The 81808-nt window shown below is 37.9% G+C and carries 65 protein-coding genes and 1 tRNA gene; 29 read left to right on the top strand and 37 right to left on the bottom strand.

Annotated elements, in window-relative coordinates:
• The 4 genes from ACUNWD_RS02010 to ACUNWD_RS01995 all read right to left on the bottom strand — a co-directional run.
• Positions 1-351: transposase (locus ACUNWD_RS02010; RefSeq protein WP_445586087.1), on the bottom strand; the 351-nt coding region annotated here is incomplete at its 3' end.
• A gap of 138 nt (positions 352-489) precedes the next feature.
• Positions 490-2043 (bottom strand): ribonuclease Y, encoded by a 1554-nt coding sequence (gene rny, locus ACUNWD_RS02005; RefSeq protein WP_445586086.1) that lies wholly within the window; start codon positions 2041-2043, stop codon positions 490-492.
• 93 nt (positions 2044-2136) lie between these two features.
• A complete protein-coding gene (locus ACUNWD_RS02000) occupies positions 2137-2430 on the bottom strand; it encodes a cell division protein ZapA (protein ID WP_445586085.1) in 294 nt (97 codons plus the stop codon).
• A 12-nt stretch (positions 2431-2442) separates the two neighbouring features.
• Positions 2443-2736 (bottom strand): hypothetical protein, encoded by a 294-nt coding sequence (locus ACUNWD_RS01995; protein ID WP_445586084.1) that lies wholly within the window; start codon positions 2734-2736, stop codon positions 2443-2445.
• Between the two features lie 145 nt (positions 2737-2881).
• On the opposite strand from ACUNWD_RS01995, the gene ACUNWD_RS01990 reads away from it, so the two are divergent.
• Together ACUNWD_RS01990 and fabD are read left to right on the top strand one after the other, a co-directional pair.
• On the top strand, positions 2882-4591 hold the full coding sequence (locus tag ACUNWD_RS01990) for a M23 family metallopeptidase (RefSeq protein ID WP_445586083.1): 1710 nt from the start codon (positions 2882-2884) through the stop codon (positions 4589-4591).
• Between the two features lie 137 nt (positions 4592-4728).
• Positions 4729-5616: an ACP S-malonyltransferase gene (gene fabD / locus ACUNWD_RS01985; RefSeq protein ID WP_445586082.1), complete on the top strand. Its 888-nt coding sequence runs from the start codon at positions 4729-4731 to the stop codon at positions 5614-5616.
• Positions 5617-5683: 67 nt separating this feature from the next.
• Here the strand turns inward: fabD and ACUNWD_RS01980 are convergent, their stop codons facing one another.
• The 6 genes from ACUNWD_RS01980 to ACUNWD_RS01955 form a co-directional block, all read right to left on the bottom strand.
• Positions 5684-6496: a DUF2202 domain-containing protein gene (locus ACUNWD_RS01980; RefSeq protein WP_445586081.1), complete on the bottom strand. Its 813-nt coding sequence runs from the start codon at positions 6494-6496 to the stop codon at positions 5684-5686.
• Positions 6497-6511: 15 nt separating this feature from the next.
• Positions 6512-7000 (bottom strand): hypothetical protein, encoded by a 489-nt coding sequence (locus tag ACUNWD_RS01975; protein ID WP_445586080.1) that lies wholly within the window; start codon positions 6998-7000, stop codon positions 6512-6514.
• A gap of 211 nt (positions 7001-7211) precedes the next feature.
• Positions 7212-7727: a hypothetical protein gene (locus tag ACUNWD_RS01970; protein ID WP_445586079.1), complete on the bottom strand. Its 516-nt coding sequence runs from the start codon at positions 7725-7727 to the stop codon at positions 7212-7214.
• Positions 7727-8152, bottom strand: a complete 426-nt coding sequence (locus ACUNWD_RS01965) for an anti-sigma factor family protein (protein ID WP_445586078.1) — start codon at positions 8150-8152, stop codon at positions 7727-7729. The genes ACUNWD_RS01970 and ACUNWD_RS01965 overlap by 1 nt, the downstream gene beginning before the upstream one ends.
• Positions 8153-8202: 50 nt before the next feature.
• On the bottom strand, positions 8203-8781 hold the full coding sequence (locus ACUNWD_RS01960) for an RNA polymerase sigma factor (RefSeq protein ID WP_445586077.1): 579 nt from the start codon (positions 8779-8781) through the stop codon (positions 8203-8205).
• Positions 8782-8923: 142 nt separating this feature from the next.
• Positions 8924-9637 carry a cell division ATP-binding protein FtsE gene (locus tag ACUNWD_RS01955; RefSeq protein ID WP_445586076.1) on the bottom strand — a complete coding sequence of 238 codons (714 nt, stop codon included), beginning with the start codon at positions 9635-9637 and terminating at the stop codon, positions 8924-8926.
• 158 nt (positions 9638-9795) lie between these two features.
• Here ACUNWD_RS01955 and ACUNWD_RS01950 point away from each other — a divergent pair, with 158 nt between their 5' ends.
• From ACUNWD_RS01950 to ACUNWD_RS01875, 16 genes are all read left to right on the top strand, one after another.
• Positions 9796-12861 (top strand): tetratricopeptide repeat protein, encoded by a 3066-nt coding sequence (locus ACUNWD_RS01950; protein WP_445586075.1) that lies wholly within the window; start codon positions 9796-9798, stop codon positions 12859-12861.
• Between the two features lie 17 nt (positions 12862-12878).
• The gene (locus tag ACUNWD_RS01945; protein ID WP_445586074.1) at positions 12879-14624 is read left to right on the top strand and encodes a hypothetical protein; all 1746 of its coding nucleotides are present in this window, start codon (positions 12879-12881) and stop codon (positions 14622-14624) included.
• 350 nt (positions 14625-14974) lie between these two features.
• Positions 14975-16945, top strand: coding sequence for a DNA topoisomerase (ATP-hydrolyzing) subunit B (gene gyrB / locus ACUNWD_RS01940; RefSeq protein WP_445586073.1), 1971 nt, complete (start codon positions 14975-14977; stop codon positions 16943-16945).
• Positions 16946-17046: 101 nt separating this feature from the next.
• Positions 17047-17628 (top strand): LOG family protein, encoded by a 582-nt coding sequence (locus ACUNWD_RS01935; protein ID WP_445586072.1) that lies wholly within the window; start codon positions 17047-17049, stop codon positions 17626-17628.
• Between the two features lie 249 nt (positions 17629-17877).
• Positions 17878-20139 carry an aconitate hydratase gene (locus ACUNWD_RS01930; protein WP_445586071.1) on the top strand — a complete coding sequence of 754 codons (2262 nt, stop codon included), beginning with the start codon at positions 17878-17880 and terminating at the stop codon, positions 20137-20139.
• Positions 20140-20163: 24 nt separating this feature from the next.
• Positions 20164-21390, top strand: coding sequence for an isocitrate dehydrogenase (NADP(+)) (locus ACUNWD_RS01925; RefSeq protein ID WP_445586070.1), 1227 nt, complete (start codon positions 20164-20166; stop codon positions 21388-21390).
• A gap of 44 nt (positions 21391-21434) precedes the next feature.
• Positions 21435-22700: an NADP-dependent isocitrate dehydrogenase gene (gene icd, locus ACUNWD_RS01920; protein WP_445586069.1), complete on the top strand. Its 1266-nt coding sequence runs from the start codon at positions 21435-21437 to the stop codon at positions 22698-22700.
• Positions 22701-22740: 40 nt separating this feature from the next.
• Positions 22741-24063, top strand: a complete 1323-nt coding sequence (locus ACUNWD_RS01915) for a citrate (Si)-synthase (protein WP_445586068.1) — start codon at positions 22741-22743, stop codon at positions 24061-24063.
• Positions 24064-24216: 153 nt separating this feature from the next.
• Positions 24217-26844, top strand: a complete 2628-nt coding sequence (locus tag ACUNWD_RS01910; RefSeq protein ID WP_445586067.1) for a DUF5916 domain-containing protein — start codon at positions 24217-24219, stop codon at positions 26842-26844.
• Positions 26845-27785: 941 nt separating this feature from the next.
• Positions 27786-29102 (top strand): acetyl-CoA hydrolase/transferase family protein, encoded by a 1317-nt coding sequence (locus ACUNWD_RS01905; protein WP_445586066.1) that lies wholly within the window; start codon positions 27786-27788, stop codon positions 29100-29102.
• Positions 29103-29375: 273 nt separating this feature from the next.
• Positions 29376-29777 (top strand): methylmalonyl-CoA epimerase, encoded by a 402-nt coding sequence (gene mce / locus ACUNWD_RS01900; RefSeq protein ID WP_445586065.1) that lies wholly within the window; start codon positions 29376-29378, stop codon positions 29775-29777.
• A 28-nt stretch (positions 29778-29805) separates the two neighbouring features.
• Positions 29806-31365, top strand: coding sequence for an acyl-CoA carboxylase subunit beta (locus ACUNWD_RS01895; RefSeq protein WP_445586064.1), 1560 nt, complete (start codon positions 29806-29808; stop codon positions 31363-31365).
• An 11-nt stretch (positions 31366-31376) separates the two neighbouring features.
• A complete protein-coding gene (locus ACUNWD_RS01890; RefSeq protein ID WP_445586063.1) occupies positions 31377-31739 on the top strand; it encodes an OadG family protein in 363 nt (120 codons plus the stop codon).
• Positions 31740-31766: 27 nt separating this feature from the next.
• Complete coding sequence (locus ACUNWD_RS01885; RefSeq protein ID WP_445586062.1) at positions 31767-32189, top strand: acetyl-CoA carboxylase biotin carboxyl carrier protein; 423 nt, start codon at positions 31767-31769, stop codon at positions 32187-32189.
• A 12-nt stretch (positions 32190-32201) separates the two neighbouring features.
• Positions 32202-33845: a sodium ion-translocating decarboxylase subunit beta gene (locus ACUNWD_RS01880; RefSeq protein ID WP_445586061.1), complete on the top strand. Its 1644-nt coding sequence runs from the start codon at positions 32202-32204 to the stop codon at positions 33843-33845.
• Between the two features lie 130 nt (positions 33846-33975).
• Positions 33976-34737 (top strand): ThuA domain-containing protein, encoded by a 762-nt coding sequence (locus ACUNWD_RS01875; protein ID WP_445586060.1) that lies wholly within the window; start codon positions 33976-33978, stop codon positions 34735-34737.
• A 51-nt stretch (positions 34738-34788) separates the two neighbouring features.
• On the opposite strand, the gene ACUNWD_RS01870 is transcribed toward ACUNWD_RS01875, so the two are convergent.
• From ACUNWD_RS01870 to ACUNWD_RS01860, 3 genes are read right to left on the bottom strand one after another with little or no spacing between them, the layout of a single operon-like run.
• A complete protein-coding gene (locus ACUNWD_RS01870) occupies positions 34789-34995 on the bottom strand; it encodes a (2Fe-2S)-binding protein (RefSeq protein WP_445586059.1) in 207 nt (68 codons plus the stop codon).
• Positions 34995-35402, bottom strand: a complete 408-nt coding sequence (locus ACUNWD_RS01865) for a secondary thiamine-phosphate synthase enzyme YjbQ (RefSeq protein WP_445586058.1) — start codon at positions 35400-35402, stop codon at positions 34995-34997. Before ACUNWD_RS01865 ends, ACUNWD_RS01870 begins: the two co-directional genes overlap by 1 nt.
• On the bottom strand, positions 35402-36205 hold the full coding sequence (locus tag ACUNWD_RS01860) for an HD domain-containing protein (RefSeq protein WP_445586057.1): 804 nt from the start codon (positions 36203-36205) through the stop codon (positions 35402-35404). The genes ACUNWD_RS01865 and ACUNWD_RS01860 overlap by 1 nt, the downstream gene beginning before the upstream one ends.
• Positions 36206-36354: 149 nt before the next feature.
• Between ACUNWD_RS01860 and ACUNWD_RS01855 the strand changes: the two genes are divergently transcribed.
• A tRNA-Arg gene (locus ACUNWD_RS01855) sits at positions 36355-36426 on the top strand.
• An 877-nt stretch (positions 36427-37303) separates the two neighbouring features.
• Here the strand turns inward: ACUNWD_RS01855 and ACUNWD_RS01850 are convergent.
• From ACUNWD_RS01850 to ACUNWD_RS01785, 14 genes are all read right to left on the bottom strand, one after another.
• Positions 37304-37957 (bottom strand): response regulator transcription factor, encoded by a 654-nt coding sequence (locus ACUNWD_RS01850; RefSeq protein WP_445586056.1) that lies wholly within the window; start codon positions 37955-37957, stop codon positions 37304-37306.
• A 9-nt stretch (positions 37958-37966) separates the two neighbouring features.
• The gene (locus ACUNWD_RS01845; RefSeq protein WP_445586055.1) at positions 37967-39205 is read right to left on the bottom strand and encodes a sensor histidine kinase; all 1239 of its coding nucleotides are present in this window, start codon (positions 39203-39205) and stop codon (positions 37967-37969) included.
• Between the two features lie 103 nt (positions 39206-39308).
• Positions 39309-39779: a hypothetical protein gene (locus ACUNWD_RS01840; RefSeq protein WP_045026960.1), complete on the bottom strand. Its 471-nt coding sequence runs from the start codon at positions 39777-39779 to the stop codon at positions 39309-39311.
• 21 nt (positions 39780-39800) lie between these two features.
• A complete protein-coding gene (locus ACUNWD_RS01835; RefSeq protein WP_445586054.1) occupies positions 39801-41639 on the bottom strand; it encodes a V-type ATP synthase subunit I in 1839 nt (612 codons plus the stop codon).
• On the bottom strand, positions 41636-42244 hold the full coding sequence (locus ACUNWD_RS01830; RefSeq protein WP_445586053.1) for a V-type ATP synthase subunit D: 609 nt from the start codon (positions 42242-42244) through the stop codon (positions 41636-41638). The genes ACUNWD_RS01835 and ACUNWD_RS01830 overlap by 4 nt, the downstream gene beginning before the upstream one ends.
• Positions 42244-42732 carry a DUF2764 family protein gene (locus tag ACUNWD_RS01825; RefSeq protein ID WP_445586052.1) on the bottom strand — a complete coding sequence of 163 codons (489 nt, stop codon included), beginning with the start codon at positions 42730-42732 and terminating at the stop codon, positions 42244-42246. Before ACUNWD_RS01825 ends, ACUNWD_RS01830 begins: the two co-directional genes overlap by 1 nt.
• A gap of 11 nt (positions 42733-42743) precedes the next feature.
• The gene (locus ACUNWD_RS01820) at positions 42744-43349 is read right to left on the bottom strand and encodes a hypothetical protein (RefSeq protein ID WP_445586051.1); all 606 of its coding nucleotides are present in this window, start codon (positions 43347-43349) and stop codon (positions 42744-42746) included.
• A 19-nt stretch (positions 43350-43368) separates the two neighbouring features.
• A complete protein-coding gene (locus ACUNWD_RS01815) occupies positions 43369-44673 on the bottom strand; it encodes a V-type ATP synthase subunit B (protein ID WP_445586050.1) in 1305 nt (434 codons plus the stop codon).
• Positions 44670-46442, bottom strand: coding sequence for a V-type ATP synthase subunit A (locus ACUNWD_RS01810; RefSeq protein WP_445586049.1), 1773 nt, complete (start codon positions 46440-46442; stop codon positions 44670-44672). Before ACUNWD_RS01810 ends, ACUNWD_RS01815 begins: the two co-directional genes overlap by 4 nt.
• A gap of 281 nt (positions 46443-46723) precedes the next feature.
• Positions 46724-47593, bottom strand: coding sequence for a universal stress protein (locus ACUNWD_RS01805; RefSeq protein WP_445586048.1), 870 nt, complete (start codon positions 47591-47593; stop codon positions 46724-46726).
• Positions 47594-47628: 35 nt separating this feature from the next.
• A complete protein-coding gene (locus ACUNWD_RS01800) occupies positions 47629-48390 on the bottom strand; it encodes a hypothetical protein (protein ID WP_445586047.1) in 762 nt (253 codons plus the stop codon).
• Positions 48391-49003: 613 nt separating this feature from the next.
• Positions 49004-52222 carry an error-prone DNA polymerase gene (locus ACUNWD_RS01795; RefSeq protein WP_445586046.1) on the bottom strand — a complete coding sequence of 1073 codons (3219 nt, stop codon included), beginning with the start codon at positions 52220-52222 and terminating at the stop codon, positions 49004-49006.
• A 45-nt stretch (positions 52223-52267) separates the two neighbouring features.
• Positions 52268-53761, bottom strand: a complete 1494-nt coding sequence (locus ACUNWD_RS01790; RefSeq protein ID WP_445586045.1) for a Y-family DNA polymerase — start codon at positions 53759-53761, stop codon at positions 52268-52270.
• A complete protein-coding gene (locus ACUNWD_RS01785; RefSeq protein ID WP_445586044.1) occupies positions 53754-54509 on the bottom strand; it encodes an ImuA family protein in 756 nt (251 codons plus the stop codon). Before ACUNWD_RS01785 ends, ACUNWD_RS01790 begins: the two co-directional genes overlap by 8 nt.
• A gap of 60 nt (positions 54510-54569) precedes the next feature.
• On the opposite strand from ACUNWD_RS01785, the gene ACUNWD_RS01780 reads away from it, so the two are divergent.
• The 9 genes from ACUNWD_RS01780 to ACUNWD_RS01740 all read left to right on the top strand — a co-directional run bounded on the left by ACUNWD_RS01780 (position 54570) and on the right by ACUNWD_RS01740 (position 69086).
• Complete coding sequence (locus tag ACUNWD_RS01780; protein ID WP_445586043.1) at positions 54570-55382, top strand: XRE family transcriptional regulator; 813 nt, start codon at positions 54570-54572, stop codon at positions 55380-55382.
• 929 nt (positions 55383-56311) lie between these two features.
• Positions 56312-56572 carry a hypothetical protein gene (locus ACUNWD_RS01775; protein ID WP_445586042.1) on the top strand — a complete coding sequence of 87 codons (261 nt, stop codon included), beginning with the start codon at positions 56312-56314 and terminating at the stop codon, positions 56570-56572.
• 377 nt (positions 56573-56949) lie between these two features.
• Positions 56950-57558: an RNA polymerase sigma-70 factor gene (locus tag ACUNWD_RS01770; RefSeq protein ID WP_445586041.1), complete on the top strand. Its 609-nt coding sequence runs from the start codon at positions 56950-56952 to the stop codon at positions 57556-57558.
• 98 nt (positions 57559-57656) lie between these two features.
• The gene (locus ACUNWD_RS01765; RefSeq protein WP_445586040.1) at positions 57657-58640 is read left to right on the top strand and encodes a FecR family protein; all 984 of its coding nucleotides are present in this window, start codon (positions 57657-57659) and stop codon (positions 58638-58640) included.
• Positions 58641-58839: 199 nt separating this feature from the next.
• Entirely contained in the window at positions 58840-62106 is a 3267-nt protein-coding gene (locus ACUNWD_RS01760; RefSeq protein WP_445586039.1) for a SusC/RagA family TonB-linked outer membrane protein, read from the top strand.
• Between the two features lie 11 nt (positions 62107-62117).
• Complete coding sequence (locus ACUNWD_RS01755; protein WP_445586038.1) at positions 62118-63731, top strand: RagB/SusD family nutrient uptake outer membrane protein; 1614 nt, start codon at positions 62118-62120, stop codon at positions 63729-63731.
• Between the two features lie 109 nt (positions 63732-63840).
• On the top strand, positions 63841-65802 hold the full coding sequence (locus ACUNWD_RS01750) for a glycoside hydrolase family 127 protein (RefSeq protein ID WP_445586037.1): 1962 nt from the start codon (positions 63841-63843) through the stop codon (positions 65800-65802).
• Positions 65803-65875: 73 nt separating this feature from the next.
• Positions 65876-67876, top strand: a complete 2001-nt coding sequence (locus tag ACUNWD_RS01745; RefSeq protein ID WP_445586036.1) for a beta-L-arabinofuranosidase domain-containing protein — start codon at positions 65876-65878, stop codon at positions 67874-67876.
• 331 nt (positions 67877-68207) lie between these two features.
• Complete coding sequence (locus ACUNWD_RS01740) at positions 68208-69086, top strand: carbohydrate kinase family protein (RefSeq protein ID WP_445586035.1); 879 nt, start codon at positions 68208-68210, stop codon at positions 69084-69086.
• Positions 69087-69143: 57 nt separating this feature from the next.
• Here ACUNWD_RS01740 and ACUNWD_RS01735 read toward each other — a convergent pair whose 3' ends face one another.
• The 3 genes from ACUNWD_RS01735 to ACUNWD_RS01725 form a co-directional block, all read right to left on the bottom strand.
• Complete coding sequence (locus ACUNWD_RS01735; protein ID WP_445586034.1) at positions 69144-70220, bottom strand: substrate-binding domain-containing protein; 1077 nt, start codon at positions 70218-70220, stop codon at positions 69144-69146.
• 122 nt (positions 70221-70342) lie between these two features.
• Complete coding sequence (locus tag ACUNWD_RS01730) at positions 70343-70969, bottom strand: carbohydrate-binding family 9-like protein (RefSeq protein ID WP_445586033.1); 627 nt, start codon at positions 70967-70969, stop codon at positions 70343-70345.
• 4 nt (positions 70970-70973) lie between these two features.
• Complete coding sequence (locus tag ACUNWD_RS01725) at positions 70974-72089, bottom strand: phosphotransferase enzyme family protein (RefSeq protein ID WP_445586032.1); 1116 nt, start codon at positions 72087-72089, stop codon at positions 70974-70976.
• A 224-nt stretch (positions 72090-72313) separates the two neighbouring features.
• Between ACUNWD_RS01725 and ACUNWD_RS01720 the strand changes: the two genes are divergently transcribed.
• The gene (locus ACUNWD_RS01720; protein WP_445586031.1) at positions 72314-72706 is read left to right on the top strand and encodes a hypothetical protein; all 393 of its coding nucleotides are present in this window, start codon (positions 72314-72316) and stop codon (positions 72704-72706) included.
• On the opposite strand, the gene ACUNWD_RS01715 is transcribed toward ACUNWD_RS01720, so the two are convergent.
• The 7 genes from ACUNWD_RS01715 to ACUNWD_RS01685 form a co-directional block, all read right to left on the bottom strand.
• Entirely contained in the window at positions 72707-73945 is a 1239-nt protein-coding gene (locus ACUNWD_RS01715; protein WP_445586030.1) for a tetratricopeptide repeat protein, read from the bottom strand. It abuts the gene before it with no gap.
• A gap of 57 nt (positions 73946-74002) precedes the next feature.
• Positions 74003-75514, bottom strand: a complete 1512-nt coding sequence (locus ACUNWD_RS01710) for a TonB family protein (protein WP_445586029.1) — start codon at positions 75512-75514, stop codon at positions 74003-74005.
• Entirely contained in the window at positions 75511-75894 is a 384-nt protein-coding gene (locus tag ACUNWD_RS01705; RefSeq protein ID WP_445586028.1) for a BlaI/MecI/CopY family transcriptional regulator, read from the bottom strand. Before ACUNWD_RS01705 ends, ACUNWD_RS01710 begins: the two co-directional genes overlap by 4 nt.
• Positions 75895-75996: 102 nt before the next feature.
• Entirely contained in the window at positions 75997-76401 is a 405-nt protein-coding gene (locus ACUNWD_RS01700) for an energy transducer TonB (protein ID WP_445586027.1), read from the bottom strand.
• Positions 76402-76559: 158 nt separating this feature from the next.
• Positions 76560-78404 (bottom strand): OmpA family protein, encoded by a 1845-nt coding sequence (locus ACUNWD_RS01695; protein WP_445586026.1) that lies wholly within the window; start codon positions 78402-78404, stop codon positions 76560-76562.
• Between the two features lie 19 nt (positions 78405-78423).
• Entirely contained in the window at positions 78424-79362 is a 939-nt protein-coding gene (locus ACUNWD_RS01690) for a PorP/SprF family type IX secretion system membrane protein (protein WP_445586025.1), read from the bottom strand.
• 18 nt (positions 79363-79380) lie between these two features.
• The coding region (locus ACUNWD_RS01685; RefSeq protein WP_445586024.1) for an Ig-like domain-containing protein at positions 79381-81808 on the bottom strand (2428 nt) is incomplete at its 5' end.

The following is an 81808-nucleotide window of genomic DNA, read 5'->3' as shown; positions in this document are numbered from 1 at the left end:
CAGGCGTTTGCCCCGGAACCGGTTGATGGTATTGTGGTCTGGCTGGCTCATCCCGCTTATCCACATAAAATGGATGTTTTCTTTTAACGAGTCCTCTATCTGACGGCTCGAATAAATGTTCCGAAGGTAAGCGTAGACCAACACCTTTAACAACATGCGCGGATGGTAACCCGAACTCCCGCCGCCCGGGTAAGTATCCAGGATCGACTGGATATCGACCTTATCAATGATGCTGTCAATGATGCGTACCGGGTGTCCCGACGGGACCAGCTGATCAATATTCGGGGGGAACAGCATCGATTGTTTATCAAGATAAGGCTTGAACGGTATTTTCTTGTATCTCCTTGTCATGCCTGAAGATACTAAATCACTGTAAATCAACAAAAGCGAAGATTGATAACTTTCAATCTTTTTCCCACTCTTCGCTGAAAATAAAAAGAGGCCATCTCTTTTGAGACAGCCTCCTTATATCTAAAAACTAATTTGTTTCTATTTTGCGTAATTCACAGCACGTAACTCCCGAATTACTGTAATTTTAATTTGTCCGGGATAGGTCATTTCATCCTGAATATGCTTCGCAATGTCGTATGATAATTGTTCTGATTCTTTATCAGTGATTTTATCACTTCCAACAATCACGCGTAATTCACGTCCTGCCTGAATAGCGTATGTTTTCAATACACCTGGATAGGACAGAGCCAAATCTTCAAGAGCTTTTAAACGCTTAATATAAGACTCAACAACTTCGCGGCGAGCACCAGGACGCGCTCCTGAGATCGCATCACAAACCTGTACGATTGGAGCTAATAAACTTTCCATTTCCACTTCATCGTGGTGAGCACCAATTGCATTGGCAATATCTGGTTTTTCCTTAAACTTCTCAGCCATTTTCATACCCAACACAGCGTGTGGTAATTCTGGCTCATCATCTGGCACTTTACCAATATCATGAAGCAAACCAGCTCGTTTCGCACGTTTAGGGTTCAATCCAAGTTCGGCAGCCATAATTGCACATAAGTTGGCAACTTCACGTGAGTGTTGAAGCAAGTTTTGTCCGTAGGAAGAACGGTATTTCATTTTACCAATCATACGAATCAATTCCGGATGTAATCCGTGAACACCAAGGTCAATAGTAGTTCGCTTACCAGTTTCAATGATTTCTTCTTCAACCTGCTTTTTCACTTTTTCAACCACTTCCTCAATACGGGCAGGGTGAATACGTCCATCAGTTACCAATTGATGTAAGGCCAAACGGGCAATCTCTCTACGTACCGGATCGAATCCAGAAAGAACAATTGCTTCAGGTGTATCATCAACAATAATCTCAACACCAGTTGCAGCTTCAAGCGCTCGAATATTGCGTCCTTCGCGTCCAATGATACGACCTTTGATTTCGTCACTTTCAATGTGGAAAATAGTAACTGCGTTTTCAATTGCTGTTTCTGTAGCCACACGTTGAATCGTTTTTACGACTACCTTTTTGGCTTCTTTATTCGCAGTAAGCTTCGCCTCTTCCATTATCTCATTGATATAAGACATGGCTTCAGTTTTCGCCTCTCCCTTCAAGGATTCCACCAACTGATTTTTCGCTTCCTCTGCAGACATTCCGGAAATTGCTTCCAACTGATCTACTTGCTGACGATGCATTTTCTCCAGCTCTTCTTCCTTTGTTTGAATTACGTTTAGCTGGTTTGTCAGGTTCTCACGAATAACATCAACATCTTTTTTGTTGATCTCAAATTCTTTTAGTTTTCTCTGAAACTCTTCTTTACGCTGCAGGAAAGCACTTTCCTTTTGTTTTAGTTTATTTTCGAGTACATTAATCTTATTATTCTTCTCATTAATGTACTTTTCATGCTCAGATTTAAGTTGAAGGAATTTTTCCTTGGCTTGTAAGATCTTATCTTTCTTTATAACCTCTCCTTCAGATTCAGCCTCCTTAATTATTTTCTTTTTCTTCCCCTGGACGGCCTTGTCCCACAAAAAATAGGATAACGCACCACCACCCAAGAAGCCAGAAACTGCGTATATTAATATTTCCATATCATAATGTATTAATTAATAAAAAAGCCTTGCAATTAATTTCCTTCAGCCATGTTGAAGAAGAATCAAAAGCGGGCTTTGACTATATTGTATTTAATCGTTCAATGACAAATAATCAGTTAACTCTTCATCGAGTTGTTTTATTTCTTCTATAAAAGGAGAATCGTCTGCTTTTTCTTCCATTTCCAAATTCTTCACTACAAATTGGAAAGCAGTCATTGCAAGAAAGTCCTGAGAATCGTGGTTAGCGTATTTTTTTCTGTACTGAAGAATAATCTCGTTCAACATTTTAGCAGCTTTCCTGTAAATCTCCTCTTGTTCTCTATCGATCTTTAACGGATAAACCCGACCATCGATTTTTATTGTTATAGAAAGCTTGTCTGCCATTTTATTGATGCATTACACGTTTAATTGAGCAATACATTTATCAATTTCCCGCACTATTTTATTTATCTTTTGCTTTGCCTCCTGCTTTTCAGCAAATGAAGCAGTAAAAACTTTTGCTAACTTTTGATCATCATACTTTTTGACCAGCGACTCATTTTCCCCCTGAAGTCTGGCAAGTTCTTCGTTCAATTCATGAAGCTGATCTGTCAACTGCTTATTCTTTTCTTTTAAGCGATCATGTTTTCGGATCAGCAATTTGAATTTTGCCTTAAATTCATCGAGTAAAACTTGTTCTTGCTCGGTCATTGCTGCATGCTTTCTTGGACAAAATTAATATTTTTGCCCAATTGTTAACACTAAGATAAGTTTATTTGTTAAAACCCTTAAGGCTTTGAACAATTCTTTGCATGTTAAGTTTTAAGACAAAACCCTTTAAAACCAACAGGATTTTATGAAGTTTTTCTTTTTTGTTTTGTTAATACTGGTTTCACAACATATTTTTTCACAAAAGTTCGATAAAAATTACTTCTCTCCGCCACTAAAAATTCCTCTGCTTTTAACCGGAAATTTTGGGGAATTGAGAAGCAATCATTTCCATTCGGGCATAGATATTAAAACTGAAGGAAAAACCGGGCTTCCCGTTCATGCATCTGCTGAAGGCTATGTTTCAAGGATCAATGTTTCCCCCAGCGGATTTGGGCTTGCAGTGTATGTCGATCACCCAAACGGAACAACTACCGTATACGGGCATCTCTCAAAACTTCGGGATGATTTACAAAAATATGTTCGTAATATACAATATCAACGAGAATCTTTTCGAATTGATTTAAATGTTCCCAAAAATAAGTTTCAGGTAAAAAAAGATGAAATTATCGCCTACAGTGGAAACTCAGGCAGTTCCGGAGGGCCTCATCTACATTTTGAAATTAGAGAAACTATCAGCCAGCATCCTCTAAATCCTCTGACATTTAGTTTTCCTATTAAAGATGAAATGAAACCAAAAATTCTTTCGCTTATGATTTATCCTTTATCGGACGATTCTCATGTTGGCGGAAAACAGCAGCCACAGCGTATTGAAACTGTTTATTACGATGGCGCTTATCATTTAAAAGGAAATCCCACATATTCTGTTTTTGGCGATATTGGATTTGGCCTTCAAGCTTTGGATTATTTAGATGGAAGTTGGAGCAAATGCGGCATCTATCAAATAAAGCTATTCGTGGATGGCCAAATGATCTATGATTTTAAAATGGATGAATTGAGCTTTGATGAAACACGTTATATAAACAGCCACATCGATTATGAACATTATCGTACTCAATGGAGAAAGTTTCATAAAAACTGGTTGGAACCTGGAAATAAACTGAATAATTATCATCAGGTTATAAATAGTGGTATTTCAAACTTATCAGATGGTAAGCTTCATCAGGTGAACTATGAAATAGAAGATGCCTATGGAAATACCAGCAAATTATCCTTCCAGATTAAATCGAAAGAAACGCAACTACTGCATGCAAAGCAAAATGGGTACCGAGTTTACTTTGATAAAAAATCAACAATTTCAACAAATGATTTTGAAGCTGATTTTGAAGCCGGAACTTTTTATAGTGATTATACATTGGAAGTCAACTCGAAACCATCCAACAACTTATATTACTCCAACATTATTCATTTGCACAATCCGACGATTCCGGCACATCAATACTTTAATATTAAAATAAACCCCACTACTTTACCAGACACCCTGCAAGACAACGCCTTAATTGTAAACATTGATGATAAAAGCGGAAAAAAATATGCGATGGGTGGATCATTTAAAAATGGATGGGTAAACGCAAAAATTAGATCGTTGGGAAGCTTTGCAATTGATGTTGATACAATTGCACCGATTATTAAATCTCTTAGTATTCGTGCCAATAATAAACTAATTGAGCAGAGTCGTATTCGATTTAAAATCAGCGACGATCTATCAGGCGTTAATACATACCGTGGTGAGATTGATGGGAAATGGATTCTATTTGAATACGATGCTAAGAATAATCTATTGGAATACACCTTTGATCCAACCCGAATTCAATACAAACAAAATCACAATCTAAAATTAACCGTTTCTGATGCCAAGGGAAATGAAACAGTTTATAAAGCCAGCATTTATCGATAATTATCGAACATTTAATTCAAGAAGTTGATTGAAAACTGTTAAAAAATAAGAAGAAAGCGATTTTCTGAATTTCGTTTTTGCTGGTGCGGAAAAAAACATACTATCTTTGCCGCGTTTAAAAATTTTAAAATTTAATCATGAAAGCATACGTATTTCCCGGACAAGGAGCTCAATTCCCAGGAATGGGTAAAGATTTGTATGAAAACTCTGCTGAAGCCAAAGAATTATTTGACAAAGCAAACGATATTTTAGGATTCGACATCACCAACATCATGTTTGAAGGTACTGTTGATGATCTAAAACAAACAAAGGTTACACAACCTGCAATTTTTCTGCATTCAGTTTTACTGGCAAAAACCTTGAAAGACTTCACTCCTGACATGGTTGCCGGACACTCTTTAGGAGAATTTTCTGCTTTGGTTGCCAATGGCACCTTAACATTCGAAGTTGGGCTGAAACTAGTTTCTCAACGAGCACTTGCAATGCAAAAAGCTTGCGAAATTGAACCATCAACGATGGCCGCAATTGTTGGTTTAGATGATGCTATTGTTGAAGAAGTTTGTGCTTCAATTGAAGATATTGTTGTTCCTGCTAATTATAACTGTCCTGGACAATTGGTAATTTCAGGATCAATTGCCGGAATTGACAAAGCTTGTGAAATTCTTACAGAAAAAGGAGCACGCCGTGCATTGAAATTAGTAGTTGGTGGAGCTTTCCACTCTCCGCTTATGGAACCTGCTCGCGAAGAATTAGCTGCTGCTATTAAAGCAACTACATTTAGCACTCCGACTTGCCCGGTATACCAAAATGTGAATGCAGCTCCAACGTCTGATCCTGAAGTAATCAAAGAAAATCTGATTGCTCAGTTAACTGCTCCGGTACGCTGGACAAAGACCATGCAAAATATGATTGCAGATGGCGCCACCTCCTGGACAGAAATTGGCCCAGGAAAAGTTTTGCAAGGCTTAATGATGAAAGTTGACCGCAAAATGGAAACTACAGGAGTTAGCAGCTACGAAGCATAATTAGCAACTATATTACATACGAAAGCCATCCATAGCTGGATGGCTTTCTCTTTATATGTATTCAAAATTATCTTCCTCCTCTATATTGTTTTCCGCCTCCATCACCAGAGCATTCAGCATTTTGGGAATTAAAATGTGCCCTATTTCCATTTCCACTTTGGTTTGCATATCCGTATCCCAAAGCACAATTCCCCGAGTTTCCCCTCTCCATTTCACCACTAATTACATCTGAGTAATATTCTTCGGTAAGCAATTGCGGACTGTATATAACATCATTCTGCGCCAATACCCTGGTAAAGGCACGCAAATGATTTCGCGATCCTCTCAATAGGTTTTCATATACTAGACGGATGTTTTCATTTTCCACCTCTTCCAGTTGTTCTTCCAAGTCGAGGATATCCATTTCCTCAACATAAGCTCCAACTTTCAATGCTTCGACCAATGAGACATCACCCGATTCTTTCAAATTAGTGTAAGCTTCCTGCAAGTCAGCATTTGAAAAGACACCGAGCTCATCGGAGGCTGGATCATCAATTTCAAAAGCATCAAGTAACACTAATACTGCAGTCATATGAGTATGCTCGCTGTTCGATATATTGCCAAAAATCCTCAATCCGAACTCATCGTAAAAACTGGTGTATAAATCTGCAGCAAGCTTTTCCTCTTCACGCATCCAAATTAAACCAGCAATCTCATCATCAGTAACATCGACATCATCAATCAATGCCTGCTTAAGACCATCAATTAACATATCAGTATCACCATCTATTCCAACGCTCAACAAAACCTGACTTGCCAATTCTGAACCATTGGTTTCTTCTTTTTCACATCCGGTAAAAAGTGCTATGCTTAATGCAAAAACAAATAATATTTTTCTCATGACTTGTCCTCCCAATTAAATGTTTGTATTTGATCTGTTTTTCCCTTTTCCTCCCTGATTATTTCCTTTATTTCCCTGACAGTTACCACTACCTTTTCCTCGGCCTTGTCCTTTTCCCTTGACACCAGACTTGCTATTTCCTTTTCCATCGCCTCTTTGAAATTTTCCTTGCCCAGTAGATGTTAAAGCAAGATATTGAACTTGTTGGCCTTTATTTAAAAGGTTTAAAACATTTGACTGATGAGTAGCTTTTGCTATATTCATTTTCTCGCGCAGCTCATTTTTCGTGCTCACGTCTGTCGTACTCCTTCTTTCATTTCGCAACTCGGTCATTTTTGCTTGATGGTCGCTACTTAATGTCACAATTTGCTCTTTTTGAGTATCACTCAAATCAGAAATTTGTGTCAGGCATCGGTTCCTACTACCAGTTGAATTTTGTGCATAAACACTTGAAAACATCAGAACCGCCATCACAACTCCTATTATTCCACTAATCTTTTTCATTGTTTTTAAATTTTTAATTATTTATTTCTATTGTATCTGAAATATTTTATTCTGGCCAGAAATCTTCAATTCAATTTATTTCAAACAATAGTTTATAATGATTTTACAGTTAAGACACGAGCCCGAAAAAAAACTTGCGCACCGTCTATTTTTTTTTCAAAAAAAATGCCCTGCAAGTTGCAGAGCATTCTATAAACCCATACTAATTGTATTAATCACGATTAAATCTTCCCTGTCTCCGTTGAGGTAATTGAATATTTTTCTCTGAGGATATTAACGATTGAAAAAGTTCTGACAGCTTTTCTTTTTCCTGCTCATTACAGGCTGAAGAAAGTTCGTTATAAAATGAATAGGTAATTTTTTTCAACTTAGTATGCTCTTCCCCTATTTGTTCTGAAATTCGATTTAAAACTAAAGTATCCGAATTATCCTTTGTCATCTCATTAACCAGATCTTCCCTCAGCGATTCCAAATTCAGCAATATCCATCGCGACTGCCTGTTGAAGTTCCTGTTTGCATCCCGAATGATGTCCATTTGCTGTTCCTGAAGTCCCAAATGTTCTTTGAAAAACCGAGCTCTTTTTTCGCCAGGTATTTCGGTTGGTTTTAAAGGTGCAATTTCCTGTGTGTCTTTTTTTGAAAAGTACATTACAGAAATAACCGTTGAAATATTGGTTGCCAGCAATATCACAACCAACCATGTTAATATTTTAGTTTTTGAAAACATTACTCTAAAGTTAATAAGAATTGTTCGATAGGCTCTTCATTCACCCCGTCAAAAGGAAGCAAGACTAATGCATCATTTTGCCCTGAGTTTGGTTGATGATGTAATTGCTTACCAATTTCGATTCCTCCTCCAATGCTAATAATTAAAAACAAAGCGAACAAAGCAGTTTGCAGAATTGGGGTCAATTTAAAAGTCCGTTTTTCTGCCGGCGCGTCCATTTTTGCTTTCAGTCGAGTAAAAAAGTAAGGATCGTTTTCAACCTCTTTCTCAGACAGCATTACAGTAAAATCCTTTTCCAGTTCCTGTAAATAAAACCGGCACCCTTCGCAATCTTTTAGATGAAGGTCAATATTAACTATTTGGCTCGCAGAAAGAGAACCTTCCAGGTAATAGACCAATTGATTTTTAACTTCTTTATGCTTCATCTCAGTTTGATTTAAATTTACGACACCAAAAACACTAAAAACTTGCGGACTTATATCCCCTTTTTATAACATTTATATAATTTCTTCTGCAAATTCAATTTTGCGCGATGAATAAGCGACTCTACTGATGATACTGAAAGACTCATGACTTCCGCTATTTCGCGATAAGACAGGTCCTCAATCTTGCTTAGGGTAAATGCTACCCTTTGATTTTCTGGCAAATCATCAATTGCCTTAAAAATATTTTTTCTTCGTTGATTATTTTCCGCTTCTTTATCCGGACGATACCCAGTATCATTAGTCGGCAGATCAAGCTCCTTTGTGCCAAATAGATTTCCACTAATCGATTGAAAAAGGTTACGCCGTTTATTGTCCCGTATAAAATTTAATGATTTATTGACGGCAATTCGATATAACCAGGTTGAAAGTTTTGAATCTCCCCTGAATTTTTCCACCGAATGATACACTTCAATAAAAACTTCCTGTGCTATATCCTGAGCATCCTCAATTGAATGCACCAATCCCTTACAGGTGTTGACAACCAACAGCTGATAATCATCAACAAGCCTTCGAAAAGCCTGTTCTTCGCCATTTTTTATAGCATTAATTAACTCCGAATCATTCATCATCTAAAAACAGATGCCTAATTGACACAAATTACTGAAAAAACTTGCTGGAAAAATACAATTTAGATTCAGAAGTTTTCAACGCCTACTTTTTGCGAGTAAAAAATCAGTGTTAAAGTGATGTTGTGATCAAGATGACTAAATCTCAATCCAGAATTTCTGAAAAATCCATCATTTCAGCATCCTGAGAATTTTCAGCTACTTTTTGATCTGCACAGATAATTGTTCTTGCTGGAAATTTGTTCAAAATTGGATAATCATGCGTGGCCATTAAAATGGTTTTCCCTTGCGCATTGATTTCCTTGAAGATACTCATTAGGTCCTCTGAAGTTTCCGGATCAAGGTTTCCGGTAGGCTCGTCTGCCAATATTATTTCCGGATTATTTAAAAGCGCCCTAGCGATAACCACTCGCTGCTGTTCACCACCCGATAATTCATGAGGCATGCTATTGAGTTTGTCCTTCATGCCCACCTTTTCAATCATTTCATGCACACGATCTTTTATCGATTTATCATGTTTCCAGCCAGTCGCCTTCAACACAAAAGCCAAATTTTCATAAATATTCCGATCGGACAACAACCTAAAATCCTGAAAAACCACTCCAAGCTTTCTTCTAAGAAATGGCACCTCAGACCGTCTAATTTTTTTCAAGTCAAAACCGGCAACATTAGCTTCGCCGGCAAATAAATCTAATTCAGCATTTAAAATTTTAATAAGGCTGGATTTTCCACTCCCAACTTTTCCAATCAAATAAACGAATTCACCTGCTGCAACTTGCAAGTTCACATTGGTGAGGATCAATTTGTCTTGCTGAAATACATCGACATTTTGAAGAGAAATAATTGGTGCGTTTTCCATTTAATTAGAATTTTCTACACCTACAAAACTAATTTTTTTTACCCAATCAAATAATAATGAGAGGAAATAAACAGTTTCTTGTTAAGAAATCAGCTTCTTATTGCGGTAAAAACGAGAACAGATTAATTATTTTAGCCATTCAAATTAAAACAACGTTTATGAAAGCAAGACGTTTTCTGCTTATTATATTCGTTTGCTGTCTTTCAGGGATCACCCTGGCACAGCAGACAAGCTACTATCCATCGCTTATTGCAGATGTCCAAAAAGCCAAAGAACTTTTCAATAAAAACAAATTCATAGCAGCTCAACAGCAATTTGAGAAAATTGACAAGCAAGCAGACAAAGGCTCAGAAATTCAGTCTGAAGCCAGATATTACCAAGCATTGTGTGCACTGCGACTTGAAAATGAGAACAGTGAATACCTGGTTGAGCAGTTCATTCAAAAAAATCCGGAAAGCCCCTATTCAAACCGTGCACTTTTCGAACTGGGAAGCTATCATTTCAATGAAGGTCACTATGGAAAACTACTCAGTACCTATCGGAAACTTCGCCCATTGAGGCTAACAAAAGAAGAGCAAGTGAAAGTTCATTATCAGGTAGGATATTCATATTTTCAAACCGATAGACTGCCTCAAGCAGAAGTTGAGTTTTCAAAAATTAAAGACACCAACAATTTATACGCAGACCCTGCAAAATATTATTGGGCCCACATAAAGTATTTGCAGGAAGATTACAATGCTGCACTTGACGAATTTAAAAAGCTGGAAGATAATCCAGCATTTGCCGGTGTGATTCCATTTTACATCAGCCAGATTTATTACAAACAAGAAAAATATGCAGAAGTAGTAGAATTCACAATACCATTGCTTGAAACTGCAAAGAAAGATCAAAAAGCAGGACTTGAAAAAATTATTGGAAATTCATATTTCCATTTGAAACAATTCGACAAAGCAATTCCTCATCTAGAATACTATTTTGCTGAATCAAATAGCAAACTACGAGAAGAAAACTATATGCTAGGGTATTGTTATTATATGAACCAGCAATATGCCAAAGCCATTGAGCCACTGGAAAATGCATCTAAAGGTAAAGATGAATTGGCTCAAAATGCCTATTACCATTTAGCAGACTGTTACATAAAGGACGGCAAACATGATAAAGCTAAGTTTGCATTTGAAGCGGCATCTGAATTAGATTTCAATGCGGAAATAAAAGAAGATGCGCTATTCAATTTTGCGAAAATAACCTACGAATTATCATACTCACCATTTAATGAAACCATCAAGGCATTTGATAAATATATTTCACTCTATCCAAATTCTGAACGAAACGATGCTGCCTATGATTATTTGGTAAATGTTTACATGAGCACCAGCAATTATCGGGATGCTATTGCTTCCATTGAAAAAATTCAGGTTAAAAGCACCTCTATAAAAAAGGCCTATCAAAGAGTAACTTTCTATCGAGGATTAGAGCTTTTCAATAACCTTGATTATCGTGGAGCAAATCAGTTATTCGATACCTCATTGAAAAACGGACAATATGATAGTAATCTGAAAGCTGCAGCCATTTACTGGAAGGCAGAAGCAAATTACCGATTGGAAGAATATAACACTGCAATTAATGGCTTCAACCAGTTTTTAAAAACACCTGGTGCAATTTCGCTACCCGAATATCAAACTGTTCATTACAATCTTGCTTACTCATATTTTAAATTGAATGACTATAAGTCGTCATTGCCACTGTTTGAAAAATTCATTTCCAACAATATCGACGATCGTTCAGAGAAATTGGCGGATGCTTATAACCGACTGGGAGATTGCTACTTTATTGACAGAGACTACAGAAATGCCATCAAGAGTTATGAATCAGCTTATCAACTAAAATCATACGATCCTGACTATTCTTTATTCCAAAAAGCAATTTGTTTGGGAATCGACCAAGAGCAGGAGCAAAAAATAAGTACTCTGCGCACCCTTGTTCAAACCTACCAAAAATCAGCAATGATCGATGATGCTCTTTATGAATTGGGACGAGCTTGTGAAAGAAATGGACAATCCAAAGTTGCATCTGGATATTATAGCGATTTATTGCAAGAACATCCGCAAAGTGTTTATCGCCCGAAAGCCTTATTACAATTAGGATTGATTAATTATAACTCCGGCGAGTTCAAACAATCAATGACCTACTACAAACAAGTGGTAGAACAATATCCGGAAAGCGAGGAATCGCAAGCAGCATTGCTGGGGATTAAAAACAATTATGTAGAAATGAATAATGTGGATGGATATTTTGCCTATACCAAACGATTGGGTTCTGGCGTTCAAATATCTGTTTCCGAACAAGACTCACTTAGCTATTTGGCTGCAGAAAAGCTATACATGTCCAGAAGCACGCAAGCAAAAGAGCAACTGGAAAAATACCTTCGCCTCTACCCTTCCGGCAGTTTTGCCATTAATGCTCATTTCTATTTAGGAGAGCTACGCTATCAGGAGAAACAATTTTCATTGGCGCTAAACGATTACGAATATGTTTTGGATCAATCCGATAACATATTTACAGAGCCTGCTCTTTCCAAAGCGTCGGAACTGCAATATAATGCAGCCAATTACCACGAGGCATTGACATACTTTGAGCGACTGGAAAAAACGTCCAACACCAAGTGGAACCTGTTAAAAGCCAGAGCAGGTAAAATGCGCTGCTACTACGAATTAGCAAATTATGAGGAATGTATTAAAGCATCAAAAAGTCTTTTGAGTTCCGACAAACTAACAGATATATTGAAGCGGGAAGCAAATTTCAAGCTAGCAAAAAGCTACTACCACACCAACCAACAAACACAAGCATTGCCGGTGTTAGGAACGCTGGCAGAGGATACAAAATCCATGGAAGGTGCGGAAGCCAAATACCTGATTGCTGAAATTCTTACCAGCCAAAATAAGTTACAGAATGCAGAGGAAGAAATCATGGATTTCATTTCCAAAAATACCCCACATCAATTTTGGTTGGCAAAGAGCTTCATTTTGCTCTCGGATATCTATCTGAGCCAGGGAGATGAATTCCAAGCTTTACACACGATTAAAAGTATTGTTGAAAATTACCCGATTCCTGATGATGGCATTGTAGAAACCGCTACCGCCAAACTTAACCACCTTGAAAAACTTCAAGAAAGCCAGCAACAGCAGCAGGGTGAACCTATGAAAATTGACATCAACCAACAGTAATTGAAAAATCAGACAATATGAAAAAGTCATTCATTTTATATAGCTTCCTAATCATTTTTGGAAATTCAGTTTTTGCTCAGAAAGACAGTACTCAACTCAAACAAGAGGTTGAAGTTGTAAAGGCATATAAACCCAGCATCTCTGACGCTTTCAAAATAAACGATATTCCACAAATACAGGATGCAACAGCAAAAAAGCCCCAATTCAATTATCAGATTACACCACAACCTGTATTTACCACTTTCCCAACAGAACCATTACAGGCTGCTCAGATGGTCGGAGAACCAAAAGCCAAGCAAGGAAAGGGATTGTTAAAATTGGGAATTGGGAACTACCAAACTCCATATGGTGAATTTTTCTTCAACACCAAGGCTGGTAAGAAAACTGATTTTGGACTTCATTTTAAACACCTGTCATCGAATGGGAAAGTGAAGCTTATTAATACCGATCGGGTTGATGCACCTGAGAGCAACAACTTAGCTGAGATGTTTACCAAACACTATTTTCGAAATTCATCATTAAATACGCGATTATTTTTTGACAGAAAAGGGTATACCTATTACGGATATGCTGGAAATTTCATGACTGATGAAGAGAAAGAAATGCTAATACCACATTGGCAAGAAAAGCAGGCGATGTCGAAAGGAGGCTTGCAATTAAACTTATTCAGTAATGAAGATCGTCGTTCTGAGACAAATTACATGGTCAATATGAATTACCAGTACCTTGGTTCCAAAACAGGGCAAACAGAGCATTTTGCGCAACTAGGGACTAATATGGGACACGATTTTGATTCGTTTAAAGGTCTGCTTGATGCATCCGTTACCTATTTAAAAACAGATAGTATCTTTAACAATACGAGTGATGCCTACGGAATAAAGCAACAGATATTGCTACAAATTAAACCATCCATATTATTTGAGGCAGAGACTGCTTCATTAAAAGCAGGAATTAATTTATTCACCATGCTGGATGACGATTCAGATGCACGGCTTCTGATAACACCTAACATCTATGCTGACTGGTGGCCTGTTGAAGGAGTTTTGGCGTTGTTTGCAGGTGCAGATGGTTACATCAAGCACAATCATTACTCAGTTATAGCTGAAGAAAATCCATTTGTTGATCCATATCAGGACGTTGAAAACAGCGAGTATCAATACATCCTTTTCGGAGGGATTAAGGGACAATTGACAAAGCGGTTAAATTACCGTTTTCAGGTTGATTATTCTTCAATCAAAAACCAGCACTTTTATGTACTCAACAATTTTGTGAAACCAGAAAATGAAACAGAGCTTTCCTCCCTCAACAACACGTTCGATGTTCAATACGATGATCTAAAACAACTTACTCTCAGAACAGAACTATACTATACAGCTTCAGAACTGGTGAATTTTCATCTGAAAGGAAATTTCTATTCGTACGATTTAAACACCTTGGAAACTGCCTGGCACAAGCCTGGATTCGATCTAACATTATCTGGCATGATTCATCCAGAAGGTCCATTTAGCTTTTCAACTGAAATCTTCGTAGTTGGAGAACGAAAAGCTCCTGTCGTTACAATTAATCCATTAGCGAATTCAACGACAAGCGTATACACCATTGAACCAGTCATTGACCTCAATTTTGGAATGGAGTATCAATACAGTCCAAAACTTAGTTTTTTTGGTCGTGCAAACAACTTTGCATTTCAAAAATATGAGAGTTGGCTCGGCTACGCTCAACAAGGTTTTAACCTTCTTATCGGGCTTAGTTATTCCTTTTAAAGAACCGAATTTTTAGACATCAAATTAGAGAAAAATCAGGCTCATTCCCCCGAACCTTATAACAAGCTGAACTACTGTGTTTTGTTTCTCAACAAAATGTTGAAAACTTTAGTATTTGCAAGCATTTCAAGTACATCAACTTAAGCATTTTTTTACTATATTTGCATGTTATGTATCGAAGGCGAAGAACGATGAGTAATCAATTGAAATTTAGGTACCTGTCAACAAATAAAACCAATTCAAAAATTACGTTTTTGATGACTGATTTTTAGCAATCAGTTATCTTATTTTTATTTGATTGTGCCGAGGCATAAAAGGATTATATTTTGAACAAACCAAACATACAATAGATGAGCGAATTAGAAAATAAACCAACCAATGGAAATGGTAACGGAAACTATTCAGCAGATAGTATTCAGGTATTGGAAGGTTTGGAAGCCGTGCGCAAACGCCCGGCGATGTATATTGGTGATGTAAATGAAAAAGGATTACACCACCTGGTTTACGAAGTAGTTGACAACTCCATTGATGAAGCTTTGGCTGGTTACTGTAACAACATTGATGTTATTATTAATGAAGACAACTCAATATCAGTTACTGATGATGGCCGCGGAATTCCAACGGAGAAACATACCAAAGAGAACAGATCAGCTCTCGAAGTCGTTATGACCGTTCTTCATGCTGGTGGAAAGTTTGACAAAGACAGTTATAAAGTTTCCGGTGGATTGCACGGTGTTGGTGTTTCCTGTGTGAATGCATTGTCGTCTGTACTAGTCGCAGAAGTTCACAGAGAAGGTAAAGTATGGATGCAGGAGTATCATCGAGGAGTACCTCAATATGAAGCTAAAATTCTCGGCGATTCAGACAGAACCGGAACAATTGTCACGTTCACTCCTGATGACACTATATTTTTAACGACCACTTATAAATATGAAATATTAGCAGCACGTTTGCGCGAATTGGCATTTTTGAATGCAGGTATTCGGTTGAGTTTAATTGACAAACGTGTTCAGGATGAAGAAGGGAATTATAAATCAGATATCTTCTTTTCGGAAGAAGGATTGAAAGAATTTGTTGAGTATCTCGATGGAACCAGGGAAAGGCTGATTGATGAAACCATTCATATTTCTTCTGAAAAAGCAGGAGTACCAGTTGAAATCGCTCTTCATTACAATACTTCATTTTCGGAGAACATTCATTCCTATGTGAATAATATCAATACCATCGAAGGAGGTACTCACTTAACTGGTTTCAGGAGAGGTTTAACCCGAACGTTGAAAGGCTATGCAGAAACATCAGGCATGCTTTCCAAGCTGAAATTCGATATCAATGGCGATGATTTCCGTGAAGGGTTGACTGCAGTTGTTTCTGTAAAAGTACAGGAACCACAATTTGAAGGACAAACAAAAACAAAATTGGGTAACTCCGAAATTAGTCTGCCTGTAGATCAGGCTGTAAGCGAGATGCTTTCAAACTATTTGGAAGAAAACCCAAAAGCAGCAAAAGCAATTGTAAATAAAGTAATTCTTGCTGCTACTGCCAGACATGCTGCTCGCAAGGCAAGGGAATTAGTTCAACGTAAAAATGTATTGTCCGGAAGTGGACTTCCAGGAAAATTAGCCGACTGTTCAGATAAAGACCCAGCAAATTGCGAAGTTTATCTGGTTGAGGGAGACTCTGCAGGTGGTACGGCAAAACAAGGTCGTGACCGTAAATTCCAAGCTATTCTTCCTTTGCGTGGTAAAATTCTAAATGTGGAAAAAGCCATGCAGCACAAAGTTTACGAAAGTGAAGAAATACGAAATATATTTACCGCTTTAGGCGTAACAATCGGTACAGAAGAAGACTCAAAGGCTGTTAATCTTGACAAGCTTCGTTATCACAAAATCATTATCATGACGGATGCCGATGTGGACGGAAGCCACATTGCCACTTTGATTATGACATTCTTTTTCCGATTCATGCCAGATCTAATTAAATCCGGGTATTTGTATATTGCTACTCCTCCACTCTACTTAATCAAAAAAGGTAAAAGAGAGTCTTATGCATGGAACGACCAGCAACGCCTCCGCTTGATTGATGATTGGGCTGATGGCAAAGAAAGCAATGTCCATACTCAACGATACAAAGGTCTTGGTGAGATGAACGCACAGCAACTATGGGAAACCACCATGGATCCTTCCGAAAGGACGCTTAGGCAAGTAACTATTGAGAATGCCGCCGAAGCTGACCATGTTTTCAGTATGCTAATGGGAGACGAAGTTCCCCCTCGCCGGAAGTTCATTGAAGATCACGCTGTCTACGCGAATATTGACGCATAACAATTATAAAAAAGTCATCCTTCATTAAGGATGACTTTTTTATAATTGATACTTTATTCTTGCTTTTATATCCGGAATCCAGCAACCAGAATCATGTAATTATGAAAATCTGTATTTTTTCTTCTTCCAGCAACGCTATTGCTTCAGTTTATATGGATGAGGCAATTAAGCTTTCCCGAATTATTGGTCACCAAAAACACACGTTAATAAATGGTGGAGCCAATGTTGGATTAATGGAAACCGTACTTAAAGAAGCTAAAAATGCAGGCGCAAATACCATCGGAGTAATTCCTGAAAAATTAAACGGTCATAAGTTGGCCTCGGAACATGCTGATGATTTAATCGTCTCTAAAGACATGATGGAAAGAAAAGCCATCATGCGAGAAATGTCCGATGCATTTGTAGCTCTCCCTGGTGGCTTTGGAACCTTGGAAGAAATCCTGGAAGTGATTACTTTAAAACAATTAGACTATCATAGCAAAGCTGTTGTTTTCCTAAACAGCAATGGTTTTTATAATGATCTATTCAAGCAATTCGAACGCTCATTCGAAGAAAATTTTGCAAAAACCAGCTACCGAGATTTATATTATATCGCCAATTCAAGCGAAGAGGTAATGGAATATTTGAATAGCTACACTCCTCCCCAGCCTGTCAATAAATGGTATAAAGTGCCAGAAAAGTAATTAAGCCCCCCATCATCTTTCAACTTATCTACTTTCTGTCGCTAAAGAATCGCAACATTATTACTCTTATGTCTTCTTTTTATTTATTCTAAATTAAGTCTTCACGTTGAAATATCTACATAGTTACATGTTTGTGTGGTGTTTTTTTTAATATCTTAAAGCCTTGACAGGAAACCTTTAGCCCCTGTTTTTGTTAAGGAAGTTGAAAAAACTTCTATAGCAAATAAACACGTTTAAAAAACCATTGATATGTTTGATCTTGAATTGATTAAAAAAACCTACGGGAATTTTGGCCCCCGTATAAACAAAGCCAGAGAGGTATTAAAAAAGCCATTAACTCTTTCCGAGAAAATTCTTTATTCCCATCTGTTTGATCCTGAGAAAATTCAGGAATTCAAAAGAGGAGTTGATTATGTTGACTTTGCACCAGACCGTGTGGCAATGCAAGATGCGACTGCTCAGATGGCCTTACTCCAGTTTATGAATTCTGGAAAGGAAAAAACTGCTGTCCCATCCACCGTTCATTGTGACCATCTAATTCAGGCACAAGTTGAGGGATTAGCAGATCTAAAACAAGCCTTAAATATTAATAAGGAAGTTTTTGATTTTTTAGAGTCCGTATCCAATAAGTATGGAATTGGATTTTGGAAGCCAGGAGCTGGGATTATTCACCAGGTAGTGTTGGAAAATTATGCTTTCCCGGGTGGAATGATGATTGGAACCGATTCTCATACAGTTAATGCTGGTGGTCTTGGAATGGTTGCCATTGGAGTTGGTGGTGCCGATGCAGTTGATGTCATGGCAGGAATGGCTTGGGAATTAAAATTTCCAAAGTTGATTGGCGTTAAGCTTACCGGAAAACTAAGTGGGTGGACAGCCCCTAAAGATATTATTTTAAAAGTAGCAGGCCTCCTGACCGTAAAAGGTGGAACTGGTGCCATTATTGAATATTTTGGAGAAGGTGCAAAATCGCTTTCTGCGACAGGAAAAGGAACTATATGTAACATGGGTGCAGAAGTTGGAGCGACCACTTCTACATTTGGGTATGATAATTCCATGGAACGCTATTTACGAGCAACAGGCAGAACTGAAGTGGCTGATTTGGCAAATGGCATAAAGGATCATCTGACAGCGGACGATGAGGTATATGCAAATCCTGAGAAATATTTTGATCAGCTGATTGAAATTGATCTGAATAAATTAGAGCCACATATTAATGGACCATTCACGCCAGACCGAGCTACACCAGTTTCTAAAATGGCGGAAGAAGCGAAGAAAAATGGCTGGCCAACAAATATTGAAGTTGGTCTAATCGGATCGTGTACAAACTCATCTTATGAAGATATTTCCAGAGCTGCATCACTAGCAGAACAAGCAGTAGAAAAAGGCTTAAAAACGAAATCTGAATTCACTATAACGCCGGGTTCTGAACAGGTACGGTACACCATCGAACGAGATGGATTTATTGATACTTTTAATAAGATTGGAGCAAGTGTATTCGCCAATGCCTGCGGGCCATGTATTGGACAATGGAATCGCCCGGGTGCCGACAAAGGTGAAAAGAATACGATCATTCACTCTTTTAACCGAAACTTTTCCAAACGTGCCGATGGCAATCCTAATACTCACGCATTTGTTGCCTCTCCAGAATTAGTAACTGCATTAGCCATTGCTGGTGATTTAACGTTCAACCCATTGACGGACACTTTAACCAATGAAAAAGGTGAACAGGTAAAACTGGATCCTCCTACTGGATTCGAGTTGCCTTCGAATGGATTTGAAGTGAAAGATGCTGGTTACCAAGCTCCAGCCTTAGACGGATCTAATGTTGAGGTAAAAGTATCACCAGATTCAAACCGACTGCAACTTTTAGCAGGTTTCGAACCGTGGGATGGAAACAACATTACAAATGCCAAATTATTGATTAAAGCCGAAGGCAAATGTACCACAGACCACATTTCAATGGCTGGTCCCTGGTTGCGCTTTCGTGGTCATTTGGACAATATTTCCAACAACATGCTGATTGGTGCAGTTAATGCCTTCAATGGAGAAACTAACAAAGTAAAAAACCAGTTGACAGGTGAATATGATGAAGTGCCAAAAGTTCAACGTGCATATAAAGAGAAAAAGATTCCGACAGTAGTTGTTGGAGATCACAATTACGGCGAAGGCTCTTCCCGTGAACATGCAGCCATGGAACCACGTCACCTTGGTGTAATAGCCGTTATTGTAAAATCATTTGCTCGTATCCACGAAACAAACTTGAAAAAACAAGGAATGCTTGGATTGACATTCAATACAGAAAGTGATTATGATAAGATACAAGAGGATGACACATTCAACTTTGTTGACTTGAAAGAGTTTGCACCAGGCAAACCTCTCACACTGGAAGTTGTTCATTCAGACGGCTCGAAAGATAGTATTGTGTTAAACCACACATACAATCAGCAACAAATTGAATGGTTCAAAGCGGGATCTGCTTTGAGTCTAATTAAAAAACAAAATTCATAACTAATCAATAAATACACCCGAAAAATGAAAAAAATCGATGTATTAAATCCAGTGGTGGAGCTGGATGGAGACGAAATGACCCGGGTTATATGGTCGTTTATCAAAGAGAAACTTATTTTTCCCTACCTCAACCTGAATGTTAAGTATTACGATTTGGGCATGGAAAAGCGTGATGAAACTGACGATCAAATAACAGTTGACGCTGCCAATGCCATTAAAAAGTATGGAGTAGGAATTAAATGTGCCACCATCACTCCTGACGAAGTACGTGTTGAGGAATTTCAATTGAAACACATGTGGAAATCTCCAAACGGAACCATCCGTAACATATTAGGTGGAACAGTTTTCAGAGAACCCATTTTAATTAAAAACATACCACGATTGGTGCCCGGATGGAAGCAGCCAATCTGTATTGGTCGTCACGCTTTTGGGGATCAATACCGAGCAACGGATTTCCTGACCAAAGGTAAAGGGAAACTCACTATCACTTTTACACCAGAAGACGGAAGTGAGCCTCAAACCTATGATGTGTACGACTTTGAAGGAGATGGTATTGCAATGGCCATGTACAATACCGACGAATCTATTACCGGATTTGCACATGCATGTATGAATCAGGCTTTGGCAAAAAAATGGCCACTTTATATGTCAACAAAAAATACTATTCTTAAAAAATACGATGGTAGATTTAAAGACATCTTCCAAAAGGTTTTTGAGGAAGAGTATAAAGATCAGTTTGAAGCTGCTGGTATCACCTATGAACACCGCTTGATTGACGACATGGTTGCAGCAGCAATGAAATGGGAAGGCGGTTTTGTGTGGGCATGTAAAAACTATGATGGTGATGTTCAATCCGACACAGTTGCTCAAGGATTTGGTTCTTTAGGATTAATGACTTCAACATTGATTACTCCGGACGGTCAGACAATGGAGGCTGAGGCAGCCCATGGAACTGTTACCCGCCATTTCAGACAACACCAACAAGGGAAACCGACCTCTACCAATCCAATTGCATCTATCTTTGCGTGGACCAGAGGTTTAGCATTCCGTGGAAAACTTGATAACAACAGCGAACTTATCAATTTTGCAGAAACGCTCGAACAAGTTTGTATCGAAACTGTTGAAAGTGGCAAAATGACTAAGGATTTGGCGCTTATTATTCACGAAAAAGATTTGAAAGAGGAACATTACCTGACCACAGAAGAATTCTTAAGTGCAATCGATGAAAATCTTCAAAAGAAGCTGAACTAGACTTTTGAAACAGATCAATTCCAAGTCTGGAACAAAATATATTTATGGAGAACACTATTCAAACACACAATGGCAAGCTGGAAGTCCCTGATAATCCCATCATCCCTTTTATCGAAGGAGATGGTATTGGCAGGGATATTTCTGGTCCGAGCCACCAGGTCATTGATGCTGCGGTGCAAAAAGCTTACGGTAGTTTAAAAAAAATAGTTTGGAAGGAAGTTCCTGCCGGAGAAAAGGCGTACAAAGAATTGGGAAGTTATCTGCCAGATGAAACATTGGAGGCTTTTAAGAAGTACCTTGTGGGTATAAAAGGGCCATTGCAAACACCTGTTGGCGGAGGCATTCGCTCATTAAACGTTGCATTAAGACAAACATTGGATTTATACGTTTGCCTACGACCAATACGATGGTTTAAAGGAGTGCCGTCCCCTATACGCTATCCATCTTTAGTCGACATGCATATTTTCAGAGAAAATACGGAAGATATTTATGCAGGCATTGAGTTTATGACTGGAAATGAAGACGCTAAAAAATTCCTGGATTTCCTTGTTAATGAAATGGGGTCTACGCAAATCCGCTTTCCGGAAACAACCTCTTTTGGGATCAAACCGGTATCGAAAGAAGGATCTGTAAGATTAATCAAGGCTTCTATAGAATACGCTATTGAACGGGGTTTGCCATCAGTAACACTGGTTCACAAGGGAAATATCATGAAGTTTACTGAAGGTGCTTTTAAAAACTGGGGCTATGATTTAGCAGAAACTGAATTCAAAGATCAGGTTTTTACCTGGCGCCAGCTTGAGAAGATTCAATCAGACAAAGGAAAACTTGATGCAGATAAAGCACTTAATCAAGCTAAAAAAGATGGAAAAGTAATCATCAAGGATGTAATTACCGATGCCTTTTTACAAGATAGCCTACTGCATCCATATGATCATTCTGTAATTGCAACAATGAACCTAAATGGTGATTACATCTCGGATCAATTAGCTGCAATGGTCGGTGGTATTGGTATTTCTCCCGGAGCAAACATCAATTACCAAAGTGGGTATGCCATTTTTGAAGCTACGCATGGAACTGCTCCAACAATTGCAGGAACAGGAAAAGCAAATCCAAGTTCTTTAATCCTTTCAGGCGTTATGATGCTTGAATACTTAGGATGGAATGAAGCTGCTGAACATATTCTTGATGCAATGGAGCACACTTTTGCAAAACGAAGAGTGACCTCTGATCTGCATGCAATGATGGAAGGTGCAAGCCTGGTCTCTACCACTGAGTTTACTGATGAAATTATCAAAAATATTCATTAACTTAATAGCAGAAAAAAATAATAACTAAAATAATAAAACGATGGAATACATTAAGAACCGATTTTATCAAAAGGCCAGTAAATGCACATCCGAATATCAACGGTTGAAGCAAGACCATTCTGATAAAGTTATCGCTGAGGTTACATTAGGCCAGGTAATGACTGGTATGAAAGGCGTACCAAGCTTAATTACCGATACCTCTAAACTGGACCCAACAACAGGAATCCGTTTTCGAGGATACACAATCCCTGAAATTAGAGAAAGGTTACCGCGATTGCATCCGGATGGGGAACCTCTTCCGGAAGGCCTGTTTTACCTCATGCTGGTTGGTGAAATTCCAGATAGAGACGATGTCCTAAACATCAGTAAAGACTGGGCAACAAGAGCTTATGTGCCACAGCACGTATTTGATGTTATTGACTCTCTGCCAAAGAATTCCAGGCCGATGACTCAATTTAGTGCAGCAATTTTGAGCATGGCAACAGACTCAATCTTCCAAAAAGCTTATCGCGCTGGAGTCCACAAAAAGCACTATTGGGACACCACTTATGAAGATGTAATGAACTTGATTGCAAGGCTACCAAGAATTGCAGCATATATCTATCGTCGTAACTTTTTCAATGATGATCACATTGAACCGGATCCAAGACTGGACTGGGCGGGAAACCTGGCCCACATGATGGGACACAACACTGAAGAAGTAAAACGATTACTGCGCCTTTATATGGTAATTCACGCTGATCATGAAGGAGGTAATGTTTCTGCTCATGCTACTCACTTGGTGGGATCTGCCTTGAGTAATCCATATTATGCTTATGCTGCCGGAATGCTCGGATTAGCTGGACCATTGCATGGATACGCAAACCAGGAAGTAATTAACTGGATCTTCGAAATGATACAGGAACTCGATACTGAGAATCCAACTGAAGAACAAATTGTTGCTTATTCAGAAAAAACACTGAAAGAAGGAAGGGTCATTCCTGGATATGGACATGCAGTTCTCCGTCAAACAGATCCACGCTTTACAGCACAACAAGAGTTTGCTAAAAAATACATCAAAGATGATCCACTAATCAATATTGTAAATACTCTTCACAGAGTTGTTCCTCCAATTTTGGAAGCCACAGGTAAAGTGAAGAATCCTTGGCCAAATGTTGATGCCTATTCTGGTTCATTATTGTATCACTACGGACTGAAAGAGCACACATTCTACACTGTTTTATTTGGTGTATCCAGAGCTCTCGGCGTACTTGCTTCCTTAACAATGGATAGATTATATGGGCTTCCTATTGAGCGTCCGTCTTCTTACCCATTAAAGTGGTACAAAGAGAAAGTAAATGACACCACTACTGAAGGTTGTTAAAACACAAAATTGACATTATTATATTTAAAGCTCTCAATTGAGAGCTTTTTTCATGTCCTTTATTTCCCTATGAAATTAACTTTTATACGTAATTAATGTAACAAATCTGCTTTTCAGTAGTCTTTTAAGAATATATAGCTAGAACCCGAACCAATGAAAACTCTAAGCTCACTCATTCTACTTAGTATCCTGATACTGAATTGCAGTGCCCAGAATTTCCCATTAAAAAAGTATACCACTAAATATCTAGGAGACGATGAAATTACTATAGATGGTAATCCAAACGAGATTGCATGGGCAAAAGCGAGTTGGCTCAACGATTTTATACAATTTGAACCTTACGAAGGAATCGCCCCAAGTCAAAAAACAGAATTTGCTATCCTCTACGATCAAAACTATATATATGTAGCATTTATAGCTTACGATTCAAGTCCGGACAGCATTGTTCAAAGAATGACAAGAAGAGATGCGATGGATGGAGATTTTGTTGCCATTCAATTTGACTCCTACCATGACAAGCGCACTGCTTTTAGCTTTTTGGTTAGTGCAGCTGGAATCAAATCTGAGTTTATTGTAAGCAACGATGGAGAACGGGAAGATAAAACCTGGGATCCAATCTGGTGGGTAAAAACCAGCAATGATGAAAAAGGTTGGTATGCAGAAATGAAAATTCCGCTAACTCAACTCCGATTTGAAGAATCAGACGACTACACATGGGGACTACAAGTTGGCAGATACGTGTTCAGAAAAGATGAATTGAGTCTGTGGCAGCAAGTATCTAAAAAGCAATCCGGATGGGTTTCTCTTTACGGTGAATTAACTGGATTGAAAAATATCAAACCACAAAAAGTCCTTGCAATAATGCCTTATATTGTAGCAAGAACTGATCGATTTGAAAAAGATGCCAGTAATCCATTTACTGCAACAGGTAAAGATAGCAAGCTAAATGTTGGACTAGATGGAAAAATCGGTCTCACAAACAACCTGACAATGGATTTCACAGTTAATCCGGATTTTGGGCAAATTGAAGCTGACCCATCTGAAGTAAATCTAACAACCTTTGAAACTTTTTTTGAAGAAAAAAGACCCTTCTTCATTGAGGGTAAAAATATTCTGAATTTTCCACTAATGTTTGGAGACGGCGACCTTGCTGATGAAAATCTCTTTTATTCCAGAAGAATTGGTCGTCGCCCACATCACACTCCCGATATTGATGATTCTCACTATATGGAAATCCCTGAATTTACAAGCATTGCTGGAGCAGCCAAGATTACTGGAAAAACTAAAAATGGTTTATCTGTTGGATTCCTGGAAAGTGTTACAACAGAAGAATTTGCCAATATCAGTAACGGAATTGCTTATGAAGAGAAAGTTGAACCACTTACAAACTACATGGTAGGTCGCATGCAGAAAGATTTCGATGAAGGCAATACGGTTATTGGCGGAATGTTTACTGCTGTAAATCGAAAAATAAACGACGACCATCTCGATTTCTTACACACTGCTGCATATACAGGAGGCTTTGACGTTGTGCATAAGTGGAAAAATAAAATTTGGGAAGTCAGCCTAAGCTCATATTTTAGCCATGTTCAGGGAAGTGAGGAAGCAATCACTGAAACTCAAAAATCATGGACACACAACTTTCAGCGTCCTGATGCAAATCATGTTAGTCTTGATACAACCAGAACCAGTTTAACCGGACAGGGAGGAAAATGTGTACTCGGAAAATTTGGAGGAAAATTTAAGTTCATGCTTGCTACAGCTTGGAAATCTCCCGAGCTTGAGTTAAATGATATTGGTTTTATGAGACAAGCTGATAATATCATGGAAGTAGTTTGGATTGGTTACCGAATCTACGAGCCATTTTCAATTTTCAGAAATTACAGTATTAATTTCAATCAATGGTTAAACTGGAATTTCGATGGTGAGCAAACGGGGCCCGGCGGAAATATTAATATGCATATGCAATTTAAGAATTACTGGTATTTAAGCATGGGTGGAAACATTAATGGAGAAAGCTTGGAAACCACAGAGCTTAGAGGTGGTCCTGCACTTTTAACACCTGGATATAAAAATATATGGGCATATATAGGAACCAATGAACAAAAGAAATTATCATTCGATTCTCATTTTAACATTTTAAGGGGAAACGAGAAAAACAACTGGAAACATGAAAACTACAGTGTTGGATTCAAATATTTACCTACCAAGAACTTAAAAATCACAATTTCGCCAGAATACAGTATCAACAAAAAGGAGTTACAATACATTGATCAGTTTGAACACAACTCAACGACAGACTATATCTTCGGAACCATCGACCAGAAGACTCTAAGCATGTCAATCCGGTTAAACTACAACATCACTCCTGACCTTAGCATCCAATACTGGGGACAACCCTTTATTGCTTCAGGCAAATATAATTCGCTCAAAAAAATTACAAATAGCAGAGCCAACGACTACACAGATCGATTCCATACCTTTACAAACGAGGAAATACAATTCAATAGTTCCAACGATTTATACTCAATTTTCAAAAGCGGTGCTGAAGAACTGTACACAATCGAAAACCCAAATTTTAACGTGAAGGAATTTTTATCCAATATGGTCGTTCGCTGGGAGTATCTCCCTGGATCAACCTTATTCCTGGTTTGGTCTCAAAATAGAAATCAGGATGATTCCTCAGGAAATTTCAACCTTAAAAATAACCTTGACGAATTGTTTGACACGAAACCTTATAACGTTTTTCTCTTGAAATTATCCTACCGATTTGGAAGGTAATTTTCGTGATCTCTCATCATGCAGAACAAAAAATTGTTAGCAACTCCATCTTTAAAAGACACAAAAGTCTTCTTTAGAACCTACAAATACTGATATTCTGTGGGTTACCAACAATTGTTAATTTCTCCGGTGAATTCATCGTTAATTTAAAACCCAAAAAACACTTGACTCAAGTAACTAATCTTTAGTACTTTTGATTGTATCAGGTGAGCGATAAAAGACTGCTCCGGAGACGTGGAGGCGAAAAAGGTTCTTAGCTGAACACAGATCAAATCAATCAAACCTTCGGGTTTGCACGAACAAAGGAGCCGAAGTTTAAGCCACAAAAGACCCGTTCTTTTAAAGCTTGATTAAAATGAAATTCATGAAAATGAAAAGTAGTTTTAAGATTGACAATTACTTCCACGAAGGAATTCCATTCCGGAAAGAAGGTTTGATGGAATAAGTTTCGGCTTCAGACTATCAAACTGGGAATAGCGAAATCGTAAGACCTACCTATCCCAACCGTTGTCAAAAACTCCGTCTTGGAAAGTTAACCGCAAGGAAAACTGAAAAGACATCCTTGAAAAACAGTTGTAAAAGGCCGTTTGAAAAGGAACAGGGCATTGAGTACGAATTTCGATTCAGAAAAATAGCCAGTCAAAATAACAGTAGCCTGACATGGAAAACAACTTCGGTTGTTGGAAGTGAATGGGAGCTATTCAGACCGAGTGGTTCCCATTGTTGTTTTTTAATGAATTCAATTGCCTTCTGTTCGCTTTCATGGATCTTGCTTCAAAAATCAAAAATCTGTAATTGATCTGTTTACAGTTAACATTAATTTTACAAAAAGGGCTTATTCCTTAGACCCCTTTTAAATAACTTTTAGGTTACATTCAAAGAAAGATTAATTTCTATATTTGCCGCAAATTTCAGAGCGCAATCTATTCTAATTTTCAATTATGAAACAAATCAAATACATTACTCCCGAAGAAGCAGTTAAAGTTATAAAATCCGGCGACCGTGTTCATCTTAGTAGTGTGGCTGTTACTCCACACACGCTAATAAAACCAATGGTTGAGAGAGGACGTAACAAAGAAATTTTCGATGTTAAAATTCAGCACATCCATGTTGAAGGAACCGTAGAATACGCCAATCCTGAATTCGAAGGAATCTTCGTTTCTGAACAATTCTTCGTTGGTGGAAACCTTCGCAAGCAGACTCAAGCAGGTTATGCGGATTATATTCCTGTTTTCCTGAGTGAAACGCAAAAACTAATTCGTGAAGGTTATTTAAAGGTAAACGTGGCAATGATCATGTGTTCAACTCCAGACAAACATGGCTATGTGTCACTTGGAACTTCTGTGGATGCAACATTGGCTGCTATTGAATGTGCAGATGTTGTAATCGCAGCAGTCAATCCAAATGTACCACGTGCTTGGGGTGATGCAATGGTTCATATTGATGAGATTGATTTATTTGTAGAAGACGATATTCAGCTATATGCTCATGACATGGCACCGTTAACTGATATAGATATTGCTATTGGTAAAAATGTAGCAGAATTGGTTGAAGATGGTGCTTGTTTGCAAATGGGTATTGGAGGAATTCCAAATGCAGTATTAGCCCAACTTGGTAACCACAAAGATCTTGGTGTACATACTGAAATGTTCGCTGATGGTATCCTTCCTTTAGTTGAAAAAGGAGTTGTTACCGGGAAACACAAAAAAACAGACAAAGGCAAAATGGTTGCATCATTCCTGATGGGATCAAAAGAACTTTATGATTTTATTGATGACAACGCACGTGTTGCCATGATGGATGTAGCACATACAAACAACGTTCATATCATTCGTCAAAATGACAAAGTAACGGCTATCAATTCTGCATTGGCAGTTGACCTTACCGGACAAGTTTGTGCAGATTCAATTGGAATCAAACATTATTCAGGTGTAGGTGGTCAAATTGACTTTATCCGTGGAGCTGGTCATTCGAAAGGAGGAAAACCAATTATTGCATTACCATCAGTAACTGCTAAAGGAGTTTCTAAAATATCTCCTATATTAATACCTGGATCAGGTGTTGTAAGTACTCGTGCAAACATGCACTGGGTAGTGACTGAATACGGTGCAGTTAACCTTTATGGAAAAACACTGCAAGAACGCGCACGTCTTTTAATATCTATTGCTCACCCCGAACATAGAGAAGAATTAGACAAAGCCGCCTTTGAACGGTTCGGTCCCCATTTTCACTATGTAAGTGAACAGGTTCAAGCTTAATAAAATCAAGGCAGGGGGTTCCCTGCCTTTTTTAATACGTGTAAGTTATCGATATTAAATAATTCTAAACTATTTAAATAGCTCACAAACAGCCGCAAGTAGTATCTCTTTAATAAATTACTTTTGTTCATTATTTATTTTTCACAGAAGAAAAACTTGCAGAAATTTTCGAATTTTTGAGCCATTTGTTTAAAAAGATTTTATCAATCGATACATTTGCACATTCAAAACAGAGAACTATATATATCAACTATATTTAACAACAACCAAAAAATGGAAGTATCACATATTGAACACATTGGAATTGCAGTAAATAGTCTTGATGAGGCTATCCCTTACTACGAAAAAGTATTAGGAATGAAGTGTTATGCCATCGAAGAAGTAGCTGATCAAAAAGTAAAGACAGCTTTCTTTAAAGTTGGAGACACAAAAATTGAATTATTGGAATCAACTGATCCAGAAGGACCAATTGGTAAATTCATTGAAAAAAAAGGTCAGGGAATCCATCACCTTGCTTTTGCCGTTAAGGATGTCAACCAGGCGTTAAGCGAAGCAGAAGAAAGTGGCGTGAAACTAATTGACAAAACAGCCAGAAAAGGAGCAGAAGGCATGAACATCGGGTTCCTTCATCCAAAATCAACCCTTGGAGTATTAACCGAATTTTGTGCTGAATAAAACCTGAAAACATTTTTTTACACATCAAATGAGTAATCAAGATAAAATCAAGAAACTAATTGACTTACGTGCAGAGGCCAAATTAGGCGGTGGGATCAAAAGAATTGACTCTCAACACGCAAAAGGAAAATTTACTGCACGGGAGCGAATTGAAATGCTACTTGACGAAGGTAGTTTTGAAGAATTCGATATGTTTGTAACGCATCGTTGCACCAACTTCGGAATGGAAAAAAACAAGTTCCTCGGAGATGGAGTTGTAACTGGTCACGGTACTATTGATGGTCGCGTTGTATATGTCTTTGCTCAGGATTTCACCATTTTCGGAGGTTCTCTTTCAGAGACTTTCGCGATGAAAATCTGCAAAGTAATGGACATGGCTATGAAAGTAGGTGCTCCATTAATCGGAATCAATGATAGTGGTGGTGCACGAATTCAGGAAGGAGTTACCAGTTTAGCCGGATACGCTGAAATTTTCGAGCGTAACATTTTGGCTTCTGGAGTAATTCCTCAAATTTCAGCAATCTTTGGTCCTTGCGCTGGTGGAGCAGTATACTCCCCTGCCCTAACGGACTTCATCATGATGACTGAAGAAAATTCCTACATGTTTGTCACAGGTCCAAAAGTTGTAAAAACCGTAACTGGCGAAAATATTACAACTGAAGATTTGGGAGGCGGTAAAGTTCATGCCAGCAAGTCTGGTGTTGCTCACTTCCTTGCAGAAAACGAACAAGAAGGTGTTTTAATAATTCGTAAGTTATTGAGTTACCTTCCTCAAAATAATTTGGAAGATGCTCCAATTACTGACTGCTCTGATCCAATTGATCGTTTGGAAGACAACTTAAACGAGATCATTCCAGACAATCCAAACCAGCCTTATGATGTAAAAGACGTCATTCACTCGTTGGTTGATTATGGTGAATTCCTTGAAGTTCACAGGAATTATGCAAAAAACATTGTTGTTGGTTTTGCTAAATTCGACGGTCAACCAGTTGGTATTGTTGCTAACCAGCCAAATTATCTGGCCGGTGTTCTTGATATCGAAGCGAGTCGTAAAGCTGCACGCTTTGTGCGTTTCCTTGACTGCTTTAATATCCCAATTATCACTTTAGTCGATGTTCCAGGATTCTTACCAGGAAGTGGACAAGAGTACGGTGGTATCATTACTCATGGAGCAAAATTAATGTTTGCATACGGTGAAGCTACTGTGCCAAAAATCACGATTACACTTCGTAAATCATACGGTGGTGCGCACGATGTAATGTCTTGTAAGCAACTTCGTGGAGACTTAAATTACGCATGGCCAAGTGCTGAGATCGCTGTGATGGGTGCCGCTGGTGCGGTTGAAGTTTTGGAAGGTCGCAAACTTAGCACAATTGAAGATCCTGAAGAGCGTGCGAAGTTTGTTGCTGAACACGAAGCGGAATACAAAGAGAAATTTGCGAATCCATACCAAGCAGCAGCTTACGGATATATTGATGATGTGATTGAGCCAAGGAATACACGAATTCGCATTATTCGTGGATTACAAAGTTTAGCAACTAAAAAGCTGGTTAATCCACCTAAAAAACATTCAAACATTCCATTATAATCGAATAAACTATGAGTAATTTAATCATATTAACTTCGACAATGGATTTCGGATGGACGGTTGCGTTGGTTGGCTTCTTCATTGTATTTGTTGCATTGACAATCTTGGTGATAGTTTTTTTAAGACTTCCCAAGCTGATCAACATAAAATTCAAAAAGAAGAAAGAACCACGCAAAAAAGATTCCCATTGCAAAGATGAAAATGAGTGTGTAATCGAAGGAAATGTAACAGCAGCTATTAGTATGGCTCTATACTTATACTTCGATGAACAACATGATGAGGAAAGTAATATTGTAACCATCAAGAAAGTACGCAAAGCATACTCTCCCTGGAGTTCAAAAATTTATAGTGTGACCAACAATTGGCCGCGTTAACAGCTTTATTGCATAATTTATTAAAAAATGAAAAAGTTTAAATTCACTATAAGCGGCGATGAATATGATGTTCACCTTCAGGATATCGAAGAAAATATTGCCACAATTGAAGTAAATGGAACAAAATACGAGGTTGAAGTAAAACGAGAAATCAAGGCATCTAAAACCCCAAAACTTGTTCGCAAACCAGTCGTTCAGCAGCCTGGAGAAGGTCAGATTAAAAAGAGTCAATCATCAGGAGTAGCTATTAAAGCACCACTTCCTGGAACCATTTTGAAAATTAATGTTGCCGTTGGTGACGAAGTAAAAGAAGGTCAAAATCTATTAGTGATGGAGGCCATGAAAATGGAAAACCAGGTACTTGCAGAAAAAGCCGGCCAAGTTTCAGCTATCAAAGTGAAAGAAGGGGATGCTGTTTTGCAAGATGATGTATTAATTGAAATTAGCTAAAAACTGCTGGTAATGAAAAAACTATTTATACTGTTAGCCGCATTGCTAATGATTCTCCCTGCATTTTCGAGGGCAGATGATACCAGCAATCTGGCAGAAACTTTAACCGAAGGGAAATGGATCAACCGGAGTGATGGCTACATTTCTTCGCCTACTTTCAATCCAGAAGTAGATAAAAAGGAAGATTTTGAAACAGCAAAACGCTACAAAACAATTTCTTTCAATGAAGATTACCATTTCACCATGGATTCGTTAAAACAACGCTATACAGGTAAGTGGGCAGTTGAAAATGGGAAAATAAAATTAACCTTTTTCCCTAAAACGGTGACTCACCTGTTCAAGAAAACGGATCCAAACAGCCAATCCAACGATTACGTCACTTCAGACGAAGTGTTGAATCTGGGAAATCGCGAACTCCATTTGAAAGATGGCAAACTATCAGGTGATGGATATGAATACAAGAACTATTCAGGAGCTGTGTCTGGTTTGTTTAACTTCTATGAATTTTCAGGATTTGCCAATGTTTCATGGAAACATATCCTGATGATGTTCATTGGATTTATCTTCATCTTTCTGGCTATTAAATATGACTTTGAACCATTATTGCTTGTACCAATTGGGTTCGGGATTTTAATTGGAAACATTCCAATGTTTCAAGCGGTAGATTTCAACTTAAAGCTTGGAATCTATGAGCCTGGCTCTGTAATGAATATCCTCTACCAAGGGGTTGTTCAGGGATGGTATCCACCATTGATTTTCCTTGGAATTGGTGCTATGACAGACTTCTCCTCATTAATTTCAAATCCGAAATTAATGCTTCTTGGAGCTGCTGCTCAAATTGGTATTTTCCTAACATTCTTAGGAGCTCTTTGGATGGGATTTGCCCCACCAGAAGCTGGTGCAATTGGTATTATCGGTGGAGCTGATGGTCCTACTGCGATCTTCATTTCATCAAAACTAGCCAATGGACTAAACGTGATGGCAAATGGTGAGACGGTGAAAAACCTGATTGGACCAATTGCAATTGCTGCATATTCTTATATGGCGCTCGTTCCGGTTATTCAGCCTCCGGTTATTAAACTATTAACTTCAAAAAGAGAACGATTAATCAGAATGAAACCTCCAAGAGCGGTTTCTAAACTGGAAAAAATCTTGTTCCCAATTGTAGGTTTGATATTAACCGCATACATTGCTCCCTCAGCCCTTCCTCTTTTAGGAATGTTGTTCTTTGGAAACTTGTTAAAAGAATCTACTGTTACAAAACGTTTGGCTGATACTGCAAACTTTGCATTAATCAATGTTATCACCATTCTACTTGGTATTACTGTTGGTGCTTCAACGCAGGCTGATGTATTCCTGACACCATCTTCAATTAAGATTTTCTTGTTAGGAGCATTATCGTTTGTAATTGCAACTGCCGGTGGTGTAATTAGTGCCAAGATCATGAACTTGTTCTTCAAAAAAGAAAATAAAATTAATCCGATGATTGGTGCTGCAGGTGTTTCTGCCGTTCCAGATAGTGCTCGTGTTGTACAAACCATGGGATTAAAAGAGGATCCAACAAACCACTTACTTATGCATGCGATGGCACCAAACGTTTCTGGTGTTATTGGTTCAGCAATTGGTGCTGGTATCTTATTAAGCTTCTTAATGTAAGAATAGATAAAAATTTTACAAAAAGGCTGTTTGATTCATTTCAGACAGCCTTTTTTATTTTGATAGCTTCAATATTACCTGCATAAATTTTTGTATACTTGTATCACCTAGTATTTAAACCAAATAAATCATGAAAAGATTTCTATTATTAATCCTTGCATTTATTATGCTTTCTCCTGTTTTTTCGCAGGATAAAAAATCAACAGTTGAAAAACTAAACGTACTTGTTTTTTCGAAAACAGCCGGATTTAGACACAACTCTATCTCTAATGGTATCAAAATGATCAGCGACCTGGGACAAGAAAAGGCCTGGAATGTTACTGCCACCGAAGATCCAAGTTTGTTTACAATGGACTTCCTTGTGAATTTTGATGTAGTCGTATTTTTGAATCCGACCTTGGATGTTTTAACAAACAAACAACAAGAAGCTTTTAAAACATTTATGGAAACCGGAAAAGGTTTTGTTGGTATCCATGCTTCTGCTGATTGTGAGTATGACTGGGACTGGTATGGCAGGTTGAATGGCGCTTTCTTTAGAACGCACCCACCTGCACAAACAGGTACCGTAATATTTGAAGATTTTAACCATCCTTCGATGGACGTGTTTAAAGGAATGGAAACATACACCACCGTTGATGAATGGTATACCTTTAAAGCAAATCCAAGAGAAAATGTACACGTACTGGCTCGATTGGATGAAACATCAATAAAAAAGTCAAACAATGACAACAACTGGCAAATGGGAGACCACCCTATAATCTGGTATCAGGAATTTGATGGGATTCGTTCTTTCTATACAGTATTTGGACATACTCCTGAAGCATTCGACGACAAAAACGTTCGTGCACATATTGCCGGAGCGATTGAATGGGCAGGAAAGAGAGTTGATTAAAAATTAAATTAAAATAATATCAAGGAAGGCACTTTTTGAGTGCCTTTTTTATTAAAATAATTTCTGCTGTGAATCTTCCGGTTTGCCGGACAAATATTCTTCAACAATCTGATCAATCGTCATAAGGCATTTTCCACAACTTGTTCCGGCTCGTGTCGCATATTGAATATCTTCCGTTGATGTTGCTCCTTTTTTTAAAGCAGACAAAATTTCATTCTCAGATACCATATTACAGATGCAAACTAACCTATTCCCCATCACTTATCTTCTAATATTGTAACTACAACCGATCGGTTTTCTCTTGGCCCATCGAATTCGCACAAAAAAATGTTTTGCCATGTTGAAAGTCCCATTTTCCCATTAATTAGAGGAATTGTTTCTGAAGGACCTATCAAGCCTGCTTTTAGATGTGAATCTCCATTATTATCCTGTGCGTCATGCTGCCATACACCGTGTGGAATTAATTTTTTAAGTAAGTTAACAAGGTCATTCTGCACGGAATCATCCCAATTCTCCTGAATCATTATTCCTGCAGTTGCTCCTTGCACATAAACGTTTACTATTCCCTGCTGAATTTCACTTCGCTCAACCACTAACTCAACCGCTTTAGTTATATCATATAATCCATCGTGGCTATTAGTTGGTATGTTCAAAGTTTTTTGCATCAAATCACAAACTTATTCTCAATAAACAATCTGATTTCTCGATACGCATCAAAAACAACATCCTTTTTGGGCAAGGTATCATAAATCTTCTTCACCATCTGCTTTTCAGAAAGTATTCTAAAACTTACTTTAAAATTTAAATCAAAAACCATTGAAATCAAGAATAGTTTAAAATCCTCCAATGATTTTAGATCCTTTTTAGAGACAGACTTTTGTTGCATGATACTTTTCAAAACCGCCTCATTAATGATTCCTGTTTTAGGAAGATTATAATTAATTGAAGGTATTTTAAAGGAACCATCTCGTTCAAGGTTTGACACACATATATCCCAGATGTCCAGTTTATCGGCATCACGCAAAATCTGGCTAAATAATAAAACTTGCTTGTCTTCTTTTACCGGTAATGCAGGCAAATTATGATACCTGATTGCTTTTACAATCACCTCTTGCGAAAACTCAGAAAGATTCTTATAAAACTCCTGATCTTGAATCATCACAGCTCCCAACTCTGCATGATTTTCCGATTCAGCATCATTAAATGTTTGATACTTCTCAAACTGTTGAAACCGACCTAAATCATGCCATAAACCAATCAGTTCAGCAAGTTGCTGTTCTTCTTCATCCAACAGAATTTTCTCAGAAATAAAACGAGATATTTGAGCAACATGTTTTGAATGCTTTTCCCGAAGGATAAGTGATTCAATAATCTGTTGATCTTTATTTTTAAGAAATGAGGCAATATATTTCTCAAAGAAATCCTGCCCTGCTTCTATACTTTTCTTTTCTATTTTAATCGCTTCCATAAGTCGACAAAAGTAAGTTATTTACTGTTCAGAATGAATCCAAAAACGCCTGATTTATTAACAACAATTGCCAACTTTCAATAAACATTCAAGTTTTTGTATTGAATTGGTTCATAAAAAAAATGTTTTGCTATTTTTGCAAGCGCTTTGGCCCCATAGTTCAATGGATAGAATACAAGATTCCGGTTCTTGCGATCTGGGTTCGAATCCCGGTGGGGTCACTTGGTCAACTTGGCTTTACAGAGGTATGATTTATCTTCATACTTCTGTTTTTTTTGATGGGTTATCTCAATATTCAATTCGAAAACTAATTTCTCTTTACTTTTCTTGTGATAGAATCGATTTAATACATGTAAAGCTTGTAGCTGATGTTGCAGGTACTGTATATTTTAACAAAGCATTTTTCACATTCGTTTTCCCTATGTCAAAGTAATTCAAATCACTGTCTGATGTAACAAATGCCTCAAATGCTGTATAATCTGTCCCTTGAATTCAAATGGCAATATCTTTATCGACGGTACCCATTATTGACAATTATAAAAGAATTAGGATTTTCACCTCAGTTGCTCGCAAAAGCAATAGCTTGGATATCCTTGTTTTAGTTTGGACTTAAGCGACTTGCTTTGCAGCTCTTGATGCTAATTTTAAATAATAATAGTCCTTTGTAATTTCAATATCCCCATCTTTAGTTTTTATAGGGAATTTGCATTATCACTTCCCCTGATCTTCATTGGAGGACTCAGTTTGTCAGACTCAAAATGAATAAACATATTTTGTATCGTTTCTTCCAATCCTGTTTTCAATCAATATTCCCAAAGGGCTTATATTGTGAAAACTCCCATTCGACTATAAAATCCTTTAGCAAAACTTTCTCTTCTAGCAGGTTGGCAGAAATATTCTTCTGAAAGACAATATAGATATTAGACAGCCCATCCTCTTTCCTGAAGTATCCATTATAGTCATGGATTTCAATGAAATTATTTTGCCCAGAAGTTATGAATCCTTGAAATTGAGAAATAAGAAATGACTTGAAATAGTGACAATTTTTGAATAATATTGAAACGTATGTGTGGATATATCGCAATTTGTATTTTTTAACTAGAGCGAAATAAGTTCATTTTTAAAAGCGTAAATAACCAAGTTAACGGTGTTAAAAGTCTCAGTTTTTTGGAAGAGATTGCTTTTGTGTTTTTCTACTGTTTTATGGCTTAAATGAATGAGTTCAGCAATTTGTTCGTTGTTTAGTCCTTTACAAATCAGGTTCAGAATTTCTTTTTCTCGAGAAGTAAATTGGGCGATAAGTTGTTTGCCCGACTTGCGCTCTTTGTTTTTGTATAAATTGCGTGAAATTACTTTTATGATTTCCGCAGAAAAGTAACTTCCTCCATCAGCAACTTTCTTTATGGCTTTTTCGAAATCCTCAATGTCCGAGCGTTTTAGCATGTAACCTTCCACTCCGGCCGATATCATCTGTTCAATAAATTCATCGTCAGCAAAAGAAGTGAGTGCAATAACTTTTAATTCAGGAAACTTGTTTAGTGCTTGTTTTGTAGCTTCAATACCGTTCATTTTTGGCATATTAATATCCATCAAAACGATGTCGGGTTTTACGTCGTCAATAAGTTCCAGAAACTCCTCGCCATTTGATGCTTCGCCAACAACCGATACAAAATCGAAATTGTTTAATAACATGATCAAGCCATCTCTAAAAATTTTGTGATCGTCAACAATTATGATGTTTGTGTTCTCCATGTTAGTGAGTTATAAATTGAAACTTAGCATAATTTTCACTCCTTTTCCTTCTCCTGTATTAATCTCATACTTTCCACCAAGCGACTCAATACGATTGATAATATTTCCCAATCCCATTTTTTCTTCATCAGATGTGTTAATAATATCAGGATTAAATCCTTTTCCATTATCACGATACAATACAATTACCGTGTTTTTTATTTGTTGAATATCGATGTGTAGCTTTGATGCTTCCGCGTGTTTTAGCGTATTGTTAATTAGCTCACTACAAATACGAAAGACATTTAATTCAATATTGGAGGCTAATCTTATATCCGTAACAGTTGAATTAACCACGCAGGTAACTTCTCCAATTTCATTTATTTTATCGCATATTATCTCTAACGATCTTATTAGTCCGTATTTGTTTAAGATTGATGGATTCAGATTATTTATAATAGCTTCCAGATTTTCTAAAGCTATTCCCGATAACTCTTTTACCTGAATAAGGCTTTTGTTTTCAGCGATACTCGTGCAATCTTTTTCAATTAGCTTGATAAAAAGTGCAATTCCTGACAGAATCGACCCCAGCCCGTCGTGCAAGTCGGCTGCAATTCTTTTTCGTTCTTTGTATTCAACTTCAAGTGCTCTGAGTGCCTGTTGTTTTTCAATCGTGTTATAAGAATTGATTATTCGGTAAATTAAAAATATACATACCAATAGCAAAAAAAAGGTTAACAGCACGAGTGTAAATACTCTTTGTCTGAACTCGGTATTTTCGTGTAGAATGTAATCATGAATTTTTTTGTCCAATTCCTTGTAAGTGAACTGAAAATCACGATATTCAGTTAAGATTGTTTCGTTAAAACCTTTCGCATTATTTTGAAGTAATGCTGATACATTATTCTGTAACTGCTTAACCTGATTGTCAACTTCTTCAAGCGAATTTCGAAGGCTGGCTTCACGGCTCCCTTTATATTTCTCTGAAATAAGCGAATCGAGTGAAGTGGTGTATTTCCCGGTGTTTGTAAAACAATTTAAGATAGTTGTTTTTTTCGGGGAGTCGTTAAATAAAAAGTAGTCATCTAAAAATATTCGGCTGTGGGAGATTTCGAGGTCGATGTTTTTCGAGAGTTCCAGTAATGAAAGGTGTTCACGATCGAGACGCAAACTTTTTATGGAGGTGTAAATAATACCGGCACAGGTAATTGTAGTGAAGGTAATAATGGCCAATAAGACTCTTCCGCGAAATAATATCTTTAAACTCATAGTAAATTCAACAATTTCTTTTGATAAAGATATTCAATTGTATTTACATAGAAAGATAAAATCCCCCGCTGAACAACAGCGGGGGTAATATTTTTCGAGCTTATTAAGCGCTTGGAATGCCTCCCATACCAAATACCATGGCAAGAAGTGCAACAGTTTCGATTATGCCCATTGCGGCAATGTACATACCCGAACCTTGTTTATCATCAACAGCTAAGTTGGCACAAGCTGCAGCACCAACGCGACCCTGCATAATTGCAGAGGCTGCAATGGCGATACCTACAAAAAATGCCCAGATCATCTGGTTGGTATAACTGTCAGGACTAAGGTTAGCTCCAATCATTGAATTCATGAAAATCATACCATAAATTACCTGGCTTAATGGCATACCTACCATTGCCAAAGCCAGCGAAGGAAGTTTTTTCTTATCTCTGATCGATTGTTTCCAAAGCCCTAAAGCTCCCATGCCTGCAATCCCGGTTCCAATTGCTGAACCTACACCTGCAATACCCAGAGCAATAGCGTGTCCGCCAAAGCCTGTAACTGTTGTTGCTAAAATTGTTGTTAAAGTCATTTTTATACTATTTTAAAAATTTTATTGTTTGTTGTCCTTCAAATTGAAGGGTTTATATTCATTTCCAGAAAATTCAACTTCGGCGTGGCCGGCGTACTCAAGCATATTTAAACGAACACCATGAACCAGCACTGCCATTGCCGCGAGGATCATATTTAATCCGTGCCCTAAGATTAAAACCAGCACTGCTCCAATTCCGGACGCAACTGTTGTAATACCGTCGCCAATTGCCATTTGGTTGAAACTTGCTGCCATTAAAACGGTTGACAGACCAACTGCATAAAGCCGGATGTACGAAATAATGTCGGAAAAACCATTGATTATACTGAGTGGTAAATTACCTATTGATGAAAGCATGCCTTTAAAGAAGCTAGTTCCCGGTTTTGAGAACAAAGCCACGAGCAATGCGCCTCCAACAAACAGCCAAACCATTATTGTCGGAGCTTCAATTCCCAATACCATTTGGTTTACAACAAGGTACAGACCCCAGATAATTGCTATCCAACCGAATTGGGCAAACGCTCTTACGCTGTTATTAAATTTCCATGCAACCTGCAGGTGTCCGACCGTTAGGTGAACAGCACCAATCAGGAACATGATTTTTTGTATAATCAGGTTGTCGCCACCAAAGCTGGCCAGTGCGTCAATTTTTAAGCTGCGCAGCACCGGTAGTTCGGCAATTGCCTCCGAACCAAAATAGGTTCCGGTTAACACACCCCAAAACATAATCGACACCGAAAGTGTATAGATCAACCCAAACTCAATTTGTTTGGCGAATTTTTTCTTCCGGTGTGCCAAAAAGGTGATCAGCAAGAATACCAGACCGTAGCCGGCGTCTCCCACAAGAATTCCCGTGAAAAAGGTAAAGAATACCATAAATACCCGCGAAACATCCATTTCCTTGTAGCCCGGAACCAGCCCCATAAAATCCATTACCGGCTGAATTCGCTGTGCCCATTTAGGAGTTCGCACAAGGGTAGGGACTTCTTCCATTTCTTCCGGCAGGGGATCTTCAATCACATATCCCCAATCGCGTGCCTCGGCGGTTTCAATAAATTGATCCACATGTTCCAGCGGAATAAAACCTTTCCAGAAACGAACGTGTTTATCCACTGCAAGACCACCAAATTGTACATTACGAACATCATAACGACGTAAGCGTTCTTTTAAGCCGTCTACCAATACAGCTTTCTGTTCGCGTAGCTGAAGTAAAAACTCCTTGTTACTTTCCAGGTCCTTAATGGTTGCAGCTAATAATTCTTTTGCGTTTTCCAACTCGTTCTGCGGAAAAGGTAGTGCTTCCATATCCAGCAACCGTTCGCTGGCATCCTTGGTTAATAAAATAACCTGGTTCAGATCTGAGAATTTGCCAACAACCTGAATGTCTTCACGATCGGAAATTTTCTTTAATTCCCTATCGTTGATCAGGTATGTTTTAATCCAGATTCCCTTCTCGTTGAGGTCTTTAATATCCTTGAGTGTAATATTACCCCAATTCTGAAACCAGGCGATATCGCTTGTCAAATTGAGCTTAGTCTTTTTCAATTCCTGACGATGATGTTCAGCGTCCAATACCGTTTCCATGAGAAAAACCGCACCTCTTTCCAGTTTCGAGTAATCAGTAATATCATTATTTTTTGCTCCGGTGTATTCTTCTTCTTCATCGTAACGATCCAGAACCGAAATGGCTTGCTGCAGTTGTTTTATACGTGCATCAACCCGCTCAATCGATTCGTGTTTTGCTGCTTGCAAAGGAGCAATGTGAATTACTCCGAGTTCTCCCAAAGCCGTAAGTTCGGCATCAATATCATCGGCAGATTCGGGCATAAACAGCATCAGTTTCTTCATTTCTGCTATCATAGGCTGCCCTCCTTTTGTTTGCTTGTTTTTACCACTTTTGCCGTTGCAATTGTAAGGCGCTCATCGTCTTGCAATTTTTGCCCGATTTTACGAATGGCCAATTTTGCATTCGGAATACGGCGATTCTCAAACAGTTTTACCCGTGCACGCACATCCAATAGCTCTTCTTCCAAAAGCTCGATTTGTTCTTTCAAACACTCGATTTCGGCCAGCAGTTGCAATTGTACCTGCATCAGTTCAATGGCATCGTCAACCCACAAAGGGGTGTTGTCGTTAAATGGCATTACGTTAAAGTCAACCTTAACGAACTGCTGAACACGAACTCCGGCCACATCAATGGTTTTGGTTATAATTTTATTCACCGAAATGTATTCATTGATGTTTACCCACGAGTCGCTGATTACGGCCGTCCACTGTTCTGCTGCTTTTCGGTTCTTTTCAATCTCTTCGCGAATTTGCTCGATTCGTTCAGCGATGGTGTTTATCGTTGCCGTCAACGATTTTTCCATCGCCTCAAACAACGGCAGCATCCTTTCCGATACCTTCAGGATTTTCTTCTGACGGGCCCGTTCCGTTTTTGTATATTTTATTTTTATACCTGCCATTATTTGCCCTCCTTGTTTTTCCCCGGATTTACCACTGATGCCAATACGTCAGCACCTTTAATTTCGTCGAAGGAATACAATCTTTCCACCAGCTGAAGTTTTAGTTTGTACACCAAAACTTCTGTTAGGGAGAATGTTTTTCCGGCCTCAATATCTTGCAATTCTTCCCATTGCCACTGCAAAATATTCATCTCGCGTTCCATGGGATTTCCGCGCAGCATTGAATTCGGCATTCGTTCCGGCTTCGGCTGACGGTTTTGCGCTTTGGCCTCTCTAACTTCTGAAAGATCTTCCTTAATACTTTTTAAAAGCGAGGAAATGCTTTTTACTCCAACTTTGGAATCCAACTTTTGAATATCAACTGATTGCAGCGCCTTAAAATGTCGCGACGACAATTGGCGTTTTGCGTCATCGTTAAATTTATCAATTGTAATCGGAGGAGCCTCTCCCAAGGACAACGATGGCAAACTGGTCATAAGATAAACCATGTTTGACATATTTAATCCTCCTGGCTTTTAATGATCCGGTCAACTAAATCCTTGTTGAGTAAGGAAAATAAACCGCTCTCAATTTCTTTTGAGCTTACTACGAAACTTATTCCGTCTTTGTCGGTCGATTTTACTTTTATTTTGGCTTTACTTGCCGAAAGTGGTTGTAAAGTTACCTCTTCCTGAAGTGCTTCTTTTAATAAAAATGCTTCCATTTCTTTGTGCAACTCCGGCGGTACTTTTATCGATTTTTTTCCTGAAATCGAATCGATCACAACTTTTAGCAGTTCTTGCAGGTATTCTTCCTGACGGAATAAAGTTTTGCACTCTTTACCAAACACCTTTTTCAGGTGGTTTAAGATGGTTATTTTTGTGGCTTCAACCATATCGCGCGAAGCCTGTGCAATTGCTTTCTCTGCATTTTTTTCGGCTTGCGAAGCTTTTGTTTCAGCCTCTTCAATAATTTTTTTGCTGGTAGCTTTTGCTTCTGCAATCAGCTTTTCGGCTTCCTGCTTTGCATTTTCAATTATGCGTTGTTTCTCTGCTTCGCCGGCATTAACTCCCTGCTCTTTTAGTTTGGAAACAATTCCTTCCAGGTTTTCTTTATTTTTTGTCATCTCTTTTTCCGATTAGTAGTTAGTTCCAATATTGCTCGATCAGTTTTTTACTCAACCCGGTTTCGGTTGGTTCAAAATGTCGTTTTAAAATATCCCAGCATCTGTCTAATGCGGCTTCCAGCTCAATGGGTTCTCCAAATGGTTCCTCCATATTCGCGATAAAATCTTCGCGGTAACGAAGCAGTTTTTGAGAGAATGTATCGTTTGCAGCACCAACTTCGGCTGCCTCGTAGGCTTTTTCAGCATCGGCAAGCAACGATGCCATTACAGTCATAATAGGGCGGTGATCATCTCGGGTAGTGTCGTTAACCTGCTGCTTTAAACGCGATAGCGAACGTGCCAGTTTCAGCTTGCCATTGTCAAGGAAGAACTGTCCCTCGGTAATGTACCCTGTGTTATCAGGAACCGGATCTTCGAGCGATTCAAGCGTTGTTGCACCGATAATGGTTATCGAACCTGCACCTTCAATATCGGCAGCCACCTCGTAACGTTTCGCCAGCTCTGAATACAACGAACCAGGATAACCCTGCAACGAAGGAATCTGATCCTGGTAATTGGCAACGTTACGCAAAATGTTTGACCAGTTGGTCATGTCGGTTAACAGCACCAATACGTCTTTTCCCTGGTCGGCAAATTCGCGCGATACACTTAATGCCACATCGGGTAACATAAGGCCTTTAATCTGCGAGTCTCCGGCAAGGTGTGTAAACATGATCGTTTTATCGATATTACCCGACTGCGACAGCTGCTCTTTGAAGTAGTGGTACTCGTCGAATTTTAACCCAATACCGGCAAAGATAATTACATCGGCCTGTGCACCCTGTGCAATCTGCGAAAGCAGACGATTGTAAGGCTCGGTAGGACCGGCAAAAATTGGAATCTTTTGCGATTTTACCAGTGTGTTAAATACATCGATCATCGGAATCCCTGTCCATAGTGGTTGCTTGGGAACCAAACGAACCGTTGGATTTAAGGTATCTAATCGTGTTGAGACTTGTTTGTCGAAAATAATTTCAGGACCGCCGTCGGCCACATCGCCAATTCCATCAAAACTACGGCCAAGCATATTGTACGAGAAACCTGCGGTAAGCGGAACCTCGTGCATGCGTATTTTTGTTTGAGTGCTCAAACCCTGTGTTCCGTTAAACACCTGAAAACGCGTTGAGTCTTCGGTAATATTAATTGCTTTGGCAAACGAAAGGCTTTGATTGGTTCCGGCTTCCAGCAATTCTACCACGTGGTTAAGTGCCACACCAGGATTTCCTTCAACCGAAATCAGTGCTTTACCAACTTCGCTAATTCTATTTATTTCTTTTCGTATCATAGTGTGTACTCTCCTTGTAAAATAAATTGTTCAACTTGTTCCGGAAGAACTGCCATTTCATCGAAGCTTTGTGCAGAAGTGTTCCAGTCTTTCCACCACTGGCGCAGTTCATCAAATTTTGCTTTTACCATCTCTTTTACTTCTTCATCTTCTTTGTCATCCTGAGCAAAATCGATGGTGCTATCGATAAGTTTTTGAACGGCTTCGTTGATAACGATCAGGCGTTCAGGTCGGGTACACGCATCCAGTTTGTGGAAAGCATTTTGCTGCATAACACAGAAATCGATGGTGAGTCCTTTTTGATAAAGCACATATTTTTCTACCGGAACCTTTTTCAAACCAATGGTGCTGATGGTTTGGTCGATACCGTTTGCTTCGTAAAGCGTTTGAAGCATTTTATTGCGGTCGTCCCACGAAATAAAACTGTCGTACACCGATGAGGTATAAGAAAGCGGATCGATGGCAGGGTATTTTTTAGCATCGGCACGGTCTTGCGATAATCCCCAGAAACCACCGGTTGCATCCATTGTTGCCTGTGTTACCGGCTCCTGGAAGTTACCACCTGCAGGCGAAACTGTTCCGATAAAAGTTAGCGAACCTCCTGTGCCCTGATCGGCACCGGCACGCTGGTACATTCCTTTAATCTGATCGGGGATATCCATAGGAAAAGCCTCCGGGCCAGGAATATCTCCCTGGCGGCCACTTCGCTCACGAAGTGCTTGTGCCCAACGCGAAGTTGAGTCGGCCAAAAGTACCACGTTGTAACCCTGGTAGCGATAATATTCGCCTACCGTTAGTGCAATAAATACACTGGCCTCACGCGCTGCAACGGGCATCGAACTGGTATTACCGAAAATACACATTCGGTTCATCAGTGAATCGCCGGTTGACGGATCTTCGAGTTCGGCAAAATCTTTAAACACCTCAACAGCCTCTCCGGCACGTTCGCCACAGGCTGCCATAATAATAATATCAGCTAAAGCATATTTACACAGCGAGTGCTGCAATACGGTTTTTCCGGCACCAAAAGGACCCGGGTTTCCAACCGTTCCGCCATAACTAACGGGGGCAAGTAAATCGATAACACGCACTCCGGTAGAAATTGTTTTACTCGGGATAGCGCGATCCTTGAACGGAATAGGGGATTTAACCGCCCAGCGGAATGCCAGTTTTAACTCGTGTTTGACGTTATGACTGTCTGAAATAACAGCAACCGTTTCGGTAATATTAACCTCGCTTTTTTCGATAATGCTTTCCACTTTACATTTGCCAAAATTAAAAGGCACCAAAATGCTGTGGGTTAAACGTCCTTCAGGAACGGTACCAATGGCATCGCCACCATTTACTTTGTCGCCAACTGCTACCGTTGGGGTAAATTCCCACAAATTTTGTTCATCAAGTGCCGGAGCTTTCATGCCGGGCACCAGGTAAGCATTCTGTTCGCCCAGTTTGTATAAGGGATTTTGCAGTCCGTCCCAAATACTGGTTAGCAACCCCGGACCCAGAAGTACCGATAAGGACTTACCTGTAAATTCAACCTGATCGCCAATCTGAGCACCTGTTAAATCCTCAAACACCTGCATTTCAACAATTCCCGCATCCGCATGTTTCGGATCGGGAATAATTTGTAATACTTCGGCTTGTAACGACTTACCATCTACGATAACATTGGCAGTTTCACCCATTATCACATTTCCGTAAAATCGTGCTTTTACAAGCGAATCCTGAATGGATATGAGTTTGCCTGTTCTTGTTGTATTATTATTCATGTTATTTTATATAGAATGTCTAAAAAATCTTAATATACTTTGTTTTTTAAAAATGGAGTGATCATTAATATTTTCTTGCGTGATATATTAATAAATCTTAACATTTTGCTAGTTATTATCCGAGTGACACTTAGAACTGTCAATAGCATTTATATCTCAAAAAAACGTGCCAGAGTCAATATTGAAAGCATATTTCTTCATCGACAACTGACATTAAAAAGTTTTTCAATCCAAACCTAACACTTTACTTATCATCAATTTAACATCGACTCATTTGCTTTTCATAGAAAAAGAGAGTCGACAGGATTTGGTGTATAATTAACTGTAAAAACGGGCAACTTACTTCCATGAACGATTTCGGAAACAAATTTTCCGATGTTCTTATTCGAGAATATCGATTCCTGATGCGTACGAATTATCAATAACTCGGGATTTTCTTCTTTTACATATTCCAGAATTACCTGATGAGAATCCTGATTGTACACTTTCAGTATTTTAATATCACATTCAATATCATGATCCTGTAGTAATTGTTGAATCTTCTGCGCATTTTTTAAAGCAAGACTTTTTTCTGCATCAATATTTGCTTTTAACGCTGAAAGAATTGTAATTTTTGCATCATGCTTTTTTGCTAAAAATTGCGCCCATAAAAGTCTTTTCTTTGTCGATTGGGTAATGTCGATTGGAATCGCAATATTCTTTATTTGGGGTACACCAAAATCTTTGTTCACCGTTAATACCGGGCATTTAGACAAGCCAATTAATTTATCAACTTCCTCTTTTGTTAATGCTCCCGGATAATTGCTGTCGCTTTTATCAATCAGGAGAAACTCCAGGCTGTCGGTTTTTGATTTTTCCAGTAAAACTTCCACCGGATTACCGGCCCGAACCGAAATAACAATGTTGTTTGGTAATGCCTCCCCAATTACTTCCCTAACAAAGTTTGTTAGTTCTTCTTTGGCATTTTCTATGGATATTTCAGTTTCTTCGGGCTGAAAGTTTCGCTCAATAAAACCAGGCTCTTCTATTACATTCAATATTTCAAGCTTTACCTCAAGAGTGCTTTGTAAATACAGTGCTTCCTTTAAAACGGTTTTACCTTCTTTGTTTGGCGTTATCAGTGCCAATATGCTGTATCTTTTCTGTTTCATAGCTATCGTTTTTATTTCGGTTATCTTAAGCCGGATTAATCGTTTTCAATCACAATTAAATCTCTGTTTGTGTGATTGAGGAAGGCATTGATTCCTTTGCATTTGGTTTTATTCTGAACAGTATTAAATGTGATTTCAGTTCCATTGCATAGTTCGTGATAATAGGATTTAACCTCTTGGTAAATGAGCTGATTTTGCATTTCAGATACAAAAAGAATCTCCAGTTTTGATTGTGTTTTTTTACATATTTCAAACACCTGCTTGCAAAGTCGTTCCGAAGGGTTTTTCCCAGGATTTGCGACAAAAAGAATTTTTTTCGAAGTTTCTCCTTCAAACGTTTCCGGTAGAATAAACAGAGGATGTTTTGCGGTATCTATTATTTTTTCCAAACATCCATTTTGTCTTTTGCACGCTTCCTCAAACGAGTTGTGCGTAGACAAAACAAGATTGTGTTTTTCGTTAATTATTGACTTGTAATTAAGAACTTTGTTCAATTCGCCTTCAATAGAGAGTGTGTTTATCTTTTGTTTTTCAATTTTGAAATGATTTTGTAATCTATTCTTTAAAGCTCTTAATTCATTCTTAGTTATTTTTTCTAGATGGTGACTGAGTTTGCGCATCATAAAGTGCCCCCAACCTGGGCTCTGGTACGTTTGTAAAATCGTTACCGGTGACTTTTCTTTGTAAAGAAAATTAATCGCAAAAGAACTGGCATACCAGCTTCCATCCGAAAAATCTGCCAGTATTAATATTGAAGGTTGATTATTTCTTAATCCTATATTCATTTTCTCAATCATTTTATTTTTTTTACAAAATTACTCCCGGGAAGCAGGAATTACTACAGGTGAAAACCTACTTCGAAGGAGGAGAAAACCTAACAAAAGATAGGAAAATCCCTACGTTTCTAAATTGTAAATTGTGCGTGTGCAAAAATTTAAAAATATCCTGAACCTAAATTAATTATTTCAAAGAAGTATGGACAGAAACGGTAACATTTGGTACAATGCAGTTACAGAAAGTTTCCTTAAAATAATTAAGTTAAAGCCGTTTATAACGATAATTTATCAAAATCATGACCATGAGTAGATTATCTTTATTCAGATGGATAGAAACATAGTATAATCATAAACTCAAAAATTGCCTCAAAATCTTCAAGGAAAAAGTTAGACATTTCCCCGATTGGGTTCACCACTACAAAACCTAAAGCCTTTATTTTCAATATGAGAATAAGGATTTTTTATTTTATCCAATCAAAAAAAATCAAGCACCTCTCTATTATTTCTGTAAACATCAATAACCACATAGATAATTGCGTAATCTTCCGACGTTTCAAATTTCGTCTGGTCAAATAAACTAGTAACATCTGTCTTTCAGTTACCCCCCTAACAGGCAAACGTTATATGACTTCCTTTACTTAAAATCTCTCGATGCAAATAATTCGCCTTGCCTGGGATTGATCGGCTGAGGCCTTTTCTCGACAATTTCGTCTTGTTGGTTTTTGCCTGCATTCATGGGTTTGCTCATAGAACCCAGGTTTCGACCTTTCACTTCAATGTTCATTAAATCATTTAAATTGAAGCAGGAATTCACAACCACATGAATAACTTCACCCTCTATTTGAAGCTTTCCCGAAACCATTAGCAGCCGTGATTGCAAAATGACTTTCCGATATTTTTTGAATATATCGGCCCATACAACCAGGTTGGCAAAACCAGTTTCGTCTTCAATGGTGATGAATATAACGCCTTTCGCAGTTCCGGGCCGCTGACGAACAGTCACGAGTCCGCAAACTTTGGTAAACTGTCCATTTTTCATTTCAGGCAATGCTGAGGTTGGCACAATTTTCAGCTTATTCAATTTAGGGCGCACAAAGCTTACCGGGTGAGCTTTTAACGAAAGAGCGGTACTCGCATAATCCTGAATCACGTGCTCATTTTCGCTCATCGTGGGAAGTTCGATAGTTTCTTCGCTGACGCTTTGCGAAGGAGTTCCAGTGAATACACCTGTTGGGTGATCGTGTGAGGCTGATACTTCCCATAAAGCCCGGCGCCGATCGAGATTGATGGAACGGAAAGCATCCGCATCGGCCAAACGTTCCAATGCAAATAATGAAATACCGGCATCAAGCAATTCATTGATGTTTCTGTAGATGCCAGTTCTTTGGGCGATTATCTTTTTCATTTCATCTTCACGAAGGCCTTTCACCTGCCTAAACCCCAGCCGCATAGAAAAGTAATTACCATCCTTTTTTTCAAGGGTGTTGTCCCATTCCGAAAAGTTAATATCTACCGGCAACACTTTTACACCGTGCTTTTGGGCATCAATGACTATTTGTGCAGGCTGGTAAAAACCCATCGGTTGGCTATTAAGGAGCGAAGCGGCAAAAATATCCGGATAATGATATTTTATCCATGACGAAATGTAAACCAGTAGCGCAAAACTGGCAGCATGACTTTCGGGAAAACCGTAACTTCCAAAGCCCTCGATCTGCTTAAATACGCGGTTGGCGAATTCTTCAGTATATCCTTTTTTTAACATCCCCCCTACCAGTTTTTCTCGATACCAGCTAACTTTTCCCTTAGCCTTGAAAGTAGCCATGCTACGACGTAAGCCATCAGCTTCAGCCGGAGAGAAGCCTGCTGCAACAATCGAAATTTCCATCGCTTGTTCCTGAAATAGCGGCACTCCCAAAGTCCGACCAAGAATGTCTCGCAACTCATCGGAAGGAAATTCGATCGGTGCTTCGCCGTTTCGCCGTTTCAAATACGGATGCACCATATCTCCCTGTATGGGGCCGGGACGCACAATTGCCACTTCAATTACCAAATCGTAAAAAGTACGAGGTTTTAATCGTGGAAGCATCGACATTTGTGCACGGCTTTCAATTTGAAAAACACCCAGCGTGTCGGCATGGCTAATCATTTCATACACTTTCGGATCATCTTGCGGAATATTGGCCAACGTTAAATCCAATTGGTAATGTTTCTTTGCCAACTCAAAAGCCTTTCGAACGCAGGTGAGCATTCCCAATGCCAACACATCAACCTTCAGAAACCCCAAAGCTTCAATATCATCTTTATTCCACTCAATGCAAGTTCTGTCTTCCATTCGGGCATTTAGAACGGGACACAGCTCGTGTAACTTCCCACGCGTAATTACAAAACCACCAGTATGTTGTCCCAATTGTCGGGGAAACCCGATGTACTGATTGGTAAGTTCCAACACTTTTCGCAACAACGGATCGTTAGTGTTAAAACTGGTTGTTTCCAGCTTTTTCTTATCAAACCAGTCTTCTGTAAATTCGTAAGCCGATTTTGAAAGTACATTAATTACATCAGTTGACAATCCCATAACTTTTCCCACATCGCGCACAGCACCTTTCCAATGCACTTGTGTGACAGTAGCAACAATTCCGGCTCGATCCCGTCCATATTTTTGATAAATATACTGCATGATTTCTTCGCGCCGCTCATGCTCAAAATCCACATCAATATCAGGAGGTTCATTGCGTTCATCACTCATAAAACGGGCAAATAGCAATTTGAATTTGGACGGATTTACCGAAGTGATTCCCAAACAATAGCAAACCACCGAATTAGCAGCAGAGCCACGTCCCTGGCAAAGAATATTTCGGGAACGGGCTTCACGCACATAATCATACACTGTTAAAAAATACGAAGCATAATCTTTGCGGCCAATAAATTCCAACTCCATTTCAATGGTTTCTCTAATTTTCAAAGGAATTGTTTCACCAAACTGCTCGTGTGCTCCTTTCCATGTCAGATAGATCAGCTCTTCCATGGGAGTGCGTCCTTCACTGGTAATTTCTTCGGGATAGAGGTATTTCAGCTCGTCAAGTGAAAATTGACAACTGTCTGCAAGTTGCAAGGCATTATGAATCGCTTCGGGGTATTGCCGGAAAAGACGATACATTTCTTCGATGCTTTTCAAGTGGCGTTCCGCATTTTGATGTAGTTTGAAACCAGCAGTATGAATCGTGCATTTTTCCCGAATACAAGTCAGCGCATCTTGAAGTTCCCGTCGCTCCCTGGTATGATAATGAACATCGTTAGTGGCTACAAGCGGAATTTGCATTTGCTTTGCCAACTGCGAAAGGCGAAATAAACGTTTTTGATCATCGCCTTGATATGAAAAACTAGCCGCTAAATATAAATAATTGCCGAGTGCCTCTTTGTATTCTTTCAGTGCCTGTATAAATTCATCTTGAAAATTGAAGTTGGGCTGAAGCTTTGGAGGTGGAATTACCAAAAATTTGATTCCACTTGCATGTTTATAGACATCATCTTTGTATAAATGACATTTGCCTTTTTCTGCCCGCAAGTTACCTTCGGAAAGTAAAGCCGACAAATTCGCATAAGCCGACATGCTGGTAGGGAAAGCCAGCAAGCTTGGTCCATCCAGCAGGTCGAGACGACAGGCCGGAATAAAGCGAACCGATTTTCCTCGAGCAGCCACATGGGCGCGAACAATGCCAGCCAGCGAGTTGCGGTCGGTTATGGCAATCGCTTTGTACCCCATACTCTCTGCTTGCTCTACCAACTCTTCGGGATGCGCACCTCCCCGAAGAAAGGAAAAATTTGAAGTTACCTGTAGTTCTACGTAATTCATAACTGCACTTTTCCACTAATCAATTCATCTGAAGAACACCTTTTTTTACACAAAAAATCCATGCAAAAACCACTGTGTTTTATCATCGCCATAAAGTCCTAAGCGAAATAACCAATAGCGGACACCAGTATCATCCTCAACCCGGTAATAATCTCGGGGAGGGCCACTTTTCAACCACCACTCCTGCTCAATACGTTCAGGGCCATCGGCTTTTGTTATTCGGATTACTTCTCCCCGGTAACGAAAATGCATCGGTGGATAATCCGGAAGTACCACCATGACTTCAATAGGTTCGGGGGTGGCTAATAAATGTAGCGGACGAATGGAATCTCTCGCCCATTCTGTTTCAGGTGCTTCTGTCAATGATTTTACAGCCTTTATGGAATGCTCCGGCCAATAATACTCCTGAGGTAGATAGCGATGAATAGCCTGACTACCTACTTTCCCGGCAATATTGTCCAGCAATTCAGAGACAGCTTTTTGATTGTTGGAACTTAGGCTCCATAAAGCCTCTTGTGCTTCAACAACTTCCTCAACCAGAATAGCTTCAATCGTAAATAATTCAATTCCAAGTCCCGGCTCCAGTCCCGGTATTTTCAGCTCAAAAAGTTTAAACAGATGTTCTGCATTTCTGGATGCATGATTCGTTCCAATGCCAATTTGGACAATTTTTCCATCAAGGCGGTGCCCCTTAAAAATGCCGGAACGCATGCCTTTTCTTTCATAGGAAAGTCGGTTGCAAATCATCTCTAAGAGACGTTCCAGCGCAATTTTAATTCCGTTGGCTGTTCGTATGGGCTCGATACAAGGCAGTTGTTCTACATAAACTGGTGTTGGCTGAATGGGTGTGAGTGATTCTTGTTCTTTTCCCAAGGCTTGTCTCAGCCGGAGAAGAAAATGGTTTCCAAAACGCCGACGTAGATTTGATGGTGGAATTTTAAGAAGTTGGTCAATTTGTCGAAAGCCGAGTTTCTCCATCAGTTGTAAAGTGGTATCTTCCAACCGCAAAGCCGCAGGAGGTAATGAGAGCAAAGCTTCTTGCTGACAGCCTTGCTTCACAATAAATTGTTTTTGATAATGAGCCATAGCCCAGGCAGTACCGACTGTGTCGGCAATGGCTGCATTCACCTTGTAACCTCCCCGCTGCATGCATCCGGTAAGCGTCTCAAGATAAACTTGTTCTCCTCCCCACAAATGCGGACATCCAGAAATATCCAGAATGAGCCCATCCGGTAAGTCAATCGCAATGGTTGGACTAAAACGAAAACACCATTCTGCTAGTTTGTTCAGAAGTTTCTCATCAGCATCCGAATCGTAAGGAAGAGCTTCAATGGCAGGAAGGATGGCGCGCACATCAGCAACTACCATGCCCGAAAGAATTCCTTCTTCTTCCAAATCAGGAGTAACAGCTTGAACAACCATTCGCCCGCGTTCTGAAGCATATAAGAGAAACGACTCTTCCCGAAGCTCCGGATTAATTTTTTGTATCCGATTAATGGACAAATACCGAAACCAAATATATAAATAACGCTTAGGCATAATTCCTTTCTTTTCTGATTGATGGTGTTGACTGGATGTTGGAGCGCTGAGATGATAAAATACGAAAGCTGCTATCTTCCCATTCAAAATGCCAAATACCAGGACGACCATTTCGGATTTTCTCCAACTCTACCTCCAGTCTTGGAGAACCAACGCCAGGTAATCCATCGCTGGCCTGGCTGGGCATTGGAGTGATTTTCCAACGTGATACGCAAGCTAAAGTACTTTTTGTACAAGGTTGAATTCGATGTAAAAATCCGGTGACACGGCTTTGCTCAACAGCCAATTGTAAGCGTCGTGACTCAGCAAAACTTATGTCGCGCAATTCTGCTACTACTGCCGATAATGCAGCGCATTTCAAAGCTTGCTCCATCACCCATAAAACTTCCTTCGGTTGTTTTACATCAATAAAAATGACTCTGTGTGGTTCTATTCCAAAAAAAATTAACGCCGGAGGAAAAACTTTGCGCTGGACACCAATCCACAAACAGGTGCCATTTTTGCACATAAGCGTGCTTACTAAGTTTGACAGGAAGCCATTTGCGGCAGCGGCATGAGCTTCGGAAGGGCTGATAAATTCATGAATAGCTCCGACCGGAAAAACACCGTTTGGAAAAGCTGAATTCATCACTCCTAAGCCAAAATCTAGCTGCTGACTAACCGCCCCGCTGCTGAATCCTTCCATCGAAAGAATCTGCTTTTTCAGTTGCTTGATGATTTCTTTTTTTTCCGTAACTGCTTCCATCATTGAGAAATATTCTTATATTTGTTATTAATGATAACAATTCATTGTTTATAAATATAACAAATGAAGTATAAAACTCAAAAAATATTTTTCGCAGCGAATATCAAATTTCTTCGCGAACGCCGCAAAATCAGTCAGGAAACATTGGCTTCATCATTAGGATTAACACGGGCAAAAGTAGCTGCTATTGAGGCTGGAAATACAAAATCACCACAGCCTGAAGACTATCTGAATTTTTCAGACTTCTTTAAAATAAGTATTGACACACTGCTAAAAGTGGATTTGGCAAAGCTGGGAGAGATGAAAATACGAGAGTTGGAAGCCGGTAATGATGTTTACATTCGAGGAGGTAACTTGCGGGTGTTGGCTATCTCTGTAGATAAATCGAATAATGAAAATGTAGAATACGTACCGGTAAAAGCAAAAGCCGGTTATTTGTCCGGTTATAACGATCCTGAATTTATCGCTTCTTTGCCCAAATATTCAATTCCCAACCTGCCGGTAGAGGGAACTTTTCGTATTTTTCCGTCGGTGGGTGATTCGATGTTACCGGTTCCGGAGGGTGCTGATATTGTGGCGCAATACATAGCTGATTGGACTCTTTTGAAAGCGGACACTCCTTGTGTGGTTATTCTGAAAGGACAGCAGGATTTTGTTTTTAAAATGGTCACAGTGAATACGGATGGAACAATCCGGTTACGATCGCTAAATCCGACTTACAAACCTTATTTAGTTGAAGCTGCTGATGTGATGGAAATTTGGCGTTTTTATGCTTATACCAGCCGCGAGTTTCCCGAAGCCCAGACTGAAATGTCCACTGTCTTAACAGCCATCAAAAAATTGGAAGACAAGATTCAACATATATCAGAGAAATAATTTGGGGAGATATAGTAAAAAAGGGAATAGGAAAGTCAGTCCAAGAACAAATTTATTTAAAATGAATCGATAGAGCCAAGGATAAAATTCTCGATACCAGCAAAACTATCAGTCAAATTGCATATGAATTGGGATTTCAATACCCTATGCATTTTAGTTAAATTTTCAAACACAAAACAGTCTATTCTCCCAATGACTATATATCTATGAACTTATAATTAAATCTCACTTAGTGACCTTCCTTATCAAAAACAAAGGGTAATAGATTGCTATAATTCACGTTTTCCTGAGACTCAAAAAAAAAATCATTACTACCTCACAACCAACAAGAAAGAAGTCTAATATATTTTATATTGGAATAGCAGCAAGAGATAAAGCTAAATATGTTATGAGCAAGCTAGTTTCATTTTCAAATTACTTATACCTTTCTACTATTGTTATGAAATTACAAACATGCAGGTTCGGGTCCTGATCTGGGCACAAAAAATGTTATAATCACCAATGAGATTTTCATTTTTCAATTAAACATAGCGCAATAGCCCATTTTTTCTATATTTAAATTCGTCTATTTTGCTATCTATATCGTATTGCTCCTAATTTCCGCATTTAAAGTTTAAGTTACAGATCGATCCATCTATTCCAAATTCTTTCTTGAAACCATGAAAAATCACTTACACAAAAGGATTTAAAAACAATATCAAATGAAGACCTAAAAAAAAACAAAAATCCCATATCCATCCTTATATCAATAAATTAAAATCACCAACTCAATTTATTAAGAATTGAAATTACAAGCCAATAAATTTCTTTCGTAAATACAAAGATTTACATCTATAATCTCGATACAAGATACCCCCAATTCGGTCAAAATTTGAACATTTTTTCAAATATTGCGGTCATCAATGTCAATTATCTATATATTTGCATACATGAAAGACAAAATAGAATTCAAGGAATTAGATATCCAAGTTGAAACCAATTGGATAAAAAGGACAATCTGGACTCCGCACGGTAAAAAAACGATCTTATACGTTATTTTAGGAGCAATACTAGGTCTTGTATTATTTCTGCTAACGACAGAAAGCAAAATTGCAGAAGTAAACCTCGGCGAACTTTTTCAGAATGTACTATTTGGAGGTTTATTTGGATTGCTCATTACTAACAGTCCCTGTGCTAGAAATAAGTGTTAGAAATGATAATTGCACTAGTGCGACAATAACACAACACGCCAATATTCGATCCTTCGAATTTAAGCCAATCAATACATAAAGTTCACAATTCATTTTTGCAACAATTTAGCTGCAATACAATTGTCCTCTCCAATCATCTTACTTATTTGATTTTAAGACAAATAGAATTCGTTTGTAAAAACATCAACTTTTAAAATCAATTAGCTTAATAGAATAAAGTTTGATCAAAAACTGATCAATGAATATATTTCAAAAATTGATCATGAAATTTTACTAATGAATCCGCATTCACTGGTTTTGTAATCTTCAAAAATATTTCATTCTGCCAAAAAAAAATACATCTTTGTAGCAATGTTTGAATGGGCTAATACCTAAAAGTGAATAATAACCCCCAAATAACTGAATCTGTTTTCTCCCATTTTAAAGATGGTGATGAGTTGGCTTTTGAAATGATATTCAAGTCAAATTACTCGGCATTATTAGGTTTTTGCAGCCAATTCATAAATGAGATTGATTCGTCAAAAAATATAGTACAGGAAGCATTTATTAATCTTTGGATAAACAGACATAAAATTGAAAATTCGAATGGAATAAAAGCTTTCCTTTATACTTATATAAAATCAGCTTCCCTTAATTATATCAGGCACAATCAAGTCGTTAGTAGATATAAAGACAATCAATTGATGCGCAAAGAAATTGAGCTTAATAGCGAGATTCTTGACTCTTTTGATTTCCATTCACTGGAAATAATTGAATTGGAGCAATTAATACAGCAAGCAATAGGAAATTTACCAGATAGGTGTAGAGAAGTATTTATTTTAAGTCGGATTGAAGGGAAAAAAAATAAGGAGATTGCAGATCAATTAGGCATTTCTGTAAAATCAGTTGAAGCAAACATCACCAGGGCAATTAAAACATTAAAAATCAACCTATCAGAATATCTTCCAGTCGTCCTCATACAATTCATCATCCAACATTTCTCTTAGTTTATTAGATATTTTTCAGTATCGAATATTATTTTTTTCATTACCCAATATAGGGTGTGTCGTGTGTAAGGTGTACTAATAAGCAGAACGCAGAAAAGATGAATTATTCAATAATTAAAAAGTATTTGAGCGGAACAGCTACTGAAAACGATGTGAAAAACCTTTTCAGTTGGATAGAGGAAAATCCTGCGAACCGCAACGAGTTCATACAGCTTAAGAAGCTGTGGTCTCTTACCGAAAAATCGAGAGAAGATGAAAATAAGGCTTGGGACATGTTTTCCGAACGAAACATGATATCCAGAAGAAGAGTTCTCAATTACAGTAACCTTTTACGCTATGCAGCTTCTGTATTTGTCATTTTTTCATTGGGCATGTTACTCCAATACCTGATACAAAATAAACAAATAAATAACGTCCAATATGCCTCAGATACCTGTATCGAAGTTCCTCCAGGGCAAATGACATCTGTGGTTTTACCCGACGGTTCAAAAGTACAGATGAACTCAGGAAGTAAACTGTTCTATTCAGGAGAATATAGTGCAGGTGAGCGAATTGTAAAATTGCAGGGGGAAGCATTTTTTGATATTGAAAAAGATACAGAACATCCTTTTCTTGTAAAAACGGATAGATTGGATTTCAAAGTATATGGAACATCATTCAATGTACAAGCTTATCCTGATGAAGATGAGATAAACACTACATTAGTAGAAGGAAGTCTCGGTGTTATTAATAAAAAAGGAGACGAACTTACCCGCTTAGTTCCGGGCGAAAATGCAAAGCAACTTTGCTCAACCAACGAACTGATCATCAAAAAGGTTAATACACAAATCTACACTTCCTGGAAAGAAGGACTAATTACATTTCAAAATGAAAAACTTAAAGATATTGCCAAGCAGCTTGAACGATGGTATAATGTGAAGATCATTTTTAGAAATCCTGATATTGGAGAAGAAGTTTACCTCGGTACAATCCTTCAAAACAAGCCCATAGACCAAATTCTTGAGGTATTTAGCCTGACCTCCTCCTTGAAATATGAGATTGTTCCACAAGCAGATAAGCCAACAATAATTTATTGGGAGTAAGCTATCAAATATGATTGAGCGACCTCCTAAACAAACAACCAAATTCAAATTTTATGCAAAATATTAATTCGTCCTAAAAAGACAAGCCGGAAATAATTCCGGCCTGTTCCACTTGACTGATGCTGGTAACATCATTCAATGTGCTGAAAATAAAAGCCTTCGCAAAAAGGCCAATATTAATCTATAACAGTTCAAATTTATGAAAAAAACTGAATGTATTCCACTATATGTGGATTTTAAAAAACTGGTACGTATCATGAAATTAGCGACAGTATTAGTATTCATCCTGAGCATGAATGTATTTGCCTCTACTTATGGACAAACAGGCAAAATAAGTATTGAAATGAATTCCACGTTCAAAGAAGTTATTGAACGACTTGAGCAAGTATCAGGCTATCACTTTGTTCTGAAATACGATGAATTAATTCTTGACAAGGTCGTCAATGTAAAATACTCAAATGAGAGTATAGAGAATGTACTCGATGGGTTGCTCAAGGAAACAGGGCATACATATAAAATAGTAGATCGATACATAGCTATATCACCTGGAGAAAAGCAGGGAAAGAACTCTCAACAAAAAGGTGTTTCAGGGAAAGTATCGGACCCAAACGGATCTCCCCTACCCGGAGTAACAGTAGTTGTAAAAGGAACGACTAATGGTACCATCTCCGATTTTGACGGGAATTACACAATTAACAATATTCCTGATGATGCCGTTCTGGTATTTTCATTTGTTGGAATGAAGTCACAAGAGGTACTGGTTATCGGAAAGAGTTATATCGATATTGCAATGACTGAAGATGCAATTGGCATTGGTGAAGTTGTTGCCATAGGATATGGTAGCGTAAAAAGAGAAGAGCTCACAAATGCCGTATCAAGTGTTAGTTCGGAAGACTTTGTCCAAGGTTCAATAAAAGACGCAGCTCAACTGATAAAAGGACAAGTTGCCGGGGTCAATATTATAAACCCTGATGCTAATCCAACCGGAACCTCACAAATTGTTTTACGTGGTGTGACTACCTTGGCGGCCGGAACACAACCATTAATAGTGATTGATGGAGTTCCGGGCTCTCTGACCGATGTTGCTCCAGAGGATATTGAAACAATCGATGTGCTTAAAGATGGTTCTGCTGCTGCTATATATGGTACCCGAGGTACAAATGGAGTTATTCTTATAACCACCAAAAAGGTTAAAGGCGAGACCCCTGCAACCATAGAATTGAATAGTTACATAACAACACAAGCTATTTCTAAATCAATTGATTTTATGAATGCAGATCAGTACCGGAATTTGGTGAATCAAGGGAAACCGGGAGCAATTGATTATGATGCCAATACAAAATGGACAGACCAAATTTTTAGAACTCCAATTTCTCAAAATCATAACATAAGTATGAAGGGAGGAAGTTCTACCACCAACTATGTTATGAACATCAATTATAAACAGTTACAGGGATTGATGTTGCGCTCGGACAATAATGTACTTACTGCCAGAATAGAAGCAAACCATACAATGTTTGACGGAAAACTGAAGTTAAATGGTAATATAATCGGCTACGACCAAAAATATTTTTCCGGAGGGGATGGATATAGTTGGCGAGGTGATGTTTACAGAAATGCCCTGATTTATAATCCCACTGATCCTGTTAAAGATGAAGAAGGCAATTGGACAGAACATCCTGAAATGAACAATTATGCCAATCCATTATCATTGATTAGAGAAACAGAAGGCGAAATTGCAATTACAAATTTTAAACCTTTTGGAACAATCACATTTTACCCTTTAGATGGACTAATCGTTAAGGCTCTCGGATCAAGAGAGATATACAACAGAACTGCGGGCTATTCTGAATCTTTTGAACATCTGAACAGTATTAGAGAAGCGAGAACAGGATTTGCATCCAGAAGTACATCAAGAAATGTAAATGACTTATTGGAATTGACATCTACCTATTCAAAATCTTTCGATACCCATAACGTAAATGTGTTGGCGGGCTATAGTTTCCAGCAGGACACTTACGATTTTTACTGGATGAATAACTTTGACTTTCCAAGTGATAAATACACTTATAATAACATGTCAGATGGTGCTGCTTTAACAGAAGGAAGAGCTGGCATGGATTCTAACAAAAGCTCCTCGAAGCTGGTAAGTTATTTTGCCAGGGTTAATTACAGTTTCAACAACAAATATTTACTTATGGCCAGTTTAAGATACGAAGGATCTTCAAAATTTGGGAAAGACCATAAGTGGGGTGCATTCCCTGCTGTTTCAGCCGGTTGGAACATTGTGAATGAGGAATTTATGAAGAACCTGGGAAGTTCAGTATCACAATTAAAGATGAGGGTAGGATATGGTATTACAGGAACTGCTCCATCTAGTGAATATCAATCCTTAAGTAGGTTAACATATGGAAACAAATATATGCTAAACGGGGCATGGATTCCGGTAATATATCCTTCTTCTAATGCTAATCCAGACTTAAGATGGGAAACAAAAGAGGAAATTAATATTGGACTGGATTTTGGTTTTTTTAATAACCGAATTTCGGGAGCTATAGATGCATACAAACGCACAACAAAGGACTTACTCTGGAATTACAATGTTTCAACTCCTCCGTATCTTTACAGCAGTGTGTTGGCAAATGCCGGCTCGATGGAAAATAAAGGTCTTGAAATTCAAGTTACTGCAATACCTGTAAAAACCAAAAATATTAGCTGGACAACAAACTTAAACTACTCCACAAATAGTAATAAATTGCTCTCGCTTTCAAATGATAAATTTCAACTTCAAAGCGGTTACTTTTACACAGGTTGGACGGAAGAACCAATACAAACAAACACCCACAGGGTTGAAGAAAGTGAAGCAATTGGTAATTTTTATGGGTTTAAGTCAATTGATATTGACGAAGATGGATACTGGATTATTGAAGGAAATGACGGAAATCCGAAACCAATTGCAGAGCAACAGCCTGATGATAAAAAGGTATTGGGCAACGGATTACCAAAACACTACCTTGGTTGGAACAATACATTCACGTACAAGCAGTTTGATTTAAACATTACCATGCGAGGTGCCTTTGATTATCAAATATTAAACATGACAAAAATGTTTTATGCTGTACCGGTAAGCCTCACTCGCGGAAATGTAATGACTGGTACCTATGACAATATTTATGGGAAAAGACCACTTAATGATTTTCAGGAACTTCAATATGTAAGTCATTTCATCGAGGAGGGTGATTATTGGAAAATTGACAACATCACATTAGGATACACTTTTAATCTACAAAGGGGGATTGTTAAGAACCTGAGATTATATTTATCCGGTTCAAATATGTTTACCATTTCCGGATATAGCGGGATAGATCCAGAAGTAAATAGTATTGGCCTAGATCCAGGCTTGGATAACAGGGATAGGTATCCATCAACAAGAACGTTTACATTTGGATTTTCAATGAAATTTTAAATCGAGAAAAAATGAAGAGTTTAGTAAAAATAATTATAGTAACATTAATATTGGCTAGTCATTATTCATGTAATGATTTAACTGAAACTGTCTATTCTGAATTAACAGAAGATGGTTATAACTATACACCTGATGAAATATACAGTGTAGCAGGGCCGGTTTACCAAAACTTACGAAGCTTGCATACGCACACGGGATTTTCAATAATGCAGGAGACAACAACCGATGTATTGGTTATGCCGGCAAATGCTTCAGGTTGGGACGATGGTGGGATATTCAAAAAAATGCACCTCCACACATGGAACGCGGAAGCCCCTCAAGTAAAAAACCTTTGGGCAGCATTATATCCGGGAGTTCTACATGCTAACAGAATTATAGAGCAGCTGGAAGAAGAAATAGTTCCTGTGCCATCAGATTTAAATAAAGAAGCTTTAATTGCTGAAATGAAAGTCGCCAGAGCATTTTATTACTGGTTGCTAATTGATAATTTTGGAGATGTCCCATTTGTAATGACGACATCACAGGAATTGCCATCCATAACAACACGGGAAGAGATATTCCAATCAATAGTCAATGATATAACAACTTCTTTATCTAGCTTAAGCGAAGAGAATAGTACTTTGATGTATGGACGTTTTAACAAGTGGGCAGCAAAAACATTGCTGGCAAACCTTTATTTAAATGCTGAAGTCTACACAGGCACTTCTGAGTGGGACAAATGTATTTCTGAGTGTAATGATATCATCAGTTCCGGCAAGTATGATTTAGAGGGAAATTATATCGACTGTTTTAAACCACATAATGAAAATTCGGTAGAGACAATTTTTGCGATCCCTTATGACGAGATAAACGGTGGTGGTTTTTTTAGTACTAATTATACGTTTCATGCCTCATCAAGATATAAATATAATCTATCCACCACTCCATGGGGAGCAGGCTCTGCAAAAGCTGTTTCTCAGTTTATAGACACCTATGATATGGATGATTCACGTCTTGACGACACATGGGAACATGGCCTTCAATTCGCTGCAGATGGAGTTACACCGCTTTTATGTACCTACGATAGGGCTGGAGAACAATTAAATTATTCGAAAGACCTGCCAAACGGCATATACACCACCGAAGACGAGGGATACAGAATAAAAAAGTTTCTGCCTGAAGAAGGTGCTCAATTTTATATGAATAATGATTTCCCCTTCTTTCGTTATGCTCAGGTGTTGATGATGAAAGCGGAGTGTTTGTTAAGAAATGGACAAGCAGATGACGCTGCAACTATAGTAACTCAAGTTCGACAAAGGGCTTTCAAAGATATGCCGGCAAAGGCTACTGTTAGTGGAACCCAATTAACTGCAAACAGCAAATACAGTTTTGGTTATGTTGAAAATTATGAAATTGTCGACAATGGAGACACCTCACCTGTAGAATTTGGAGGTTTTTATGACGAACTGGGATACGAATTCGCTTGTGAGTGGCAAAGACGAAGAGATATGATTCGTTTTGGTACTTACACAATCAAAAGCTGGCTTTCTCATAAACCTCAGGGAGAAAAGACAAAAGTATTTCCACTTCCGCAAACTGTAGTTGATGCAAATCCTAATCTTGAACAAAATCCAGATTACAAATAAAAACACATTTAATAAATTTTATAATTTAAAAAGGCAGTCAGCAAACATCTGGCTGCCTTTACAAAGAAAAATAAACTGACGATCTATTATTTATTAAAAACAACATGTTATGGGAAGAATACTATCCGCGATCCTAATTCTAAGTTTCCTTCTTTCATGCTCTGAAAGAGGGAAAAATGAAAAATCAAATTCGACTGACCAAAAGGCTCTTGTGTTGGAGCACGATTATCCAATTAAGCCTGTTGAGTTTACAAAAGTGTCAATCAATGATAACTTTTGGGCTCCACGTATTAAAACAAATCGTGAAGTAACTGTCCCATATACTTTCCAAAAAAGTGAAGAAACAGGCCGTATCAGCAATTTTGCTATAGCTGGCGGACTTGAAGACGGTGAGTTTAAAGGTATTTATTTCGATGATTCTGACGTTTTCAAAATAATTGAAGGTGCCAGTTATACTCTAATGGTCGAAGAAAATCCGGATCTCAGGCTCTATTTAGATAATCTAATAGCAAAGATAGCTGCTGCACAAGAAGATGATGGTTACTTGTATACCAATAGAACAATCAACCCTGAAAAAGCTGCCGATGGCGGTGGCAGAGAGCGTTGGACCAGATTGGATATATTTCATGAATTATACAATGTAGGGCACATGTATGAAGCTGCTGTTGCTCATTATCAAGCCACCGGAGAACGATCACTTTTAGACGTGGCAATAAAAAATGCTGATTTGATTGTATCGGTATTTGGCCCCGGCAAAAATATGGGGGTTCCTGGTCATGAAGAAATTGAAATTGGCCTGATAAAATTATATCGTGTTACCGGCAATGAAAAGTATTTTGATTTAGCTAAATTCTTTGTAGATCAACGTGGAAACGCAGAGGGACATGATTTATATGGCGATAACTACCAGGATCATATGCCATTTTCTGACCAAACAGAAGCAGTCGGTCACTCAGTAAGGGCGTGTTATTTCTACGCTGGTGCTACAGATGTAGCAGCACTTAGCGGCTCTGACCATTATGATGAACCCCTTAATAATATTTGGGAAGATATTGTTTATCGTAAAATCTACTTAACAGGTGGAATTGGCGCAGAACCCAAATTTGAAGGATTTGGTCCTAAGTACCATTTGCCAAATGCCACGGCTTATACCGAAACTTGTGCAGCAATTTCATTAATGCTATGGAATCATCGAATGTTTTTACGAACCGGTGAGGTAAAGTATATGGATGTTTTTGAGCGCACACTATACAATGGATTTTTATCCGGAGTTTCTTTTGAGGGAAATAAATTCTTTTATCCCAATCCGCTGGAATCAGATGGAGAGTTTAAGTTTAATCACGGCAACTGTGAGCGATCACCATGGTTTGACTGTTCTTGTTGTCCTGTAAATATTGTGCGCATCCTCCCCTCCCTTCCTGGATATGTATATGCAACAAAAGAAGATCAGCTCTTTGTTAATTTATATATTGGCAATTCTGCAGAGATACAATTGGGAGACGAAAAAGTTAGCATTTCTCAAACAACTAATTATCCGTGGGAAGGCAAAGTTCTTCTGGAAGTAAACAATGATATTTCCAAATCAATGACCTTGAATTTAAGGGTTCCAGCCTGGGTTCGAAATGAAGTTATGCCGGGTAATTTGTATACCTATGCAGATCAACAGACTCCTTCGTTTTACGTTTCTGTTAATGGGAAAAAACAAGAAGTGACTGTTAAAGATGGATTTATAACTCTGGATAAGCAGAATTGGAAAGAAAATGATCAGGTTGAGATATCTTTTGAAATGCCTGTAAGAAAAGTTATCGCTAATGAAAAGGTTGCAGAAGATCAGGGGAAAATAGCGTTGGAAAGAGGGCCACTTGTATATTGTGCCGAAGCTGCAGATAATCCGAACGGAGTGCTAAATGTAAAGGTCAATCCGAAAAGCACTTTCAATTATCAATTTAATTCAGATCTTTTTACCGGAATTGGCCAGATTAAAGGTGAAAACATTACAGCTATCCCTTATTATGCATGGGCTAATCGCGGTGCGAACGAAATGGCTGTTTGGTTAAAAACAAGCAAATAAACCTAGTAAACCGGAGAAACGTATTTCAAAATAGGTAACATCAAACGACCTTCGAATAATTAATTACATCAAAATGAAAAAAATACACATCACAATTCTTTTAGTTTGTCTTTGCTTTTTTTCGACTTTTGCAAAGCCAAAACGCAACTCACACTATATTACTAATCAGGCGCCGCTAATAGCCCAACCATATACAGCACTTCCATTAGGAGCCATCAAACCGGAAGGAATGTTATTGGAAATGCTGAAAATACAAGCAAACGGTCTCACAGGTCATTTGGACAGTATTTATAGCTTGGTTTGTGGAGATAACAATGGTTGGCTAGGTGGAACAGGTGATGGTTGGGAACGTGGTCCCTATTGGATCGATGGATTGGTTCCGCTTGCGTACTTACTAGATGATGATGCATTAAAAGCAAAAGCTCAGCAATGGATCGAATGGAGTATCGAAAACCAACAAGAAGATGGGTATTTTGGTCCTCGACCGCTACCTGAGAACTATGAGAAGATTCCAGGCACACAACAAGGAATGCGTGAAGATTGGTGGCCAAAGATGGTGATGCTAAAAGTTCTTCAACAGTATTACATGGCAACAGAAGATAAACGGGTGTTGACATTAATGACCAACTACTTTCGCTATCAACTAAAAGAGCTTCCGAAAGATGAATTGGGCTATGTAACTTTTTGGGCAAACAGAAGAGGGGGCGATAATTTAGCTGTCGTCTATTGGTTATATAACATTACTGGTGACAAGTTTTTACTTGAATTAGCTGAAATTATTCATAGCCAAACCTATGATTGGACAAACGTGTATTCCGGCAATGTCATCAGAAGACTAAATCCACTACCCGAGCTACATTGTGTAAACGTTGCCCAAGGATTAAAAGAGCCAGTAATCTATTATCAGCAACATCCTGATTCAAAATACTTGGATGCGGTTAAGAAAGGCTTAAACTCGCTAAAAGAATGTCATGGTTTTGTAAATGGAATGTATGGTGGTGACGAACGCCTTCATGGGAACGATCCTACACAGGGGTCTGAACTATGCTCTGCTGTTGAGATGATGTTCTGTTTCGAAAATATTCTCCCAATTACAGGAGATGTATATTATGCAGATTATCTGGAAAAAGTAGCATACAATGTACTTCCAACACAAAGTACCGATGACTATTTGCGGAAGCAATATTTTCAGCAAGTTAACCAGGTTTCAATCACCGATGAAGAACGAAATTTTTTTAATGATAATCATGGCCGTATTGTCTATGGAACAACATCAGGATATCCTTGCTGCTTAACCAATATGCATCAGGGATGGCCAAAATTTGTTCAAAATTTATGGTATGCTTCGGCAGACAATGGTCTTGCAGCTCTGGTCTACGGTCCATCAAAAGTTACAGCCAAAGTGGCAAATGGAGAGACTGTTACGATTATTGAAAAAACAAATTATCCATTCAAGGAAGCAATCAATTTTGAAATTAAAACAGATAAAAAAGTCAGATTCCCTTTACATCTTCGCATTCCTCAATGGAGCGAAAAAGCTGAATTATTAATGAATGGAACTGCCATAAACCCTGAAATAAAGGAAAATATCGCCATTATCGACAGAGAATGGTCTGATGGTGATCAATTGAATTTAAACTTCACCGCAGATTTCAAATTTAGTTACTGGTATGAAAATTCATTAGGCATCGAACGTGGTCCTTTGGTATACGCACTTAAAATTCAAGAGCAGTGGAGAGAAGTTACCCGTCAGGGATATGATGATACGTTTTGGGAAGTATTGCCAAATTCCCCATGGAACTATGCCATTCTTAAAGAAACAATTGACACGAAAGATTTTTCTATGAAAGTGGCAGACGATGTTGCCTTAAACCCTTGGAATTTGGAAAATTCTCCTATTACTATAAAGACGAAAGCTCAACGCATCCCAATATGGAAAATGGACCGGAATTCAGCAGGAAAAATTCCATCACCATCTTGGCCACCACGTCAAACTGAAAATGAAAATGAACAGATTGAATTGATTCCATATGGCTGTACAACCCTTCGAATTGCACAGTTTCCAATAAGATAGAAAACTTACACACCAATTATAGCAAAGAGTTATTTGATGATCTTCAAATAGCTCTTTTTTTTTATAATTACTTGCCCTGCCCATAAAAAAATAAAACACTGTCCTCCCCTTTTCAAATGCGTAATTTAAGTATTTAGTAAATGTGACAGCAATTATCGTGTTACCAATTTATTTTACAATACTGAGCCTTTGAGCTTTGGGATTAGAATATCATTTTGGTATCTTCGGGATATTCCCTTTTCGATAATTTGGAAGTATAAAATCGGGATAACAAAAAGGGAAGTAAATTGACCAAACTTGAGAAGGACTAAAACTAACTTAATCGAAAACTATGAATAAAGAATCTTTCGTAATAGGAATAGGAGAACTTCTATGGGATGTTTTTCCAGATCAAAAAAAGATGGGCGGAGCAACAGCTAACTTTGCATACCATGTTGAAAAACTTGGAGTAAAAAGCTTCATGATTAGCACAGTCGGACATGACGAGCTAGGCGATGAACTTATTGAGGTATTGGATCGTGCAAAATTAACTTATGATGTCCAAAGGCATGAACTTCCAACAGGAACAGTACAAGTCACTTTAAGTGGAAATGGAATCCCCAATTATGAGATCTGTGAGCCAGTTGCCTGGGATTTTATAACAATGAAACCAGAGTGGGAAGATATTGCAAAGAATGCTTCCGTAGTGTGTTTTGGTTCATTGGCTCAACGTGGCGAAGTCTCAAGAAAAACAATTCGCCAGTTTTTACAATTAGTCCCTGATTCTGCATACAAAGTATTTGACATTAATTTACGTCAGCAGTTTTATTCCAGGGAGCTTATCGCAGATTCACTCAAACTATGCAATTTCCTGAAGATTAACGATGAAGAATTGGAAATGGTGGCAGAAATGTTTGGATTAGATGGATCAACCGATGAAAAATGTCTGAAGCTAATTGCTGACTTTAACTTAAAACTATTGGCCCTAACTTGTGGAACTGATGGAAGCCATCTATTTACAGATAAACAACATAGCTTTAAGGAAACACCTATTGTGGAAGTAGTCGATACCGTCGGTGCAGGAGATTCATTTACCGCTGCGATTGTTGCCGGACTACTCACCGGAAAAACGCTTGAAAAAACACATGAAATGGCAGTGAAACTGTCAGCTTTTGTTTGTACTCAGAGTGGTGCTATGCCAGATTATGACAAAGTTCAATTTGTCAATTAGGAAAATAAAAAGATCGGGGAAAGGAATTAATTTTTATCATTTATTCCTTTCTTCATTTTATAAGTCTGCCTCGATATAATAATGAAGGTTTTCGGCAGTAATAATATCAAGTGGCAAATATTTTACTGAATTAATCTCCTTTTTAAAAACCAAATGATCAACCAATAAATGGATTCCATAATATCCCTGGCGTTTTGGATTCTGATTAATTAAAAAGTTTATATATCCCTCCTCTAAAAAATCCAAATTCATTTTAAGTAAATCATAGCCTACCAACCGGATATTCTTATTCTTTCTATCTTTCAGATATTTGGCAATCGTGTATGATTTTGATGTAGTTACAAAAATCCCGGCAAGTCCAGGGTGATTGCTAATCAACTCGTCCAGTTGAGTATAAAACACACTTTCCGTGTTACTATTTGAAAGTTCAGTTCTCACAATCTGAGAACGACCATCAGTTTTATGCTCAAAGTAATCAAAAAAGCCTCTCTCTTTCCTTAATAAATGAGATGAATTCGGCACGTCTTCATCAATATGAGTGATCGCAAAAGTTTTCTTATCAGTGATTCCGTAATGAAGTAATTTCCCAGCTAATAAACCACTTTGATAGGAGTCTTGTCCGATATAGGCTAAAGGATCAACTTCGTTGACATTGGTATTAAACAAGGTGAAAGGAATTTGGTCTTGATTCCATTTTGATAAAAACGGCAATGACTCTTTGTAAAATACCGGTGCAATCAGTATTCCATCATATTCCTCTTCCGAAACCTTATTGGCAATCTCTTGAAAGGAATTCACATCAAACTGATTGAATATATATTGCGTCACAACAACCCCGTACTGTGTCAATTCCTTTTCAGCTTTCTCTATACCTTCAATCGGTGCAAGCCAATAATCATCAAGGATTGAATCGGGCACTAATGCAGCTATTTTATATTCCTTTCTGGAAACTAGCGCCCGCGCATGTATATTTGGTTGATATTCTAATTCTCTGGCAATTCTCAATACGCGCTTTCGAACCTCCTCTGCAACCCGACCACGATTATGAAGTACCCTGTCAACAGTCCCCATGGAGACTTCAGCCTTTTCAGCAATATCTTTTATTCGAACAGTATTCTTTTTTTTATTAGCCATTATTACAAAGGAAAAATAAACTACCAGAACAGATAATTGAATTAAGTTTACTCACAACCTTTTTTAATATTACAATGGTACCTGAGTTGTTGCAATATGACAAAGATAGATATCGTGTTTATTTATGAAAAAGCTATTTCTCCAAAAAAACCTGGTTGATGAAAATCCGGTTCATTTGTTTCGATATTATTCCAACACAAAAAGTGAGGTTTCGACAAATCATCTCCACATTTATAAAAATTTGAATTTACTTTTAATCCAGACAATTTAGCAATCTGGTTATAGGCAAATATTTTTGATGGAATTCTGAGAGATAAGGACCAGTTAAATAATTCCTTTTGCCGATTAATATTCGTTGATGATCTAATTTCTTTGATCAAATTTATTGGTAGTGATGTTCGATTGTTTCTATTTCTCCCGTATGCAGCCAAACATGTTCCCAAACAATTAAATTCCAAATTATAGTAATTCTCATCTCCTTCAAATGAGATGAAAAATTCAACGCAACTATCCTTGTAAACTGGTTCTTGATGATTGGAATATTTAGCAAGAATTTCGTCTTCCGAAACACTAAACTGTAATAAAACATCATCGGTCGTATGAGCTATTTTAAAACTTACAATTGGTATTTGTTCATTCGTATTCCACGGTGAAAACCCAATTTTATTGCTTTTCAGCTCACTAAATACGTCTAACCAATCCATCGGATTTTTATCTGATACAACTTTTGAAGGAGCAATTATTATCATCAATTCACTTGCTTGAAATAGTTTCTAAATAAATTTTCTGGATAATTTCATTTATTAGTTCAAAATTGCTTTCCATTCTTTCTACCAGGCAAAACTGGGCCCGTGCACGCTGAAGATTATGCTGCGGAAAATGAATTTTGTAATAATGATCGCCATTTATATAATCCGTTAAAAATCGAAGCCCCATAATAAATGGTAACAAAAGGCAACCATGAGCCAACGACACCACTTCGGCCTTTGACATATCTTTTCCCAATTCAGAAATAAATCCTCTTGAAAAACTTTCAAACAACTTCATATCAACCTGAATTTTATCCAAATCCGGTTCATCTTCTGCGGCAGTATTAACCGTGGTTCTTATTGCATCACCAAAGTCATAAGCCAAATAGCCAGGCATTACCGTATCCAAATCGATAACACATTTCGCCTTATTATTTGCATCTAACAGAACATTATTGAATTTGGTATCGTTATGGGTTATACGTTTTGATATCAATCCCTTCTCACCCATATTCAAAATAATATTCATTCTTTCTTCTCTTGTTTTCGCAAAAGTAATCTCATCAGCCACATCAACAACCCGCCCCACCGAATCTTGCTCAATAGCTTCATAGAACTGATGATATCGAAATCGAATATTATGAAAGTTTGGCAAAACTTCTTGCAATAAAGAAGCTTTCAAATCAGACAATAACAATTGAAACTGGCCAAAGGCTTTACCTCCTTCATACGCCTGCTCTTCGCTTTCAACAATATCTAATGTTTTGGTTCGCGTAATAAATACGAACATGCGCCAACAGCTACCGCCCTCTCTTTTATAGTAATAATCTCCCCCTTTTGTTGGAACAATCGTAAGAACTTTATCCTGACTTTCTTCTCCAGCCATTTCATATTTTCGCTTTAAATGTTGAGTTACCAAATGAATATTATTCATTAGCATTTCAACATCCTTAAAAATACTGGTGTTAATTTTCTGCAAAAGATAATCGTCAAACTGTAAATTACTATTTTTCAATTGGTAAGTATCGTGAATATGGCCCGATCCTATCGGAATAATTTTCGATATTTCCCCCGGACAATCAAATTGGGAAATTATATTTCTCAGTTCATTTCCACTCACAAGAAATTCAATTTAAATGGATTATTAGGTTTAGTTGTATTAGAGAAAGCACTAAAATAGATCATTTTTACAAGATTAAAAAGGAAATCAACTAAAACGTGTGCACGTACACGCACATTTATATTTGAGTCTACTCATTATTTTTCTTAAAACAATGATTAAATTTGCAGCCCCATTAAACTATACTCATAAACTTACATTGTCATAATCGCAAAAAGAGAAAGATGATTGTTTTAATATTAATAATTGCAGCATTATTTGTGTTACTCATTTTAGGAACTTGGTTATCAAATCAACTGAGGAAAGATAAAAATGAAGAACCTGAAAAAACAACTGAGGTACCGTTAGATTGCTGTGGAGCACATGAAGTTTGCGATTATGAAGAGATGATCAGAAATCCGGAAGAGATTATATATTTTGAAGATGAGGAATTAGATCGTTTTCAGAATATTCTACCCAATAGCTACAACGACGAACAAATTGAAGAATTCCGCGATGTATTATATACTTTACAAGGTCATGAAATTAGAAAATGGCTTTTAAGTATTCAGCGGAGAAATATTCAACTTCCTTCCATTTTACAACAGGAAGCTGTTCACCTAATGGTCGAAAACTAATTATTCATCCATAAATAATTCTTCCTTGATTAATCGCACCCGATCCAAGGCATAATCAGCATTATCCGCTTCCTCACCTGCCTCTTTCAAATAGGATTTGTAATAATTTAAAGCGATTGTTTTACCGTAGTTGAACTCCTCACACATTGTTGCAAGTTCAAATAATACCTCGACTTTCCTTGAATCTAACTCATAGGCCTTTTTATAACACTCCATTGCCTTTTCAGGTTCCAATTCTTTCATATAAACCTGGGCTAAATGGTGATACATTTCAGGATGAAAATCTGGTATCGAAATATAAATGGCAAAATCCAAATAATTCGCTGCAAGATCATAGTTCTCCAGCCGTTTATGACACACACCTAAATAGAAATTTACATACACATCGTTCGGAGCATTTGAATAGCACATTTCCAACATTTCGATGGCTGCCTCTGTTTGTTTGTTGTGATAAAGACAAATACCATAATTCAAAAGAACAGGCAACAAGGTATCGTACCTGGACATGTATTGATTGTACAAACTTTGTGCAAATTCAAAATTCTTTATTTCAAAGGTAAAATTAGCTGTCTTTAATAGTAAAGATTTATTATTGGGAAATTGTCTCATCGCCTTCAAATAGGTGTTGAGGCTTTGTGTCTTTCGATTTAGTCTTTCAAAAGCATTAGCAAGATTAAAATAAGCGCCTAAATCTTTGGGGTTTTGAGTTAAATATACATCGTATAGCTCAACTGTCCGCTTTAATTTTTTTGCTTTGAATGCAGCTAACGCGCCATATTTATTAAACATTACATTCGTGGAATCAACAGCATGAATTTCCTCAAATACATTAAATGCCTGGGAATAGTCGGTAAGAAGAATAAGTATTTTACCAAGGTCAAACTTTATCAGCAGATCATCGGGCTTTAGCTTCAGTGCCATGTTTAGATCCTGGGCGGCATTCTCATAGTTTCCTAACGATTGAAACAAGTCCGCTCTTGCATTGTAATAATCTACGTTCAGCGAATCAACAGATAAAGCAAGAGTTATATCATTTAACGCTGCAGGGTAATCCATCAATCTTTGATGAGCTATACTTCTTTTATAAAATAGCTCACCTGTAGGCTTTGCTTCGATTTTCTTGTCAATTATTACAATTGCTTTTTTGAATTCCTGATTCAAGAGCATTAAATCTATATTCTGTGCTTGAATTGCAGATGGCAATAAAAAAGTGATAAGGATGGCTAGATTTCTGAACATGGCTTAATTATTTTCGAAAAAGAAAAGGACTTCGAATAAACGAAGTCCCCTGTTATGTTATTGTAAAACAAAAGTAATTGGCACTGTATAAGATACAGCAACATTCTCACCTCGTTGTTTCCCTGGAGTCCATTTTGGTGAAGATTTTATTACACGGATAGCTTCAGCATCAAGACTGGCATCAACACTTCTCACAACCTTAATTCTTCCAACCGATCCATCCTTTTCAACAACAAAGTTAATATACACCTTTCCTTGAATTCCATTCGTTCGAGCATAAACCGGATATTTAATTCTTTCTGCTATAAACTTCCTTAGCGCCAACTCACCTCCAGGAAATTGAGGCATTTCTTCAACAATATTAAATACCTCGCCCATCTCTTCAGTTCCATCAATACCATAACCTACCACCGCAACTTCTTCTACCGAGTTATTCTTAGCATCTAATGCTCCGGATTTTAGAGTAATCTCGATAACTCCATTTTTTGCTATGTCACCATATTTCTCTACATATGGCTCTTTAGATTCATCTTTCAACACACTAATTGATTCAATTATCTGAGGATCCAGTTTTTCCATTGCATCTCTGGTTGCCATTTCTCCACCAATTATTATAAGTGGCTGCTCATCAGTTGCTGACTTCAGTTGCATACCATTCTCAACTACGTTGTCCTCTGAAATGCTTTCCTTATTCTCACATGCAAAAACTACGAATAATGCGCATGCCATTAACACTCCTAACAGGTAACGAAATTTATTTTTATTTGAAGATTTCATTTTTGTCATCATTTTTAATCTTGATTTAATCAGAGAGGAATTAAAATTATTGGCAATTGAAAATTGAGTGCCAATAAACTGGGTAACCAATATTTCCTTGTAAAGGTCGATTGCCACCCCTTTATTTAATACAGCCTGGTCAGCCATGTATTCATGGTTTTCTTTAATAATCCTCCTTAATAACCAATAAAAAGGATTAAACCACTGAAAAATGCTGACTAACTCGAGTATTAATATATCCACCGTATGTCCCTGGCGAATATGTTCACTTTCATGTGCAAGCATTTTTTCCCAGCCTGGTTTTGATTCCAGGTTATTGCTTACAAATAAATAGTCGAGGAAGGAATACGGGCTTGAATCTTCATTGATATAAACATATTTGATTCCATCTTTTTGAACCATTTGACCTTTTGAAATAATCCGGAAAATTTGGAATATCCTGAAAAAAATCAGTAAAAACATAACGATTGCAACAAATAAATAACCGGATATCAGCATATTGCTAGTTGAAATCCAATCAGCCAAAAAAGATGATAATCTTGAACTATTCACGGTTATGGTTTCCAACATATTTGGTGCACCATAGTTGCTTACAACAAGTTTTGAAGAATTACCTACTTCCCAAATTTTTAAATGAAAAAAGGGAAGAACACTTGAAAAGACGATCGAGAAAAGTAAGAATAACCGATTTGCTTTAAAGAAAGTTTCTTTACGCAAAAACATAAAATAGATCATTGATAAGGCACCAAGGCTAACGCCCGACTCGAGCAGATAATTAATAAAGTTATTCATGGTCTTTGTTTTTTTTCGTCGTTTAAGTCTTTTCCTACTTCTTTCATTAATTCTTCAAGGTCTGATAAGCTCATGTTATCTTCTTTGGCAAAAAATGAAACCATTTCTTTAAATGAATTACTGAAATAACCTTTCATGAAATTCTTCATATACTTTCGGGTATATTCCTTTTTACTAATTAATGGAAAGTACCGATGTGTTTTCCCAAAAGCTTCATAACCAACAAAACCTTTTTTCTCCAGAATACGAACTATGGTAGAAACCGTGTTATATGCCGGTTTCGGTTCAGGCATTTTTTCAATAAGCTCTTTCACGAAGGCTTTTTCCTGTTTCCAAAGTAATTGCATTACCTGTTCTTCAGCTTTTGTAAGTTCTTTCATGATGGTTGTATTAATTGTTTTTAACGATCAACAAATATCAAGCCAAATATAACTAATTGAATAGTTTTTTAACTAATTAATTAGTTAATTAAGACAAAAAAATTATTTACACACAAAATTGACAGGCATCGTATAAGAAACTTTAACTGCTTCTCCTTTCTCCATTCCTTGTTTCCACCCATCCATTAAATTAACCACACGCAATGCTTCTTTATTCAATGATTCAGAAACACCTTTTGCAATTTTTGCATTGTCTATATTTCCTTTTTCATCAACAATAAAGGACACAAATACTTTTCCGCTAATTTTAGCTTTTTTAGCATCTTCTGGAAAATTTACATTCTCACTTATAAATTTTTTAATTGCCTCCACCCCTCCCGGATATTCGGGCAATTTTTCGACAATGGAATAAACACCATTTTCGTTTGGCTTATTCTCTCCTCGAGCAATTCCGAATAATGGAATAACAAGAAGAGAAATAAACACAATTTGGTACATTGTTTTCATAACTTCTAATTTTTATGAGTACTTGAAATATCAAAACAAACATATAACTATATTTTTAGTTTTCAAACTAAATCTTTAGTTTTTATATCATAAAAATAGGAAAAGCCATAAAAAGCTTTCCCTACTCAGTATCTCAAATCTAAAAGTTATACGATAAATTAGAAGTAGTAAATATTTCCCTTACTACGTCGAGTGGCCTTACTTTGAAGAATTTCAACCACTGTACGTCTGTTTTCTGCATGTTGCTCCTCCGTACAATTTACGCCATCATCGCATTCATTCACTAATTGCGACTCACCAAAACCAACATACTCAACCCGATCAGGATCAATGCCATGATTTACCAGGTACTCATAAGCAGTAAGCGCTCTTTTTTGCGATAAGTCCATGTTGTAATCATCTCCACCGCGTGAATCGGTATGAGACTCCAAACGAATTTGAATATCAGGATATTCTTCTAAAATAGAAACAAGCCTGTCAAGTTCTCTCGCGGCATCTGGTCGGATATCCCATTTTGCTAAATCATAATAAATGTTCTTGAGGTTGATTCGAGTGCCCGCATTTAAAGAATAAAGCTGAAAATAGTAATCTAAAACACCGGGGTCCATATCTGCTGTACTGAAATTAACCTCCGTTCCAAAATAATTGGTAGCAGAAATAATTACCCTGTAATCGTGATCTGGTTCAATATAGTTGGAAAATTTACCTTGATAATCAGCATAAATGGAATCAGAGAATTCTCCATCTTTTTCAATTACAACAAGTGCATCCGGGATTGGTAAATTACCAAGGATATCAACAACTTCTCCATCCAAACGGAAAGATGGATCCAGGTAAACTTTCTCGACCTGATTAACGAAGGTTCCATCTCCTGTCAAATTGATTTCCTGATTGGCCTCCATATACCCATCAGCAATAGCAACAACCTCGTATTTCTTATTAACTTCTAACTCAAGAGCTAATTTTCCCTCGTCATCAGTGACTCCCTCCATTATCAATTTATTATTCATATCATAAATTTCAATATCCGCATTGGAGATCACAGTCTCATCATAACTTGAAACAGTGAGTAGCTCAAACTTAAATTCCTGTAATTTGACAGAATATATATCGTCATCTCCTTTACCACCCTCACGATTTGAAGAAAAGAAGCCAAACCTCTTATTCGGTGCAATTACAAATCCAAAATCATCTGCTTCCGAATTAATTTCCCCGGAAAAGCTAACTAATTCGCCTGTTAATGGCACTTTAAATTTGGTGTAATACAAATCCAGCCCCCCTTTTCCCGGATGACCATTTGAAGCAAAAATTAAAAGATTATCGTCGGTTAAAAAAGGGAACATTTCTTTACCGGCAGTGTTAACTTTATTTCCCAAATTAACAGGTGTAGACCATTGATTGTCTTTCTTGACGGAATAATACAAATCAGACTCTCCAACACTACCAGGCATATCACTAACAAAGACTAAGGTATCACCAGTTTTATTAATAGCTGGATGAGCTACTGAAAACTGATTACTGTTGTACGGAAATTTCTCAACGTATTGCCAGCCAAGTCCACGTTTTTCATAAATTACAATGCCTAGTCGTATATTCTTTTTCTTGAAAACGATATTAATTTCTTCCGGATCCTGCCAATTCGATTGGGTTAGGAAAAGTTGCCCGGTTGCCTCGCAATAACTCAATGGTCCTTCGTGATATTCGGTAACCATTGCGCTCATATTGTGTCTGCCAGAAACAATATTACCATTATTATCAATATCCGAAGTAAACACATCGTAAAAAGACTGATCATCTTTGCCTTTTCCATCACTCGGGACAAAAGAATTAAACATCAACTCATTATCAATAATTACAGGGCCTAAATCACTGGCCGCTGTATTTATAGTATCAGCATTTTCAATTATTATCTGCTTATCTTCAAACAACTGATTGGTTTGAGACCTTAACATTTGACTAGTTGCCAGTAACAATACGAATATGATCAAGCTTATTTTTCTCATAGCATTCAAATTTTCCATATCAGAAATAACGTGGTGAAGTATACCTAGTTTTAGAGAAACTTAATTCATAAGATATCATAAGCTCATGAATTCCATCGTGGTACGACCTCAAATTAGACATATCAAAATCTACCGCGTAACCTAATCTTAGTTTCTCATTGATAATAAATTGAGTATTCAATCCAAACGAACCAATTGACCGAACCATTGCCCCCAGCCAAAACTTCTCTTTAAATAAGAAACTTAAATTAAGATCGGCAACAACTGGCGAACCTGCAACATAACGTGCAATTGAAGATGGCTTGAATTTGACAGCATCACTTAAATCAAATACATAACCTCCAATTAACGTTATATGGCGGAATTCAAAAGCTGTTGTATAATTTTCGACTCCAAGCTCAAAATCATTTTGCAATATTTTTGGGATTGAAAAGCCAACGTAAAACTTAGGTGAATGCATAAATGCACCAAGTCCAAAATTCGGCATGAGCTTTTTCTCTATGACTCCATCAAAAGATGGATCATGCTGTCCGTTGGGGGTATAAGTTGTATACCTTGAGAAAATATTCTCATAATTGGTAAATCCAGCTTTCAGCCCAAAACGTAAAAACACATCATTATCCAGTTTTAATCGGTAAGAATAATCTGCAAAAAGAGCAAAGCGTCTTTCGAAACCAATTTTATCATTAATCACTGATAAACCAACACCAACGTTTTCACTTCTTAAAGGGGCTTGAATCGTGAAAGTTTGAGTTTCCGGTCCACCATCAAAGCCAACCCACTGGTATCTTCCCAAAGCCATCATTCCAATACTTTCCCAGGTACCAACATAAGCTGGATTGTAAGCCTGAATATTAAACATATATTGACTGTACATGGGATCTTGCTGTCCAAAACTTGACAATGCAGCTGATACAAACAAGAAACTTACTATTATATATTTTGATATCGTTTTCATCATCTTCATATTTTGGGGTTATCTGTTTAAGTATACAAATCCTTTATGTACGGATGAATTATCCAACACCACAATAATAAAGTAAGTTCCGGCAGGAAGAATTTCCCCCTTACTGGTACCATTAATATTTGCACGACCATCCCACCAGGCAGCTGGGTCGCCATATTTAGGAACATTTCCGTAATCATCGTTTTCGTAGACTTTCACTCCCCAACGGTTGTAAATTTCTATGCTTGCATTTGGATAACTGTGAATTCCCCTGATTCTTAAGTAATCATTTATGCCATCGCCATTAGGAGAGAATGCATCAGGAATAAGAAGCTCACATGATTCAGGATCCAAATAGTTTGGAATATCATTCCAATTACAATCATCATTAGTTGGATCACCATCGCCATTTTCGTCTTCATCAAGAGTAAGAATAGAGTCTCCATCATCATCCGGATCGCGCCAGTCAGGCACCCCATCGCCATTTGAATCCTGCAATGGCGGCGTGTATGTTTCAAACAGATCATCCAAACCATTTCCGTCTTCATCCAGATTAGTAAAGGCCATATCTTCCTCCCCATTCTGATCAATGTCCTGTGCTTCTATAAAATCAGGAACCAGATCATCATCTGAATCTTCATCCATATAATCAGGAACACCATCGCCATCTGTATCAACAACTTCAATCATTTGACCAGAATTATCAGGATCATAAGCATCATCCAATCCATCTCCGTCAGAATCTAAATTCCTCATTGAAATATAAGTAGAACTAGACTGACCTTCAACATTATCTAAGATGCCATCGTCGTCTGAATCAACATCCATATAATTTACAAGACCGTCATTATCTGTATCCACAATATTCACCGTTTCGGTATAAGTAGCTAAGCCATCATTATCATCATCAGCATCGCGCCAGTTATCAACTCCATCTCCATCAAAGTCTTTCAACAGGTCAACAGTTATTAGTTCACTGGAGTATCCATCATCCAATCCATCAACGTTAACATCATCACCAGACGCTTCAACTTCTGCTTCGCCATCAAAATCGAAATCATAAGCCTCAATATTATCCACAACTGAATCGTCATCGGAATCGGTATCAATAAAATCAGCCATTCCATCTGAATCGCTATCCGGCAGATCCATTGGAGTTCCAGAATTATCCGGATCATAGGCATCATCCCATCCGTCTAAATCACCGTCTGTACCAAGAGGCATATGATAAGTTTCCTTTCGTTGTCCCTCCATATTATCAGGTATTCCATCATCATCTGAATCAATATCCAAACTATCAGGAATGCCGTCATTATCTGAATCAATAGTCCGATCGCCTTCATTAATATCACGAATTCCATCATTATCATCATCAATATCAGTTAGGTCATCAATTCCATCATCATCCATGTCATTGACCAATACGACTTGTGCTTGGTCACACAATGGTTCAACATAGTCATCGCATATCTCATAGATGAATGAATCTTTTTCAAAATAAAAATCATCTGGAGTATAAACGAATGTACCATCCGGGTTAAGTGTCACACTACCATGATATGGACCACTAATTGGCGTGGTATTTAAAATGATTCCATCACCATCGAGATCCGAATCGTTGTCTAAAATATTAGCAGTATCATCAGTTCTGATAAAGTAATCATCAACTGCCTCAGGTGGATCATTCACTGGCCCAACCCGAATAGTTACCATTGCATTGTCACATAATCCATCATCATCGCAAACCCGGTAAGTAAGCTCATCGTATCCGTGATAATTACCATCCGAAATGAAATCGATCGTTCCATCACTATTTGCGGTCGCAGTTCCATGCATAGGAGGAACAATAATTTGAAGAGTATTGGCTGATAAATTATCATCGCAATCAACATCATTATCCAAGACATCCCAACTAGCTGGTGTATCTTCAAATGAATCAACTTCGTCATCAACAGCTACAGGTGGACTTTTCACCGTAATTATTTGAACGCATACAACCTCATTATCTCCTATATCAGTAGCTGTCCAGGTAATTCTGGTTATGCCGGCCGGATAAGGATCACTTAATGATTGATTATCATCGCGAACACCAACTACAGAGGCACTACAATTATCAGTAGCAACAGCATTCTGAATTGGTATATCCATCTCACAAACTCCAGGGGATGTCGTTCTGATAATATTTCCAGGACAAGTAATAACAGGTGGAGTAGTATCATCAACTATCACAGTTTGAACCTGATCAATTGAATTTCCATTGCCATCGTCGTAAGTCCACGTTATAAAGTAAGTTCCCTGTGAGTTATAAGTCAATGGATCAGTAGTTGTTCCTGTTATTAATCCGGAACAATTATCGTTTGCTGTCGGTGCAGCAGAAACTGTAACACCACACTCCCCGGTAAGGTCCGGCAGACTGGCTACATCCGCAACAGGAGCTGTTGTGTCATCCACGATCACT

This window comes from Sunxiuqinia sp. A32 (assembly GCF_052690465.1).
The sequence above is the reverse complement of the archived record's forward strand: the minus strand, read 5'-3'. Positions and strand labels throughout refer to the sequence as shown.

Excerpts from the sequence above, each read along its gene's own strand:
- rny (WP_445586086.1), bottom strand. The coding sequence starts at position 2,043 with ATGGAAATATTAATATACGCAGTTTCTGGCTTCTTGGGTGGTGGTGCG.
- ACUNWD_RS01845 (WP_445586055.1), bottom strand. The coding sequence starts at position 39,205 with ATGAGTTTAAAGATATTATTTCGCGGAAGAGTCTTATTGGCCATTATT.
- ACUNWD_RS01810 (WP_445586049.1), bottom strand. The coding sequence starts at position 46,442 with ATGAATAATAATACAACAAGAACAGGCAAACTCATATCCATTCAGGAT.
- ACUNWD_RS01925 (WP_445586070.1), top strand. The coding sequence starts at position 20,164 with ATGAAAAAAATCGATGTATTAAATCCAGTGGTGGAGCTGGATGGAGAC.
- ACUNWD_RS01720 (WP_445586031.1), top strand. The coding sequence starts at position 72,314 with ATGATTGTTTTAATATTAATAATTGCAGCATTATTTGTGTTACTCATT.
- ACUNWD_RS01995 (WP_445586084.1), bottom strand. The coding sequence starts at position 2,736 with ATGACCGAGCAAGAACAAGTTTTACTCGATGAATTTAAGGCAAAATTC.
- ACUNWD_RS01775 (WP_445586042.1), top strand. The coding sequence starts at position 56,312 with ATGAAAGACAAAATAGAATTCAAGGAATTAGATATCCAAGTTGAAACC.
- ACUNWD_RS01990 (WP_445586083.1), top strand. The coding sequence starts at position 2,882 with ATGAAGTTTTTCTTTTTTGTTTTGTTAATACTGGTTTCACAACATATT.
- ACUNWD_RS01950 (WP_445586075.1), top strand. The coding sequence starts at position 9,796 with ATGAAAGCAAGACGTTTTCTGCTTATTATATTCGTTTGCTGTCTTTCA.
- ACUNWD_RS01935 (WP_445586072.1), top strand. The coding sequence starts at position 17,047 with ATGAAAATCTGTATTTTTTCTTCTTCCAGCAACGCTATTGCTTCAGTT.
- ACUNWD_RS01700 (WP_445586027.1), bottom strand. The coding sequence starts at position 76,401 with ATGAAAACAATGTACCAAATTGTGTTTATTTCTCTTCTTGTTATTCCA.
- ACUNWD_RS01825 (WP_445586052.1), bottom strand. The coding sequence starts at position 42,732 with ATGGTTTATCTTATGACCAGTTTGCCATCGTTGTCCTTGGGAGAGGCT.
- ACUNWD_RS01695 (WP_445586026.1), bottom strand. The coding sequence starts at position 78,404 with ATGAGAAAAATAAGCTTGATCATATTCGTATTGTTACTGGCAACTAGT.
- ACUNWD_RS01850 (WP_445586056.1), bottom strand. The coding sequence starts at position 37,957 with ATGGAGAACACAAACATCATAATTGTTGACGATCACAAAATTTTTAGA.
- ACUNWD_RS01765 (WP_445586040.1), top strand. The coding sequence starts at position 57,657 with ATGAATTATTCAATAATTAAAAAGTATTTGAGCGGAACAGCTACTGAA.
- ACUNWD_RS01755 (WP_445586038.1), top strand. The coding sequence starts at position 62,118 with ATGAAGAGTTTAGTAAAAATAATTATAGTAACATTAATATTGGCTAGT.
- ACUNWD_RS01835 (WP_445586054.1), bottom strand. The coding sequence starts at position 41,639 with ATGATAGCAGAAATGAAGAAACTGATGCTGTTTATGCCCGAATCTGCC.
- ACUNWD_RS01715 (WP_445586030.1), bottom strand. The coding sequence starts at position 73,945 with ATGTTCAGAAATCTAGCCATCCTTATCACTTTTTTATTGCCATCTGCA.
- ACUNWD_RS01980 (WP_445586081.1), bottom strand. The coding sequence starts at position 6,496 with ATGAGAAAAATATTATTTGTTTTTGCATTAAGCATAGCACTTTTTACC.
- ACUNWD_RS01875 (WP_445586060.1), top strand. The coding sequence starts at position 33,976 with ATGAAAAGATTTCTATTATTAATCCTTGCATTTATTATGCTTTCTCCT.
- ACUNWD_RS01885 (WP_445586062.1), top strand. The coding sequence starts at position 31,767 with ATGAAAAAGTTTAAATTCACTATAAGCGGCGATGAATATGATGTTCAC.
- ACUNWD_RS01930 (WP_445586071.1), top strand. The coding sequence starts at position 17,878 with ATGTTTGATCTTGAATTGATTAAAAAAACCTACGGGAATTTTGGCCCC.
- ACUNWD_RS01965 (WP_445586078.1), bottom strand. The coding sequence starts at position 8,152 with ATGAAGCATAAAGAAGTTAAAAATCAATTGGTCTATTACCTGGAAGGT.
- ACUNWD_RS01860 (WP_445586057.1), bottom strand. The coding sequence starts at position 36,205 with ATGGAAGCGATTAAAATAGAAAAGAAAAGTATAGAAGCAGGGCAGGAT.
- ACUNWD_RS01800 (WP_445586047.1), bottom strand. The coding sequence starts at position 48,390 with ATGATTGAGAAAATGAATATAGGATTAAGAAATAATCAACCTTCAATA.
- ACUNWD_RS01795 (WP_445586046.1), bottom strand. The coding sequence starts at position 52,222 with ATGAATTACGTAGAACTACAGGTAACTTCAAATTTTTCCTTTCTTCGG.
- ACUNWD_RS01945 (WP_445586074.1), top strand. The coding sequence starts at position 12,879 with ATGAAAAAGTCATTCATTTTATATAGCTTCCTAATCATTTTTGGAAAT.
- ACUNWD_RS01710 (WP_445586029.1), bottom strand. The coding sequence starts at position 75,514 with ATGAATAACTTTATTAATTATCTGCTCGAGTCGGGCGTTAGCCTTGGT.
- ACUNWD_RS01790 (WP_445586045.1), bottom strand. The coding sequence starts at position 53,761 with ATGCCTAAGCGTTATTTATATATTTGGTTTCGGTATTTGTCCATTAAT.
- ACUNWD_RS01970 (WP_445586079.1), bottom strand. The coding sequence starts at position 7,727 with ATGTTTTCAAAAACTAAAATATTAACATGGTTGGTTGTGATATTGCTG.
- ACUNWD_RS01820 (WP_445586051.1), bottom strand. The coding sequence starts at position 43,349 with ATGACAAAAAATAAAGAAAACCTGGAAGGAATTGTTTCCAAACTAAAA.
- mce (WP_445586065.1), top strand. The coding sequence starts at position 29,376 with ATGGAAGTATCACATATTGAACACATTGGAATTGCAGTAAATAGTCTT.
- ACUNWD_RS01880 (WP_445586061.1), top strand. The coding sequence starts at position 32,202 with ATGAAAAAACTATTTATACTGTTAGCCGCATTGCTAATGATTCTCCCT.
- ACUNWD_RS01905 (WP_445586066.1), top strand. The coding sequence starts at position 27,786 with ATGAAACAAATCAAATACATTACTCCCGAAGAAGCAGTTAAAGTTATA.
- ACUNWD_RS01865 (WP_445586058.1), bottom strand. The coding sequence starts at position 35,402 with ATGCAAAAAACTTTGAACATACCAACTAATAGCCACGATGGATTATAT.
- ACUNWD_RS01960 (WP_445586077.1), bottom strand. The coding sequence starts at position 8,781 with ATGATGAATGATTCGGAGTTAATTAATGCTATAAAAAATGGCGAAGAA.
- ACUNWD_RS01735 (WP_445586034.1), bottom strand. The coding sequence starts at position 70,220 with ATGGCTAATAAAAAAAAGAATACTGTTCGAATAAAAGATATTGCTGAA.
- ACUNWD_RS01890 (WP_445586063.1), top strand. The coding sequence starts at position 31,377 with ATGAGTAATTTAATCATATTAACTTCGACAATGGATTTCGGATGGACG.
- ACUNWD_RS01910 (WP_445586067.1), top strand. The coding sequence starts at position 24,217 with ATGAAAACTCTAAGCTCACTCATTCTACTTAGTATCCTGATACTGAAT.
- ACUNWD_RS01760 (WP_445586039.1), top strand. The coding sequence starts at position 58,840 with ATGAAAAAAACTGAATGTATTCCACTATATGTGGATTTTAAAAAACTG.
- ACUNWD_RS01915 (WP_445586068.1), top strand. The coding sequence starts at position 22,741 with ATGGAATACATTAAGAACCGATTTTATCAAAAGGCCAGTAAATGCACA.
- ACUNWD_RS01730 (WP_445586033.1), bottom strand. The coding sequence starts at position 70,969 with ATGATAATAATTGCTCCTTCAAAAGTTGTATCAGATAAAAATCCGATG.
- fabD (WP_445586082.1), top strand. The coding sequence starts at position 4,729 with ATGAAAGCATACGTATTTCCCGGACAAGGAGCTCAATTCCCAGGAATG.
- ACUNWD_RS02000 (WP_445586085.1), bottom strand. The coding sequence starts at position 2,430 with ATGGCAGACAAGCTTTCTATAACAATAAAAATCGATGGTCGGGTTTAT.
- ACUNWD_RS01805 (WP_445586048.1), bottom strand. The coding sequence starts at position 47,593 with ATGAAACAGAAAAGATACAGCATATTGGCACTGATAACGCCAAACAAA.
- ACUNWD_RS01975 (WP_445586080.1), bottom strand. The coding sequence starts at position 7,000 with ATGAAAAAGATTAGTGGAATAATAGGAGTTGTGATGGCGGTTCTGATG.
- ACUNWD_RS01840 (WP_045026960.1), bottom strand. The coding sequence starts at position 39,779 with ATGACTTTAACAACAATTTTAGCAACAACAGTTACAGGCTTTGGCGGA.
- ACUNWD_RS01830 (WP_445586053.1), bottom strand. The coding sequence starts at position 42,244 with ATGGCAGGTATAAAAATAAAATATACAAAAACGGAACGGGCCCGTCAG.
- ACUNWD_RS01690 (WP_445586025.1), bottom strand. The coding sequence starts at position 79,362 with ATGAAAACGATATCAAAATATATAATAGTAAGTTTCTTGTTTGTATCA.
- ACUNWD_RS01955 (WP_445586076.1), bottom strand. The coding sequence starts at position 9,637 with ATGGAAAACGCACCAATTATTTCTCTTCAAAATGTCGATGTATTTCAG.
- ACUNWD_RS01780 (WP_445586043.1), top strand. The coding sequence starts at position 54,570 with ATGAAGTATAAAACTCAAAAAATATTTTTCGCAGCGAATATCAAATTT.
- ACUNWD_RS01750 (WP_445586037.1), top strand. The coding sequence starts at position 63,841 with ATGGGAAGAATACTATCCGCGATCCTAATTCTAAGTTTCCTTCTTTCA.
- ACUNWD_RS01785 (WP_445586044.1), bottom strand. The coding sequence starts at position 54,509 with ATGATGGAAGCAGTTACGGAAAAAAAAGAAATCATCAAGCAACTGAAA.
- ACUNWD_RS01705 (WP_445586028.1), bottom strand. The coding sequence starts at position 75,894 with ATGAAAGAACTTACAAAAGCTGAAGAACAGGTAATGCAATTACTTTGG.
- ACUNWD_RS01745 (WP_445586036.1), top strand. The coding sequence starts at position 65,876 with ATGAAAAAAATACACATCACAATTCTTTTAGTTTGTCTTTGCTTTTTT.
- ACUNWD_RS01740 (WP_445586035.1), top strand. The coding sequence starts at position 68,208 with ATGAATAAAGAATCTTTCGTAATAGGAATAGGAGAACTTCTATGGGAT.
- ACUNWD_RS01870 (WP_445586059.1), bottom strand. The coding sequence starts at position 34,995 with ATGGGGAATAGGTTAGTTTGCATCTGTAATATGGTATCTGAGAATGAA.
- icd (WP_445586069.1), top strand. The coding sequence starts at position 21,435 with ATGGAGAACACTATTCAAACACACAATGGCAAGCTGGAAGTCCCTGAT.
- ACUNWD_RS01895 (WP_445586064.1), top strand. The coding sequence starts at position 29,806 with ATGAGTAATCAAGATAAAATCAAGAAACTAATTGACTTACGTGCAGAG.
- ACUNWD_RS01815 (WP_445586050.1), bottom strand. The coding sequence starts at position 44,673 with ATGATACGAAAAGAAATAAATAGAATTAGCGAAGTTGGTAAAGCACTG.
- gyrB (WP_445586073.1), top strand. The coding sequence starts at position 14,975 with ATGAGCGAATTAGAAAATAAACCAACCAATGGAAATGGTAACGGAAAC.